Genomic DNA, 115,343 nt, shown 5'->3' with positions numbered 1-115,343 from the left:
CGGCATGGACGAGTTCCCCGGCGAATGGCTGGCCGCCGAGTACTACGAGGACGACGTCCAGTCGGTACCCGGCGTGATGCGTTCGGCTACTGGGCTTTCCACGCTGCACGATGCCGCCGGGGGTGATCCGTCGCGCAGCCCGCGCTGGCGCCGGAACCGCACGCTCGGCGGAGATCAGGAGTTGATCGCCCGCCTCCGCACCCGCTCGGGCGAGACCTGGGGAGCGCTGTCCCTCTACCGTGCCGAAGGCATGCCGATGTTCACCGAATCCGAGAAGTCTTTTCTCGCAGAGGTTTCGCCGACCCTCGCAGGCGGCGCCCGCCGCGCGCTGCTGTGCGGGCAGGCCGCGGAGCCGGAGTACTCCGATTCGCCGGGACTGATCGTGCTCGACGACCAGTGGGACGTCGAATCGGTCACCCCGGGTGTCGACCGGTGGATGGCGGACCTCCCCGGCGGAAACTGGGACCGAGGCGAGCTGCCGCCCGCGGTGATCACCCTCGCCGCCCGTGCGCTGCGCTCGGCAGAAGACCGCGATCACCTCGGCGAGGTCGCGCTCTCCCGGGTGCTCTCACGCTCAGGATCCTGGGTGGTGCTTCACGGTGCGTGCCTCTCCTCTACCGGGCGACGGCGGATCGCCGTGATCGTCGAGCCCGCGCATCCGAGTCGGCTCCATCCCCTGTTGATGTCGGCGTACGGGCTGACCGAGCGGGAGAAGGAAGTCACCACTCTGGTGCTGCAGGGGGCGTCGACGTCGCAGATCTCCGCCGAACTTTCCGTGTCGGCGCACACCGTCCAGCAACACCTCAAGAGCATCTTCGAGAAGACCGGCGTGCACAGCCGACGAGACCTGGTCGGCACGGTGTTCTTCCACCACTACGAACCACGGTTCCGTGACAACGAGACGCGAGCGCTCGCCGACCGGCCGCTCCGGGGTGGGCCCTGGCCGACGGATCGTCGCCGCTGAGAGGGCTTCCTCAGATCCGCCGCATCACGGAGACCACCTTGCCCAGGACGACCGCGTCGTCGCCGTCGATGACGGTGTAGGCAGGGTTACGGGGCTCGAGGAAGACGTGGCCGTCGCGGCGCCGGAGCACCTTCACCGTGGCCTCGCCGTCGATCATCGCGGCGACGATCTCACCGGAATGGGCCTCGTCCTGGCGGCGCACCACGACGACGTCGCCGTCACAGATCGCGGCGTCGATCATCGACTCGCCGCGCACCCGCAGCCCGAACACGGTGCCGGAGCCGACGAGTTCGCGCGGGAGCGTCAGCATCTCGTCGGCATGCTCCTCCGCGAGGATCGGCGCGCCGGCCGCGATGTCGCCGACCACCGGCACCGTCACGTTGTTGTCGGACGAGCGTCCCTGCTTCGCCTCGGACAGGAACGGGCGCACGTCCAATTGCCGGGCCATCGCCGAGCCTCGCTGGAGAAAGCCCTTTTCCTCGAGACTCTTCAGGTGCTTGGACACCGACGACGTCGACCGCAGGCCCACGGCGTCCCCGATCTGCCGGGTGCTCGGCGAGCATCCGTGTGCCGCCACCCAGTCCCGGATCGTGGCCAGAATCCGCTGCTGGCGCGGTGGCAGGGTGGAGGCGTCGAGGCCACCGAACATGTCGAGATCGTCGTAATCGGTCACCCGAGGAATCGTAGGGGGTGACGACAACCCCTTCGGCAGGGTGTGGGCGGGCGACCAGGAGCGCTGTCGCGCTCAGTCACCCGGGGCCGGCGTGCGATCAGCGTTACTCGCCGCGCTTCTGCTCGATGCTCCACGCCGCGATCTGCGCACGGGAGTTGAAGCCCAGTTTGGACAGGATGTGTTCCACATGCCCCTGCGCGGTGCGTTGCGAGATGACCAGCCTGGCCGCGATCGCCTTGTTCGTCAGGCCCTCGGCGACGAGTTCGGCGACCTGTTGTTCGCGTCGCGTGAGACTCGTCGCCCCCGGCTCGGCCGAGCTGTCGGAAGGTCCCGTCTCCTCGAGGGCAAACGCCGCGGCGTCGTCGAACCGCGTTCCGAGGCCCTGCCGGAACTCCGTCTCGAATCCGCGGTCACCGATCGCCTGCCGGGCCTCCTGCTCGAACCGGGCGTGCTCGACGTGTGCGTTCGGGAAAATCGTGCTCTGCCTCCCCACCGTGCGGGCAAGGGCCTCGGTGGCACCCATCAACCTGGCCGCGCGCCGCGGCGCCCCGTCGTCCACCGCAATCCACGACAGGAGCTCCAGACACCCCATCGCACTGATGCGGTCGTCCACCAACCGCGCGAGCTGCAACCCCCGCGTCACCAGATCCTTCGCACGGGAACCCTCGCCCCGCCGCCACGCCCCCATCGCCGCACCCCACAACGACCAGCCCCGGTACACCGATTCGCCCCGCGACTCGGTGACCGCCAGAATCTCCCGCTGACACTCCTCACTCCTTGCACGGTCTCCGGCCGCGTCACAAGCGAGCGCGAGCCCGAGCAGCGACCACATCAGATACAGCGGGTTGCCGTGCTCCCGGAACACGGGGAGCGAGGATTCGAAATACTCGCACGCTGCCGCGGACTCGCCGGTGAACAGCGCATGCCAACCGGCGGCATCGGCCATCAGCGCCCCGCCGAGACGATCACCGAGCTGCGCCGCCATCGCGGCTCCACGCTCGGCATACAGCGCCGACGCATCCGGGTCGCCGTTGAGCCCGGACAGCACACTGAGCACGTACAACGCCTTGATCCGCTCCACGTCGGCCGTGCCGCCCTGAACGGCCAGAAGCTGCGCGAGCCACCGCATGCCCTCCCGCAACCGGCCGCGCACCCGCCAGTACGGGTACAACGCCGCCGCCATGCGCAGCCCCGCCCCCGCCTCGGTCGGACCGGTCAGGCAGAACTGCAGCGCCGCACGAATATTGGGCAGTTCCGCGTCCAGACGCACCAGCCAGCCCACCTGCCGCGAGCTGATCCATTCCGACTCCGCCCGCAGCACCAGGTGTTCGTACCAGTCCCGGTGCCGTCGCAACAGCGATGCGAACTCCCCGGTCTCCTGCAACCGTTCCGTACCGTAATCACGCAGCGTCTCGAGCAGCCGGTACCGCACCGTTCCCCCGGCCTCTTCCCGGATCAGAATCGACTTGTCGATCAACGACCCGACCACATCCACCACCTGGTCCGCCGCCGAGGTGTGGGCGCAGATGCCTTCGACCGCGTCGAGCGCGAAGCTGCCGAAGAAGACCGCCAGCCGGCCCCACAACTCCCGCTCGGCGGGCGAGCACAACTCGTGGCTCCAGTCGATACACCAGGCCAGGGTCTGCTGCCGGACCGGCGCGCCACGGCTGCCCGTGGTCAGCAGGCCGAAGCGGTCCGTCAACCGTCGCAGGATCTGATCCTCCGACATCGCCCGCAGCCGGACCGCCGCCAGCTCGATCGCGAGCGGCAGGCCGTCCAGTCGACGGCAGATCCGCGCCACCACGTCCTGATTGTTCTCGGTGATGGCGAAGCCCGGGACCGCCATCGCCGCGCGCTCGGCGAACAGACTCATCGACTCGTAGTGGTCGAACTCCCCGGCGGCCTGGGTCTGGCGGTTGGGGTCCGGCATGGTCAGCGGCGGCACCCGGAACACCGCTTCTCCCCCGATGCCGAGAGGTTCCCGGCTGGTCGCGAGAACCCGAAGCTCCGGGCAGGCGCGCAGAAGAGGACGGGCCAGGTCGGCGGCCGGTTCGACGAGATGCTCACAGTTGTCCAGGACGAGCAGTAACTTCCGGGGCTCGAGATACTCGACGAGCAATGCCTCGGGTGCGACGCCCGCGCCCTCGCGCAGCCCCAACGCCGACAGCGCCGCGTCGACGACCGCACCCGGCTCGTACACCTCCCCCAACTCGACCAACCACACGCCGTCCTCGAACGCACGAGCAGAATCGGCGGCGACCCGCAACGCGAGCCTGGTCTTCCCGACACCCCCGATACCGGTCAACGTCACGAGCCTCGACACCGACAGCAGACTGCGAACCTCGACGACCTCACGGCGACGGCCGACGAAACTCGTCAGCTCATGGGGAAGATTTCCCGCATTCGTCCTGTCACCGGGAGCCATGGAGCCGTCACTTTCATCTCACGCGCGCCTCCGACCAAGGTACCTCCGCAGAATCCGGATTCGCAGCGACGCGATCGAGGCGGCAGTGGGTCGAACCCGAAATCGGATCACTGAAAGTAGGACGCATAGTCACTGAAAGGAACCTGGCCGGTGGGGCTCGACCGTACGGCGTCGGCAACCGCCGCAGGAATTGGAGCCCAGTAGGCGGGCATCGCGGCCGCCAGGGACGGCTGCAGCACGTAGAGCAGTGCGAAGTTCACAATCCACAGCGGCGGCGCCATCGACATGCCGACCTCCGCGCTCACACCGCCCTTGGTGTTCGTCACCAGTTGAGCTTCGCCCGACATCTGTTGCGCTGCAAAGCCAAAGGCCGCTTGCACCGTGTACGCCGACTCGTACAGCGCTATCAGGGTGTGGGTCGCACCGTTGTTCCTCAACCAGGTGCCCACGAAACCGCCGGGAGAGATCAACGAGTTCACCTGCCTCGTCGGCGCGTCGGCGTTGGCCGGACTTTCCAGCAGTCCGCTCGGGTTCACGTAGAGCCCGTAGCTGGCCAGAACCGACGGCGTGTTGCGGCCGTCGACGTCGGAATAGAGGGGACGGCCGTTCGTGTTGGTGAGGATCCGGGCGCACGCATCGATCACCTCGGCGGCGTCGCTGCTGCCGCCGACTCCGCCGCCGGTGATGAGGTCGCGATACTGCTGCTCGGACAGCGCGTCGGACCGGTCGAGCCCGATCTGCCTGGCGATCTCGTCCGCCACCTGCTGACCGAGCGGCGCGTTGAGCTGACCCGGGCTCGTCACCTGCGTCGGCGCCAGACCCTCGTAGCCGGGGTCCCCGGAGAAGGGGATCGCGAACCCGGTGCCGACAGCCGGTTCACCGCCGGCCGTCCCGGCAGTTGCCAGGGAGAGAAGGCACACGCCCACCAGTGCCAGTACCGAGAACATCCTGCGGTGGGGGGTTGCTCCGCGTCGATGTCCCGCCAAACCTGTGCCGCGCATACGTCAACCTCCCAGAGCACCATCCGGCGAGATAACCTATGACCAGTCAAACGTCGCGGCTGACGCTGTGTCAAGACTTGCGTCACCCACCGCGGTGGCGGTGACCTAGTCCGGGATCAGGACCGCGGGTCCCAGCCATTGGCACACGAGCAGTGCGAGTTCGACGTCCAGCCGATCTCCGGTGAAGTCCTTACCCCGCACTTCGGCTGCCCGTTTCACTCGGTACTTCACCGAGTTGTGGTGGAGATCAAGCTCTTTTCCGGCAGCGACGTTGCTCAGGTTGTGGGCGAGATAGACCCGCACGGTCTCGCGCAACCTGGCCGAATTCTCGTTGTCGGCAGCGAGTCCGCGCAGAACGCCGCGCACCCAGGCGCGGGTGGCCACCAAGTCCTCGATCAACAGGGCAACCGTCGATACTCCGGGTTCGTCGTATGCGGTCACGACCGGTGCGCTCCGCCCCGCCGCAATGGCCACGGCTCGCGCACGTTGCGCTTGACCGTGGGACTGCCGGAAACCGTCGATTCCCGCGGCCGCGGCACCGAGCGCCACGACCAGTCCGGGATGCCTCCGCTCGAGGAAGTCGCACATATCTTCCTGCGCCCGCTCGGGACGTGCCCGTGAGCCGAGCGGAACCCACACCCAGCCGGTCACCCGGTCTGCGGCCACGAACAGCGGGTCGGCTACCGCGCCCACATGGCTCGCGAAATCGTGTGCCGCAGATTCGATTCGGGACAGCATGTCGGACGCATCGGAGTCGGAGCTCCAGACGATCGCGGCCAAGTGACTCTGCTGCAGAACATAACCCAGGGCGGCCCCTGCATCAGGAAGTGCGTTGCCCGCCAGAATCTCCTGAACACGCACGGCGCGGACACTGCTCCGATGAGCGAGCCACCGTTCCCTTTCGCGCTCGTACACGGTCACCACCTGCTGTGACACCCTGTCGATGTAGACAGACATGACCGTGATGATGCGTTCGAGCACCGGCATGCTGAGTTCCGGCTGCACCGAAGCTGCACGCAACTCGTCGAAAACCAGCCCGAGCAGATTGGTTTGCCCCAACCGATATGCGCGAACCAGTGCGTTGACGGGAACGCCATGCTGGGCGAGCCTTCTCGCATACTCCAAGGCGGCGGCCGGTGCGTCCAGATCCTCGGGAGCGATGTTGTGCTGCAAGGTATGGAAGATCGTGTCGAGGTTGCCCTCCACGCTCGCCCCCAGCAGATCGAACAATTGGCGGTCCGCCCGCAGATCCGGGATCTCCGCGTAGAGCACGCTGGTGATGTCCGCCGTCAGCGACACCAGCCGCTCGTTGAGCGAACGCGCGATTCTGGCAACAAGCAATGCGGCTCGTTCCTCGTTCGATGCCATGCGAAGACAATATCGGTCTTCGGTGCCAATGGACGACGAATCCCCCAACCATCACCTCAGGCGTTCCCTACCTGGATATTTGCGAATCAGCGAACCCAATTTCCTCGACACCCGACTGTCGCGCTATTTGTCCTTACCGGACAAATAGGCGAGCATTCTTGATTTCTCCAGGACGTCGCCACGGTCTCGAATGCTCCCTATCGTGGAGTCGTTCGGTCAGCCGCCACTCCGCACGGGCCGCCACAGACGAAGGAATCAACCTTGAACGACCCCAGCAATTTCCGAGGAAGAACCACAGTCATGTCCGGAGGGAGCCGCGGCATCGGTCTTGCGATTGCGCGCGCAATCGCACGCCGGGGCGGGAACGTCGTCCTGCTGGCCAAGTCCGGCACTCCCGACCCCCGGCTACCGGGAACCATCCATACCGCGGTCAGCGAGTTGACCGAACTCGGCGGACACGCCCTTCCCGTGGTGGGAGACGTCCGCAATGACGACGACATCGCGGCGGCCGTCGATCTCGCCGTCGACCGCTTCGGCGGCATCGACATCGTGATCAACAATGCGAGCGTGCTCGACCTGTCACCGACCGAAGACCTCACACTCAAACGATTCGATCTGATGCAGCAAGTCAACGTTCGCGGCACTTTCGCCTTGACTCGAGCCTGCCTGCCCTACCTTCAGAAGTCCGCCAACCCGCACGTGATGACATTGTCGCCTCCCCTGAATCTGTCACAGCAGTGGCTGGGCGCGCACCCGGGCTACATGCTCGCCAAGTACGGAATGACGTTGGCAGCGTTGGGTATTGCAGCCGAGTACCGGAACACGAACCTATCCTGCAACTGTCTGTGGCCGCAGACCACGATCGCCACCGCGGCAGTCGGCAACCTGCTCGGCGGCCGGGACGGCCTGCACCACTCTCGGTCACCCGAGATCATGGCCGACGCGGCAATCGAACTCCTCAGCCGCCCCGCCGGCACCGACAACGGTAGAACCCTCCTCGACGTCGAGGTCCTCGCAGAGGCCGGGGTATCTGACTTCGCGAAATACGGCGGTGAGCAACCACTGACGGTCGACATCTTCGTCGACGGACCGGATCTCGCACACCACATGTGAGACCGACAAAGTACCGAGGCAAGTTACTTAGCAAAAAGAGCTAGCACTCACGCGGCATGAGTGCTAATTTCTTGGTGGGGTCTACGTCACAAACCGAGCCCGCCGACCCGATGCGCCATCCGTACGAAGGAGGATCATGACCGCCGCCGTCCCCCACAGCCCCCGTGCCGACAACTGCATGTCTTCCTCCGTCGACACCGACGAGACAGGGAAACAGCACGGTTCGCGGTTGCCTGCCGTCTCGATCGCCTTGGGGGCTGTGTCCGTTGCGTCGTTCTGGGTGGTCGGTCTCGGCTTCATCTTGGGAATAGCCGCGGTCGTCTGCGGCGCCGTCGCAACGTCGCGGTCCGCGGATGTCGACGACGAGGCAGCGTCGTTGCGGGCCCTGTTGGGCGTCGTCGCCGGGGCAGCGGGCATCACCGTCTCCGCGATTGCCCTCTTCCCCATGCTGGCGCAACTGTGAACCGCGCTCGTGGCTTCTGCATGCCCGGTTGATGTCGGGTAGGAGCAAGTGTTCGGAATCTTCACGGGCACCGCGTCGGCCGTATGTGGCGGGCCGGGATCGGTGGGCGCTACCGCAGTTGGTCGCGGCGTCGTGTCAGGTAGGCAGTCTCGGCGGTGTTGCCGGCCAGATCGATGGCTTTGTCGTAGGCGGCGCGCGACTGCTCACTACGACCCAATCGGCGTAGCAGGTCGGCGCGGGTGGCGTGGTAGGCGTGATAGCCGGCCAACTTGTCCTCGAGACGGTCGACGGTTGCCAGTGCCACCTCCGGGCCCTCGAATTCGGCGACGGCGACGGCCCGGTTGAGTGCGATGATCGGCGAGGGGTCGATGCGGGCCAGTTGGTCGTAGAGGGCGAGGATCTGCGACCAGTCGGTGTCGCGCATGTCGCGGGCGGAGGTGTGGACGGCGTTGATCGCGGCGAGGATCTGGTAGCGACCCGGAGCCACCCCGGCGGCGGCAGCGGCCAGGCGCTCGCGCACCAGCCGGTGCCCCTCGGCGATCAGTGCCGCGTCCCAGGCCCCGCGGTCCTGCTCGTCGAGAGCGACCAGTTCGCCGCTCGCCGACACCCGGGCGGTGCGGCGGGCCTCGGTGAGCAGCATCAGCGCCAGCAATCCGGCCACCTCCCCATCGTCGGGGAGCAGGTCCCGGATCAGGCGGGTGAGCCGGATCGCCTCGGCGGTCAGGTCGTCACGTACCGGATCGGCGTCGGCGCCGGTGGTCAGGTAGCCCTCGTTGAACACGAGGAACAGCACAGCGAGGACACCGGACACCCGTGCGGGGAGATCGTCGGCGGACGGCACTCGATAGGGGATACGCGCCGCCTTGATCTTGTCCTTCGCGCGGGTGATCCGCCGCCCCATCGCACTCTCGGTTACCAGGAACGCGCGGGAGATTTCGGGCACGGTCAGACCGCCGACCATGCGTAACGTCAGCGCCGCGCGGGTTTCCATCGCCAGCGCCGGGTGGCAGCAGGTGAAGATCAGCCGGAGCCGGTCGTCGTCGATGGCGCCGAGCGGCTCGGGCGGGTCATCGTCAAGCACCACCTGAGCCTCCTTGTGCTTGTCGTCGCGCTTGTTCTCGCGCCGGATCCGGTCGATCGCCTTGTGGTTGGCGGTGGTGGTGAGCCAGGCTCCGGGGTTGGGGGGCACGCCGTCAGCCGGCCATCGCTCGACGGCGGTCGCGAACGCCTCGGCGGCCGCGTCCTCGGCGATGTCGAGGTCACCGAAACGCCTGGTCAGTGCGGCGACTACCCGGGCCCACTCCTCGTGGTGGGCCCGGGTGACCGCCTCGCGGGCGTCGCTCAGTGGAATGGCCGCACCTCGATCTTGCGATCGCAGATCTTCGACGCCTCGGTGGCGAGCGCGAGCGCCACATCCAGATCGGGGGCCTCCCAAACCCAGACGCCGGCAAGGTACTCCTTCGACTCCACGAACGGCCCGTCGCTGAACACCGGTTGCTCGCCCCGGTTGTCGATGACCGTGGCCGTGGTGGTGTCTGCGAGTCCGCCGGCGAAGACCCAGTAGCCCTCGGCGATCAGTCGTTCGTTGAACGCGCTGATGCCAGGCTGCCGGTCGGTGCTGCCGGGATTGCTCTTGTCGTCGATCACGGAAACCAGATATTGCATCGGAAGATCCTCTCCTGTGGTGGTGTACCGGTTGGGGGACGTCACGCCGTCGCGTACCGGGGGCGCCCGGCCGGCCGGAAGACCTGGATCGTCACGCCCTTCGAGTCGACTCGCGACTCCACCAGTTCGAGTGCAAGGTCCGGTCCGGCCTGCGGGAACAACCGCGCGCCCTGGCCGAGGACCACGGGAACGACGATCAGGGTCATCTCGTCGACCAGATCGTTCTGCAGCAACCACCGGGTCAGTTCGCCGCTGCCGTGCACCTGCAGCTCACCGCCCGGCGTGGCCTTCAGGTCCGCGATGGCGGTGGCGAGGTCGTCGGACAGGACGGTGGTGTCCGGCCATTCGGGATCGGCGAGCGTGGTCGATGCCACGTACTTGGGCTGTGTGTTCAATGCCCGCATGACGGGCTCCCAGCCGGGGACGTCCTGCTCCGTCAAGGACCCCCAGGAGCCGGCGAACAGCTCGTAGGTCCGGCGGCCGAGCAGGAACGCGTCGGCGCGCTGGTAGGTCTGGTTGATGAACGCGTGGGTCTCGTTGTCGCCCTTGCCCCGGGCCCATCCGCCGCGCTCGAATCCGTTTCTGCGGTCCTCGTCCGACGCGCCGCCGTTGCCCTGCATCACTCCGTCGAGGGTGACCTGGGTCATGGTGGTGAGCTTCATGGTCGCGGTTCCTTTGCCTCGGCGCCGCCCCTCGTGGGCGGCCTCACCCCGTCCACGAACGCCACCGCCCCGATCGGACACCGCGTCCCGGATTTTTTCGAGGAACTTTTCCGACACCGGTGCTTCGGGCGCATGCTTCATCGGCGACCAGGCGATCTGCGCTCGACAAAAGCGCGCCGGTTCAGATGCGTATTTCGTGCGGCAGCGCGGCGGTATCGGCTGCCGCGTGCAGGCCTTGCAGCGCCGCTTTCCCAGGTGCGCGCGCGCCGCTACCGGCAGGATGGCTCAGCGGCGTGGTCTCCGGACAGTTTCGGCGTTGCGCGGGGGGAAGGGTTCGCAATTGTTGTACCTGCGTTCGAGAACGGCGAGGTAGTGGGTGAGGGCTTCGTCGACGAGGTCGGACCAACTCTGGGGGGCGCCGGCGATGTGGCCGATGGCGGCGACGGCGTCCTTGCCGTGCTCGACCCTGGCGGTCTCGATGGAGACGGAAACCTGCTTCTTGCCTGCGGGGGCCCGTTTCGCGGTCATCTTTTCCTCGCCGAGAGCTCCTACTTGCGCGACGTCCACGCACTGTTCGACGAGGTTCGGCAGCCGCCGCTTACGGCGTTCGAGGGGGTTGCTCACGAGTCCGGGCTCACGTGTCACGCCCACCAGGAGGTCCTTTCGACGCGTCCGCGAGTACGTCCCGTCCGGGTGGGCGCCTGCGCGGGCCTGTTCGCGGCGTTCGAGGGGGTTGCTCGCGAGTCCGGGCTTACGTGTCGCGGTCATCAGGGCATCCTTTCGACGAGTTCTCGGGCGGCGTCGCGGTAGGCGCGTGATGCGGAGGAGGACGGTGCCCACCTGACGACGGGTTCTTCGGCGCTGTAGCTTTCGCTGACACGGACGGACTTCGGGATGATGGTGCGCATCGTCTGGTCGGGGTAGGTCTCGCGGAGCGCGGCGAGGACCTGCTGGTCGATGACCTGGCCGAGTTCGACGCGGCCGCACAGAATGTGATTGAGCCGCGCGGTGGGGTTGAGCAACTCGACCTGCTGGGTGATGTAGTTCTCGATCCGCATGAGCGCTTCGAGTTCCATGGCGCCCGTCATGACAGCGGCGAGCACTTCGGTGCAGGCGACGAGTGCGCTGATCGTCAGGTGGTCGAAGTCTCCGGGGCAGTCGAGGAGGTTGAAGTCGACATCGGGGGCGCCGGCGAGGGCCTTGCGCAGGATGCCGTGGGCACCGGGCTTCTTGAGGAAGTAAGGCCCGACGGAATCGAGTTCCTTGGTGGCAGGAACGAGGTGGATCCCGGACGCGGTGATGGTGGTCGCTTCCTCGATGCTCGCCACCAGCATGAGTACCGACAGGACATCGTTGTCGACCGCTTCGGGCGTGGCGCCGAGCCAGGTAGTGGCGTTGCATTGCGGGTCGAGGTCGACGACGCGGACGGTGTAGCCGGCTTCGACGAGGGCCTGGGCGAGGTTGACCGTGCTCGTGGTTTTGGTCGAGCCGCCCTTATGGTTGACCACTGCGATGGTGCGGGTCATGGTGTCCCTTCGGTTCAACATACTGAGGTATCTCAAGATACTTAACTTCGGCGCGACACGCGGACGAGCCGCCGATCTGAGCCGCGTTGCCGGGGACCCGGTCTACGCACCGCATGGTTTCGGGTCGAGTGGCCGCGGCTGATCATCGCCGGCGCTGTCTTCGAGGGTGTCCTCGACATCGCGGCACTGGTTGATATCAAACACCGGCCGGCAGACCAGATCAGGGGATCGAAGTCGGGGGCAGTACTTGCGTCGGACCAGATTCGAACGTAACCGCACTTGCCGGCGCGCGGGCCGTGCTGTCCCTAACCCTCCGGCGCCTGCTCGAGGAGGGCGGGGTGGCCGTCATTCCCGGTGGGCACCGGGTAGTACGTGTGGCCGGTGGTGGGGTCGACGATCACGACGTGTGCGCCGTCGGCGAGGTGCCCGGATCCGACCTCGGTGAGGTGCTTGTCGTGTTGGTCGAACACGCTGACGGTGCCACTTTCGGCGGCGACGTAAAGGCGGTGCGCGCCTTGGTCGTAGGCGAGGACGTCGGGTTGCTGGCCAACGGTGTTGCTGCAGGCGGTCTGCCAAGTTGCGAGGTCGACGGTGAGCAGGGTGGCGTTGTCCTCGCAGGCCACGAACGCGAGCCGAGCCTCGGAGTCGAGGGCGAGTCCGTGGCCGCTGCGGCAGCCGGGCGTCGGAACCCTGCGGATGACGTCCAATGTTTCGGGGTCGATGGCGGCGAGATCACCCTTCCCTTGCACGGCGACGAGCATCTGGTCGGCGACCGGGTCGTAGGCGACGTTGCAGACCTCGCCGCCGAGGTCGACAGTGCCACGTACTTGCGCGGTGCCGGCGTCGACGACCGTTTCGGTGCCGCCGGATTCGTTGGTGGTCCACACCGCACCGCGTTTCGGGTCGTACGCGATCCCGTCCGGATAGTCACCGGTGGGAGCCTGTCCGATCACGGTTCCGGTGTCTTCGTCAAGGATTACCAGGCGGTTGTCGCCGGTGGCGGTGACGTAGACCCGGCGCAATTCGGGGACGACGAGGACTCCATGTGCCTGGGACAGGTTCGGAACCGTTCGGACCACCTGTCGGGTGTGGACGTCGACTTCGATGACCTCGCTGGCGCCGAGGTGGGCAATGAACAGCAGTCTACGCTCGGGGTCGAGGCTCTCGTAATCGAAGCGTGAATTGTCCCCGGTGAGGACGATTTCCGCGACCGGGCGCAATGGCAGCGGGCTACCGCCGGGCGACGATGCCTCGGAGGAACACGCGCCGACCAGGATCAACGCGATGATGAGTGCGGGCAGCAGCCGGGATCGATTGTGATGCATCGAGCACCTCTTCGTCGTCTCTACAGCCTCCCGAACGGCAGCCGCTTTCACGGTAACCACGGTTACAGTACGGTGTCCAGGCGCGCGCCCCGAGTTGCCAGACCGGCGCGCTGACCACGGATGGACATCGATATGAAACCGTGGTTACATCAATGGTGTGGATCTGGAATCGACCTCGGATGAGCGTCCCGACGAGTGGGTGATGCTGGTGTATCGCATCCCCCGCGAGCCGTCGACGCCGCGGATCGCGGTGTGGCGCAAGCTCCGCAAGTACGGGGTGTTCCAGCTCGCCGACGGCGTGGTGGTGCTGCCGGCGTCACCACGAACCCGGGAACAGCTCGATTGGGTCGCTGAGGAAGTCGTCGAGGCGGGCGGGCAGGCGGAGGTCTGGACCGCCGCCCCCACCACCCGAGACCAGCGGGACCGGATGCGGGCGAAGTTGTCGGCGGATCGGGGCGCCGAGTACGACGAGATCACCGACGCCGCCGAGGTCGCACGAGCGTTGCCCGATCCCGCTGGGCGGGCCAAGAAGCTCGCCCAGCTGCGTCGCCGGATGCGGGAGATCGACAAGCGCACCTTCTTCCCGACCGCGCCGCGCGACGGGGCGGAGGCGGCGCTCACGGAGTTAGCGGCCGGCCACACCGTGGAAGCGCAGGTGCCGCGATGAAGTGGGCGACCCGCGCCGGGATCCACATCGACCGCGCCGCGTGTGCGTGGTTGATCCGCCGCAACATCGACCCGGACGCGGAGTTCCTGTGGGTCACCGACCCGGCGGACGTGCCGGCCGAGGCGACCGCATTCGACATGCGCGGAGTCGAACTCTCGCACCATCACGGGGATTGCAGCTTCGAGACGATCCTGCGCCGCTACGAGCTCACCGACCCGGTGCTCTGGGTGCTCGCCGAGATCGTGCACGAGGCCGACATCGACGACGGAAAGTTCGACGCCCCCGAGGCCCCCGGCCTGGATTCGGTGCTGCGTGGGCTGTCCCTGACCGGTACCGACGACGACACTCTCGCCATCGCGACCCGGATCTTCGACGGGTTGTACGAGTTCCATCGCCAACGTGTCCTGTCCGGCCGCGAACCGTCCTGACCATCGAGCGGGGCCCGCTCTTCCTGCCGCACTTCAACTTTTCATGTTTCGGAGACCGACGTGAGCAGTAAAGAACCCTCCACCCGCGCCACGCCGACCAGCTCTGGCCGCCGCGACCTGATCTCGCTGCGGCAGGCGAGCTGGGCGTGGTTCCTGATCTCGCTGCAGACCTTCGGTGGCCCGGCGGGGCAGATCGCCGTCATGCAGCGCACCCTGGTCGACGAGAAGCGGTGGATCGGGCAGAAACGGTTCCTGCACGCGCTGAACTACTGCATGCTGCTGCCCGGCCCGGAGGCCCAGCAGCTCGCCATCTACACCGGCTGGCTGCTGGGCGGCACCCTCGGCGGTCTGATCGCCGGGGTGCTGTTCGTCCTGCCGGGGATGATCGCGATGCTGGGTTTGGCGGCGATCTACGTCGCCTTCGGCGCCACCACCATCGTGCTGGCCATCTTCGCCGGCATCGCCCCCGCCGTGCTGGCGGTGGTGGTGCAGGCCGTCACCCGGGTCGCCAAGCGCGCATCGACCCGGCCCGCCCACTGGGTGATCGCGGTCTGCGCCTTCGGTGCGCTGGCGCTGTTCGCGGTCCCGTTCCCGATCGTCATCGCCGTCGCCGGGTTCGCGGGCTGGCTCATCGGCCGCACCCATGGCGCCGACCGCAGCAGTAAACCCGCGAGCGACAGCGACGAGGCGCCGCCGCTGATCGCCGACGACGCTCTGCACGCCGACGCCCCCAGCCTGCGACGCACGATCCTCGTCCTCGGTGTCGGCGTGATCGCCTGGGCCATCCCGATGGTCGCGGTGGTCGTGTTCACCGGCCGCAGCAGTGTGTTCACCGAGCAGGGGCTGTTCTTCTCCGGCACCGCGCTGGTCACCTTCGGCGGCGCCTACGCCGTCCTCGCCTACGTGGCGCAGAAGGCGGTGGAAACCTACGGCTGGCTCGCCCCCGGTGAAATGGTCCGCGGCCTGGGTCTGGCCGAGACCACCCCCGGCCCGCTGATCATGGTGGTGCAGTTCGTCGCGTTCCTCGGCGCCTACCGCAACCCCGGTGAGCTGGATCCGTGGGTGGCGGCCACCATCGGCGCGCTGCTCACCACGTGGGTGACGTTCGTGCCGTGCTTCGTGTTCATCTTCCTCGGCGCCCCCTACGTCGAGCGGCTCCGCAACAACACACAGCTGACCTCAGCGTTGAACGGGATCACCGCCTCGGTGGTCGGGGTGATCGCGAACCTGGCCCTATATTTCGCCGTCCACACCCTGTTCGCGGACGCCACGATGCTGCACTGGGGACCGCTGCATCTGCTGGTGCCGGAACTCGGCTCGTTCCGCCCGCTCGCCCTGGTCATCGGTGTACTGGCCGGGGTGATGATCTACCGGTTGAACTGGTCGGTGCTGCGCACCCTCGGGGTCTGCGCTCTCCTCGGCCTCACGGCCGGGCTGGTCGGTCTCCCCGTCACCTAACCCTGAGCCGTCGTCGCCGCACACCACCGACACCACAACCCCGACGAGTTCTCCGACATCGCCGGGCGCTACAGATCGAACCGACACGAGACCCCGGCACGGCCGCAGCCGGAACCGCTCGGTCATCCCCTCGTTCGCATCGACCCTTGCTGACGGCCGAACACAAGGCCATCGCGGTGGTCGTCGCCGGCGGAGGGATAGCGTTCGCACTCCGTCCGCAAGGCAAGCGATGCGGGCTCAGGGATCAACGTTCCGGGTAGAATTGCAGGTCAGCGAGGGAGAAGGTGATGGGTTCACCATCGAGTCTCGAGGTCGAGGATCTGCGGTGGAGCTGGGCCTTCGCCGGATTGGTCCTCGGCTGCGGCGCGGTGCTGATCTTCACACCGATCTATCTGGTGCTGGCCGCTGCGGCCCTCGGACTGACCGGGCCGGCCGTGTTCCAAATAGCCGGTCACCGCGCCACCGGGGCCCGGTTCGCCTCGCTCGGACTGGGCGTGCTGATCCCCGCCGCCGTCGGCGCGGTCCTTGTGGGCATCAACTCCTTCTGACCATCAAACCTTCTGCCCACCGCAGGGGGCGACGGCAACGGCTTCCTCGTGCGTCACCGCGAGGTCAACCTGCCCTTGCCGCGCAGCCTTCGCCACCTTCTCCGCGCAAGGAACGGCCGACGCCGCTGAGCAATCGAGCTGACCGCGTGTCGTACGCACTCGTGACCGGATTCCATTGCTTCCCACCGAGGATTGGACTACCCAACATCGTCAACGATCTCGGGTGAGGGGTTCGGATGCGTCGAGCAGTGTGTCGAAGACGAGCATGTGACCGGCGAAATGGGTGATCGCGTAATCGAGGTGCGCCTCCGGTATGGCGAGTTGCGGTGTCACTCCGCAGGCCCAGAACACCGGTACGGCGTGCTCGCCGACGCCGGGGTAGACCCCGAAGTCGGGTCGAGCGAGGTCGGCGATTCCCAGTGCCGATGGATCGCCGACGTGCACGGGGACGCCGTGGCCGGTCGGATACCGTCCGGTGACCTCGATTGCGGTGTCGACCAGCGACGTGGGCACGGGGCGCATGCTGACGGCGAGGGGTCCGGCGAAGATCCCGGCCGGCACGGTCTCGCGATCGGTGACGTACACCGGGGGTGCGGCATGGCTGACGGGGATCCCGGCTCGGCGGAGCGGGGCGTCGAAGGTGTGGCTGCATCCGAGAGCGAAGGCGACCGCGTCGTCGCGCCAGTGTTCGGTGAGGTCGGTGGGTTCGGCCACCAGGGTGTTGCACTCCCAGACCCGGTAGCGCGGGAGCATGGTGCGCACGTCGACCGTGCAGTTGTCGTAGGTCAACTGTGGGTCGCCGGGATTCGTCCTGGCGAGCAGCGGACACACCTCGGGGTTGCGGCGGCAGTACTCCGCGAAGTCGTCGGCGGCGGCGGACGGCACGACGACGAGGTTGGCCTGCTGGTAGTCGTCGAGGATCCCGGCGGTCGGTGCGGTCCACTGCCCCGCAGCGACCAGTCGGCGCAGATCCTCCGGGTGCGTCGGTGACGGCAGCGTCATTGCAGTGTCTCCTTGGCTGATTCGCGCACGGTGCGCAGGGTGATCAGGGCGAGCACCACCGCGGCCATCAGCAGGAACCCGGGGGCCAGGAGGTTGTCGGTGCGGGAGATGAGATAGGTGGCCAGGTACGGGGTGAGCCCACCACCGATGATGGTGCCGATGTTGAAGGCGATCGACAGGCCGGTGTACCGCACGCGGGTGGGGAACTGTTCGGCATAGGTCGGGTAGGTCACCGATTGCACGATCGGCATCGGCAGCGCGAGCACCACCATGGCACCCACTGCGAGGGCGAAGCTGCCCTGATCCATCACGATCATGGCCGGCAAGACCAGGATCGCGTAGCCGAGGAAACCGATCGTGATGACCTTCTTGCGGCCGACCCGGTCGGACAGTCCCCCGAAGAACGGCATCAGGATCGCGACGAAGAAACTGATGGCGCCCATGATCCAGAAGGTGTTCGACTTCGGGTACCCGAGGTAGGTGGTCAGGTAGATGTTCATGAAGATCAGGCCGACCCAGTATCCGGCGTTGGATCCGATCGACAGGAAGATGACCTTGAAGACCGCCGCGGTGTGCTCGGTGAGCACCTCCATGAGCGGAGACTTCGCGGGCGCGTGCTGCTGGGTTTCGGCGACGAACGCGTGCGAGTCCTCGAGTTTGCTGCGAGCGATCAACGTGATCGCGATCAGCGGGAGGGCCAGCAGAAATGGTATGCGCCAACCGAAGTCGCGGAGTTGATCGTCAGTCAGTGCCGTGGTGGTGATACCGGCCACGACGGCGGCCGTACCACCACCGAGGGCGACACCGACCGGGGTGAAGGCGCCGAAGAATCCGCGGCGGCCGGCGGGTGCTGATTCGGACAGATACGTCGCCGATCCGGTGACCTCGCCGCCGGCGAAGAAGCCTTGTGCCAACCGCACGAGCAGCAGGGCGATCGGGGCGGCGATACCGATCGATCCGGCGGTGGGAAGCAGCCCGACGGCGGCGGTCGCCGTTCCCATGCCCACGATGGTCGCGATGAGCACTGGCTTGCGTCCGACCCGATCGCCGAGGCGGCCCAGGACGATTCCACCGAGTGGGCGCATGACGAAGGCGCTGCCGAAGACCGCCAACGTGGCCAGGAGCGAGGCGGTCGGGTTGTCGTTGGGGAAGAAGAGGGGCCCGATGATGACGGCGAGGTAGCCGTACACGCCGAACTCGTAATACTCGACGGCGGTACCGGCCGCGGCCGCAACGGCGGCGCGGCGGGGTTGCATGGGGGGCGGGGCGGGCAGGTGATCGCCCGTGTGGGGCACGGAGGCAGGTACGGTGGTCATGGCGAACTCCAACGAAGAAGTGGCGGAGGTGCTGCGAGGAGGTCCCGATCGCGGGGTCGGAAAACGTGGCACCGCGGCGCTGGGGTGCCCAAGCGGTCATCGGCAGGATGGCAGTCCTGCCGATGACCTGTGTCCGCGGACTCAGACGGCGAACAGTTGGTCCAGGTCGGCGAAAGCCTTGAATTCCATAGCATTTCCGGCGGGGTCGAGGAAGAACATCGTCCACTGTTCGCCCGGCTCGCCCTCGAATCGCACGTACGGTTCGATCACGAACTCCGTCCCGATGGACGTGAGTTTCTCTGCGAGAACTTTGAACTCGTCGACCGGCAGAACCAGCCCGAAGTGAGGAACCGGAACATTGTGTCCGTCGACCGGGTTCGTCCCGGCCACCCCGTCGCGGGGCGTCGCGCTGGGACCGTCACCGACCTGATGGGTGACAACCTGGTGTCCGCCGAAGTTCCAGTCGATCCACTTGGTGTCGGACCGACCTTCGCTGAATCCGAGTACACCGCCGTAGAAGTTGCGGGCGGCGTCGATGTCGTCGACGGGAATGGCGAGGTGGAAAGGAACAAGGTTCGTCAGTTGGGCGGTCATACTTTTCCTCTTCTGTGATTCGTGAACTCGGAGATGGACGGGACGTGCGGGGTTCGGGTCAGTCGTGTCCCCTCGGGAGCGCTGCGAGTCGGATCCGGGTGCCTGGTGCTGCCTGCGCCACGAGGTCGACGTCACGTTCGATCACCACCCCGATGACCGGGTAGCCCCCGGTCACGGGATGATCGGCGAGGAACACGATCGGTTCCCCGGACGGTGGAATCTGGATCGCCCCGAGAGCCATGCCTTCGCTCGGCAAGTCCACCGACCCGACGGTCAGCGGCGGTCCCGTCAGCCGGGCGCCGACGCGGTCGCAGTCCGCACTCACCGTCCACGTCGTGGCGGTCAGCGCGGCCCGATCCTGTGGCGCGAACAGGCCGTCCCGGGGGCCCCACCGGAATCGCACCTCTGCCGCCCCGACCGGAAGTCGGGGCACAGTCAGCTCGAGCGGGATGTCGTGGGGTACCGGATGACCCGCCCCGAGCGCGAGGGTCGTGCCGGACCGGACCTGTGTCGGACCGACCCCGGACAGGCAGTCGGTGGCGGCGGAACCGAAGACCCGATCGGTGTCGATTCCGCCTTCGACCGCGACGTAAGTGCGCAGTCCCGTGACGGGACGGCCCAGCGAGAGAATCTGCCCGGCCCGCAGCAGGATTCGCCGGCCCTCCGCCGGAGCGCGGCCGTCGACACGAATCTCGACGGTGGCACCGGTGATCGCCACGTACCGGTCCGCGGACACGGCGATCGCGAGCCCGCCGAAGGTGTTCTCGAGCGCGGCGGCGCCGTCCGCGTTGCCGACGAGGCGGTTCGCCAACGTCAGGCTGGTTCGGTCGGCGGCACCGGACGCGGTGACCCCGAGGTGCGCGAATCCGGGCCGGCCCAGATCCTGGAGCGTCGTGCTCCGTCCGGCGTCGATCACCGACACCTGCGCGCACACCGTAGTACCGGAAGGTAGTCGAACGGGCCTGGTCAGCACCGAGGTCATCTACTCCACCGCCTCGAAGACGACGCGGTCACCCACGGACAGCCGGTTGGGATTCACCGCGTCGATGTCCCACAGGACCTCCGACGTCGAGCCGATCAGGTGCCAGCCACCCGGTGTGCCGCCGGGATAGACAACGGTCTGGGTGCCGGCGATGGCGACGAGTCCCGCACCGACCCGTCGGCGCGGCGACGTGCGGCGAGGCAACTCGAGCGCGTCGGGCAGGCCGTCGATGTAGGCGAACCCGGGGGCGAAACCGAAGAATCCCACGCGATGCTCGGCGGAGGTGTGTGCAGCGACAACCGCCGCCGTGGTCATGCCCAGTCTCCGTGCCACCTCCTCGAGGTCCTCGCCGTCGTAGCGCACCGGGATGACTACCGGTTCGCGTTCGAGGAATGCCGCCGACGCGTCTGCGCCGGCAGTGTCCACAAGGTGACGGACATGGTCGGAGAGCAGCCGCATGTCGGATGAGGTGTTGGCGCGGAACATGATCGAACGCGCGGCAGGGACGACGTCTTCCAGCAGAGCCGACCAGGTCTGAGCACGCGCCGCGGCCACGACACCGGCGATCCGCTCGGGTGCGACATCGACGAGCCAGGCACGATCGCCCGCGCGGAGGAGGTTGCCGGATTCAGTCATGGCGTCCACCCCCGATCCCGACCAGAGCCACGTCGTTGCGCCCGAGCAGTTCCCGGGTCTGCCGGGCGATGTCGACCGCACCGGGGGTGTCGCTGTGCACGCACATCGCGATCGTCGCCGCCCCGTCCGGCAGTACCGTGGCCGTCCCGCCGTCCACCGCGTCGACCGAACCGGTCACGACCATGTCCACGGCCCGTTTCGCGGCTGCGGACGGGTCGACGACCAATGCGTCCGGGTGCGACCGTGGTACCAGCAGCCCCTCATCCGTGTACGACCGATCGATGAATACCTCCGCCTGAGGGGTCAGTCCGGCGTCGAGAGCGGTGTGCCACAGCACCGTGTCGTACTGGCAGAGCACGGGCAGGTCCGGGTCGACCAGTCCGATCGCTTCGGCGATGGCGTGCGCCTGGCCCGGATGCCGTGCGGCCGTGTTGTACAACGCCCCGTGCGCCTTGACGTAGGACACGACCGTCCCGGCGATCCGCGCAAAGGCCTGCAGGGCGCCGATCTGATACACGATGTCGTTGACGAGCGTCGGGGTGGGCACGTCGATGAATCGGCGACCGAAGCCGGCAAGGTCGCGGTACGACACCTGCGCGCCCACCGAAATCCCACGGGCGGCGGCCATCTCACAGGTGCGGCGCAGGATGTCGGGATCACCGGCGTGGAAGCCGCAGGCGATGTTCGCGGCGGTGACCTGATCCATCAGCGGCGCCTCGTCACCGACACCCCAGACGCCGAACCCCTCACCGATGTCGGTGTTGATCGAGACCGTCCGAGTGCCCATCAGCTGCGCTCGGCCCAGTAGGTGCGCATGTCCTCGGCCGAGTTCTCCCAGGCGCGGTGCAGACCGGTCTGCCCACCGTCGATGTGCAGGATGATCTGCCGAGCCAACTCCTCGGAATTGCCGTCGGCGAGCGCCTGAACCATCGCCTTGTGCTCGTCCTGGACCCGGTCGTACGCACACGTCCCGTGCACGTAGAACCGGGAATAGGGCTCGAGCCGGTGATACATCTGGGCGATGATTTCGTAGCGCATCGGCAGGCGCGAGAGCCGGTACATGTCGAGATGGAACGCCAGGTTGGTCCGCGACCACGCTCCGGCGCCGGTGTCGGCCACCTGATCCATCTGCTCGGCCATCGTCTCGAAGCGGCTGATGTCGCGCCGCGAGACTCGCTCGGTGACGTGCTCGGCGAAGCTCGGCTCGACCAGGCGGCGCAGGTCGTAGATCTCGTCGATCTCGTCGAGGTCGAGCGCGGTGACGAACGTGCCGCGGCCCGGGACCGTGCGCAGCAGGCCCTCCCCCGCGAGGGTCCGCATGGCTTCGCGCAGCGGAATCCGCGACACCCCGAACCGGTCGGCGAGTTCCTCCTGCACCAAGCGGTGGCCAGGGGGATAGATGCCCTCGACGATGGAGGTTCGGAGCCGGGACGTCAGGTCCCCTTCCGGAGACCCGAACTCGTGTGACGTAGGCGACATATTCACTGTATACAGTGGATCCGGTTGCCCTGTCCAGCCCAATTCGCCCTGGGAGTGGATGTTTTACAGAACCGAAGCATCACGAAACACACCGATAACCGGATTCGATCGGCGCCCTGACGAGGGCCTACCGGTACCCGGGGCGGACCCAGCCCGGGAAGATGTCCGGAAGATCAGAGGTGACTTTGCGGGTGAACCGGGGTGGGCGCTTTTCCAGGAAGGCCGTCACGCCCTCGTAGGCGTCGCTGCTGGCGCCCTGTGCGCGCATACCCCGGGACTCCGCGATGTGCGCGTCCATCGGATGTGCGGCGCCGAGCATCCGCCACACCAATTGCCGGGTCAGCGTCACCGACACGGGTGCCGTGTTGTCGATGATCTCCGCCGCGAGAGACCGAGCGGCAGCGAGCAACGTTTCCGGCGGATGGACGGCACTGATCAGGCCGCCTTCGTGCGCCTCCGCTGCGGTGAACAGCCGTCCCGTGTACAGCCATTCCACCGCCCGCTCGACCCCCACCAGACGCGGGAGAAACCAACTCGAGCAACTCTCGGGAATGATGCCGCGGCGGGTGAAGGGAAACGCGAACTTCGCCCCCTCCGAGGCCAATCGGATGTCCATGGGGAGGGTGATGGTCGCGCCGACTCCCACTGCCGGACCATTGATCGCCGCGATCACGGGCTTCGTCGAATCGTAGATCCGCAGGGTCATCTCACCGCCGCCGTCGCGGGGCACTCCACCGTCGGTCTCCTCCGGCGCGTCGAATCGCGAACCCCCTCCAGAGAGGTCGGCGCCGGCGCAGAACGCTCTACCGGAGCCGGTCATGATCACCACGCGGACCGCATCGCTGGCGTCGGTGTGATCGAAGGCTTCGATGATCTCCGATTTCATTTCCGTCGTGCATGCGTTGAGCTGATCGGGACGGTCCAGCGTGATCGTGGCGATGCCGTCGTCGACCTCGAGGCGAATGGTATTGAACTTCATCGGGAACCTGTCTCTTCGGACTTGTCGAGTACGTCGGCTTCACCGTCCTCGATTCGGCGGCTCGGGTCAAAGATCCGTTGCCTTCCAGAGCAATCGGCTTCACGCATGTCTCTCCCCGGGGGCCGAGCCGGTGGCGAGAGCGGCGAACGCTGCGGCCGCCGGTGACAACGGTCCCGACCGGAACACCACACCGTAGTCGTGTCCCAACTCGGGCTCAGTTCGCATCACCCGTACTCCGCGACGCTCGGCTCGACGGGCCTCGGAGTCGGTCAGGAAGGCCGCGCCCGCTCCGGCCTCGACGAGTAGATACACGTTGTGTTCATGTTCGACCTCCACCGCCACGTTCGGGCTGAAACCGTGTTGAGCGCAAGCACGTTCGACCTCGTCGCGAACAGCTGTACCCCTCGGTCCGGCGATCAACGGTAGCTCGGACAGTCGATCGATCGGGAAGGTCGCCGTCTGCGTGTGGAGTGCCTCTGCCGGTAGCCCCAGCAGCAGTCGGCGACGGCCGAGCACACGGGTCGACAGCTTGTCGTCGTCGGCCGGGAGGTAGTCGATGCCGACTTCGCATCGAGCGGTTCTCAGGAGAGTCTCCACGCCGGCGTTGGGCCCCGGATCCATCAGATTGACCCACACGCCCGGGTACTGTGCCCGAAATTGTGCCACCAACGAGGCGAGCGGTTCCACCGCGAGGTCCGGCGGGCTGGCCACATCGAGCCAGCCGTTCTCGAGCGTGGCGATCCCCCGCACGATCTCGTCCGCACGGCGGGACGACTGCAGCACCTGGCGCGCGGGCCCCAGCAATGCCGCACCCGCATCGGTCAACTCCATTCCTCGTGGCACCCGCCGAAAGAGTTCGACCCCCAGTTCACCTTCCAGCGCCCGCAGCGACTGCGACAGCGCTGGCTGGGCCACGTACAGAACCTCAGCTGCCCGGGTCACGCTGCCGTTCTCGACGACAGCGAGGAAGTAGCGCAGTTGACGTGAGTCCACTTCCCGACCCTACCCAACGTGACGTGGGCGATAAGGTGACACTGGCGAAGCAGTGGTCTTCGCGTTTCGCGCTCTGGACGGCGGTCACGTCCCTCACGCGCGGGCCACGGTGGCATGGAGGTGGACATGGAGTTCCGGCAGGCCGAGCATTTCCTTGCCGTGGTCGAACACGGCGGTGTGGTCCGCGCGGCCGCCGCGCTCCACCTCGCGCAGCCCTCTCTGTCGCAGTCGATCCGCGTCCTCGAACGTGATCTGGGCACCCCCCTTTTTCATCGCGTCGGCCGTGGGCTCGTTCCGACGACGGTGGGTGCGGCGCTGGTTGCTCCTGCCCGGCAACTACTCCGGGACATGGCCACCGCGCAGGCCTCCGTTGCCGAACTCTCCGGCCTCCATGGTGGACACGTCGATATCGGCACTACCGCGGGCCTCTACGAGTCCCCGCTCCCCGACCTGATCGGTGACCTGAGGCGGGCGTACGGCACGGTTACCGTCCGCATCAGGGAGTTTCGGTCCGAGAACGACGTCGCCGGGGCGGTGCGCGACGGCACCGTGGAGTTGGGATTCGGGTTTCTCGAACCGGCCGACTCCACAGAAGTCACCGACCGCCGCGACCTCGACACCCACAGCTTGGGCACCGACGAATTGTGTATCGCCCTTCCGCGGGTGATCGCGGACGGTCTCCCCGATCCCCTGCCGTTCGAGCAGATCCCCGATCTGCCGGTGATCGCGGTGACCGGCGGCGCGCAGGGGCGGGTCTCGGTGGAGTCCGCGTTACGCCGTGCATCGCGACGGACCACGCTCGGTGTGGTCACGGCGCATCGCCAGGCCACCGTGCCACTGGTTGCTGCCGGTGCCGGAATGGCCTGGGTCACGAGGGCAGTCGTCGACAATGCCGGTGAGCCGGGCGTGGTGGCACGGGCAATGGAGCCGCCGGTGATTCTCACGGTCGCGGTCATGCATCGGCCGGGTGTGCTCTCCCCCGCTGCGCGCGCGCTCCTCGACGCGGCCCTCCGCCGACGGGACCGGGACGATGGAACGACCCGGTAACGGGTCAGTTGAAGGTTCTTCCTTCCTTCGCCAATCTCGTCAACAACGGCGCGGGTTCGGTGCTTTCGTCGAACCTCCGCAGCGCTTCTTCCACTCGGTCGAGCCCGACACCGTCGGCGTGGAACATCGGTCCACCGCGATGGCGCGGAAAGCCGTAGCCCGCGAGATACACCACGTCGATGTCGGAGGCACGCAACGCTATCCCCTCGTCGAGAATCCGTGCGCCCTCGTCCACGAGCGCGAAGACCAGTCGCTGCACGATCTCCTCCGCCGAGAAATTCTGCCGCCGAATGCCGGTGTCCCGGTAGTGCGACTCGAGCAGCGCCGCCACGACCGGACTCGGGATCGCGTCACGCCGCCCGGGCTCGTAGTCGTACCAGCCCGCTCCCGTCTTCTGCCCGAATCGGCCCATCTCGCACAGCCGGTCGGCCAGTTCGTTACGTGGCGCGGCGGGATTCTCAGCATAGCGCCGCTTGCGAATCGCCCAGCCGATGTCGCCGCCGGCCAGGTCGCCGGCCCGATACGGGCCCATCGCATATCCGAAACCCTCCATGGCGGAGTCGATCTGCTCCGGCGACGCCCCCACCTCGAGGAGACGATCCGATGCCCGTCGATATCGGGCCAGCATGCGGTTGCCGATGAACCCGTCGCACACGCCGGCCACCACCGTCACCTTGCCGACGCGTCTCCCGAGAGCCGACGCCGTCGCCAGAACGTCGTCGGCGGTCTTGTCCGCTCGAACGATCTCCAGCAGTGTCATCACGTTCGCGGGGCTGAAGAAATGCATCCCCACCACATCGGCAGGCCGACCGGTGAACTCGGCGATGACGTCGACATCGAGCGTCGAGGTGTTCGACGCCAGGATTGCACCGCGCTTCATCACCTCGTCGAGTTTCGTGAATACCACGCGCTTGACGTCCATGTCCTCGAACACGGCCTCGATCACCAGGTCGCAGTCCGCGAGGTCTGCGTAGTCGACGGTCGGATCGAGCAGTCCCATCCGCCTCTCCAGGGCCTCGGGCGTCAGCTTTCCCCTGTTCACCTGCGACTGATAATTGCGGCGAATCGTGGCCAGACCGCGGTCGAGCGGTTCCTGCGACGTCTCGAGCATGGCGACCGGGATGTCGGCGTCGAGGAAGTTCATGGCGATGCCGCCGCCCATCGTGCCTGCGCCGACGACCGCGACTTTCTGTACCGGCCGTGCCACCGTGCCGGCCGCCATTCCCGGGATCCTCCGTGCAGTCCGTTCAGCGAAGAACGCGTGCCGCAGCGCCGCCGATTGATCACTGCCCACCAATTCGAGGAAGGCCGCCTGCTCGGCGTCGAGCCCCTCGGTGAAGGGGCCGCGTGCCCTCTCCACGAGGTCGAGGGCGATCAGGGGAGCTGCGAACCCTCGACTCCGTTTGGTCAGTTGCGTGTGCAGGGTCCCCAGGTCGTCGCCTTCGGCGGCAACGAGGTCACGTATCCGCGGACGCCGGCCGCTCGCGGCCATCCGGGTTGCGAAACGAGTTGCGGCAGTCACGGTATCGGCGTCCACGACGAGATCGAACAGCTTCTGCCCGGGGATGGCAGCGAGCGAACCGGCGGTGCGGGTCGATCCGCCGGTGATCATGTCGGCGGCTGTCCGCATGTCGAGCGCCCGCGGCAGTCGCTGGGTGCCACCGGCGCCGGGTACGAGCCCCAGCTTCACGTCCGGCAGAGCGACTTTCGCCGTCGTTGCCGCGACACGATAGTGCGCGCCCAGAGCGAGCTCGAGGCCGCCGCCGAAACAGGTGCCCTCGATTGCCGCGACAACTGGTTTGCTCGAGTCCTCGAAGGCCTCGATCAACTCACGCAGCGACGGCCCGGCAGCGGACCGGGGTGCGGCGACTTCGGAGATGTCCGCACCGGCCGAGAAGTCGGCGGCATTGCCGGTCAACACGATCGAGTCGATCCCGGGTGCGTCCAGAGCGCGGGTGAAGTCCCGCAGAATCCCCTGCCGGGTGGAGAGCGAGAGCCCATTCAAAGGCGGATTGTCGAGGTGAATGATCGCGACACTGCCGACGACGCTGTACTGCGTGGACACAGCGTCACGATCCTTCTCTGGTTCGCCCGGATTCCTCGCCGTGGGTGGCGGCGTACAGCTCCTCGTCTTCGGCCGAGCCGTCGGCGTTGGTCAGCGGATCGATCGCCGCGATCCGCGCCCGGTCCCGCTCCGGGTCGATGGTCAAGAACATCACCACCGCACCCACGATCGCCACCACACCGAGTATCTGGAACGCCGAGGTGTACCCGTCCGCTGGGGTCGGTGCCGCGTCCACCAGGTACCCGGTGAGCCACGGGGCCAGGATCCCGGAGGCCTGGAACAACGCGACGAACACTCCCAATGTCGACGCGACCTGACGATCCGGGCTGATGTAACTCACGGCGACGAACATCAGCGGGAGGGTGGCGACTCCGACGCCGTAGCCAGTGACCACCAGCGCCACGGCGATCCACGATTCGGTGACGAACGGGATCACTGCGAGGCACACACCGCACAAGACCAGAGCGACCACCGTCACGAGCCCGCGCGACACCCGCACCGTCGTTCCTCGTCCTGCCAGACGGTCGGTGACAAACGAACCGAGCAACATCGCGGTCATTCCGGTGACGCTGGGCAGCGCGAACAGCAATCCGGAGTTGATCCGGGTGTAGCCGAGGCCCTCCTCGAAGTATGACGGCAGCCAGGTCAGGACGACCGCGACCATGCCGTAGACCGCAAACATGCCGAGCACTCCGCCCCAGAACGTGGGGAGCGCCGCGATCCGGAGGATGCTTACCCGCGTCACCGTGTCCGTGTCGCCGGTCTTGGCGCGCTCGCGGGCGCTGTTCACGGAGTAGGGGCCGTCCTTGCCGACGACCAGCCAGACCGCGGCCCAGACGGCGCCGATGATCATCATGGTGATGAACGCCGCCCTCCACCCGTATGCGGCCACGATGAGGGTCAGCGCGGGAGCCATCAGAATCTTCGCCAGAGAGGAGCCGGACGAGACCACGGCGGACGGCAGCCCACGTTCTTTCTTGGGGAACCAGCCGAACACCGCGACGTTCACGAGCGATGCAGCCGGGCCCTCGGCGGCGCCGAGGAGAACCCTGCTGACGAGTAATGCCCCGAATGTTCCGACCAACAGGATCGGGATCTGCACCAGCGACCAGAGCAGTGCCATCACCAACAGCACCCAGACGATCTTCACGCGGTCGGCGATGAATCCACCCAGGAGCCCGGTCACGACGAACAAAACGTAGAAGACGCTGCCCAACAGACCGATGTCGGCGTTGGACAGGCCGAGATCCTCCGACAACGGTCGGGCGACAATCCCCAACACGGCTTTGTCGGCGAAGTTCACCGTTTGCAGAATCATCACGAGAAAGGTGATGCTCCAGGCGGTGCGTGCGGTCCGCGCGCCCACAGGCGTCATGGCCTCGGGCATCGTCCCCGCGGAATTGTCCGCACGATGTGGGCCGTTCGCGACAGTCATGGGTAGGCCTCCGCCTCAACAGTTGTGATTGTATTCAGTGAAGTCAATTCAAAATTGGAGCGACCGATCGGTCCCCTACTTCGGCAGGCCCAGGATCCGCTCACCGATGATCGTGCGCTGAATCTGATTCGAGCCACGTGCGATCCGGCGTCCCCGGCTCTCCAGGAACACCCGCTGCAGGGGGTCGAGTTGATAGCCGTCCCCCTCGGGGCGGTTCAGAGCCGAAGCACCGAGAAGTTCGAGGCTGGTCGAACCGAAGTTGCAGTGATATTCCGACCAGTTGATCTTGTCGATCGCGAGCAACTCGTCGACGGACTGCCCCTCGGCGATCCGGGCGCTGATCACGGACCCGACGGCGCGCATCAGTTCGACCTCGATCACGAGTTCCGCCAACTGCCGGCGCACGATCGCGTCGTCGAGTCGCGCGTTCTTGTCCAGCCGCTCCACCAGGACGTCCCATTCGTGGCGATAGCCGACGTACTGCGTGGCAGCCTTACCGGCCCGCTCGGCGCCGAGTGTGGTCATCGCGACCGCCCAACCGTTACCGAGCCCACCCACCACATTGCTCAGAGACGTTCGGGCATCGGTAATGTGTTCCTGCGCAAACCCGCTGGCGCCCGACGCCATCCGGATCGGATCGACGGAAACGCCGTTGTCCGTCATGGGAACGAGCACGAACGAGATGCCGCGGTGTTTCGGCGCGTCGCGGTCGGTGCGGCACAACAGGAACATCATGTCGGCCTGATCGCCGTGGCTGGTCCAGATCTTGTCGCCGGTGATCCGCAACTCGTCGCCGGCCACGGTTCCGGTGGTTCGCAGGGAGGCGAGGTCGGATCCGGTCTCGGGTTCGGAAAATCCTTGGCACCACGTGTCTTCGCCCGACAGGATGCGCGGCAGGAATCGCCGCTTCTGATCCTCGCTTCCATGCGCCAACAGGGCAGGCGCCAGGAGGATCTCGCCCATGCCGAGTTGCGGGCGACGCAGTCCCGCGCGGGCGAACTCCTCCTCCACCACAAGCGTTTCGACCGGACCCAGGCCCCGCCCACCGTGTTCCTCCGGCCACGACAGGCACAACCACCGCCCCTGACGCAGCAGGTCGATCCAGCGCTTCTCGGTGTCGGTGTCTTCGTGCCCGAACGGTTCCTGCGCGTACTCGAGTGGCATCCCCTCGGCGCCATGCTCGACCAGCCACCCGCGGACCTCGGAGCGCAGTTCCGCCAGCGGCGCGGGTTCGTCGGTCCGCACACGGCCCTCGACCGCAGCGGCGGAGAGGGCTCCGGCGAGTAAGCGCTCCCGGTGCCACGTCGACGATCCGAACATCAGTTGATCCGTTTTCGCCCTCTTGAGATGGATGTGAGCCCAGTGCTCCCAGGTGAAGCCGATCGCGCCGTGCAGTTGAATGGCTTCTCCGGCGATCTGCAGATACCTCTCCGGCCCCGCAACACACAACAGGCTCACCAGTGTCGGCAGCTCCGGGGAATCGGTATCCGCGGCGTGAGCGGCAACGTCGACCGCAGCGGCGACCGGTTCCAGCGCGCGGATCAGATCGGCGAGCCCGTGCTTGACGGCCTGGTTGGCACCGACCGGACGACCGAACTGGTTTCGGGTCTTCGCGTATTCGGTTGTCAGATACAGGCACCGGCGAGCTCCGCCGACCCTCTCCGCAGCCTGCACGACGAGGGACTTGTCGAGTGCCCTCGACAGCGCCTCGGAGATGTCGACGGCACCACTGATCCGTTGCGCCGCCGCCCCGGCGAAGGTGAAGGTCGTCAGTGGTCGAGTCAGGTCCAACGCCGGGCACCGGACCCGCCGAACATTCGGATCCGATGGATCCACGAGAAACAGTCCGGTCCCCTCTTCGGTGCGGGCGGCGACAACGACGGTGTCGGCGCAGTGACCGAAGAGCACGTGGTGGGCCCGTCCGTCGAGCCGCCAGCTGTCGCCGTCCGGGTGTGCACGCACCGCCTCCGCCCCGGCCTGCCACCACCCGTCGGCATCGGCGAACGCGAGGCACCCGAGCCGTGTGCCCGCAGCGAGACCCGGCAGCAACTCGGTGCTCCACGCTTCCTGGGCGCAGTCCGCGATCGCGAGCGTGGTCAGCACGGAACTCGAGAAGAACGGACTGCACACCGCGGAGCGCCCGAATTCCTCGGCGACGACGACGAGGTCACGGATCCCCGCGCCGGAACCGCCGCGCTTTTCGTCGACGAGCATTCCCTGCAGTTCGAGTTGTTCCGCCATCGTCGCCCACATCTCGGGGCGGTAGCCGAGTTCCGAGTCCTGAACGAGCAGGACTTCGGTCGGCCCACTGGTGTCGGCGAGAAAGTCCCGAACCGCCTCGCGAAGTGCGCGGTGTTCCGCGGTTGTCGCTATTCCCATTCGATTGTCTCCTTCGCGATTCCCTCGAGCGCGATGATCGCTTGTTTCATCGCGATTCCCCCGCCGTGGGGGTAGGCGGCCACTTTCTCGGCGAGTTCGGTTGCCCGTGCCAGAACCCGGTCGTCCGGCACCATGTCGTAGGCGAAATTTCGGCGCAGCAGCGCCGGCCCGTAGTGGCGTTCACATCCCAATGTGAGTTGCAGTGCCTGATTCAGGTCGTACTTCGCGAGCAACCAACGCAGGTTGTTCGGGGCCGCCACTCCCATCTCCGCCTCGCCGACCATCAGGAACGACGTCTGCCCCACCACGAGCAGGTCGCAGGCCAGCGCGATCGCCGCAGCGCCGTTGACAGCGGCCCGCTGCAGGGCACCTATCAACGGCTTGCCGAGGGCGGCGAGGCGTGTGTGCAGTTCGGTGATTGCGGAGGAAATCTCCGGGTCCCCCGGGCGCACCTCGGCGAGGTCCAATCCGGAGCTGAAGCATCCGCCTGCCCCGTGCAGCAACACTGCCGTCACGGTGTCGTCGCCTCGGGCGTCCGCGAGGGCGTCCGCTAGTTGGATCACCATCGGGACAGTCAAGGCGTTCTTCCGCTCGGGGCGGTTCATTTCGATGTCCAACCGCCCGCTCGGATGGTGCCGGAGGAGCACCGAATCGGTCTCCGGGTGACTCACAACACACTCCCGATGACCCGATTTGCGTTGCAGCCCAGTAGAGAAAATGTATTCACGGCCTTCCTTCCAGAATCGCGAGCGACAGGTTTGCCGTTCGGGCCGGCTCTCACCATCAGGAGTCGACGAGGACGGCCTCACTGCGATCACAGAGACCGGCGAGCCGACCCTGGATCAGGTCTGCCGCCTCGGCGACGATCCGCGTGACAAGCTCGTCAACCGTGGGGATGTCGTGAATCAGGCCCTGCGACAGGCCTGCCGACCAAATGCCTGCCTCGGGGTCGCCGAGTTCGTACACCGTTCTGCCGCGCGCACCGGACACGAGGTGCCGGATATCGTCGAACGCACCCCCGCCAGCGAGCGCACTGACCACTTCCCGGCTGACGGTGTTGCTCGCGACGCGGGCCGTGTTCCGCAGCGACCGGAAGATCAACTCGGTGTCGAGTTCGGTAGCGTCGACAATCTGCTGTTTGATCGTCCGATGGATCGGCGACTCCGCCGTGCACATGAACCGGGTTCCCATGTTGACACCCTCGGCGCCGAGCGCCAACGCGGCCGCCAGCCCCCGCCCGTCCGCGAAGCCGCCCGACGCGATGACAGGAACCCGCAATGCCCGCGCTGCGGCGGGAATCAGGATGAGACCCGGAACGTCGTCCTCACCGGGATGTCCGGCGCATTCGAACCCGTCGATGCTCAGCGCATGGACGCCCAGCGCCTCGGCCTTCACTGCATGTCGCACGCTGGTGCACTTGTGCAGCACCTTCACTCCAGCGGCCAGGAACGCCGGCATGTGCTCTGCCGGACTGTTCCCCGCGGTCTCGACGATCTTCACACCGGAGTCGATGATCACGTCGCGATACTCGGCGTACGGCGGCGGAGTGATCGAGGGAAGCATCGTCAGGTTCACACCGAAAGGCATGTCCGTCATCTCGCGACAGCGGGCGATCTCCGCGGCCAACGCGTCCGGAGTGGGTTGGGTCAACGCGGTGATGAACCCGAGCGCTCCCGAGTTCGCCACCGCCGCGACGAGTTCGGCACGCCCGACCCACTGCATGCCACCCTGCACCACCGGGTGGGTGATCCCGAACAGCTCCGTAAATCGTGTACTCAGCATGAATTCCCTACTCCTACAGACCCAGCGACTTGCTGACAATCGACTTACACACTTCGGTGGTACCGGCGAAGATTCGCGTCACCCGGGCATCCGCATACATCCGGGCGATCGGGTACTCCATCATGAACCCGTAGCCGCCGTGCAACTGCAGGCAGCGGTCGATCACCCGGGACTGCAGCTCGGTGCAATAGACCTTGGCCTTCGCCGCGTCCGCCGCGGTCAGCGTGCCCTCGTCGAGTTCGTCGAGCGCCCTGTCCACCATCGCGCGACCCGCCTCGATTTCGATCGCGCACGACGCCAGTTCGAACTTGGTGTTCTGGAAGCTGCCGATGGTTGTCCCGAAGGCCTTGCGCTCCTTGACGTACTCGACGGTCAGATCCAAAGCCGTTTCCGCGCTGGCCTGAGCATTGATCGCAGTGGACAGCCGCTCCTGCGGGAGGTTGAACCCGAGGTACCCGAAGGCCTTGCCCTCCTCACCGAGCAGATTCTCCACCGGAACCCGCACGTCGGTGAACGACAACTCCGCGGTGTCCTGCGCTTTCAGACCCAGCTTCGTCAGGTTCCGGCCCCGCTCGTACCCGGGCATGCCGTTTTCGACGATCAGCAGGGACAGCCCGTCCCGACGGTCGGCCCCCTTGTCGGTCCGGGCCACCACGACGACAAGGTCGCAGTTGATACCACCCGTGATGAAGGTCTTGGCGCCGTTGAGAACATAATTGTCGCCGACCCGCCGTGCGGTCGTGGCCATGCCCGCCAGGTCCGAGCCCGTGCCGGGCTCCGTCATCGCGATCGCGCCGACGATGTGGCCGCTGGCCATGCCGGGCAGCCAGCGCCGCCGCTGCTCCTCGGTTGCGTACTCGAGGAAGTAGGGGAGCAGCACATTGGTCTGCAGTGCGAGACCACCCAGAGTGACGCCGGATCGAGCCAGCTCCTCGGCGACGACGGCGTTGAATTTGAAGCTCTCGATACCCGCGCCGCCGTACTCTTCGGGTATCTGGAGGCCGGGAATGCCGATCTCGCCGGCTTTGTGAAAGACAGTCTTGTCGACCCTGCCCGCCTCGGTCCACGCCTCATAGTGCGGTTGGACGTCGCGAGCCAGGAAGTCCTGGACCACTTTGCGGAATGTCTCGTGGTCCTCGTTGAATACGGTTCTCTTCATATCAATCAGACACCTTCTGTCGGGTGGTCAGAGCAATTCGACGATCGTGGCGTTGGCCATGCCGCCACCCTCACACATCGTTTGCAAGCCATATCGAATGTTGTTGTCTCGCATGTGATGCACCAGCCTCGTCATCAGAACGGCACCGGAGCCGCCGAGAGGATGGCCGACGGCGATCGCGCCGCCCAGCGGGTTCACCAGGGCCGGGTCGGCTCCCGTCTCCGCGAGCCAGGCCAGAGGCACCGAGGCGAATGCTTCGTTGATCTCGAATGCGCCGATGTCGGCGATCGACAATCCGGAGCGCTCGAGGACCTTCGCGGTCGCCGGGATCGGTCCGGTCAGCATGATCACCGGATCGTCACCCACTGTCACGGCGGTGTGGATTCGGGCGATCGGTGTCAGACCGAGCTGACGTGCCTTCTCGGTCGTGGTCACGAGCAGGGCTCCGGCACCGTCCGAGATCTGCGAGGCGTTGCCGGCGTGGATCGCTCCGTCCGCCTTGAAGGACGTCTTCAGTCCGGCAAGTGTGTCGGCGGTGGTACCGCGCCGTATGCCCTCGTCCGAGTCCAACACGCCGGGCAGAGCGGCGACCTGGCCGGTGAACACGCCCGAATCGGTCGCAGCGGCGGCCTTCTCGTGTGATCCTGCGGCGAACTCGTCGAGTTGCCGGCGTGAGAGCGCCCATTTTTCGGCAATCATCTCGGCGCCGATGCCCTGGTTGAACGCCTCGACTCCGAATCGGTCCAGTACAGTCTGTCCAAACGGCTGTCCCGTGTGGCGACTGGTCCCCATGGGAACCCGCGACATCGACTCCACTCCACCGGCGACCGCAACGTCGTACTGACCGGCAATCACGCCCGCCGCGGCGAAGTGCAGCGCCTGTTGACTGGAACCGCACTGGCGGTCCACTGTGGTCGCCGGAACCGATGTCGGCCAACCTGCAGCGAGTACGCCGCTCCTGCCGATGTTGTTCGCCTGATCCCCGACCTGACCCACGCATCCCCACACGACGTCGTCGACGACACCCGGATCGATATTCGTTCGCTCGACGAGAGCGTTCAACACGTGTGCGGACAGATCCGCTGGATGAATCTCCGCCAGCGATCCGTTGCGTTTTCCGATCGGTGTCCGTACCGCATCGACGATGACTGCGTCCCGCATGTGTGGCTCCTTTGCGCCCTTGTTCAACTCACACTCAAATCAATCAGCGCCATGCACGTCACACAAAGACGCGAATGCGCATTCTGCAATCGGATCGGCTTATGGGTTTGGACAGATCACACGGGCCCGCAGGACACGCTCTACACCGCGATCGACGCGATGCCGGCCACCGCCACGAGAATCGCACATCCCCCGAGAACCACGCACTCCATCACACTCGGAGTTCCTGCGCCGAGCTGAAGTTGCCGGATCCGGCCGGAATGCGCCGCACGAGAACGGATCAGTGTGGCCGAGCAGAACATGATCACCGTCGCGGCGGCCGGCACCGTGACGACGGGGGGACCCAACCGCAACAGCAGCAGTGTGGGTACGGCCAGCGCCGCGGTTGTCCGGATCCACGAGAGCGCGGTCCGCTCAGGTTGCAGTCCCGGGTCGTCGTGGGTGATCACACACCCACGCCGTCCGTCGCGCGTCCGGTCGTCACCTGATCAGCACCACAATTGCGGTGGAGCCGGCACCGGCAACCAGAAGGGCCACCACGACAATCGATCCCGGTAGCGGCAAGCTCTGCCGGCGGCGAAGGGCAATCTCGATGCGGAGCCAACGCCACAATGCCAACCCGACAACCAGGACAGCACCGATCAGTATCGTGATTGCTGCGGGTAGACGAATCGTCGTCGGCACGACGGTTCCCCCGAAGGCTTCGAGCGCCAATGCGGCCGCAATGAGTGCCAGCGCAGTCCGGATCCAGGCGAGATAGGTTCGCTCGTTCGCCAACGTGAATCGCGGGTCGGGGTCGACGCCCTGGCGAAGACCGGCCAACGAGATCGGCCTGGGTCCCACTGTCATGCCGGTGTCCCGACCGCACTCGACTCCTTGCACGAGAGAACGCCCGCCTGCAACAGTGCGTCCAACTCTTCTGCGCTGTAACCGATTCCGGTGGCAATTTCAGCGGAGTGCTCGCCGAGGGAAGGCACGCGTCGCATCGTTCGTTCGCATTCACCACCCAGGCGAAACGGAACTCGGACGACGTCGAAGGCTGATCCGTCGAAGTGCTCTCCACGGGTGAACATCTCACCGGCGATGACATCGTCGGATTCGCGCACCTGATCGTAGCTACGGACAGCCCCGACGACGAGGCCATTGCTCGCCAGCAGTTGAACGCATTCCTCGCTGGTACGGCCACCGAGAGCGACCGCCAGCTCGCTCAGGAGTTTTTCGCGATTGGCCACGCGCGCTTCGTTGTCGGCGAAGCGTGGATCGGTGGCGAGATCTGCACGCCCGAGAACCTCACACAGTCGCGGCCAATGCTGCGCCGAGTAACCGGACAGCACGATGTACCCATCCGACGTTTCGATCAGATCGGCCGCCGGCGCGACTCCTGGCTGACCGTTGCCACGGCGACACGGCGTCGACCCGGTGATCGAGTAGCCGGTCCAGTCCGCCGACTGTAGGTGCAGAGCAACCTCGAGCAGGGAGACCTCGACAGCTGCAACCCGCCCGAAACGCTCACGCTCGAGCAGCGCCGCGAGGACGGCTTCGGTCAGTACGTGCGCCGTGGCCGCATCCACGATGGTCGTTCCCACCCGCAACGGCCGCCCGCCGAGCTCACCGGTGATGGCCATCAACCCGCTTTCGGCCTGCGCCGCGATATCGAGTCCGGGCCGGTGGCGCGAAGGTCCGTGGAGACCGAAGCCGCTGACCGTCGCGTAGATGGCACGCGGGTTCAACTCCCGGACCCGGTCCGGGCCGAGCCCCAGCGCCTCCACCGCACCTGGACGCATATTCTGGATGACGACGTCGGCGTCGGAAACCAGGCGCTCGGCCACCTCCAGGCCACGAGAGTCTTTGAGATCGAGTGCAATCGATCGTTTTCCTCGGTTGTACGCGCGCAGGATGGATTCACCGAACGATGTGCCCGAGCGAACCCAGTCACCCTCCGGCGGTTCGACCTTGATTACCTCGGCGCCGAGATCGACGAGAGATTGTGATGCGCCGGGCGCGGCGACGAATTGGCCGAAGTCGACAACGCGGATTCCTTCGAGTGGGCGGTGAATCATCAGCGGGTCCGATCGCGAGCAGGGTTCAGGTCAGATGCATGCACGGCGGTGTGAGAACACCGATCCCGCAGCACATTGGGGACCATCCGCGGTACGCGGCCATCCCTCCATGCACCTTCGACCCTACGATCGATCCACACAGAGGTATAGACGCAATCACCCGATACAAAACATAGGTACCACTTATGCCTTGCCCCGGCTGAGTCACGCCACCGTCGACTCCCGCACCAGCGCGACGAACGCACGCGCAGCCGGCGACAGTTCGTCGGAGCGGTAGTACAGCGCATGACCGGTCGGGAGACTCACATCCAGCGGCCGAACGACGGCGCCGAGCCGCGCCGCGAGATCCGCCTCGGTCCCGTGCAGAATCGTGCCGCCCACCCCAGCCAGGATGAGCGGTATCACCGCGTGCCGATGCGCGGTCTCCAGCACAGGGACCAAGTTGCCCAATCCGCGGGCAGCCAGCAGCCGGTTCATGTGCGCGCGTCCGATGGCACCGGGAAAGGGTGCGGAGATGACGTCCCGATCGGCCAGTTCCTCGATCCTCATCGGACGATCGGCGAGTGGCGTGCCCGGCGGGAACACGGCGACGAGCGGGCGCTCCCCGAATGGAACCTCCTGATAGCCGGTCGCCGCCGGTGGATACTCCGTCAGGAGCAGTTCGACGTGACCGCGGGCCAGATCGTCGAACCCACGCGCACCGACGTGCACCCGGCGAATGTGGATCGTCACTCCCGGATGGCGGGCCCGGTATCGCTTCACCAGATCGACGAGCGGGTCGACCGCGAGATTGACGACACTGCCGATGTCGAGTTCGCCGGACTTCAACTCCGAGACGTCCTCGATCGCCCAACGCGCCGTGTCCAGAGCACGTAACGCCGACCGCGCCGGTCCGATCAGCGCGCGCCCATTCGACGTCGCGCTCATCCCGCGGCCGCGGGTGAACAGCGTGCACTCCAGCTCCCGCTCGAGTTCGTGGATCGTCTGCGACACCGAGGGCTGACTCAAACCCAATTTGCGAGCGGCAGCCGAGATGGATCCCTCGTCCACGACGGCGAGGAAATGCACGAGGTGCCGCCTATCCATAAGCCTTGATTATATTCGGCCTCGGAAGATCCTGGAATGTCGATATTCGGCCGATGTTGCGGTGGGAGTCGAGACGCCCGATGGAAGCGGTGCTACTCGCCTGTTCGCAATTCACCGTCGGCCAGTCCGCATCGCACGTCTCTGGCGAAAGCAACGGCTCGCTCCTGCTCGGGTGTGGTGGCGCCGTTGAGGATCGCCGAGATGTCGATATTGGGGGGTCTCGTCGATCGGAAGGTCCCGTGAATCGACAGGCCCATCCCGCCGCCCATGCAGATGCCGTCGATGAGCGAAATGAACGGGACCGGGTAGTCGGCGATGCGGGCGTTTGAGGCGGTACTCGGTGGCGAAGAACCGCTCGCTCGCCTCCGGGTCGCCGGCCAGGCTGTTCTGCCGAACGGCGCGGATGTCACCGCCCGCGCAGAACGCCTTCGGGCTGGCGCTGTCGAGCACCACGGCCCGAAGGCCGGCGTTCTCCCACTCGGCCAGCACCATGTCGAGGGTGTCCACCATCTCGGTGTTCAGGGCGTTGAGGGCCGTGACCCGGTCGAGGGTGATGACGCCGATGTCGCCGCGCCGTTCGGCGCGGACGGTGTCGGCGAGAGCGGCGGTGGTCACGGTCGCTCCGTCACTCATGGGTGGGCATGGAAAAGTCGGCGCGGACCTGGGAGTCGTTGGGCCAGCGGGTGGTGGCGGTCTTGTTGCGGGTGTAGAACCGGACGCCCTCGGGGCCGTGGATGTGGTGGTCACCGAACAGCGACCGCTTCCAGCCGCCGAAGGAGTGGAACGCCATCGGCACCGGGATCGGGACGTTGATACCGACCATGCCGGCCTTGAACTGCGCGAGGTAGGTGCGGGCGGTGTTACCGTCGGCGGTGAAAATGGCGGCCGTTGCCGAATTCGTGGTCGTTGACCAACTGCATTGCCTCCTCGAAGGATTGGGCGCGCACGACGGACAACACCGGCCCGAAGATCTCCTCGAGGTAGATCCGCATGGTCGGGGTGACGTGGTCGAACAGGGTGCCGCCGAGGAAGAACCCCACCCCACCGGCCGCCGGAATACTCTTCCGCCCATCGACGACCAGCTCGGCGCCCTCCTCGACCCCGATGTCGATGTACGAGGCGACCTTGTCGCGGCGCACCCCCGTCACCAGCGGACCCATCTCCACCTCGGGGTCGGTGCCGGGCCCGACCTTCAGATCGGCCAGGGCGGCGATCAACCGCGCGCAGCGCGTTCGCGGTGCCCTCCCCGACCGGCACGGCGAAGGAGATCGCCATGCACCGTTCCCCGGCGGAACCGTAGGCGGCCCCCATCAGCGCGGGCACGGCCTGGTCGAGGTCGGCGTCGGGCATGATCACCATGTGGTTCTTCGCCCCGCCGAGGGCCTGAACGCGTTTGCCCTGCGCGGCGGCGGTGCTGTGGATGGACTCGTCGATCGGGGTGGAGCCAACGAAGCTGACCGCCTCCACCTGCTGGTGGGCGAGCACGTCGACGGCGATCTTGTCGCCGTGCGCGACGTTGAACACCCCGTCCGGCAGGCCGGCCTCGGTGAGCAGCCGGGCAAGTTCGACACTGAGGGTGGGGTCCTTCTCGGACGGCTTCATCACGAACGTGTTCCCGCAGGCGAGGGCGACGGGGAACATCCACATCGGGACCATGGCGGGGAAGTTGAACGGGGAGATCCCGGCGACGACGCCGAGCGGTTGGCAGAAGGTGACCCCGTCGACGGCTCGGCCGACATTCTCGGAGAACTCACCCTTCAGCTCACGTCCTCGACCTGCACGACCATCCGCTGATCGGGTACGTCGACTCCCTGCTCGACGTTCCGGCGCTGCGCATCCTCGACGAAGTCCTGCCCGGGCACCGCACACGCATCCAGACCAACAACATCACCGGCCAGTGGACCGCCACCGCCGCCGGCCTCGGCGTCTCCGCCCCCCTCTACGTCGGCGACCCGGACCCGACGCTGGTGCGGATACTGCCCGAGGAGGTCACCGTACTGCGCAAGTACTGGCTGATCGTGCCGCGAGAACTGCAACGGCGCGCCAGGGTCCGAACCACCATCGCGACACTGCGATAATCGACGCGAACCACGACAGCTTGATCACCCGCGTCGGATGACCGGAGCCGAAGGACAATCGCATACCCGAAACGTTCAAACGCCCGCTCCCCTCAAAGGGATTCCAGTAGCGCCGCCATAAAGTACCTGTTCATCCGGGCCCGCGATGAGCGACCGGCAGACTTCAGCGACCGTCGAGTGCCCGATTCATCATCAGTTCGAGGCGAGCCTCGATGAGCAATTCGGTCTCGTGTGCGCCGTGAGCTATGGCCGTTTCCTGGGCGCGGAATTCGTCGCCGTCGGTGATGGCTTCGAGAATGGCGGCGTGGGCGGTGGCGGCATCGGTGGTGTCGACCCCCACGTCCGAAGGCGCCCACAGTAGCGGTGCGAGCTCGCCTTGGATCTGCACCGTCGCGGTGGCCAGGCGCCGCGACTGGGCGGCGATCGCCAGTCCGATATGGAAACGGCTGTCGGCTCGGCGCAGATCCTGTACGCTCTCGGCTTCGCGGAACTGAGAGGCGAGCAGCTCGAGACGGTCGATCTCGGGGCCGTCGGCCCGGGCGGCAGCGAACCGGGCCGCCGCTCCGGCCAGCGATCCGGACAGATCCCCGAGGTCGCGCAGTTCCTCGGTGCTACGTTCACGCAGTCGGCGTTCTACTTCCTCACGGCTGACAGCGGAGGTATCGCAGACGATGCTGCCGCCGCCGCGTCCGCGTCGCGTTTCGATCAGACCGCGGTCGCGCAACGTGGCCAGGGCGTGGCGGATCTGCAGCATGGTCACGCCGAGCTGCGCAGCAAGTTCCCGCTCGGGGGGCAGTCGTTCGCCGACCCCGATGAGTCCGACGGCGATTGCGGTCTCGAGCTGATGCATGACCTGATCCGGTCTGCTCGCACCGTCGAATTCACTGGTCCGCAGAAGCGCTACCAGAGCAAAGGGGGCTCGAGTGTCGAGATGCTCGAGACCGGTCACTGATTCAGAATAGGACAAACCCGGAAGCATCTGAGTCACACCTGGTCAGTCATGAGTTGTCCAGCACCAGTAGTCGCCAGCGCAGCCGCTCGGGGTCCGGGGAGGGAACGGGGACGGTGCGCACCACTGTCGTGTTGGGCCGCAGGCGGGATCCGGTGACGTATCGCGCACTGTTGGAAACGATGACACGGTCGTTCGCCGCGACCAAGGCGATCGGCGGGCGCAGGGTTCCCAGGCTCTCGAGCAGGAGATGTTCCATCGCCGGTATGGACAGGTCTCCGCCCACCACGCTCACGTCACCCGTGGCGAGCGGCAGAGGCATCGTCAAGGTAACCGTGCAGACCTCGATGCCGCCGGCATCGACGTACGGTCCGATAGCCAGGGGGCGTTGCTGTTCGATCGGGTGGACGAACCATTCTCGTGACTGGTAGTCGTAGAATCCGACCGCGTCGGGGTTGAGAATGTGCCGGACGAAGTGACTGCTGTCCGCAGTGTCTCGTCGCCACCATTCGAGCCATCGCGGGGTGTCGACGAGGGCTTCTCGCCCGACGGCCACCCCAATCCCTTCGAGGAGCGGTTCGTCGCGCTGGAGGATGTTCTGCACCAGCGGGCGGATGGTGGCGAGTGCAGTGCGGTCGAGTGGCTTGCGGTGCTCGGCCGCGCGGGCGGCGACGTCGTCGACCCGGGCACGTACTTCGGCGACGAACTGGAAGAGGCCGTCGATCCTCTTGCCGATCGCGGCAGCGGTCGTTTCGAGCAGTGCGTTCAGCTCCTCGTCGTTCACGTCTGCGCTCCCGCCACCATCATCGCCGATCCTGTACACGGGGAATGTACCTGCACACCCATGTCGACTTGCTTCGATCGCGGAGGCGGCGGTGCCACCGACCGATGGCACCGCGACCCCCACGTTCCGCTCCCGCACGGCGCCGTGACTCAGACCCGCTGCACGGGTTCGACCGGGTCGACGTCGCTGGGCTCGGACAGGTCCGTTTCTAACGGTGCCTGCGAGGCCGGCCCGCTCGAGGCGGGCGTGACGACCGCGGCGTGCTCTGCCAGAATCCCGGTCCGGTGCCGGATCCGTACCCGGTAGAGCACCAGGCCACCCACGGTGAGCAGCGCCGGAATCAGAACTCCCGACCACTGCAGGTACCAGTGGAACGGCGCGGCGGGGTTGTAGACCTCGGCGCGAGGCCAGACCAGATTCACGATCATGGCGGCACCCCAGACCACAGCGATGGCGTTGACCACCAGGCCGAGGGGCCGTCCGAGCGAGAACTCGTCCTGTGCGGGTGCGCCCGGCAGCGGCCACCGGCCCCGCAACCGGTTCCGCAGCATCGGACCGGTGACCAGCAGGTACGCCGCGTAGATCAGGACGATGCCGATCGCCGAGAGCACGACGTAGATCTGCGGCTGGGTGATCATCAGCACCAAGATCGCAATTGCCAGCACACCGACGGTGATCGACGCATTCGCCGGCGTCTTACGCTCGGGGTGCACGTGAGCGAGCCAGCGACCGCACGGCAGATTGTTGTCCCGCGCCATGGCGAACACCATGCGCACCGCGGCAGCTTGAATAGCCAACGTGCACACTGTGATTGCCACCGCAATGCAGATCAGGAACAGCTTGCCCAGGGTCCCACCGAGCAGCGAGAGGATCACGTACTGCAGACCACCGGACGGCGATCCCAGCTGCGGATCGCTCAGATCGGGTGCGGCGAGGATGCCGAAGAACAAGATGGCGCCACCGAGCAGGAACGAGGCGGTGATGGCCCGGATGATCGCGCGGGGCGCGGTCTTCTTCGGGTCTTTGGTCTCTTCGCCGAGCGAGCTCGCCGTGTCGAATCCGTACATGACCCACGCCGAGGCGAGGGACGCGACCAGGAATACCCCGAAGTAGCCGAGCGAGTGGCCTTCTCCCAGTCCGTGTGTCTCGAGGAGTACACCGGGTCCCCGGACGACGTGCACACCGAGGATGATCACCAGCAGCACCGCCGCGATCAGCTCGACGAACACACCCACGCTGTTGATCAGCGCGGTCAACTTGACTCCGAACGCGTTCACCAGGGTGGTGAACACGATCAGCGCCCCGGCCAGCAGCACACCGTTGAGGGAGAAGTCGTGTTCGCCGGTGCCGTCGCCGACGATCTGGAAACCGGACCAGATCTGCGGGAGCGTGATCTGGTACGCCAGCGCGACCGCGCCGACGGTCACGATCGAGGAGGTCAGTAGCAGCCAGCCCGCCATCCACGATGTGGTCGGTGAGGCAAGCTTTTTCGCCCAGTTGTAGACCGACCCGGCGACCGGGTAGCGGCTGGCGAGCTCGGCGAAACAGAGCGCGACCATGAGCTGGCCGACGAAGACCATCGGCCACGACCAGGCGTAGGCCGGGCCGCCGGTGCCGAAGCCGACGTAGAAGAGCCCGAAGACACCGGTCAGGATCGAGATGTAGCTGACGCCGGCGGCAAAGCTGGCGAACTTGCCGATGCTTCGGTCGAGCTTCTGGTTGTAGCCGTACTCGTCGACGCCGCCCTCGTCGGAACCATGGTGTGACGGTTGCGTAGTGGTCATGACGTAGTCATCCGTCCGGTTAGCCTACGAGGGAACGCAGATTGTCGTTGAGGAAGACGCCGTCGGGGTCGAACTCTCGGCGCACGGCGACGAACTTGTCGTATTCGGGGTACATCTTCTCGATGCGGTCGCGGGTGAGGAAGTGGATCTTGCCCCAGTGCGGGCGGGCATCGAAGTCCTCGAGAAGCGCGTCGAGGTCGCGTAGGTAGGGCCAGTAGTCCGTGCCGGGGGCGCCGGAGACCGACAGCACGGTCGTGTCGCGCTTGTAGAACGGGGACAAGTAGGCGTCGTCGCCCTGGACCCAGCGGACCTCGATCGGGTAGCGCTCGGCGGTGTGCTTGGTCGTCAACAGGTTCTGCACGGCTTCGACTGCGGCCAAGCCCTTTTCGGCGGGTACGTAGTACTCGAGTTCGTGGAAGGGGATCATGTACCCGCCGGCGTAGATCTTGTATGCCCGGTCGGCGCGACGGTTCTCGGTGGTGACGATCTCGCCGGCCTCGTCGAGGTTCGCGGCGACGTACTTCTTGGTGTAGGTGCGGTTGACCATCGATTCACCGGCCGGGGTGGGCAGTTCGTACAGAGCGGCCGAGTCGTCGGCCTGGCACCAGATGAACGAGTAGTGCCGGTAGTCGGCGATGTTCTGGTCCCACCCGGCTTTGGTCTCGTCCCACGTCGGGAAGGTGATCTCTTCCTTGATGTGGTAGCGCGGCGACACCTCGAGTTCGACCTCGGTCATGATGCCGAGAGTGCCGATCGCGACCTGGGCGGCGCGCAGGGTGTTCAGATCGTTCTCGTCTACTTCGACAACCTCGCCGTGGCCGTTGATGATTCGGGCCCAGCGGAGACGGGAGGAGAAACTGCCCAGGTTGATGCCGGAGCCGTGGGTGGCGGTCGCGATGGCACCGGAGATCGACTGCTTGTCGATATCGCCCTGGTTCGACAGGGACAGCCCGGCGTCCCACAGGGGTGCGCCCATGTCGCTGATACGGGTGCCGCCGAGGACGCGGGCACGGTTCTTGGTGGTGTCGGTTCCGGTCACGCCGGTAAGCAGTTCGGTGTCGATGAGCACACCGCCGGTCTGCACGATCGGGGTAAAGGAGTGGCCGGCGCCGACGGCGCGGACGGGCAAACCCTCACGGATTGCGAAGCGGACGACGTCGAGGACCTCCTGCTCGTTCTTCGGGCGGACCGTGAATGCGGGCGTACAGGCCTGGTTGCCGCCCCAGTTCGTCCACGGCTTCTCGGTGACGTACGGGATCGGCGGGGTGGCGTAGAGCTTGGTAGGCATGTCTGTGTGAACCTTTACTCGAGAGGTGTGGGTGGACTATCGGGGATGGTCAGCGGTTGTGGTTGTGCATCACGTGCTTGGTGCGGGAGTAGTCGTCGAGTGCGTAGATCGACAGGTCGCGGCCGTAGCCGGACCCCTTGAAACCGCCCCACGGCACTTCGTTGGCCAGGACGAGGTGGGAGTTGACCCAGACCGTCCCGAAGTCGAGTCGGGCGGGCAGGTCGTGACTGCGGCGGGCGTTTTCGGTCCACACCGAGGCGGCGAGACCGTAGGGCACGTCGTTGGCGCGGTCGATGGCGTTGTTCTCGTCGGTGAAGGTTTCGACGGTGACGACGGGGCCGAAGATCTCTTCCCGGGAGCATTCGGCTCCGTCGGGAACGTCGACCAGGACGGTGGGCGGCACGAAGTAGCCGGGGCCGTCGATCGGGGCGCCGCCGAGTGCGGCACGGATACCCTGTTCGCTTGCCCGCGTGAGGAATCCGGAAACCCGATCGAAGTGCGCCTTCGAAACCAGGGGGCCGATCTCGATGTCGTCACCGGCGCCGGGCTCGCCGACGACCAGTGATCCGACCTCGCGGACCAGGTGCTCGGTGAATTCTTCGGCAACCGATTCGTGCACCAGCACCCGGCATCCCGCGCCACATTCCTGGCCGGAGTTCCAGTAGCCGGCCGCGCGCAGGGACGTCGCGGCCTCCTCGAGGTTGGCGTCGTCGAAGACTATGACCGGCGCCTTGCCGCCGAGTTCGAGGTGCACGCGTTTGAGGGATTCGGCTGCCTTCTGCGCCACCGCCTTTCCACTGCCGACGGATCCGGTCAGGGCGATCATGTCGATCTGGGGATGCCCGGACAGCCGGTTTCCGACGACGGGACCGTAGCCGGTGACGACGTTGAACACACCGGCGGGAAGCAGGTCCGCGACCAGTTCGGCGAACTTGAGGGTGGTCAGCGGCGTCTGCTCGGACGGCTTGATGACCATAGTGTTGCCGGCGGCGAGGATGGGGGCGATCTTCCACGCCGCCATCAGCAGCGGGTAGTTCCAGGGCGTGACGACACCGACGACACCCAGGGGTTCACGGAGGATGACCGACAGGTGCCCTTCGGCATAGTCCGCGGCAGCCTGGGAGGTGATGGCCCGGGACGCCCCCGCCATGAACCGGAACGTATCGATCGATCCGGAGACATCGTCCTGCGAAACCATCAGCGGCTTACCGGTGTTCGCCGATTCGAGCCGGGCGAGGAGGTCTGCGTTGCCGGCGAGGCGATCGGCGATCTTGTGCAGGATCTCGGCGCGTTCCTTCGGGACCAGCCGCGCCCAGCCGGCTTTCGCGGCAAGGGCTGCGTCGACCGCCTTGTCGACGTCGTCGGCGGTGCCTTCGAGAACCGTGGTGAGCACCGAGCCGTCAGCCGGGTTGACGACGTCGATGGATGCACCGCTAGCGCCGGTGACAAACTCGCCTGCGATGAAGTGCCTGCGAGGTGCAAAGTCTTCGGCCGACACGAGTGAGGTGCCGTCACCGCGACGGACCTGGGTGGGGGTCGACGCGACAGTCTGGGTCATGAAACTTGCCTTCCGCAGTGGGTGATTGTCGTGGATTCCGAAGCGCGATCCACGGGGAGTTCTACCGAGGGGAGCCATGAGGAACGGATGCGTTCCTCATCCGCCAATAAAAGATTCGAATTAAAGTTTCATATGAGCATCTTTCACTGTGATGGCGGCCACGTCAACGTTTTGCTGCAAGATCATCTTGAAAAGATCCCTTGAACTGGGAAAATTCGCTCCAGCCGAGGGCCCGACATGATGACAATCGCCGTGCGGTGCCACATTCCCCGGTTGCGCAGTAGCCCGAGCGCCTGTCGACAGAACTGTCCGGTTCCGCCCAAATCGGGCAGTTCCCCTATGCCGACGCCGGCATGGCAACACCCGTCGGCCGCGGTGCACGACCCGGTTATCAGTGGGTATCAGAGCGTCGCCCAGCCCACCCATCGGTCCACGGCGTCGAAACGGTTGGCGTGAGAAGCGCGCTCGGGTGAGGTTCCCGGCAGCCATAGCCCGGTCTCGTCGGCTGACCCGCCGCGATGCTCGTCCCGACCATGGATCTCGACCATCAGGCAGGACGAACCCCGCAGAACCGACTCGACGCAACTATCCCGATAGGAAGCGGTCTCGCGGCGCAGGATTACCGAACCCCTCCCGCAGATTGCAGATGGCGGGCTGGCCGCACCCTTCGCGCAGCTTCGCCCCTCGCGCCATGAACACCCGCCACGGAGAGAAACTGCGTCTGGTTCTGGGAGCCGGCAATGGTCAGGTGCCAGCAATCACGATAGCCCTTCTTACGGACCCGTTTGATCCGGCCGTGAACACCGAGCCGCAGCAGTAGCATCGCGACATCGTCGACCAGGCGACGGCTCGTCGACGCCGCGATGGTCGTCCATGACAAGCATCCTGAGTCGATTAATTGCTTGTTGCTACAACATGTTTCGCGATTCAGCGGCCACACGGTGGCGAGACGATTTACAACGCTGCGAAAAAGGAAACTCCGAGTACAGAACCGACGACGCACTCCGAATTCCCACGCGAGTTCGCCACGTGCTGAAGCGCTCGCAATCACAGCGGCGGCGCCACCCCAAGAGCAATGGCGCCGCCGCTCGAACTACGGCTTCGGCTACTGGTGCTTGACTTGCTGCTGCGGGTTTCGGGATCGACGGGCCTCGGTGCCGGAAATTTCAACGTCGAGAACCATACGAACGATGAGCCTTCAGCGGCGAGGCCCACCGAATACACGACGACGCCCGGGAGAGCAGCCACTGCTCGGCCCGGGCGTCGCAAACCTACGGCAACGCCGGTCAGCCCACGGACATCGCATCAGCGGCGTCGACCGCGGGGTAGATGGGGTACTCCACACCGGACAGGTACTGGACAGTGCGCACCACCTGGCACGAGTATCCGAACTCGTTGTCATACCAGACGTAGAGGATGGCGGTGTCGCCGTCGACGATCGTCGCATTCGCGTCGACGATGCACGCGGCGCGCGAACCGATGAAGTCACTGGACACGGCATCGGTTGCAGCGGTGTAGTCGAGGTTCCGGCTCAGCGCTCCGGTGAGCGACTCCTGGCTGAGATGCTCGAGCACCTCCTCCTTGGTGGTCTCCCGACCCAGCTGAAGGTGGAGGATGGCGACGGACACGTCCGGAGTGGGAACGCGGATCGAGTTGCCAGTGATCTTGGCCTTCAGCTCGGGGAGCGCCTTGGCGACCGCCGACGCGGCGCCGGTCTCGGTGAGCACGAGGTTGAACGGCGCGGAACGACCACGACGGTCGGCCTTGTGGTAGTTGTCCAGGAGGTTCTGGTCGTTGGTGAACGAGTGCACGGTCTCGACGTGGCCTCGCGACACACCGAATTCGTCGTCCATCGTCTTCAGCGGCGGGACGATGGCATTGGTGGTGCAGGATGCGCACGACACGATCTGCTCGTTCGGGTCGAGGTCGCGGTGATTGACGCCGTGCACGATGTTCGGGACGTCTCCCTTGCCGGGTGCGGTGAGCACCACCTTCGCGACGCCGGGGCGGAGGTGCTTCGACAGTCCGTCGCGGTCGCGCCAGATTCCGGTGTTGTCGATCAGGATGGCGTTGTCGATGCCGTGCTCGGTGTAGTCGAGGCTCTCCGGGTCGTTGCTGTAAATGAACTTGATGACGTTGCCGTTGGCGATCAGCGTGTTGTTGTCGGTGTCGACCTTGATCGTGCCGTTGAACTGCCCGTGGACCGAGTCACGGCGCAGCAGCGATGCGCGCTTGGTCAGATCGTCGCTGCCACCCTTGCGGACCACCACGGCACGCAGGTTCAGCCCATTGCCCGAGCCGGCCTTCTCGATGAGCAGTCGAGCGACGAGGCGACCGATACGCCCGAATCCGTACAGGACCACGTCCTGCGGCTGCGCGGGGCTCGTCTGGGCGCCGCCGACCAGGTCGGCGAGGCTCCGTGCAACGAACTCTGGGACCGATGCTCCGTCACCGTTGGCGCGATAGGCCATCACCAGCAGTCCGAGGTCGATCTTCGAGGGCCGAAGATCGAGGTGAGTGAGCGCTTCGAGGAAGGGGAACGTCTCCTCGACCGACAGTTCATCGCCGCTGATCTGCCGGGCGAAACGATGGGTTCGCAGGATACTGATGACCGATTTGTTCACCAGGGAGCGACTGTGAAGCAGAATGGTCACCGAGTGTCTACGGTGTAGACCGCCGATGATCGGGATCATTGCCTCCGCGAGAGCTTCCTCGGAGTTCCACTGGGCCAGTTCCACTGTGCTCACTGCGCTTGTCTGCCTTCCCGGCTCATGTGGCGTGTCCTTGCGTCGGAGGCCGGCAAGCGAACACCGCTCCACCAGCGGTGACCTGGATCACCGGACCCGGTTTCGCGGCTCGCGGACACCGGCGCGCCCGACGCACACATCATATGGAAGCGTTTCGTCGGGCCGACAAGCCGGTCGCCGAAACGTCCGGTGGGACGAGACGCCGGCAGGCAACAGGCCGAGTGTAGGAGGAGGGGAGTGTGGCGGCAGCAAGCAGGCAAGCTGCCGACTGCTTGCTGCTGTAGGTTCCCGATCTGGTGGTTCGTCAAGCAATCGGGGCCCGACAAAGTCGGTACTCGGTCCACGACCGGATCGGTGACTCACGACCGGATCAGGAGCAAACCGAGTTTTCGGTTCGGCACGAGCATTGCGCCCCGCATGTACGCCCCGATCGCTGCGTTCGGCCCTGCATGACTGCGGTGATCGGTGCCGTTCACCGCGAAGTACCGCAACGCCGTGAACCGAAGACTCGATCCAGTTCAACCACGACCCGTAGGTCGGTAAGAACACGAGTTCGACATCGTTGCCGGCCACCGACGCACGGCCGGATGTCGGTGCGGGGAGAAGTTATCGAGCGTCCAACGGGCGCGAAGAGACTTCGGAAACTCAAGGAACTCGCCCGATTGCTTACGCGGCCTGATCCGGTAATACATTCTGCCGCTGCCCAAATCGAGGGCAGCGAGCATGTGCATCACTCCGTCGTAACGGTGATACGTCGCCCGCAAGCGCCCGTCGGTCGGCGGGTCGTCGTAGAGAGCGAGGATCGTGTGCATCTTGGACCGTCGGCAACTACCCACACGGCGGAAAGGTCGGCGAACCGGGATTCGAATGGCTCAGGCACTTCGAAGCATTCGTGCCGTTCACACATCCACTTCCCCGACGGGGCGATCCTGAACATCATGAACGCCGCCTCAGCGATGTCGGCACGCGAAACCCGCGTGTTCGCCCCGATCGCCCGAGGACTTTCCCCTCGACCCGAGACTGGAGGTCACTATCCCCGCCGACCGCAGCTCCGGTGCCTACCGCCGCGCACTCCACAGCATGGGCCTGAGCGAATTCTTCACCGCCTGACCGGGTGGCACTGCGGGATTGTCGCCGAGGGTGGGGCCGGGCTCGGGGGACCGGGTGTGCACTGGACGTGTGGTAATCGACCGGTCGGTGGCGAACGGTTCCCGAGTCGGCAAAGGAAGCTTGATCGGGTCGGGACTGAATGTAGTGTTTACCTCATGGCGACACGCACGCTCGCTCGATTCCTGTGTACGGCGATGCTGGCGTTTGCGGCGCTGCTTGTCGTACCCGTCGAACCCCCGCTCGCGTCCGCCCAGCCATGTCCCGACGTCGAGGTGGCGTTCGCCCGTGGTACGGATCAACCGGACGGCGTGGGCATCACAGGACTTTCATTCGTCGAATCGCTGCGCTTGTTCGCGGGCGCGCGGTCGATCGGGGTGTACGCCGTCAACTACCCTGCCGGTAGCAATTTTGATGATCGGCAAGCGTTCGTCCGCACCTTCGTCGACGGGATGCGGGACATGCATTCTCGGATTCAGTTCATGGCGACAAATTGCCCCGGCACGAGGATGGTAGTGGGCGGTTACTCTCAAGGTGCGGCTGTGGCAGGGTTTGTCACCGCAGACGGAAATCCAGCCGGATTACCCACGGAGTTAGGCCTACCCGGGCCGTTATCGCCGGATGTGGCGAGCCACGTTGCCGCGGTCGTCTTCTTCGGAAAACCGTCGGAGCGGTTTATGCGTGATGCAGGCAGTCCGCCGATCGTTATCGGGCCGCTGTACGGTCCTAAGGCAATCGATTTGTGCGCTCCCGGCGACAACATCTGCGATGGTGCCCCTCTGGGGCGCCCCAATGCCGTGCACGCGTTGTATCCCGTGAACGGGATGACCATTGCGGCTGCACAGTTCGCCGCCGCTCGCCTCTAGTCGGTCCGCGGGCTTGGTGCATCGCCTCAGATCTCGAGGATGGGCTGGCGCGCGTCGGACGCGCCTCGATGGAGATCACCTGATCGCGGACAGGGAGATCAGCTGTCCGCAGGCGGGGGATCAACTGTCAGCCCGCCGGGACGCCCTCCTGTGCCTTGGCGTGAGACCCCGCGTTTCGCGCGCGAGAGTCCGCTGCCCGCGAGCCGCCAGGCGTTCGTGGGCCGGGTCGCGCCGGAACCGCGGGGTGAGTGTCCGCGTCAGGAGGAGCCGAACATCGGCGGCGGAGACATCCTGAAGGGTGCCGGCGGGTTATTTTGCTCGCGGTTCCGATCCCGTTGCATTTGGCCGCCATTGTTGCCGCACATGTTCATCTGCTGCTGAATTTGGTCCGGCGGCAGCAGCCAGTTGTTGTTGGGATCGCACGGGTCCTGCCCCGGCGGGGCGGTCGATGCGGCGGCGGACGCCACCGCGGGTGCGGCGACCGAGGCCACCGCGGGTGCGGCGGCGAGTCCCGCCGGTAACGTGACGATCGATCCGGCCACCGCTAGCCTGATCAGAAGGCTTTTCGTGCGTGCCTTCGTGGTTGTGTTCATTGTCGGTGCTCCATCGGCATGAATTGAAGCCGTCGGATACGGCACCCCGCGAGTGACGCCGTTCGCGCGTTGATCGTGAGCCAGCATCGTGCCGTGTCGCGCTGCTGTTGTACGTGACCGCCTCGGTTGCCCCGGATGCCCGCTCAGTGTGGCGCTCCAAGGCAGCCCGATTGCGAGTCCATTCCCATCATATCTTTTGAGCTGTCGCGCGGCCCGCGGGGATTCGCGCATTTCGATACGACTGGAACGGCCGCCCCGGTCGACTCCTGGGCCACTAGTAGCCGATCGACGGCAGCCACGCGCCTTGCGGCTCGTTGTAGAGCCCGGTCGTCATCAGCGTCGACTGCTGGACGAGCTGCAGCCCGGCATCGAAGCACCAGGCCATGAGGCGGGTATTGCGTGAGGGCACGAGGAACCCGAGTCCGGTGAACTCGTCAGCGCCGGCCAGCAGTGCGATGACGTCGTCGTCGGCCTGGCCAACCGCATGCCAGATGTAGCCGAAACCCGTCGCATAGCCGGTGATCCGGCCGCCACGCTCGACCACGCGGGCGGTTCCCGCACCGACCCACTGCTGCAGCTCGCCGTGGCGGTCGTGGCCGTGCACCTGCCGACAGATCTCGTCGCAGGCGGCGATGTCGTCCGGTGTCGCTGCACGTACGACTGCGCCAGGTATAGCGGACCCGTGTGCTGTTCCCTGGAAGACGGACAACAGCTCACGGACGGCGAAGCCGAGCTTGGCGTACAGGGAGAAGGACCGGTAGTTGTACGTCGTCTGTACCAGCCGCACGCCCGCGACCTCACGCTCTCGCGATCGCTCGAGCAGAGCATTCATCAGCGCACGGCCCGCCCCCGCATCCGATGCCGCCGGGTCGACAGTGACGGGTCCGATGCCGACGATCTTTCCGCGCTCGTCCTGTAGGGCACTGCCGACGATGTGGCCGTCACGCTCGGCAACCAGGCCGTAGATGCCGTCGGTGTCCAGCATCGCCTTGATCTGGAAGTCGGCGAGTTGGGGTGTGCCCGCTTCGATCGGAAAGTGATGGCGCGTGGCGAGCGCCTCGAAGGCGTCGAACATGATGCGCCCACACATCGGGGCATCGTCTGGCGTCGCCTCGCGGATCTGCAGCTCGGTCATTGACCTATTGTCGCGCGTGCGTTGCCGACGGTGACCGCTAATGGCGGCTTCAGGGGTGGGTTCATCTGTCGAGGCAACGGCCCGACGCTCCACGGGGCGCGCACGCCATACGTTGTGGGCTGTGCCCGTCAACGGTTGTCCGTTGTGCGGCAATGGTGCTGGGGTTGATCGGTCGTCTATCGCAGCGGTGGTCTCCCTGGCGTATCGGCGCGATTCGTGGCGGCATTGTTTGATCCCGGACGGGGATCGGATCAGTCCTTGGCTGTTATGTGGGTTGGCTAGCGTGGGGGTTTGTGACAGCAGGTAGTGCGCGGCGTGCGCACAAGATGGCGCCCAGCCCCGAGGTTGCGCTCGACTTCGCTCGGGAATGGGTCGAGTTCCTCGATCCCGACGACGCCGAGCATCTCATCGCCGCGGACATGACGTGGCTGCTCTCACGCTGGACCTGTGTGTTCGGCACCCCGGCCTGCCAGGGCATCATCGCGGGCCGACCCGACGACGGCTGCTGCTCGCACGGCGCGTTCTTGACCGACGAGGAGGATGTCGAGAGGTTGCACGAGTCGGTGAAGCTGCTCAGACCTGAGGATTGGCAGTTCAGGAAGGAGGGTCTCGGGGAGACGGGGTACATCGAGGAGGATGAGCTCGAGGACGAGCCGGCGCTGCGTACCCGCCGCTACAAGGGCGCGTGCATCTTCCTCAACCGTCCCGGCTTCGAGGGTGGGATCGGGTGCGCGTTGCATTCGATGGCGCTGCGGCGTGGGATCGAGCCGCTCGAGGTGAAGCCGGACGTGTGCTGGCAGCTGCCGATCCGGCGGACCCACGAATGGGTGGAGCGACCCGACGGTGAGCAGGTCCTGAAGACGACGATCACCGAGTACGACCGCCGCGGTTGGGGTGAGGGCGGCGCGGATCTGGACTGGTACTGCTCCGGCTCGCCGGATGCGCATGTCGGCGCCAAGGCGGTGTGGGAGTCGTATGCGCCGGAGCTCACCGAGTTGCTCGGTGAGGCCGCGTATCGGGAGTTGGCGCGGCTGTGCAAGCGACGCGAAGGTCTCGGCCTGATCGCCGTGCACCCGGCGACCGCGGTCGCCGAGAAGAATTCCCGGTAACGGAGCGGCGAACCCTGAGGATGGCGACCCCGGTCACCCCGGGTTGACGTACCGGCGGACACTCTCGGCGTCGCGTCACAGATGGGCTCCGGCGGCGGGGGGAACTCGGCGCCGGAGCCGGCGGGGTCACATCCAGGGCATGTCGGGGTCGAGGGAATGGGAGATCACGCCGTCGTCGGGTTCGAGGGGGTAGTTCGCGGCGTGGTACGGGGCGCTGGAGGACCCGAAGAGGTCGACGCCGCCCGGCTCGGTGAGTGTGGTGCCCGGTTCGTAGAGTTCGACCTGCTCGGGAACGTCCTCGTCGGGGGCATCGCAGGCGACCATGGGCCACGCGTTGGCGCATCCGATGCGGTCGCGCACCTGGACGGCGTACGGGACCTGCGGGGCGGCGCCATCCGCGGGTGCGGCGGCGGCGGTGGCGCCCTGGGCCAGCACGGCACCGAAGCCGAGGGCGACGCCGATCGCTGCTGAGGCTGCGGTGCGTGTTGTGATCGAGGACATTCTGTGGCTCCTGAAGTTCGGGGGTGGTTCTCGGACGACCACTAGTTTTCGCCGGAAGCCGCCGTTCGATAACACCCCCGAGGGGGTGATCGGCGACCCGGCAGGGGGTGGAAGATCACCCCTGGGTGGCGGTTCCGGGGGTACCGCACGACCTCGTTTTCGACTACCCGGAACAGATGTGGCCGACTTCTCACAGGGCCACAGGCAGTCGCTGCACCGAAGTCGGACAGATCGACCCCCCGCCCGTGAGCACGACTCCGCGCGCACCCCCGCCCGCCGTCGAGCCGAATCGCTCGTCATCGACCATGTCGAAAATGCAGAGGGCTGGACCACGGGGGCGATGTCGCGGATTACCGGTTCAGCGCAGTGGACCGCCCTCATCCTCTGTGCAGCGGAGGGCGGCGTCTGCAGCGGAGGGCGGCGCCTCAGATGGCTGCTGCCTAACCTCTCGCCATGTCCACGAACTTGGACAGGTGAAGCTGGTGCGCCACAGTGATCGTCGCGGTCGGGCCGTTTCGGTGCTTGCCGAGGATGAGGTCGGCCTCGCCGCCGCGGGGGTCGTCGCGTTCGGTCGCGTCGGGGCGGTAAAGGAGGATCACCATGTCGGCATCCTGCTCGAGCGATCCCGATTCACGCAGGTCAGCAACCTGCGGGCGCTTATCTTGCCGCTGCTCGGGACCACGGTTCAGCTGGCAGATCGCGACCACGGGAACTTCGAGTTCCTTCGCCAAGAGCTTGAGGCTTCGGGAGAATTCGGAGACTTCCTGCTGACGCGACTCAACCTTCTTACCCGAGCTCATCAGCTGCAGGTAGTCGATGACGATCAGTTTGATGTCGTGTTTCTGCTTGAGCCGCCGCGCTTTTGCACGGATCTCCATCATGGTCAGGTTGGGGGAGTCGTCGATGAACAGCGGCGCCTCACTGATCTCACTCATACGGCGAGCGAGTTTCGTCCAGTCGTCGTCGGTCATCTTGCCGGAGCGCATGTCGCCGAGTTTGATCTTCGCCTCCGCCGACAGCAGACGCATGACGATCTCGGTCTTGCTCATCTCGAGGGAGAACATGACGCTGGCCATGCCGTGCTTCACCGAGCAGGAACGCAGGAAGTCCATGCCGAGCGTGGAGTTGTGGGTGGGCACCATCGAACGACCCGCCAGATACAGATGGTCGGCATTGTCGACCTCGACGCACCGCACTGCGACACTGTCGATCGGACGTACCGCGACGATGCGGCGGAAACCACTCACCTCGCCGCGAAGTTCCTTGTGCTGGATGGCCTTCCGATGAAGCTGGAACACCTCGTCGTCGGCGTAGAACGTGACCCCGCCGTCGATCGGACGGCAGTCGTATCCCAGGCTGACGACGAGTTCGGCGAGATCCTGCGACAACGGGGGATTCCCGGTCTGGAACCGCACCGCGCCGTCGTCGGCGACCGACCCTGCGGCATCGAGCAGGCCGGCCAGCAACTCGCGACGCTCCGATTCCGACCCACGCAACAGTTCCGCCGGGATTCGCTTGCCCCCGACAGTGAGCGAGGCGCCCAGGGCGTAGGGGTCGACGTGCACGGTCGACGTCGGCAGCTGCAACGCGCGTGTGTGCGCGACCTTGTGCCCGAGGTCGATCGATCCGGCGATCTGAGCGGTGGTGCGCACGGCGCCCCGCCCGTCGACGCCCGTCAACCACTGATGCTGCTCGTCGGCGACGAGGACGGTGCCGTCGGAGAACTCCACCTCGTAGCAGGGCCGGCCGACCATGACGTCGGTGGCGGCAACGACGCGGGTGGGCTTGCCGTCGGCGTCGATGAGGTGGTCGCCGACCTGGACGTCACCCATGGTGGTCCAGCCGGTGGGCGTGGCCAGGGGAGTGTCGAGGGCGAGCGCCTTACCTACACCGGGCCGCGCCGCGACGATGATCATCTGCCCGGGGTGGAGGCCGTTGGTGATCTCGTCGAGTTCGACGAAGCCGGTGGGCACGCCGAGGGAGATGCCGCCGCGGCTGGCGATGGAGTCGATCTCGTCCATCGTGGGCTGCAGGAGCTCCTCGAGGGGGACGAAGTCCTCGGTGGTGCGGCGTTCGGTGACCTCGAAGATCTCGGCCTGCGCACGGTCGACGACCTCGGCGACGTCCTGTCCGTCGGCTCCGGTGTAGCCGTACTGGACGATGCGGGTGCCTGCGTCGACGAGGCGACGCAGGATGGCCTTCTCCGCCACGATCTCGGCGTAGTAGCCGGCGTTGGCGGCGGTGGGCACCGTCTGGGTGAGCGTCACCAGGTAGGGCGCGCCGCCGATGCGACGGAGCTCACCGCGGCGATCCAGTTCCGCGGACACCGTCACCGGGTCGGCGGGCTCACCGCGACTGTAGAGGTCCAGGATCACGTCGTACACCGACTGATGCGCGGGACGGTAGAAGTCGCCGGGACGGAGCACCTCGAGCACGTCTGCGATGGCGTCCTTGCTGAGGAGCATGCCGCCGAGCACCGACTGCTCCGCCGCCATGTCCTGCGGGGGCTGCCGACCGAACTCTTCACCGGGCTCCGCGTCGGGCGGACCCGGGTATTCGGAATGGCCCCGATCGTCTACTACAGCCACTCGACCGACCTTCCCCATCACTGTTGCGCCGCCCCGGGAAAAGCTTCCCGGTGTTGGTGCTACGAACTCTTTGTACTCGCCCCCACCGACAACCTTCGCAGGCTCTTCCTGGCAGCCGGCGTCGTGATCGCGAGACACGCCGGGACGACGTTAGGGATTAGCTACCCGGTGTTCAAACCAGCCTGTGTACACAGCTGGGGACAAATTGTGTAAACCGCTGGGTACGTTTGTTAACCCCATGGGGACAACCTGAGGATAAGTGCATATCACAATCCCAAGTACCCAGCTCAGAGCCGTTTTTTGGATTCTCACAACTGTGGATGAAAACCCGTTCGGCGTGTCTTTCGCGTTGACGACTCGGGCGTGTTGAGTTGGTCGCCCCCGGGTGGCAATATGATTCACCTCACAGATCTCCGGCGCGGGCGGCTAACTTCCAGACACACCTGGAAGCCGCTCCTCTGCATGCTTCACACCCGCGAAAACGGGCCGGAGAGGGCGGCTGAGAGCCGGAATCGACAAGCGCAGGCCCCCCGCACGCCAAGGCGTCCGGGGGGCCTGTGTGTGAACGGGTCGACTAGGCGCCGACGACGTTCAGGTGGAACTTCGCAACCACGTCGGGGTGCAGGTTCACGACGACGGCGTGCTTGCCGGTCGCCTTGATGTGAGCCTTCGGCAGCTCCAGGCTGCGCTTGTCGACGACGGGTCCACCGGCAGCCTTGATGGCAGCGGCGACGTCGGCGGCGGTAACCGAACCGAAGAGCTTGCCCGAGTCACCGGCGGTCTTGACCGTCAGCGAGATGTTCTCGATGCCCTCGATGGCGGCCTTGAGCTCCTTGGCGTGGTCGAGACCGCGCACGGCGCGGGCTTCCTGCGCACGACGGATGCCTTCGACCTGCTTCTCGGCGCCACGGGTGGCGACGATGGCCAGGCCGCGGGGCAGCAGGTAGTTGCGGCCGTAGCCGTCCTTGACCTCGACGGTGTCGCCAGGCGCACCGAGGTTGTCCACGTCAGCGGTGAGGATGAGCTTCATGTCTTTCCTCCCTTTCCTTAGCGAGCCACGGTGGCGTAAGGCAGCAACGCCACCTCACGTGAGTTCTTGACGGCAATGGCAACGTCGCGCTGGTGCTGGACGCAGTTGCCGGTGACACGGCGCGCACGGATCTTGCCGCGGTCGCTGACGTACTTACGCAGCAGCGTCGTGTCCTTGTAGTTGATCTGCGTGTTCTTCTCTTTGCAGAAGATGCAGATCTTCTTCTTCATTACCTTGTCGCGCAAGGGCGGCTTCGGCATTTGTTTGCTCTTTTCTGGATGTTCCGATCAGGTACGGATCAGAACGGGGGTTCGTCGCTCCCACCACCAGAGCCTCCGAAGGAGCCGGACGCCTGCGGCGCGCTGCCCCACGGATCATCTCCGCCGGTATTGGATTGCGGACGTCCGCCGCCCGATCCGCCGGAGGAACCGAAGCCTCCACCGCCGCCGCCACCACGGTTGGCCTTGTTGACCTTGGCCGTGGCGTACCTCAGCGAGGGGCCGATCTCGTCGACCTCGAGCTCGACGACAGTGCGCTTTTCACCTTCACGAGTTTCGTAGGAGCGCTGCTTGAGCCGGCCGCTCACGATCACTCGCGAGCCACGGGTCAAACTCTCCGCGACGTTCTCGGCTGCCTCGCGCCAGATGTTGCAACGCAGAAACAGTGCTTCGCCGTCTTTCCATTCATTGGTCTGACGGTCGAAGGTGCGGGGCGTGGACGCGACAGTGAAGTTCGCGACCGCGGCACCCGCGGGGGTGAATCGAAGCTCCGGATCAGCCGTCAAGTTTCCGATGACGGTGATGACGGTGTCGCCTGCCATATGGTTCCTCCTGCAGAATGTGGAGTTCGGTTGGGCACGAGCCTAGGGCTGGTGACCGACAGAAATCACTTGTTGTGGCGCAGAACCTTCGTACGCAGCACCGACTCGTTCAGACCGAGCTGACGATCGAGCTCCGCGACGGTGGCGGGCGTAGCGCTGATGTCGATCACCGCGTAGATGCCTTCGCTGTGCTTCAGGATCTCGTAGGCGAGACGACGCTTACCCCAGACATCGACCTTGTCGATCTTGCCGCCGTCCTGGCGAACAACATTGAGGAACGTATCCAGCGAAGGAGCAACAGTGCGCTCGTCCAGGCTGGGGTCAAGGATGACCATCAATTCGTAATGACGCATAAGACCTCATCACCTCCTATGGACTAGTGAAAACGGCCACGGACTGTCCGTGGCAGGAGGGTCGTTGCGTCAGCAACCTTTGCAGGGTACACGACGAGCCCCTGACCAGCGAAATTGGGCAATGCCCTGTGCGCCTTTTTGGTAGTTGTGGCTACCAGAAAGGCGCACAGGGCGCGGAGCGCCCTAGTGTGGATTCATGCATATCGGAGCTCGGCAGCGGTCGCCGATCACGGCGGTCGTCGTCGGGTTGGCGGGCCTCGCCATGCTCGCCGGCTACCTGCAGAAGGCACGGTGCGCGGGGGCGCCGTTCGACGGCGTCGGGCGCAGCCTGATCTTCGACCGCATCAAGGACACGCAGGTCTGCTATTCCGACATCCAGTTCCTGTGGCTCGGCCGCGACGTCAACCTGCACGTTTTCCCGTACATCACCGGGGGGATCAACGCCGACGGCGTCCTCACCGGCGGCACCGTCGAGTACCCGGTGCTGAGTGGCGTGCTGATGTGGCTCGGCGGCATCGGTTCGCACACCGACGCCGACTTCCTGCTGCACTCGGCGCTGATCCTCGCGCCGTTCGGCCTGCTCACGGCGTGGATGCTGGGACGGCTGGCCGGCTGGTGGGCGCTGCTGTGGTCGGCGACGCCGCCGCTGGTGCTGTACGCCTTCCACAACTGGGAACTGCCGGTGGTCGCGACGTCGGTGGCCGCGATCTTCGTCATGACACTCGAACGGATCCCGCTCCGCACCCGCGGTGTCCTCGCGGCGGTGCTCCTCGCCGTCGGGTTCTGCCTGAAGCTGTATCCGGGTGCGTTCGTGCTGCCGCTGATCGCGTACGTCCTCACCCGGAACGGCACCGCGGAGCGACGCTACGACGTGCGCGGCGCGGTGCTGGTCGCGGTCGCCGCGATCACCACGGTGGTGGCGGTGAACCTGCCGTTCGCCCTCATCTCCTACAGCGGATGGCGGGCGTCGTTCACGTTCCAGGAGAACCGTCAGGCCGATCTCACCACCAACTCCATCTGGTACTGGGGGCTGCGTCCGCTGTTCGGGCCGGTCGCCGACGACGTCCCGCTCCCCGCGTACGACCAGACGGTGAGCCTGCTGTCGCCGCTCCTCGTGTGCGCCGCGTTCGCGATCGCCCTGCGACTCGGCTGGTTGCGATTCCACCGCGACGGCGTGTACCCGTGGATCGCCGTCAGCGCCGCCATGCTGTGCGGATTCCTGCTGCTGCACAAGGTTCATTCGCCGCAGTACACGCTGTGGCTGATCCCGTTCTTCGTGCTGCTGCGCGTCCCGTGGGGGCTCGTCGCCGCGTATCTCGTGGCCGACCTGTCGATGGGGATCGGCGTCTTCAAGTACTTCGGCGCCCTCGCCGCCCAGACGGACGCGTCGACGTTCGAGGTGCTGGTGAAGTTCGGGGTGTGGGGTCGGGCGGGACTGCTGGTGGTGCTGTTCTTCGTGTTTCTGCGCGCGACTCTCCGGCATCCGCCCGTCCGCGGGCGCACCGGCCCGGGGTCCGGCCGGCGGCCGATGCTGAAATCTCCCGAGCCGGCGCGATGAGCGAATCCTGGTTCGCGCATCCCACTCTCACCGGACGGCACGTACGCCTCGAACCGCTGGGCGAGAACCACGTCGACGGCCTGCTGGACGCGGTCGACGACCCCCGCATCTTCCACTGGACGTCCGTCGCCATCGCCGACCGTGACGACGCCGCGGCGTTCGTCCGCGGCGCCGACGAGGATCCGACCCGGTTGGCGTACGCGCAGATCGACGTTCACGCCGGGCGGATCGTCGGTTCGACGTCGCTGTATCTGATCGACCCGAAGAACCGCAGTCTCGCGATCGGGCACACCTGGTTGTCGCGTTCCGCGCAGGGAACGCTGATCAACCCGGAATCGAAACTGCTGTTGCTGCGGCGGGCGTTCGAGGACCTCGGCTCCGTCCGCGTCGAATGGCACACCGACGAGCGCAACGCCCACTCCCGCGGCGCCATCGCCAAGCTGGGGGCCGAGTTCGAGGGCATCCTGCGCAAACACCGGCGCCGCCGCGACGGATCGTGGCGCAACACCGCTCTGTTCTCGATGGTCGACGACGAATGGCCGCGCGTCTGCCCCCGACTCGAGGCGCGAGTCGAGGGCTGACGCGGCCGGGTCACGTCATAGAACGGGTGCGGCGGCCGTCACCCGCTTCACGAACTCGACGACGGCCGAGCGCATTTCGCTGCTGCACGGAACCGCACCGGACATCCAGAACGCGCCGTGGAGGAGTCCGTCGAAGCGGATCGCCTCCGTGTCGACACCCGCCTGCCGCAGCGCCCCGGCGTACGCCTCGGCCTCGTCGCGGGCCACCTCGTTCTCGGTGGTGAGCACGAGCGCGGGCGGAAGTCCCTCGAGGCTCGCGGCGCGGCTCGGGACGGCGTACGGATGAGTCGCGTCCTCGGGCGAGCGCAGGTAGTTGCTCCAGAACCAGTCGAGGTCGCCGGCGCCGATCACGTATCCCTCGGCGAACTCCCGCCGGGAGGGGAACTCCGCGTTCGGGTCGATCACCGGATAGATCAGCACCTGCCCTCGCAGCCGCGGTCCGTTCTCGTCGCGTGCGCGCAGCGCGGTGACCGCCGCCAGGTTGCCGCCGGCGCTGTCACCCATGACGACGACGTTGCCGGGGTCACCGCCGTACGTCCCGACGTTGGCCGCCACCCACTGCAGGGCGGCCGCCGCGTCGTCGGCGGCGGCCGGGAACCGGTGTTCCGGGGCGCGCCGGTACGTCGCGGCGACGACGATCGCGCCTGCGCCGTTCGCGACCGCGCGTGCGGGTTCGTCGACGACGTCGAGGTCGCCCGCGACGAATCCGCCGCCGTGGAAGTACAGGACCACCGGGTGCGGCGCCTGCCCCTCGGGGATGTAGACCCGCAGCGCGATCTGCGCTCCGCCGCTCTCGTAGTGCGCGTCCACCACGCGGGCGACGGGTTCGGGCGGCGCCTGCAGTCCGGTGAACGTCGCCACCACCGCCCGCACCTCCTCCACGGTGCTGTGCTCGAAAGCCTTCAGCCCCTGCGCCTGTAGTCCGGCGATCAGGTCGGCTGCGTGTGAATCGAGTGCCATGTCGGTCTCCTCTGTCGGGGTTCGGGGTCAGGACACTGTGGAAGCCCGGCGGACACGCTGCCCGGCGGCGGAGGCGACGCGGGCCCCCGCCCGGGTGAGCGCGAAGCCGGAGTAGCCGCCGGCGACGACGTCCTCGCACGTGGCCCGGTAGGTGGGGGCGCCGCCGAGATAGACCATGCAGGCGCGGGGCTTGCCGGGGATGTTCGCGCCCATGTACCAGGAGTTCGTCTCCGGCAGCAGGGTCTGGTTCGCGATGTCGTTGGTCAGTGCGCCCCACTCGCTTTCGGCCTGCGGCGTGGGCTCGATGACGTCGAGGCCGCGCCGGTCCAGGTAGCCGATCGCATCGGTGGCGAAGTCGACGTGGTCCTCGATGGCGAGTGGCATGTTGTAGAGCACCGACGGCGACTGCGGCCCGGTGATGACGAACAGGTTCGGGAACTCGTTGACCATGATGCCGAGGTACGTCCTGGGTCCGTGCTCCCACTTCTCGGCCAACGGCAGACCACCCCGACCGCGGATGTCCATCGCCATCAGCGGGCCGGTCATGGCGTCGAATCCGGTTGCGAGCACGATGGTGTCGACCTCGTAGACGCGGTCACCGACCCGGACTCCGGTCGGCGTGATCTCGTCGATCGGCGTGGTCTTCACGTCGACGACGCTCACCGAGTCGCGGTTGAACGCCTCGTAATAGTTGGTCTCGAGCGGTGGCCGCTTGGTGCCGTACGCGTAGCCGGTCGGGGCCAGTGTCGCCGCCTTCGCCGGGTCCTGGACCCGCTCGTGGATCCGGTCGCGGATGTAGTCGGCGATCGTGTCGTTGGCTTCCTTGTCGAACAGGATGTCCTGGTAGGAGTCGATGAACAGTCGGAACCCTCCGGCGTTCCAGCGCTCGTCGAACGTGCGGCGGCGCTCCTCGGCGTCGACGGCGAGCGCGGACGGCTGCACCTGAGTGAACGGGACGCCGAGGAAGTGGTTGCGCGCCGCGGTCCGCACGTCCGCGTAGTTGCTCTTGATGTCCGCGACTTCGTCCGGGTCGATCGGACCGTTGCCGAGGGGCGTCGCGAAGTTGGGGGTGCGCTGGAAGACGACCAGTTCGGCGGCGTCCTCGGCGATGAACGGGATGGCCTGGATGCCGCTGGCCCCGGTCCCGATCACGGCGACCCGCTTGCCGGTGAAGTCGGCGCCTTCGCGCGGCCAGTTGCCGGTGAGCAGCACCTCCCCGCGGAAGTTGTCGATGCCGCCGAACTCCGGCGTCTTCGGCACGGACAGGTTGCCCGCCCCCGAGATGAAGTACCGGCTGCGGACGACGGCGCCGTCGTCGGTGCGGACCGTCCACACCGAGTTCTCGTCGTCCCAGTGCACGCCGACCACGCGGGTGTCGAACGTGATGTCCTTCCGCAGGTCGAAGCGGTCGGCGACGTGTTCGAGGTAGCGGAGGATCTCCGGTTGGCCGGCGAACCTCTCACTCCACTGCCAGTCCTGCTGCAGGTCCTCGTCGAACGAGTACGAGTAGTGGACGCTCTCGATGTCGCAGCGGGCTCCCGGGTACCGATTCCAGAACCAGGTGCCGCCCACGTCCGAACCGGCCTCGAACACCCGCGTCGACAGCTTCATCGTGTCGCGCAATTTGCGGAGCGCGTAGAGGCCGGCGAACCCGGCACCCACGACGACGACATCGACGTCGGCGGAAGAATTGGTCTTTGACATGTGTTGGGCTCCTCGGGGCGATGGGTTTCGGCTGGAGTCGAGCGGGCAACCGGGGTATGCCAACGACAATGACCCACGTCACAGCACCCCCACACGGGGTGAAACACCCCCTTGATTACCTGTGTTGTCCGTCACAGCAGGTGGGAGTAGGTTCGTGCCACACCTGGCCGACCGGACACGGGAGACATCCACTGACTCGCTCGAGAGAACTCACCAGGTCGATGACCAGCTTCATCGGCCGGCGCCGCGAGATCGAGGAAGCCCGCGCCCGACTCCAACAGTCCCGGCTGGTGTCGCTGCTCGGCGCGGGCGGCGTGGGCAAGACGCGGTTGGCCGAGGAACTCGCGGTCCGCTCGGCGCGCGCCTTCCGCGACTCGGTCCGGTGGATCGACCTCGCGCCCGTCCGCGACCCCGGCGCGCTGCCCTCCACCGCCGCGGCCGCCCTCGGCGTCACCGATCAGTCCAGCCGCGCGGTGATGGACAAGGTGATCGACCACCTGCAGTCCCGGCACCTGCTGATCGTCCTCGACAACTGTGAGCACCTATTGTCCGCCGCAAGCGAATTCGTCGGCACCGTCCTCGCCTCGGCACCGGAGGTCCGGATCCTCACCACGAGTCGCGAACCGCTCGGAATCGCCGGCGAATTCACGTACCTCCTTCCGCCGCTGAGCACTCCGGGTGATATCGAGGGCTGCCGCGCAGCGGACATCGCCCCGTTCGAATCGGTGTCGTTGCTCGTCGAGCGCGCGCAGGGCGTCGTCGCCGACTTCCGCCTCACCGACGCGAACGCCCCCGCCATCGCGCAGTTGTGCAACCAGCTCGATGGGATCCCGCTCGCCATCGAACTCGCCGCGGCCCGAATGCGGTCGCTGTCCGCGTCGCAACTCGTCGAACGCCTCGACCAGCGTTTCGCGCTCCTCACCGGCGGCGACCGGGCGGCACTGCCCCGTCAGCAGACGCTGCGCGCCCTCATCGACTGGAGTTACGAACTGTGCTCGGACACCGAGCGGTTGCTGTGGTCCCGGCTCGCCGTGTTCCCCGGAAGCTTCGATCTCGACGCCGCGGAGGCGATCAGCGGGTTCGGTGCGCTGTCGGACTCACCGGTCATCGACGTCCTCGATCGGCTCGTCGGGAAATGCCTTGTCACCGTCGACCGTTCGACCGAGCGACTCCGCTACTCGCAACTGATGACGGTTCGGGAGTACGGGCACGAGCTCCTCGAGCTGAGCGGGGAGCGCGACGAGATGTACCGGCGACACCTCGAGCACTATTCGGAGCGCGCCCGCCGGTCGTCGCTCGACTGGTGCGGGCCAGGACAATCCGCGACCCTCGCGGGACTGCGGATCGACCACCCCAACCTCGTCGCCGCCCTGGACTGGGCCCTGCACGACGACTCGCAGCGGGCCGCGGCCGCCGAACTGGCCGTCGCCCTGCGGTATCACTGGATCGCCGGCGGCAACCTGTCCGACGGGCGGATCCGGCTCGAGCGGATCCTGCAGCGGCTCACCGAACCGACCCGGGAGCGGGGCGACGTGCTGTGGGTGACCGCGTGGACCGCGCTGATCCAGGGCGACCGCGACGCCGCGCGGGAACACCTCGACGAGTGCACCGCGATCGCGACGGCACTCGGCGACGAGCGACTGCGCGCGCACGCCGATCACTGGGCGGGGATCCACGCGGTGTTCTCCGGCCGCCCCGCCGACGCGATCCTGCTGTTCCGTGACGCGATCGCCGTCCACCGCGCCGTCGGCGACACGGCCTCGGCTCTGACGGCGTCGTTCGAACTGGGCATGGCGCAGACCTACGACGGCCGCCTCGACGACGCACTGGAGACGTGCCGCGACGTGATCGCGGTGGCGGACAGGCACGGCGAGAAGTGGAACAAGGCCTACGCCCTCTGGGTTTCGAGCGTCGCGTACTTCCACCTGGGCCGGGCCGACGACGCCGTCGACGCCGCCCAGCAGGCGCTGCGGATCCAACGCGACTTCAAGGACAAGATCTGCACGGCCCTGTCGATCGAGGTGCTGTCGTGGGTGGCGACGTCGAGCGGCGACGCGAACGCGGCGGCGACCCTGTGCGGCGCCGCGAAGGGGGTGTGGCATCGGCTCGGCACGTCGGTCGCGGCGTTCGGCCCCCAGATCACCGACGACTCGCAGTCGTCCGAGCGGGACGCCGCCCGCATGGTGGGGCCCGGCGAATTCGCCCAACTCGCAACGCCCGCGATCCGGCTCACCATCGAGCAGGCGGTCGATCTCGCGCTCGGCACCCGGACCGAGGACGCGGCGGCGCCCGTTGCCGAGGCGTCGCCTCTGACGAAACGGGAACAGGAGATCGCCGAACTGCTCGCGCAGGGTCTCAGTAATCGGCAGATAGCCGAAAGGCTGGTGATCTCGCGGCGCACCGTCGACGGGCACGTCGAGCACATCTTCGACAAGCTGGCCGTCAGCTCCCGCACCCAGGTGGCGGCGTGGGTCGCGGCCCGGGCGCATCCGCCCGCCGTGGAGACCGGCCGGTAGCCGGGCCGTAGCCGCCGGCCACGCGAAAGGCACTGCACAGTCGGAGATCTCGACGGTCTATACTCCACGTCGTCGCCCACGGTCGTGGGCACCACCACGGGGAGGCAACGCATGACGTCGCAGCAGCAGGACACCGGGGCGGACTACCGCGGGCCGCTGGCACCGCCGCCGGCCAGCAGTCTGCCGCTCGCCGTACTTGCGATTGTCGCGTTCGTGCCGTTCGGTATCGTCGCGCTGCTGCGTGCGCGCACCGTCCACCGGTTGTGGGAGCGCGGCGAGTACGACCTGTCGGTGCGCGCCGCCGCCGACGCCCGCCAGTGGTCGATCCGCGCGATCGCCCTCGGTGTCTCGATCGCCGTGTTCGCGGTCGGGGCTGTGCTGGTGCTGTCGAAGCCCTAGCCTGGCGAAACACCGTGAGCGGGAGACGCTTCTACGGGTGGCCGCGGGCGTAGCCAGGCAGGCAGCCACCGCGGCTGCGCATCGGGCGCCTGGTCGAGCACCCCGCCTACCGGATCGTCGATGAAGCCGTACCGCACGAGGTCCTCGTCGGGCCGGTAGATCTGGCGGAGTATCAGCGCACAGATGACCACGACCGCGACGTCGCGGACCACCACCGCGGCGGTGAACCACTGCTCGGGGAGCCCCTTGTTGGAGACGCCGAGGTAGTAGAACATGCGCGGCACCCACACGAGTGCGTCGATCGTCATCCAGGCCAGCAGGATCCGCCGGTGCGGGAACGCGAGCACGGCCAGCGGCACGAGCCACAGCGAGTACTGCGGGCTCCACACCTTGTTGGTGAGGAGGAAACCCGCGACCAGCAGGAAGCACAGTTGGGTGAGCCGCGGCCGTCTCGGCGCCGTCAGCGCGACATACCCGATCCCGACGCACACGAGCGCGAACAGCAGGAACGACACCGCGTTGAGCACGGTGGGCGCCTGACCGGCCGCCAGGATGCCGTCGAATCCGGTCCAGCCCGTGAACGAGGAGATGACGTTGTAGACGGAGTCGGGGTCGGCGCCGCGTTCGGAATTGAGCCGGAAGAACTCGGCCCAGCCGCGCGGGAACAGCACGGCGATCGGCAGATTCACCGCGATCCACGCGCCGACCCCGGTCAGTGCGGTAACCGACCAGTCCCGCACCCGGCCCGTGCGCAGACACAGCACCAGCAGGGGTCCGAGGAGGAGCAGCGGATACAGCTTGGCGGCGCCGCCGAGCCCGAGCAGGATCCCGGCGAGCACCGGCCGTTTCCGCGACCACGCCAGCAGCCCGCCCGCGGCGAAAGCCGTTGCGAGGGGATCGAAATTCGTGAACGCGTGCACGATCACGAGCGGGGACGCGGCGATCAGCGCGGCGTCCCAGATCCGGCGTCCGGCCAGCAGCGCGCTCGCCCAGACGGTGACCAGCCAGGCCAGTGCCAGACCGAGTGCGACGACGTTGAAATAGATCGCGACCTGCAGGGCACCGGGCAACCAGTGCACCGCATCCCACGACTTCGCGATCGTCATCGCGCCGTACTGGTAGAGCCCGGAGATCACCGGGTATTCCATGTAGCGACGCTGGATCTGGCCGTTGCCTGCGCTTTCTTCCCACCACTTCTTGTAGGGGAACGCGCCCTCGTTCAACCGTTCCGCCCCGTACAGGGGCACCGTGTCCGAGTAACACATCGCGACGTACTGCCTGCTGCCGCTCCAGTCGAGCCCGAGCGCACCGTTCTCACCGACGGGAGCCTGCTGGATGCACGGCGCCTTCGCGAACCAGCCGAGCGCGAGAAACACGATCGCCAGCAACAGAATGGCGCGCATCGGCGTGAAGAACCGGCTGCGCCCGACGACCGCGTGCCGTCCGACCGGACCGCCGATCACGCCGGACAGATCGGCGGTCAGAGGGTCGGTGCGGCCCGGAAGGTCCCGCCAATCCGCGGAACGCCGGTCTTTCGCCAGCGGCGCGGGCGAGACGAAATCCGTCTCGCCCGCGTCTCGGACGGCGTGCGCGTCACGGTTGTCGGCCACTCCGCGAGGCTACCGGTCGCCGTTAACGGGTCGGAACCTGCTGCTGGCCGTTGCCGTTACCGGCGTTCGGCGGTGTCGTCGTCTCCGGTTCCGCCGGAACGGCCGGGGCCGGGGTGGTCTGCCGCGGTGCCAGTCCCGGGATCGGGATGGTGATGCCGGGCAGGATCTCCACCGGCGAAGGCGTCACGACCACCGGCGGCACGAGTTCCGTCGGCAACTGGAACGTGCTCGACGGCGGCGCCGACGTCTTGGTCGGTGCGGGCGCCGAATAGGCCGGGACACCCGACTGACCACCGATCGCACCCGGCTTCGGGAACTTCTCGACGTCGGTGCCCTCGAGGGCGCCGTCCATCGTGTCCTTCCAGATGTCGGAAGGCAGACCGGAACCGTAGATCATGGCGCCGCCGCTGTTCTCCAGCGCCTGACCGTCGGTGGTGCCGACCCACACCGCCGTGGACAGCGACGGGGTGTACCCGACCATCCAGGCGTCCTTGTTCTTCCCGGTGTCGCCGAGCTGCGCGGTACCGGTCTTCGCGGCCGACGGGCGTCCGCCTGCCAGGTTGTGGCCACGCGAGTACCCGGCGATCGGCTCCATCGCCGACGTCACGTTGTCGGCGACGTCCTTGTCGATGCGGTCCTCACCGGTGTCGCCGCCGCGGTCGAGCAGCACCGTCCCGTCCGCGCTCACGACCTTCTGCACGAAGTGCGGGGCACGGTACGTGCCCGACGCGGCCAGTGTGGCGTAGGACGACGCCATGTCGAGGACCCGCGACTGGTACTGGCCTAGCACGATGCCGTTGTTCGGACCACTGCCGTCCGGCTCGGTCAGCGAAGGCCCGACGCCGGGGATCTCCTGCGGGATGCCCGCCTTGTGGGCCATGTCGGCGATCGCCTGCGGTCCGCCGTCGAGTTCGAGTTCCTGACGGTAGAAGCTGGTGTTCAGCGACCGCTTCAACGCCTCGGCGATGGTGCAGGTGCCGCAACCCTCGCCCTCGACGTTGCTGATAGTGATGCCGTTGACCGTCAGCTCCGAGCTGTCGTACATCTGCGACAGCGGGATGCCCTGGTCGAGGGCCGCGGCGAGACCGAACACCTTGAACGACGAACCGGTCTGCAGGCCGGCGTTCGCGAAGTCGTAGCCGCCGCCGTCCTCGCCGCCGTAGTACGCCCGCACCGCGCCCGTCTTCGGGTCGACCGACACCACACCGGTGCGCAGGTTCTCCGGCTCACCCTCCATGTTCGAGCGGACCGAATCCACGGCCGCCGCCTGGGCGACCGGGTCGATGGTGGTGGTGATCTCGAGGCCCTCGGTGTTGAGCAGCTGCTCGCTGATCCCCGCCTCACCCAGCTCCCGCAGAACCTGGTTCTTGATCAGACCCTCCGGTCCGGAATCCTGGTTGCCGTTGTCGACCTGAGCGATCGGCACGTACGGCGGATACTGCATCACCGACCGGGCCGACTGCTGCAGCGTCCCCGCCGACACCATGCCGTCGAGCACGTAGTTCCAGCGCGCCTGCGCGCCCTCCGGGTTGGTCTCCGGATCGAGCAGCGACGGCAGCTGGATCGACGACGCCAGCACCGCGCTCTCCTCGACCGTCAACTGGTCGACGGGCTTGTTGAAGTACGCCTTCGACGCGGCCGCGATGCCGTACGCACCACGCCCGAAGTAGATGGTGTTCAGGTACGCGGCGAGGATGTCGTCCTTGGACCACTCACGGGCCATCTTCGACGAGATGACGAGTTCCTTCATCTTTCGCGTCAGCGAACGCTCGGAACCGACCATCGTCTTCTTCACGTACTGCTGCGTGATGGTCGAGCCACCACCGGCGCTGTCCTTGCCCAGGACGTTGTCGCGGGCGGCACGCGCGAAACCACCGATCGAGAAGCCGGGGTTCGAGTAGAAGTCCCGGTCCTCGGCAGCGAGCACCGCGTCACGGGTGTGCTTCGGGATCTGGTCGAGCGTCACCTCGGTGCGGTTGCCCTCCGGCGGCACCACCTTGCTCAGCACCGACGTGCCGTCGGACGCGTAGATCGTGGCGACCTGGTTGGTCTTGAGGTCGCCGGGACGCGGAACGTCCTGGACGACGTAGGCCGCCATGAACAGCAGGATCGGGATGATCAGACCCAGCGCGACACACGCGAACGCCGTCCGGCGCACGATCTTCCACCGCGACTTCTTCACAGCCGTCTTCTTTCCACCCTTCGGCGGTTCACCACCGCGGCCGCCACCGGTCTTGCGGCCGTTCGACGGCGGCGGTCCCGGCGGGCGCCCACCGGGGCCCGACTGGTTACGCGCCACCGGGGGCGCACCCGCGGGACGTCCGGGCGGGGGACCGGGACGGCGCGGCGGGGGACCGGGCGGCCGGCCACCACCCTGCGGCGGCGGACCGGGACGACGCGGCGGCGGGCCGGGGGGACGGCCACCACCCTGCGGGGGCGGAGGCGGCATCCGGCGCGGCGGGGGACCACCCGCAGGCTGTCCGCCGCGGGGTGGTGGACCTCCGGGGCGCCCCTGTGGCGGGGGGCCACTCGGTCGTCTCGGTCCGTTCGGTCGATCACCCGGGGCGTTGCTGCGGGGGGAACTCACGTACAAATCTCCAGTGGTTGTGGACCGGCTTCAGTCCTGCGTTACGTCTGTGGGCATTCTTCGGCCCGCGTCCGTGTTCGGGCGTGTCTACTCGCTCGCGGTGCGACGGCTCGGAGGCCGAGGCCGTGGCGACGACCGCCTGGGCCGTTTCGGTGCGGGCACGGTACCGAGAACATAGGACTGAACCAAATGGTTCCAGCTGCATGTCCGGCACACCTCGACCACGTGAACCGAGAACTCCTCCTGAGTGGACGCAAGACGCACCAACTCCTCGGCCGTACGAGCCGAACCCGACACCGGGCCCAACTTGTCGCCGAAGACCCAGGAAACCAGAGTCAACTGCTCCTTACGGCAGATCGGGCACACCACGTCACTGCCCTTGCCGTGGAACTTTGCGGCACGAAGCAGGTAGGGGCTGGCGTCGCAGACCTCCTTGACACCCGTCCTGCCCGAGTAGACCTCGGCCAGGAGAGACCGGCGCTGAAGCGCATAGTCCACCACCTGCCGCTGTATCCGCACGGAGACCAGAGTACGTGCGTCGCGTTCGGAGAGAAGGGGTCGGTCGAGTGACGCTGGTCAAACACGGTTACCGCACTACGATGCCGATGTGGCCTCAGGACCGTCCTCGCAGACTCGCGCACGTGACCTCGACCGGGTCAACGCATGCAGCCAACTCGACGCCGCGTACGCCGACGGCCAGCTCGGCGCCGGCGAGTACCACGACCGGTCCGCCCAGGCCATGTCCGCGAAGACCCTGGCCGAGCTGAACCTGCTGATCAGCGACCTGCAGCTGCCCTCGGCGGTCACGGAACAGGCACCCGTCCGGACCCCGGGATCACCCCGGCGGGCGCTGCGGATCGCGGTCGCGTGCGGGGCGGTGATCGCGGTCGGCACGATCGGTCTCGCGCTCACCGGGCAGGACGGCCCGGACCCCGTCGTCACACCGGTCCCGGCGCAGGTCGAGAAGCCCCTGGCCCAGCCGGAGGTCGCGGTGCCCGCCGTCGAGCCGATCATCGTGGGAGCGGCGCAGCCCCTCACCCAGGACGGGATCTACGCCCTCTTCGAGCAGTACCGGCAGACGTTCGGCGACCTCACCGTCCACGAACTGGGGTTGTACGACAAGTACGCGATCCTGTCTCGGACCGCCCCGGACGCCCCCGAGAAGGTCGACCGGTACGACTTCCGCGGCGGTTTCAAGAGCTCGGGCATCCGCACACAGCGCCTTCCCGGAACCGGTGAAGTCGACCTCGCACAGGTAAACGTAGGGGCACTCGTCGCGCTCATTGCCGACGCACCGCGGCTGGTCGGAGTCCCGGACGGCACCATCGGGCACGTTCTCCTCGCCGACGGCGGCAAGGGACCCACCATCAACGTGTACGTCTACGACAAGGCCCAGACCGGCGGCGGCTACCTGCGGGCGACCCTCGGCGGCGACGTCTGGCAGGTGAACCCCGCGAACTAGGGGTTTGCGCTCTAAGATCCTCGGGTGGCCAGCCGATACCCGCCGAACACGCGGGCACGTGACATCGATCGAGCCAACACGTCCGCACTGCTCGATGCCGCATTCGGCGACGGCCAGATCAACAAGGCCGAGCACCGCGCGATGTCCGAACTCGCCTCGGAGGCCCGCACCCTGGCCGACCTCGACGTTCTGGTCGGCGACCTGCAGCGGCCCGCCGACGCACCGCCGGACGCCCGGCCCCCGCGCGACACCGCCAGGCCCTGGTTCCCGCTCGCCGTCGCCGCGGTCGCGGTCGCGGCGGCGGTCGGCGCCTTCACCCTCGCCGACGGCGACGACGCAGAGGCCACCGTGACGCCCGTCGCGCAGCAGATCGATTTCGATGCCGTCGAACCGCTGGTGGTCGCGACCCCGAACCCTGTATCCCCCGAGGGCATGAAGGTGTTCCTCGACCGGTACCGCGCCAAGTTCGGCGACCTGATCGTCGACGACCTCACCCTCTACGAGGGCGGCCACGCCAGCCTCGAACGCGCGCTCCCACTCGAACCGAACCGGATGGTGAGCTACGCCTACCGCGGCGGGTTCACGCCGTCCGGCACCCCGACCACCCGGAAGGTCGACACGCCCGTGTTCGACCTGACGACGCTGAACCTGGACAGGATCGGCGGAACGGTCGCGGGCGCCCCGGTGAGCCTGAACGTCCCCGACGGAAAAGTCAGTCACATCTCGTTCCAGACCGACAGCGCCGGCCCCACCGTGTCGATCTACGTGAACAACGAGTTCAGCGAGAGCGGATACATGGAACTCACCCCGTCCGGTGAACCACTGAGCGTCCGCCCCTTCGGCCGATAGGACGCAGATGCCCAGGACCACACTCGCCGGTATCCGCGCCCGCGACTCCGACCGCGCCGACGCGTGCGGGCTGCTCGACGCCGCCCTCGCCGACGGTCAACTGTCCGCCTCGGAACACGCCTCCCGCACCTCCACGGCGATGCGGGCGAAGACGTTCGACGAACTCGGACGCCTGATCGGGGACCTGCAGATCCCCAGCCGGCTCGCGGCCAGCCCCGTCGTGTCGCCGCGCCGCCGCCGATCGCCCCGGCGATGGGTGTACGCGGCGATCCTCGTTTTCGCCGCGGCCGCCGTCGGCGGCATCGCCGGAGCCGTCGCGAACAGCGACCTCGGCCCGTCGAAATCGGTGCCGAACCTGACCACCGGCGCGGGCCTGCACTTCTTCCTCGAGGAGTACCGCGCCGAGTACGGCGACTCCGTCGCCGACGACGTCGGCCTCTACCCGGAACACGCCGTCGTCGACCGGCCGGCCGCCGGCAACGCGAGGCAGTCCGATTCCTACCTCTACGACGGCGAGTTCGACGACTGGGGCAGTTCCTCGAGCCGCGCCGCCGATGAGAGGTCCTTCGACCTCGGCACCGTCGACCAGGTCGCGATCGCCGGACTGCTCGCCGGGGCACCCGAAACCCTGCGCGTCCCCGACGGTGCTGTGGAGATCGTGTCCTTCGGCTACGAACCCGGCTCCGACGACGGACCGCCGACCATCTCCATCCACGTGAAGAACGCCGACGGCGACAGCGGGCACATGGTCGTCGGATTCGACGGCGAGCCGTTCGACATCTACCCGTACGAGGGCTGAGCGTCCGGGCGGCTGTCCCGCCCCCCTGAAACATCGTCGGCGCTTGCGTGCGCCCGGACCAGGGTTGACAACCTGTGACGGCTTGTCTCATGTATCGAGCGGGCGTATCGTCGTATATATCGGTGCGATATAGTTTTGAATCGCATCACACGGTTAGGTCGGGCGACTCAGGGGGTGGACATGCTCGAATTGGCAATTCTCGGGCTGCTCCACGAGTCACCCATGCACGGATACGAGCTACGCAAGCGGTTGACGGGACTCCTGGGTGCATTCCGCGCCTTTTCGTACGGTTCCCTCTACCCGACGCTCCGACGCATGCAGGCGGACGGATTGATCGCCGAGGACGCAGGTCCTCCGGGGACCGTCAAGCGTCGCGCCCGCCGCGTCTACCAGCTCACGCCGATCGGCAAGGAGCGGTTCAAGGAACTGGTCGCCGACACGGGTCCGCAGAACTACACCGACGATGGATTCGGCGTTCATCTCGCCTTCTTCAGCCGCACACCCGCAGAGGCGCGGATGCGGATTCTCGAAGGCAGACGACGCCAGGTCGAGGAGCGCCGGGAGGCACTCCGCGACGCGATCGGAAAAGCGAGCGGCACGCTGGATCGCTACACCAAGCAGCTCCACCAGCTCGGTCTCGAGTCCAGCGAGCGTGAAGTGCGCTGGCTCAACGAGCTGATCGCCGCCGAGCAATCGACAGCAACACCTAAGAAAAAAGGAGAACCCGACCATGGGTGAGAACAGCACCGCGGTGCGCGTAGCCATTGTGGGCGTGGGGAACTGTGCCTCGTCCTTGGTTCAGGGCGTGCAGTACTACAAGGACGCCGACGAGACGGCGACCGTTCCCGGCCTCATGCACGTCAAGTTCGGCAAGTACCACGTGCGCGACGTGCAGTTCGTCGCCGCGTTCGACGTCGACGCCAAGAAGGTCGGATTCGACCTGTCCGAGGCCATCTTCGCCAGCGAGAACAACACCATCAAGATCGCCGACGTCCCGCCGGCCGACGTTCCGGTGCTCCGCGGCCCCACCCTCGACGGCATCGGTAAGTACTACGCCGAGACCATCGAGATCTCCGAGGCCGAGCCCGTCGACGTCGTCAAGGCTCTGAAGGACGCCAAGGTCGACGTGCTGGTCTCGTACCTGCCCGTGGGTTCCGAGGACGCCGACAAGTTCTACGCCCAGTGCGCCATCGACGCGGGTGTCGCGTTCGTCAACGCCCTGCCCGTCTTCATCGCGTCCGACCCCGAGTGGGCCGCGAAGTTCAAGGACGCCGGCGTCCCGATCGTCGGCGACGACATCAAGTCGCAGGTCGGCGCCACCATCACCCACCGCGTGATGGCGAAGCTATTCGAAGACCGCGGCGTGCAGCTCGACCGCACGATGCAGCTGAACGTCGGCGGCAACATGGACTTCAAGAACATGCTCGAGCGCGACCGCCTGGAGTCGAAGAAGATCTCCAAGACGCAGGCCGTGACGTCGAACCTGACCCGCGACCTCGGTCCGGGCAACGTGCACATCGGCCCGTCCGATCACGTCGGCTGGCTCGACGACCGCAAGTGGGCGTACGTCCGCCTCGAGGGCCGCGCGTTCGGTGACGTTCCGCTGAACCTGGAGTACAAGCTCGAGGTCTGGGATTCCCCGAACTCGGCGGGCATCATCATCGACGCCGTCCGCGCAGCCAAGATCGCCAAGGACCGCGGCATCGGCGGACCCGTCTACCCGGCGTCCGCGTACCTGATGAAGTCCCCGCCGGTCCAGATGGCGGACGACAAGGCTCGCATCGAGCTCGAGGCGTTCATCATCGACGCGGAGTAATCCACACAGCTTTACGGGCGAATGCACCTTTCGTCGTCTTCACGGCGACGAAAGGTGCATTCGCCTTTGTGTTCGACTTCTTGTCAGACCCTCCCTCTACGGTGACACCCAGGATTCATCGAGGGAGGCGTGATGTCCGACAACACTTTCGATCGCGAGATCGACGACGCCTGGACCGAGCTCCAGGACCGTCTGACCGGCTATGTGCACGCGATGGAGGACGACGACGAACTGGTGCTGCAGTCGCAGTACGACAGCGTCGACGAGGGCCTCGTCGAGACCGCCGCGTGTGTGCGGTTCTTCGCGTGGGCCGGCGACAGGGTGCGGTGCGAGGTGCCGTCCAACCGCTTCCTGCACCCGGCGCGGGCGCTCACCGCGGAGGAGCACGAACGGCTGATCGAACTCGGCTGGAACCGCCCCGACCTGTGCGAGCACGTCGACGAGGGCAACGGCTCCGCGTCGTACTACCTCGACGCCGACCGGGACGACGCCCACCTGCTGGCGTCGATGACGGTCACCGTGTTCCGCGAGATCTGGGACCTTCTGCACCCCTCGTTCCTGAAGGCGATCACCGGCGGCCGGGACGAGACCGCCGAGTTCGGTACCGCCGACGTCCCCGCCCAGCTCCGCGACGGCACCGGGTTGCGCGACCGTGTCGACGCCGCGGTCGAGGCCATGCTCGAGCAGGAACCGGGCAAGGACGCGGACGGCGACATCCTCGTGTGGGTCGGCGACCTCCCCACGTATGTGCGGGTCATCGAGGAGGACGCCCGCGTCGAGGTGTTCGCCCGCGTGGTCCACACGATCAGCGACCGCACGCGCACGGCGGAGGCGCTGGCCGACCTCAACCGCCAGTGGCCCGACATCAAGTTCCTGCTCATCGTCGACAACGTGGTCGCCGTCATGCGTGTCGACGGGTCACCGTTCGTCGCCGATCATCTGGTGTCGGTGTTCCGGATGTTCGAGCATTTCGTGGACACCGTCGACGACGCGTTCGCCGAAAAGCTTGGCGGCAAGATCAATTCCACACCCGAGGCCACCGCCTCGTCCGCCGAGCACGAATGTGCGGACGAGTTCCCCGCCGCCCTCGTGACCCTGATCCACCTCGACTCCGAGAGCGGTCTCGACCCCGACGACGTCGCGGAAATCTGCGGACGCGACCGCGACACCATCCTGGAATTCCTCCGCCTCTGCTCCGAGCAGGAGATCGAGTGGCGGCACAACGGCGAACTCGCCCGCGAAGAGGACGCCGAAGAGGCCGACATGTGCGAGGACGAGGCGCGGGCCTGGGCCAAGACGAAGGAAAGCCTCCGCGCCGCGCTGCGAGTTGTGGTGCTGCCGCACCGAACTCCGCCGCGCGGCGGGTTCCAGAACCTCGGCTAACCCGGCAGCGGGATGATGACGCCCGGCAGGATTTCGATCTGGGTCGGCGCCGGGACGGGTGCGGGCACCGGTGGGACGGGCGGCATCGGGACGGTGGCCGGCGGTGGAACCTCGACCGGTGCGGGCGTGGGCGCGCCGGGTGGTGGGACGGCCCCACTGGTGCCGGGAGCCGTTCCGTCGCCGCCGGTCTGACCGCTCCACGTCGGCACGCCGGCCTGGCCGCCGATCGGGTCGGGCCACGGGAAGTCTTCCCAGTCGGTGTCGTCGAGCGCGCCGTCCATCGTGTCCTTCCAGATGTCCGACGGCAGACCCGAACCGTAGATCAGCCCGCCCCAGGTGTTGTTGATGGCGGTGGCGTCGGCCTTACCGATCCACACCGCCGTCGACAGCGACGGCGTGTAGCCGACCATCCAGGCGTCCTTGTTCTCACCGGTGTCGCCGAGTTGCGCCGTGCCGGTCTTCGCCGCGGACGGGCGTCCCCCCGCCAGCGCGTGGCCCCGCGAGTACGAGGCGATCGGCATCAGCGCCTGGCTGATGTTGTCGGCGACGGCCGCGTCGAGTCGCTGCTCGCCGGGGCTGGGCGCGCGGTCGAGGAGCACGATACCGTCGGCGGTCACGACACGCTGCACGAAGTACGGCTGGTGATACACCCCGGACGCCGCGAGCGTCGCGTACGCGGACGCCATGTCGATCGGCCGCGACAGGTACTGGCCGAGGACGATGCCGCCCTCCGGTTCGCCGCCGTCCTCACTGAGCGTCTTGCCCTGCACCCCGGGAATGAAGTCCGGGATGCCCGCCTTGTGCGCGGCGTCGGCGATGGCCTGCGGGCCGTTGTCCATCGACATCATCAACCGGTAGAAGCTCGTGTTCAGCGACCGCTTCGTCGCCTCCGCGATGGTGCACGTGCCGCAGGACTCGCCCTCGACGTTGCCGATCTGCACACTGCCGACAGTCAGGGGAGCACTGCTGAACCGGGCCGAGAGCGGGATGCCCTGATCCAGTGCGGCGGCCAGGCCGAAGACCTTGAACGACGACCCCGTCTGCAGCGGCGCCTGCGCGTAGTCGAAGCCGGCGCCGTCCTCGCCGCCGTAATATGCGCGCACACCGCCGGTGCGCGGGTCGATGGACACGACCGCGGTCCGCAGCGCCGGATCCTCACCTTCGAGGTTGTCGTGGACGGCGTCGATCGCGGACTGCTGCGCCCGCGGGTCGATCGTGGTGGTGATCTGCAGGCCCTCCGTGTTGAGGGTCTGCTCGGAGATGCCCGCATCCGACAACTCGCGCAGCACCTGGTTGCGGATCAGGCCGTCGGGGCCGGGCGCGGAGTTGGCGTCGGTGGGCCGGTTGGACGGCGCCGTGACCGGGAACTCCGCGGCACTGCGGTCCTGCTGGCTCAGCACACCCATCGAGACCATGCCGTCGAGCACGTAGTTCCACCGCGCCTGCAACTGGTCGAGGTTCGCTTCGGGGTCGAGGTAGGACGGGCTCTGGATCACCGAGGCGAGCACCGCGCCCTCGGCGACGGTGAGGTCGCCGACCGGCTTGTCGAAGTACGCGCGCGACGCCGCCTCGATGCCGTATGCGCCGCGACCGAAGTAGATGGTGTTCAGGTAGGCGGCGAGGATCTCGTCCTTCGACCACTCGCGGGCCATCTTGGTGGAGATCACGAGTTCCCGCATCTTCCGGTACACGTTGCGGTCCGCGCCGACCAGCACGTTCTTGACGTACTGCTGCGTGATCGTCGACCCGCCGCCCGCGCTTTCCTTGCCGAGGACGTTGTCGCGGGCGGCACGCATGAACCCGGTGACGGAGAACCCGGGGTTGGAGTAGAAGTTGCGGTCCTCCGCCGACAGGACGGCGTCGCGGACGTGCTGGGGGATGGCGTCGAGCGCGATCTCGGTGCGGTTACCCTCCGGCGGGATCACCTTGGTCAGCTCGGTGGTGCCGTCGGCGGCGAAAACGGTCGCCACCTGGTTGGTCTTCATGTCCGACGGCCGCGGGACCTCGGCGCGAATGTAACTGACGAGGAAGACGACGAGCGGGATGACCAGCAGCAACGCGATCACGACCAGGCTCACCCGGCGGACCGTGCGCCACCGGGTGCGCTTCTTCTTCCCGTCCGGTGGTGGGGTGGTCGTCTCGGCCGAACCGTCGTCTGCGGGCGGTGTGTCTCCCGGATCGGAGGCACGATTGTCCGTCGCGTCGTTGCCTGAACTCACTTACACACTCCCGGTCAGTTATCCGGTCACGGAGGATCGTCGCACCCACCCGTACGTATGTTATGTGAACGACCGGAGGCGTGGCGTGCGGCGCGCTATCGCTCAGCAACTATCCGTACCGACCGGACGGTTTCAGCGCATCCGATTCCGGGCGGTGATCGCCAGCCCCGACAGCACCAGGCACCCGAGCAACACCAGCGCGGGGGTGACGCCGGGGTCGCCGCGGAACACCTCGACGACCGCGGCGACGAACGCCATCACCGTGAAGAACCCGAGGATCCCGATCAGGACTTCGAGCCGCTGCCGCTTGGCCACCGGATGCACGACCGACCCCGCCTAATGGGAGTCGATCGGCGAGCCTTCGACAGGTGACTGCCCGTCCACGACAAGCTGATCACTGAGCCGCCGGCCGGTGAGCACTGCTCTCGCCTGGAGTGAGGTTGACTCCTAGAGTTAGATTGTGCCCCGGCCGGTCGGTGAGGTCGCCTATAGCGCTGATGGGATGTCGTGCCGTATGAGCACTGATCCATTAGGTCGATGCCGGGTGCCTCTGGGCTCGAACAGGTTTCATCAAGAATAGGAGACCAAAGGAGGCGATCGATGATCTTCGTCGGAGACGACTGGGCCGAACAACATCACGATGTCCATTTGATGGACGACACGGGCAGGCGACTGTCGTCGCGTCGGCTGCCGGAAGGACTCGCCGGCATCCGCACATTGCACGAACTGATAGCCGGCCACGCCGACGAGCCGGGTCAGGTCGTGATCGGCATCGAAACCGACCGCGGTCTGTGGGTACAGGCGCTGACCGCCGCCGGCTATCAGGTGTACCCGGTCAACCCCCTCGCGGTCGCCCGCTACCGCGACCGTCACCACGTCTCGGGCGCGAAGTCCGACGCCGGTGACGCCAAACTGCTCGCGGACCTGGTACGCACGGACCGGCACAATCATCGCCCGATCGCCGGCGACAGCCCGGACGTGGAGGCGATCAAGGTCCTCGCCCGCGGACACCAGAACCTGATCTGGGCCCGGACCCGGCAAACCAACGCGCTGCGCTCGGCGCTGCGCGAGTACTACCCGGCCGCGCTGGAGGTGTTCGACGACCTGCACGACCGCGACACCCTCGCCGTACTCGGTCGCGCCCCGACTCCCGCCGAGGCCGCGCACCTGACCCTGCCGGCGATCCGATCCGCGCTCAAAAGGGCTGGTCGGCAACGAAATCTCGATACCCGGGCCCGCGAAATCCGGGCCGGGTTGCGGGTCGAGCAGCTCGCCGCGCCGGCGCCGGTCGTCGCCGCGTTCGCCGCCACCACCCGCGCGGCGGTCGGTCTCATCGTCGAGTTGAACCGGCAGATCATCGAACTTGAGTCCACACTGGCCGACCATTTTGAGTCACACCCGGACGCCGACATCTACCGTTCCCTGCCAGGACTTGGTGTTGTGCTCGGCGCCCGGGTGCTCGGTGAGTTCGGGGACGACCCCGACCGCTACACCACCAGCAAGTCTCGCAGAAACTACGCCGGCACCTCCCCGCTGACGATCGCGTCCGGCAAGAAACGTGCGGTACTCGCCCGCCACGTCCGCAACCGGCGTCTCTACGACGCTATCGACCAGTGGGCGTTCTGCGCTTTATCGTCCAGTCCCGGTGCCCGGGAGTTCTACGACCAGCGACGCGACGCCGGCGACCTGCACCACCAAGCGCTCCGCGCCCTCGGCAACCGCCTCGTCGGCCTCCTCCACGGCTGCCTCCGCCACCACACCCACTACGACGAACACATCGCCTGGGATCACCGCACCATCCGGGCGGCTTGACGTCCTACGGCCCTGGGATGTCTAACTCTTCACGCCGCCGGCCGTCAGGCCCGACACGATGCGACGCTGGAACAGCAGCACCATGATCACCAGCGGAATGGTGACGATCGTGCCCGCCGCCATGATCGCCGCGTACGGCACGACGTGCGGGTCGTTGCCGGAGAACCGGGCGATCGCGACCGTGACCGGTTCGGTGGCGTCGCTGGAGAGCTGGCTGGCCAGCAGGTACTCGTTGACGGTCGCGATGAACGCGAGGATGGCGGTGGTGAACAGGGCGGGTGCCGCGAGCGGCAGCATCACCAGCCGGAACGCCTGACCGCGGCTGGCGCCGTCGATGCGGGCCGCCTCCTCGAGTTCCCAGGGAAGTTCCTTGAAGAACGACGTCAGCGTGTAGATGGTGAGCGGCAGGACGAACGAGATGTTCGGGATGATCATCGCCTGGTACGTGCCGATCCAGCCGATGTTCGTGAACAGCTGGAACAGCGGGGTGACCAGGGCGACGACGGGGAACATCGACGCGCCGAGGACGATGCCGACCACCACGTACTTGAACCGGAACTCGATGCGGGCCAGCGCGTAGGCGGTGAAGATGCCGACGGCGAGGGCGATGACGGTGGTGATTCCGCCGATGATCATGCTGTTGACGACGGCGCGGGTGAAGTTGTTGCCGCTGCTCGTCGACAGTGCGTTCTGGAAGTTCTCGAGCGTGACGTGCGTGGGCCACGGGGTGGTGTCGAACGTGTAGTCCGGGTCGCGGAACGCCGTCACCATCATCCAGTAGAACGGCGCGAGTCCCCAGACCAGGATGATCGCGACGCCGATGTAGATGCGGGAGTTCTTGAACGCGAGCCGCTTCGGACGGTTCCGGGTGGGGGGTTTGCTCGGGAGTTCGAGCTCCGGGGCGCGGTGGGTCACGGCTTCGGGCCCTTTCGCTGGGCTTCCTGAGTTTCGACGGCATTGGCGCCGAGGAATTTCACGAGCACGAATGCCACCGCGAAGATCAGGAGGAACGTGATGGTCGAGAGTGCGGACGCGCTGTTGAATCCTTGCCGCACCTGGTCGACGACGAGGATCGACACCGTCGTGGTGGCCGGGTTACCGCCGGTCAGGATGGCGGGCAGGTCGTACATGCGCAGGGCGTCCATGGTGCGGAACAGGATCGCGACCATCAGCGCCGGTTTCACCAGCGGGAGCGTGATCTGCCGGAACCGCTGCCACGCGGAGGCGCCGTCGACCCGCGCCGCCTCGTACACGTCCTGCGGGATCATCTGCAGCCCGGCGAGGATCAGCAGGGCCATGAACGGGGTGGTTTTCCAGACATCCGAGATGATCACCGCGAACCGGGCCGGCCAGGCGTCCGAAGTCCACAGGATCTCGGTGCCGAGGAGGCGGTTGGCGATGCCGTCGTAGGCGAAGATGAAGTACCAGAGCTTGGCGGTGACCGCGGTCGGGATGGCCCACGGGATCAGGACCGCCGCGCGCAGCAGGGCGCGGCCCTTGAACGTCTTGCCCATGATGATCGCCATCCACAGGCCGATCGCGACCTCGAGAGTCACCGTGACGACCGTGAAAAACGCGGTGTTCCCGACGGCCGACCAGAACTGGGAGCCGAGCGTGCCGGGCGGGCACGCGACCGCCACCCCGCTCGGGGACGTGCACTGCTGCAGGATCCAGTGCGTGTAGTTGGTGAATCCGGCCCAGCCGCCCTCGACGAACATGCCGGTCGTCGGATCGAGTCCCGCGTCCTTCTGGAACGACATCACCACTGCCCGGACCACCGGGTAGCCGATGACGACGGCCAGCACGACGAGCGTCGGTACGACCAACATCCACGCGCGACGACCGCTCAGCCCGGAGCTTCGCGTGTTCTCGCTCTTCTCACGCGAACCGCGGCCGGGGTCGGAACCCCCGGCCGCGGTACCGGCCGGCGCTCCACTGGTGGTCCCAGTCGGAACGGCCATGTTCACTCCTGTGCTCTACGAGCCTGCGGACTGGATACCGGACTGCATGTCCGTGATCGCCTGATCCACCGACTTCTCACCCTTGATGGCAGCGTAGGCGTTGTCCTGCACGGCCTTCGACACCGCCGGGTAGAACGGCGTAACCGGGCGGGGGACGGCGTTCTCGATCGACACCTTCAGCGTCGGCATGAACGGGAACGCGGCGATGATCTCCGGGTCGTCGTACAGTGCGGCGCGGACCGGCGGCAGCGAGCCCATGGCGATGATCCGCTGTGCCTGCTCACCCTGCAGGAAGGTGAGGAAGTCGCGGGCCGTCGCCTTGTTCTCGGAGTACGCGCTGATGGCCGCGTTGTAGCCGCCGAGCGTCGAGGCGCCGATGCCGTCCTTGCCGGGCAGCGGGGCGACCGCGTACTTGCCCTTCACCGCGGACGAATCCTTGTCGGCGGTGCCGTACACGTAGGGCCAGTTGCGCAGGAACAGCGACTTGCCGTCCTCGAACGCCTTCTGGCTCTCGGGCTCCTTGAACGTGGTGTCCTGAGCCGGGATGTCGCCGTTCTTGAAGTTGTCGACCAGAACCTGCAGGCCGGCGCGGGCCTCGGGGCTGTCGACCGTGGGGGTCTTGCCGTCTTCGCCGACGAACGAGCCACCGTAGGCGTTGATGACCTCGGCGGTGTTCACCGTCAGGCCCTCGTACGGTGCGAACTGACCGGCGTAGCAGTCGATGTTGTTGGTCTTCGCGACCTCACACGCGGCGGCCAGCTCGGTCCACGTCTTCGGTGCGGCGGGCAGCAGGTCGCTGCGGTAGTACAGCAGGCCGCCGTTGGTGTTCTTCGGCGCCGCGTACTGGGTGCCGTTGTAGGTGGCGCTGTCGACCGTGGCGGGGAGGATTCCGGTGTTGTCCACCGCGAACTCGCCGGTCAGCGGCTGCAGCCACCCCTTGGCCGCGAACTCCGCGGTCCAGGGGACGTCGAGTGCGACGACGTCGTAGTCGGACTGCTTGGCCTGCAGGTGCTGGACCAGGTCGTCGTGCGCCTGATCGGCGTCGTTCGACTGCTCCTTGAACGTCACCTGCTCGTCCGGGTGCTCGGCGTTCCATGCGTCGATGATCTGGCGGACGACACCGGTCTCGGTGGTGTCCTTGCCCTCGACGTACGTGATGGGTCCGCGACCGTCGAGGTTCTCCGACGTGGAATCGCTGCCGCTGTCGCTCGAGCAAGCGGTGAGCGTGACCAGCGAGGCAGCGGTGGCAAACACCGCGGCGCGCCGAACCGCTCTCGAAATCTGAACCATGGAGTCTCCCCGTGGGTAAAGGTGGATGACCCCGCCACGGTGCGACGAGATTTCGAGGCACCGCTGCGGCGTCGGAACATACTGTGGCATGGAACACCGCCACTGTCCGGCATTACCCCCGACCTGAATCGGTCAGGAGACGCCGCGATCAGCTGAGCCGGTACCCCTCGGACGCCGAGAACAGGTGCACCTGCGACGGGTCGACGTGCAGTTTCACCAGGTCACCCTTGCGGGGCGGGTTCCGCCAGTCGGCGCGGGCCACCAACTGCTGCGTCTCCCCGTTGACGGTGCTGCGGCCGTAGATGTAGGCGTCGGATCCGAGTTCCTCCACCACCGCCACCTCCATCGGAATGCCGGTGGTCGACAGTTCCAGGTGCTCTGGGCGGATCCCGACGACCACCTGACGCTCGTCGGAGTCGGCACGCAGCTGCCGGGGCAGCGGGATGGTCGCGTCGCCGAGCAGCACCCCGTCCGGGGTGATCGGCAGCGTGAAGAGGTTCATCGACGGCGACCCCATGAAACCGGCGACGAACACGTTCGCCGGCCGGTTGTAGAGGTCGCGCGGCGACGCACACTGCTGCAGCACCCCGTCCTTCAGTACGGCCACCCGGTCGCCCATGGTCATGGCCTCGACCTGGTCGTGCGTCACGTAGACCATCGTCGTCTCGAGGCGCCGCTGCAGCTGCGCGATCTGGGTGCGCGTCTGCACCCGGAGCTTGGCGTCGAGGTTGGACAGCGGCTCGTCCATCAGGAACACCTGCGGCTGCCGGACGATGGCGCGTCCCATCGCGACGCGCTGCCGCTGACCGCCGGACAGCGCCTTCGGCTTGCGGTCCAGGTACGGCTCGAGGTCGAGGAGTTTCGCCGTCTCCTCGACCCGCGTGCGGATGTCGTCCTTCGCGGCGCCGGCGAGCTTCAGCGCGAAACCCATGTTCTCGGCGACCGACATGTGCGGGTACAGCGCATAGTTCTGGAACACCATCGCGATGTCGCGTTCCTTGGGTTCCTGGGTGGTGACGTCGCGGTCACCGATGAGGATTCGACCGCTGTGGACGTCCTCGAGCCCGGCCAGCATCCGCAGCGACGTCGACTTGCCGCAGCCGGACGGGCCGACGAGGACCAGGAACTCGCCGTCCTCGATCTTCAGGTCGAGCGTGTCGACGGCCGGCTTGTCCGAGCCGGGGAACAGGCAGGTGGCACCGTCATAGGTCACTGTGGCCATGAACGTCGAAGTCCCTTCTACCCGGCGCCGCGCTCAGGTGCGTGAAAATGTACCTGTTGACACACTTTCTCACTCACCTGTGGGTTGGTCCGGTACGAATTCCCCTCGGTCCGAATCATGTTGGTCGGATTCATGTACAGGTTTCTCCACAGCTGGGGATGAACCCCGCAATGAAACGGGGGCGTGAATACCGTGTGAACACAGGGCGCTTCGCGCCCCGTGCGCCTTTTTGGTTGTCCTAGCTACCAGAAAGGCGCACGGGCGGAGCCGCCTCGAACCGGTCCGGGCTGTCCACGACACCGGCGCTGCAGGCGGTCAGGCGGGGTTCGGCGCGGGTCGTGCGGACCCGGACCCGGTCGGTGCCGCCGGGGTGCCTGACCAGGACGTCGGTGTCGCCGTCCTGGCGTGGGACCGCCGACAGCGGGATCACGTCGTCGAGTCCGAGCAGCGACCGCTCCGCCCGGACGGTGTGCTCGGCGAACTGCAGCACCGGGTCGTCGGTGCACCGGCCGCGGTAGTGTTCGAGCACCACCCGCCCGCGATCGTGCTCGGCGACAATATGTTCCGCGACCCCGGCCGTGACCCTCCCGTAATAGATGCCGGACGGCAGGCACACCATGGTCGCGGCGAACCGGTCGCCGCCGACGTGCGTCGACTCCCAGACCCGGCCGCCGCGATGGCCGAGGCCGGTGACCACGGGGCGTCCGAACGACGCGCAGCAGGCGTCCTTCTTGCCGTGGGTGCAGACCAGGAACAGTGATTCGGTGGCGTCGAGACGATCCCCGAGCCCGGGTGGCGCGTCGACGGTGAGGTCCAGGTCGAGCAGTTCCCGGTCCTCGCGCACCAGCAGTCGTTCCGCCCAGCCGTCGGCGCGGCCCGGCCGGGCGAGATAGACGTGCCGTCCGGCGGCGAGGTCGCGGCGCTGCCGGGTGCGGATCAGCGCCGGACGCACCCCTGCGTCGGCGCACCGGGCGGCGAGTGCGTCGCCGAGGACCGGGTCGAGGCGGCTCTGCCGCAGTCGGTCGCGGCCCCACGGTCCGGGCTGCTCGATCAGCAGCCATCCGCTCACCCGGGGTGCGGTGCCGCACAACGGCTCCTGCAGTGACTGGGAGAGCGCCGCGCAGGCCGGTGGCGTCCACCCCTCGGGCGGCGTCGTCGTCTGCACACTCACACACGGACTGTATAAGGTTAGGTTCGCCTATCTTCCACCCCCTTCGAGATCGAGGTCCAGGATGCGTTCAGCCACGTGCTCCCCGAATGTCACCGACGTCCAATGGCAGGAAATCGTCGACGCCCTGACGCGACGACAGTTCGGTGCCGGGCTGGGAGCAGCAGCGCTGGCCGCGTTCACCGCCGCGTGCGCGGGACCCGACGCGGCGTCGGACGGCGACGGCGGCGGCCGGCGGACGGTCACCCACGCGATGGGAACGACGACGGTGAGCAACCGGCCCAGTCGCATCGTCGCCCTCGACAGCCTGCCCATCGACACCGTGGTCACGCTCGGGAAGATCCCGGTCGGCGCGGCTCAGGCCGGTTCCGCCGACGCGCTGCCCGCCTACCTCGGCGGCGGACTGGACAGCACCACCGTCGTCGGGTCGATCGCCGAACCGAACCTCGAGGCGATCGCCGCGCTGCAGCCCGACCTCATCCTCAGCAGCAAGCAGCGGCACGGTGACCTGTACGACGCGCTGTCGACGATCGCACCCACCGTCTTCTCCGTGTCGCCCGCCGTCGACTGGCAGGGGACGCTGCGGCTGTTCGCGGAGGCCATGGGCGAAACGCAGGCCGCCGAACAGAAACTGTCGGAGTTCCACGCCCGCGCCGCCGCGCTGAGCGAAACCACCCGGGGCCGCACCGCACACGTCATCCGCGTGATGGACGACGGACTGCGCCTCCACGGTCCCGGCACGTTCTCGGGTTCGGTGCTGACCGCCGCCGGCTACACCATCACCGGGCAGCCGTGGGACGCGAAGAACGACATGTCCGAGATCTCGCTCGAGAACGTCGCCCGGATCGACTCCGACATCGCATTCGTCGCCAACACGGCCGCACCCGGTGACCTGGGCATCGACCCCGTCCTCGTCGGGCAGATGGGGCCGTCACGACGCGACGGCGTCCGCCAGACCGACTACCGGGTGTGGATCACCGGCATCGGTCTCACCGGCGCAAACCTGATCCTCGACGACCTCGAGCGGCTGTAGGCGGCTTCGCCGCCCGTGCGCGGTCAAGGAGTGTCAGGACTCGTCAACCACTCACGGGCGTAGCCTGCCCTGGTGAGTTCCGACAAGATGCTGACCCGCATCGGTGGGCTCCTCCGGCAGGCGGAATCCACCGACAACCCGCACGAGGGCGAGGCCTTCATGGCGGCGGCCCAGCGGCTCGCCACCGCCTCCTCGATCGACCTCGCGGTGGCGCGCGCCCACGCGGCAGGCCGGGAGAAGCGGGCGACGCCCACGCAACGGCTGATCACGATCGGTGAACCCGGCAAGAAGGGTCTGCGGACGTACGCGCAGCTGTTCCTGGCGATCGCCGCCGCCAACGACGTGCAGTGCGACATCGCCCAGACGTCGGCCGTCATCTACGCGTACGGGTTCGCCGGCGACATCGACATCTGCGAGGCCCTGTACGCGAGTCTGCTGATCCAGATGGTCCGGGCGTCCGACGCCTACATCAAGTCCGGCGAGTACCGCGACGAGACGACGGTCCGGACGCAGGTCGAGACGCGCGGACGCCGCCGGGTCGCAACCCGGGTGCGACGCCCCGTCGCCGGCGTCACCGCCCGGTTGAACTTCCAGCTCGCCTACGCCGCGCGGGTCGGGCAGCGCCTCGCCGACGCCAAGAAGGATGCCGAGGAGCAGGCGGTGTCGGTGCCGGAGTCGTCGGCGGAGACGGCGCTGGTCCTGCGCGACAAGCAGCTCGAGCTGAAGGACTACTACTCGGAGAACTCGCAGGCCCGCGGCACGTGGCGCGGCGGCCGGGCGTCCGCCGGACATTCGTCGAGTGCACAGCGGGCGGGGGATCGCGCCGCCCGGACCGCACGGTTGAGCAATTCTCCCGAACTGTCTGTCGCACGCAGACAGATCCCGTCGTGAAGCGACCCCGCGACACTCAGCGCACCGCCGTCTACGACGCCGAAGCGTTGGTGCGCATCATGTTCGACCGCGCCGACGAACGCGGCCTGCGGGTCGTCGACGTCCTGGGTTCGCAGGTGACGCTGCCGGTGGAACGCAAGTTCGCGTCCATCGATTCGGTGCAGGACTACGTCGACCGCGTGCTCGCACTGAACTGGGTGCGATCCACGTGGACGCGGGCGGCCACCCCGATCCACGTCCGGGCAAGGTCGGGTAACAAGGCCGCGCACTACGAAAGCGATTGCGCGACAATCGCCGTACCCGAGCACCGGAACGGCAACGCCTGGGCGTTCCGCGAACTGGTGGTGCTGCACGAGATCGCCCACCACCTCGACCCGTCCGATCCCGAATACCCGACGGTCGCGCCGCACGGACCGGAATACGTGGACCGCTACCTCACCCTGGTCGGGGAAATCATCGGCCCCGAGGCGGCGTTCGTCCTGCGGACCATGCTCCTCGCCGGCGGGGTGCGGCTGAACTGACGCCCGGACGGCCGGGCGAACGTACCTTTCGGCGCATCCGAGGCGACGGACGGCACATTCGCCCACTCAGGGGTGCCGCGGGGCCCGAGTTGCGCGGCCGAATTCGCAGCGCCGGCAAGGCTTTCGCGTGCCCATTCCGCCAGCTCACCGGGAACGTCCGGGGCGATGGCCAGCTGGGTGCGGTACACGAGCGCGCCGAGACTGCCCACGACGGCGAGCCCGATGGCGTACCCGAACTCGGCACTCGTCTCGGATATCGCGGCCGCCGAGCCGACTTTCGCGCTGGGCACCGAACCGACGACGATCCCGGTGCCGAGTATCGGAGCCCCACCGAAACTCACGATCGCCGCGAGCGCCGCCGGCAGCATCGCGAACCCCGCCTGCAGCGGTGTGAGACCGGCGACGAGTTGCAGGAACTGGGCGGTGAAGAACATCAGCGATTCAATGACGAACAACAGGGCCATCGCCGGCACGCCGAGGAGGAACACCGAGCCCCACCAGAAGTGCTCGAGCATGAATCCGCCGACGACGGGTCCGGCGGCGCCGCCCATGAACCCGATCATCCACAGTCCGATCGCCACCGACCGCTGTCTGGCGTCGCGGAACATCGTGCTGATCAGGCCGAGTGTCGACGGCGCCAGCGTCGCCCCGGCGATGCCGAGCAGGGCGCGTGCGGCGATGAGCATCTCCGGACTCATGGAGAAGGCGGCGACCACCGACGCGGCGGCGAACCCGGCACCGCCGAGGAGCATCAGGGTGCGGCGTCCGATCCGGTACCCGAGCCTGGGTCAGACGAGGGGACGCAGCCTGACGAAACGGATCTCGCGGCCCGCCGCCCGGAAGTCGGACGCGCTGCCGTCGACGTCGAAGCCCATGCCCCGGGCGATCCGCATCCCGAGTTTCGGATGCTCCGCCGCGTAGTGCGCCATGAAGTCCGCACCGGTCTCGGGATCGAGGAATTCGGCTGTCACGGACAGTCGCCGGCGGCCCACCTGGGCCGTCGCGTTCGGCTGCGCCCGCAGGTTCCGGTACCAATCGGACTTGGGACCGAACCCGGCGGCCAGCACGTACCCGTCGCCGACGGCGTCGTGGTTGACCACCTCGAGCACGACCTGCCTGCGGGCGCCGGTCTTGCGCCCGACGTGTTCGAGGAGCAGAAACCGGCCGCCGAGCAGGAACCCGAGGTGGCAGCGGTAGAGGTAGATCGGCGCGCGGAAGAACGCCCGCCGGAAGCCGGTGGGCGGGTCGGGCCGCTGGGTGACCTTCACACGCCCAGTCTTCCACGGCGACCGTCCGCTCGGCGGTTCGTTGTGCGCCCGGCCGTCGCGCGAGCAGTATGGATCGAGAAGGCCCACCGTCTACTCCGAGGAGCCAGAATGACTCGTCCAGTTCGCATCGGCGTCCAACTTCAGCCGCAACACGCGCCCGACTACGGGATGATCCGCGACGCGGTGCTGCGGGCCGAGGACGCCGGCGTCGACATCGTCTTCAACTGGGATCACTTCTACCCGCTGTACGGCGACCCCGCAGGCGCCCACTTCGAATGCTGGACGATGCTCGGGGCGTTCGCCGAACAGACGGAACGGGTGGAGATCGGCGCGCTCGTCACGTGCGCCGGCTACCGCAACCCGGACCTCCTCGCCGACATGGCCCGCACCGTCGACCACATCAGCGGCGGACGCCTGATCCTGGGCATCGGCTCCGGCTGGTTCGAGCGCGACTACGACGAGTACGGCTACGAATTCGGCACCGCCGGGTCGCGCCTCGACCTGCTGGCCGAGTACCTCCCGCGGATCACCGCCCGGTTCGCCAAGCTGGAACCCGCGCCCACCCGGCACATTCCGATCCTCATCGGCGGCGGCGGCGAGAAGAAGACGTTGCCGCTGGTCGGCAAATACGGCGACATCTGGCACAGCTTCAGCGACATGGACACGTACCAACGCAAGTCGGGGATCCTGGCCGGGTACGCACACGATGCGGGACGCAGCCCGGAAAGCATCCAGCACTCGACGTCGTGGCCGGGTGTCGACGACGCGGCGGCCCATGTCGACGCCGGTGTCACGCTCTTCACCGTGGGTGTGGGCGGTCCCGACTACGACCTCGGCACGCTGAAGGAGGCCATCGCCTGGCGCGACGAGAACACCCCGCCGCCGCTGTCGGGCCTGGCCTAGGCGCTTCGCGCCCGTGCGCCTTTCTGGTTGTTCTGGCTACCAAAAGGCGCACGGGCGGCGGAGCCGCCTACAGCCGCTCGAGGACCATGGCCATGCCCTGACCGCCTCCGACGCACATGGTTTCGAGGCCGAACTGCTTGTCGTGGGTGGTCAAGTTGTTGAGCAGGGTGGCGGTGATGCGGGCACCGGTCATGCCGAAGGGATGACCGAGGGCGATCGCGCCGCCGGAGACGTTGAGCTTGTCCTCGTCGATGTTCAGCTCCCGCGCCGACCCGATCACCTGCACCGCGAACGCCTCGTTGATCTCGACGAGGTCGATGTCGGAGATGCCCAGCCCCGCGATCGCGAGGGCACGCTTGGACGCCTCGATCGGGCCGAGTCCCATGATCTCCGGCGACAGCCCGGACACCCCGGTGGACACGATCCGGGCGAGCGGGGTCAGGCCGAGTTCCTTGGCCTTGGTGTCGGACATGATGACCAGGGCGGCGGCGCCGTCGTTGAGCGGGCACGCGTTGCCGGCGGTGACGGTGCCGTCCGGGCGGAACACCGGCTTGAGCTGGGAGACGGCCTCGTAGGTGGTGCCGGCGCGGGGACCGTCGTCGGTGGAGACGACGGTGCCGTCGGGGAGTGTGACCGGGGTGATCTCCCGTGCGAAGAAGCCGTTCTTGATGGCCTCCTCGGCGCGGTTCTGGGAGCGCACCGCCCAGCGGTCCTGCTCCTCGCGGGTGATGCCGGTGACCTGGGCGACGTTCTCCGCGGTCTGGCCCATCGCGATGTAGGTGTCCGGGACCAGGCCCTCCTGCCGGGGGTCGACCCACTGCTGGCCGCCCTGGGCGAGCTTCTCGGTGCGGGTCTGCGCGTCGGCGTACAGCGGGTTCTGGGTGTCGGGCAGCGAATCGGAGTTGCCCTTGACGAATCGGGAGACGGTCTCGACGCCGGCGGAGATGAACACGTCGCCTTCCCCGGCCTTGATGGCGTGCAGCGCCATGCGGGTGGTCTGCAGCGACGAGGAACAGTACCGGGTGATGGTGGTGCCGGGGATGAAGTCGTAGCCGAGCTGGACGGCGACGTTGCGGCCCATGTTGAAGCCCTGCTCACCGCCGGGCAGACCGCAGCCGAGGATGAGGTCGTTGACGTCGGTCGGGTCGAGTGCGGGCACCTTGTCGAGGGCCGCCTGCACCATCTGCGCGGCGAGGTCGTCGGGGCGCATGCCGACCAGCGACCCCTTCATGGCACGACCGATCGGGGAACGGGCAATGGAAACGATGACGGCCTCGGGCATGGGTAACTCCTACCGATTGACGTGGTGGACGGCAGTCGGCGCGGACCTGCAGCCCCTCAGTTCTAAGCATCTGCTTATTTTCTAAGCATTTGCATATATTGACCACGGCCGCGGCGCGGTGTCAACCCCCGGCCCCCTGCGGTTGTGCTCAACCGACAACGCGGCGTCCGAACTCGAGCCCCCGAGACCGTTTCCCACCCCCGAACCCGCCGATAGTGTCGTACATCACACCACCACCGAAGGGGATCGAAATCGTGTCGCACATCGGCTATTTCGCTTGGGACCGCGCCGCACAGCGCGCTGATGCGCCGTGCCTGCGCGACGACCGCCTCGACCTGACCTACCGGCAGTTCGCGGAGCGGGTCGACGCGTTCGCCGCGCAGTTGTCCGGGCACGGCGTCGGTCGCGGTGACGTCGTCGCGATCATGCTGCCCAACCGCGCCGAACTGCTCGTCGCCCTCATGGCGTCCTGGCGGATCGGGGCGGCCGCGACCCCGGTCAATCCCACCTTCACCGCGACGGAGGCGGAATATCAGATCGCGGACGCCGCCGCAGTTCTCGTCGTGAACGAGGGACCGGACGCACCCACCGGCGGACGGCCGACGATCGCCGTCGACGACATGGCGGCCAGCCCCGACCCCGACTGGGCGCCGGGCCCGACCGCCGGCGCCGGCGACCTCGCGCTGCTGATCTACACGTCCGGTTCGACGGGACGCCCCAAGGGTGTGATGCTCTCCCACGAGAATCTGCAGTTCATGAGCTCGTCGATGGTTCAGCACTTCTCGCTGACCGCCGACGACCATTGTCTGCTGATCCTGCCGCTGTTCCACGTCAACGCGATCTGCGTCAGCTTCCTTGCTCCGATGCTGGCCGGCGGTCAGCTGAGCGTCACCGGACGGTTCTCCCCGGCCCGGTTCTTCGACGACGTCGCCCGACTGCGCCCGACGTACTTCTCCGCCGTCCCGACCATCTACGCCCTGCTGGTTTCCCAGGACGCCGACACCGACCTCTCGTCGCTGCGGTTCGCGGTGTGCGGGGCCGCCCCGATCTCGAAGGAACTCCTCGACCGCGCCGAGCAGCGTTTCGGTCTCGTCATCGTCGAGGGCTACGGGCTGACCGAGGGGACGTGCGCGTCGGCGTGCAACCCGCCGGGCGGCGTCCGCAAGCTGGGCACGGTCGGGCCCGCGCTGCCGGGTCAGACCATCGCGATCGTCGACGAGTCCGGCGCACCGGCACCGATGGGGACCGTCGGTGAGGTGGTGATCCGGGGCGCGAACGTGATGCGCGGCTACCTCGGACGGCCCGACGAAACCGAACGCACCGTCGTCGACGGCTGGCTGCACACCGGCGACGTCGGACGCCTCGACGAGGACGGCTACCTCACCCTCGTCGACCGCATCAAGGACATGATCATCCGCGGCGGCGAGAACATCTACCCCAAGGAGATCGAGAACGCCCTCGCAACCCACGACGACGTCCTCGAGGCCGCCGTGATCGGCGCCCCGCACGACGTGTACGGCGAGGTCCCGGTCGCCTACGTCGTCGCCTACCCCGACAGCCCGGTCACCGACGATCAGCTCGACGATCATCTGCGCGACCGGCTGACGAAAGCCAAACTGCCCGTGGCCATTCACATCGTGGACGCCTTGCCCCGCAACCCCGTCGGCAAGATCGACAAGCCCGGTCTGCGCAGCCGCCACCGGCCCGCCGCCGTCAACTGATCCAGCACCACCCCAGACCTCGGGCGCCACCCGAGGCGATGACCCCTACCCGCAAGGAGCCTCCCCATGGGATTCAAGACCGGGAACTTCCCCGAAGTCGACCCCGCCACCTTCCTCGACCTCCCGTTCCGCGACCGTCTGCGCGCCATGTCGACGCATTGGGTCGACTACGGCTTCGGGACCCCGAAGATGGTGCACACCATCTACATTCTGAAATTGCTCGTCCTCTACCTCGGCGCCGGACTGTCGATCGCGACGTTCACCTCCGGGTACAACGTGCTCGACGTCGGCGCGTGGTGGAACGCACCGATCGTGTACCAGAAGCTGATCCTGTGGACCCTGCTGGTCGAGACGATCGGCCTGGGCGGTTCCTGGGGTCCGCTCGCCGGCCACTTCAAGCCGATGATGGGTGGCGCCCTGTTCTGGCTGCGGCCCGGCACCATCCGGCTCCCACCGTGGCCGGGGAAGGTACCGCTGACCTCCGGGGACACGCGCACCGTGTTCGACGTCCTGATCTACGCCGCGATTCTGATCAACATCATGCTCGCGCTCGGGTTCGCCGGCGTGCACACCCCGTCCATCGACGCGGTACTGCCCGGCAACCACGGCCTGGTGAACCCCACACTCCTGTTGCCGCTGATCGCATTGCTGATCGTGATCGGGCTGCGGGACAAGGTCATCTTCATCGCCGCCCGCGGCGAGCAGTACTTCCCGGCCGTCGTCTTCTTCGGCGTCCTGCCGTTCGTGGACATGATCATCGCCCTCAAGCTGCTCATCGTGTCGGTGTGGGTCGGCGCCGGGATCTCCAAACTCGGACACCACTTCTCGATGGTCGTCCCGCCGATGCTGTCCAACACCCCGTGGATGCCGTTCAAGAAGATCAAGCGCGCCCACTACCGCAGTTTCCCCGAGGACCTGCGACCGTCGATCGTCGCCGGTGGTGTCGCCCACGTGCTCGGCACGGTCGTAGAGGTGGTGACCCCGCTGGTGCTGCTGTTCTCCACCAACCGCACGCTGACGCTGCTCGCGGTCGCGTTGATGGTGGCATTCCACCTGTTCATCCTGTCCACGTTCCCACTCGCGGTGCCGCTCGAATGGAATCTGCTGTTCGCCTACGCGTCGATCTTCCTGTTCGTCGGATTCCCCGCCTGGGACGGGTACGGCATCGCCGACATGTCGTCGGTGTGGCTGACCGCGGCGATCGTCGCCGCGCTGGTGTTCTTCCCGATCCTCGGCAACCTGCGCCCCGACCTCGTCTCGTTCCTGCCGTCGATGCGCCAGTACGCCGGCAACTGGGCGTCGGCCACTTGGGCGTTCGCGCCGGGCGCCGAGGAGAAGCTCGACCGATTCGTGAAGCGGCCCAGCCAGAACACCCGCACCCAGTTGCTCGCCACCTACCCGCCGGAGGTCGCGGACGTGGTGATGCACCAACTGCTCGGCTGGCGGTCGATGCACAGCCAGGGCCGCGCGTTGTACTCGCTGCTGATGAACCACCTCGGCGACGACATCGACACGTACTCGCTGCGGGAGGCCGAGTTCAGCTGTAACTCACTCGTGGCGTTCAACTTCGGAGACGGCCACCTGCACAACGAGTTCCTGATCGCCGCACTCCAGCGGCGCTGCAACTTCGCGCCCGGCGAATTCGTGATCGCCTGGATCGAATCGCAGCCCATCCACAAGGGCATCCAGGAGTACAAGGTGATCGACGCGGCGCTCGGAGTCATCGAGCGGGGCACCTATAAGGTGTCCGACGCGATCAACGAGCAGCCGTGGCTGCCGAACGGGCCCATTCCGTTCGACGTGCAGTGGAGACTGGAGGGAGACATCGAGGAGCGGGAGAGCGAGTTGCCGAAGTCGAACGTGGCGGTGCGGCCGTGACGACCGCGGTCGTGGTCGGTAGCGGGCCCAACGGGCTCGCCGCCGCGGTCCACCTCGCCCGGCACGGCGTCGACGTCCAGGTCCTCGAGGCCGCCGACACCATCGGTGGCGGCACCCGCTCCGCCGAACTCACCGTGCCCGGACTGCTGCACGACGAATGCTCCGCGTTCCACCCGATGGGCGCCGGATCGCCGTACCTGCAGACCCTCGACCTCGAACGGTTCGGGCTGACCTGGAAGTGGCCGGAGATCGACTGCGCGCACCCCCTCGACACCGGCGACGCCGGGCTGCTGCACCGCTCCGTCGAGGACACCGCCGCCGGCCTGGGCGACGACGGAACACGCTGGCAGCGGATGTTCGGCGGACTCGCCGACGGCTTCGACGACCTCGCCGCCGACCTCATGCGCCCGATCGCGAACATCCCCCTGCACCCGATCAAGCTCGCAAGCTTCGGCCCCCGCGCCCTGTTGCCGGCCACCGTCACGGCCCGCTGGTGGCGCACCGAGAAGGCCCGCGCACTGTTCGGCGGCGTCGCCGCGCACGCGTACTACCGCCTCGACCGGCCCGCGACGTCCGCGGTCGGGTTGATGATCGTCGCCGCCGGGCACCGCTACGGCTGGCCGGTCGCAGAGGGCGGGTCGCAGTCGATCACCGCCGCGCTCGCCGCGATGCTCACCGACTGGGGCGGCAAGATCACCACCGGCACCCGGGTCCGCAGCCCGCGGGACATTCCGCCTGCGGACGTCGTCCTCCTCGACCTCGCGCCGTCCGCCGCCGCCGACATCCTCGGCGACCGGCTGCCGCCGCGGGTCGCCAAGGCCTACCGCCGGTACCGGCACGGACCCGCCGCGTTCAAGGTCGACTTCGCCGTCGACGGCGGGGTGCCGTGGACCGACCCCGCCTGCGGTCGCGCCGGAACCGTGCACCTCGGTGGAACTTTCGCGGAGATCGCCGACGCCGAACGCGACGTCGCGACGGGCCGGATGCCGCGGCGGCCGTTCGTCCTCGTCGGACAGCAATATGTCGCCGACCCCGGCCGATCGAACGGGAGCCTGCACCCGCTGTACGCGTACGCCCATGTCCCGCACGGATACACCGGAGACGCGACCGAGGCGGTGATCACGCAGATCGAACGGTTCGCCCCCGGTTTCCGGGACCGCGTCGTCGCCACCGTCAGCAGTGGACCCGTGCAGTTGGCCGAGTCGAACGCGAACTACGTCGGCGGCGACATCATCGGCGGCGCCAACACCGAAACCCAGGTGGTGCTGCGCCCCCGGATCGCCCTCGACCCGTACAGCACCGGGATCCCGGGCACCTACCTGTGCTCGGCATCCGCACCGCCCGGCGCCGGCGCGCACGGCATGTGCGGGTACAACGCCGCCCAGTCCGCGCTGCGCCATCTACGCCGCGCCGGAGGGGACGTGCTGTGAGCAGTCCCGCCCCCGGCGACCGCCGCGCCGGTGCCCGTCGCCGGATGGCGCGGGTGCCGGCGATGGCGGAGACCGAGGTCCTCGACATCGTGGCCGGCATCGCACGGAAACTCGATGCGCGGCAGGCGGAGATCACCCACGCGATGAGCGCGCTGCTCGCGCACGAGATCGACCAACTCGACGAGGACCCGCAGCTCGTCGAACTGCTCGAGGCCAGTGTGCACGGCAACGTCTCGACGATCGTCCACGTCCTGGCCAACGACATTCCCGTCGACCATCTCCAGCCCACCACCGCCGCCGTGGAGTACGCGCTGCGGTTGGCGCAACGGGACGTGACGTCGAACTCGCTGGTGCGCGCGTATCACATGGGTCAGGACGATCTGATGAAGATCTGCTACGACGAGGTCAGCGCCCTCGACCTGCCCGGACCGCTGACTCTCGCGGTGCTCAAACATATCTCGGAGGTCGTGTACAGCTACATCGACTGGATCACGCTGTACGTGTTCGACGCCTACGAGCAGGAACGGCGGCGGTGGCTGGGTGCCCGCGGCAACGTGCACTCGTCGACCATCCACACCCTCCTCACCGGGACCGGGAACGACGGGTCCGCGTTCGAGGCCGAGACGCAGTACCGGCTCGACCAGACGCACGTCGCGATGATCCTGTGGTCCACCGGAGCCGACACCGAGGCGAGCCTCAACGCGCTCGACCACTACGTGCGCGACCTCGCCCGTCACCTCGCCACCGACTCCGCGCCCATCGTCACCGCCATCGACCGCCGAACCCTCTGGGCCTGGCTCCCTTTCGGTCGCCGCAAGCCCGCTCTCGACACCACCGAACTCGCCGCCGCCCTGCCGTCGAAACCGGGCATCCGGACCGCGATCGGCCTGCCCGCGCCCGGGGTCGCCGGATTCCGGCGGTCGCACGAACAGGCGCGGGCCGCCTACTCCGTCGCCACCGTGCCCCACACCCAGGTCCGGCCGATCGTCGGTTTCGGCGACCGCGGCGTCGCCGTCGTGTCCCTCCTCGCCGAGAACCTGGACTCCACCCGGGCGTGGGTGTGGGAGGTCCTCGGCCCGCTCGCGGAGAACACCGACCAGGCCGCGACCTTGCGGGCCACGCTGAGCACCTACTTCGCGACCGGCGAGAGCCACCTCCACACCGCGCAGCAGATGAACCTGCACCGCAACACCGTCAAATACCGCATCACCAAGGCACTCGGCGACCCGGCCACCGGCACGCACAGCAAGCTGGATCTCGCACTGGCCCTGCAGGTGTGCGAGTTCCTGGGCCCGACGGTGCTGCGGTAGGCCCTCCGGGCTTGTGCGCCTTTCTGGTTGTCCCAGCTACCAAAAAGGCGCACGGGTGGCGGAGCCGCCTCAGGTGTTGCGGGCGAGTTTGTCGCCGATCACACGTGCGCCCTCGGGGAAGGCGCCGGGGTTGGTGCCGGAGTAGTTGAGCCGGATGAACGGCCCGGCGGGTTCGGCGGGGAACCACTCGGCGCCGGCGGCGATGAGCACTCCCGAGGCTTCGCAGTCTGCGACGAGTTTCGGGAGGTTCGTTGCGTCGGGCAGGCGCACCCAGAGGTTGAGTCCGCCTTTGGGGACGGTGGTGAGGTGGGCGCTCGGGACGTGCTCGCGGAGGCTGGTGACGAGCAGGTCGCGGCGTGCTCGGAGTTGGTGCCGGAGATTGCGCAGGTGGGTCTGCCATCCGGGCTGGGTGACGACGTCGAGTGCCGCGGCCTGGAGGAGTCCGCTGACAAACATCGACGCGGCGCCGCGGTCGGCGAGGATGCGGTCCCCGGCCGGTCCGCGGGCGATGACCGCGGCGATGCGGATGGACGGTGACACGCTCTTGGTCAGCGAGCGGAGGTAGATCACGTGGCCGGCGTCGTCGTGCGCGGCAACGGGACTGGAGTCGGTGTCGATCCCGAAATCGTGGGCCCAGTCGTCTTCGACGAGGAAGGCCCCGTGTGCCCGGACCACCTCCACGATGTTCTCGGACAACTGGTTCGACCATTGCGCACCGGTGGGGTTGGCATAGTTCGGTTGAGCGTAGAACACCCGCGCGCCGGTCTCCTCGAACGCTCGGGCCAGCTCGTCCGGGTCGGGACCGTCGGGTCCGCTGGGGACGGGAACGACGCGCACTCCCGCCTGGGCCGCGGCCAGGATCGCCCCCCAGTACGTGGGCGACTCCAGTAGCAACGGCTGCCCGACCGGAACCAGGGCCCGGAAAACCGAGCTGAGCCCGCTCTGACTTCCCGGCAACACGATGACGTCGCTCGCCGTGGGCGGCGTGACGCCGACCGGTGTCGAGCGGCCGAGCTCATTGGCGAACCACGACTGCAGCTCCGGTAGGCCCGCGGCGGGAGAGGGCGACAGCGCGGCGTCGCTGCGCGCGACCCGGGTCAGCGCGGATCGGATCAGGCGCTCCGGTAGGAGTTCGCGATCCGGATAGCCGGCGTGCAACGCGATCGCATCGTTGGGGGCCCGGCGCATCGGAGTCGACGACGACGGCAGGCGGCTCTGCGGGGATCGGAGAGCAGCAGTCTGCCATCCGTAGTCGAGCGGCCGTGCCGTCCGAACGGCGCGAACGAACGTGCCGACGCCGGGCCTGCTCTCGATCAGCCCCTGCGCGGTGAGGGTGCGCAGGGCCTTCTGCACGGTCACCGGACTTGCCGCGTATTCGGCGACCAGCGCACGGGTAGATGGGAGCCGCGCCCCGGGTGGCGCCTGGCCGATCCACTTGCCCAGTGCCGCGACGATGCGCGTACTGCTATCGTTGACCATGACGGTAGATAGTAGCGCTACTCAAATGCGCCCAACAGTGATATCGCCTTCTCGTGCCGGTCTGGGGTGGGGCCTGCTCGGGGTGGCTGCGTTCTCGTTCACGGTGCCGTTCACTCGGGTGGCGGTGGGCGGGCTGTCGCCGCTGTTCATCGGATCGGGCAGGGCAGTGCTCGCGGCGTTCCTCGCGGCGGCGGCTCTGACCCTGACCCGGCAGCGCTTGCCGCAGGGTGCGCAGTGGGCGCGTCTTGCCGTAGTGGGGGGTGGAGTCGTCGTCGGCTTTCCGTTTCTCACGTCCTTCGCCCTGACGACCGCGCCTGCCATTCACAGTGCCGTCGTCATCGCGCTGCTGCCTGCGGCGACGGCGGTCGCGGCCGTCGTCCGAGGCAAAGAGCTTCCGCCGCTGTCGTTTTGGATCATGGCCGGGGTGGGCGCCCTGGTGTGTGTCGTGTTCGCATCCCTGCAGGGCGGCGGGGCCGGTCGGTTGCACTGGGCGGATCTATTGCTGTTCGGCGCCGTCATCGCTGCCGCGATCGGATACGCCGAGGGCGGCCTCCTCGCCCGCGAACTCGGTGCATGGCAGACGATATCCTGGGCTCTGGTGGTCGCCGCGCCGCTGATGGTCGTCCTGACAGTCGTTTCGGCGATCCGGCAGCCGCCGACCGGCTCACCGACCGAGTGGGCGGCATTCGCGTACCTGGGCGTGGTGAGCATGTACCTCGGCTTCTTCGCCTGGTATCGCGGGCTCGCGATCGGGCCGATGGCGCAGGTCAGCCAAGTCCAGCTGGTCCAACCCGTATTGACCATCTCCTGGGCGGCCCTGCTGCTGGGTGAACAAATCACCTGGGCCACCGTCGTCGGCGGCGTGGCCGTGATCGTCTGCGCGGGGACCGCCGTCCGGGTGCGCTTCGCGCCCGTGCGCCCTTCTGGTTGTTCCAGCTACCAAAAAGGCGCACGGGTGGCGGAGCCGCCTACGCCCGGCTGAGGATCGCCTGCAGGTCGGCGGCCGGGGCGAGGGTGCCGTATTCGTGGCTGCGGTCGGGGCCGAGGCGGGCGTCGACGAACGCGTCCGCGACGGCGCCAGGTGAGAACCGGGTGAGCAGCGACGCCTGCAGGGCGAGGGCCATCGATTCGACGACGGTGCGGGCACGACGTTGGGCGTCGGCGGGGTCGAGTCCGGCGAGTTCGCCGAGCTGACGCCGGACCCGGTCGAGGTGCGCGTCCAGCACGGTGTTGGCGCCGCGGGCCAGGTTCACCTCGGCGTCGAACGCGGCGACGCTGTCGGGTTCGCGGGTCATCGCGCGCAGGACGTCGAGGGCGATGACGTTCCCCGACCCCTCCCAGACGGCCATGACGGGCTGTTCGCGGTAGCGGCGGGCGAGCGGGAAGTCTTCGGTGTACCCGTTGCCGCCCAGGCATTCCAGCGCCTCGTAGGCGTGGTGCGGGCCGCGCTTGCAGATCCAGTACTTCGCGACGGCGGTCGCGAGACGGCGGAAGCTGCGCTCCTGCTCACTCGCGTCCTCGTCGTGGGCGCGGGCGAGCCGCAGGGCGGTGACGGTGGCGGCCTCGGACTCGAGCGCGAGGTCGGCGAGCACCGACGTCATGGCGGGCTGGTCGGCCAGGACCTTCCCGAACGCCGAGCGGTGCCGGGCGTGCCACACGGCCTCGGCGACGGACTGCCGCATCCCCGACGCGCTGCCGAGCACGCAGTCGAGCCGGGTGCGCGCGACCATCTCGATGATGGTGCGGACGCCGCGCCCCGGTTCGCCGACCATGACGCCGACCGTGCCGTCGAGTTCGATCTCGGACGACGCATTGGACTTGTTGCCGAGCTTGTTCTTCAGCCGCTGGATGCGGAAGATATTGCGGGTGCCGTCCGGGAGGATGCGCGGCAGCAGGAAGCACGACAGTCCTTCGCCGCCTTCACCTTCCGACTGTGCGAGTACGAGGAACGCGTCGGACATCGGCGCGGAGCAGAACCACTTGTGACCGGTGAGAAGGTAGTCGGCGCCGGGACCGCCGCGACCCGCGGGTTTCGCGACGGTGGTGTTGGCGCGGACGTCGGAGCCGCCCTGCTTCTCCGTCATCGACATGCCGAAGATCGCGGACGCCTTGCCCGGTGCGTCGAGTTCCGGGGTATAGCTGCGGGACAGGGCGCGCGGCTTCCAGATCGCGGCGACGTTGGGTTGCAGTTCGAGGGAGGGGATGACGGCGTTGGTCATCGAGATCGGGCAGGAGTGGCCCGGCTCGATCTGCGCGAACAGCATGAATGCGGCTGCGCGAGCGACGTTCGCGCCGGGTTTCGGATCGGCCCACGCGGAGGTGTGCGCGCCGTGTGCGACGGCCGCGGAGATGATCCGGTGGTAGGACGGATGGTACTCGACCTCGTCGATCCGGTTGCCCCAGCGGTCGAACGTCTTCAGTTCGGGGATGATCGTGTTGGCGAGTTCGGCGTCGTGCTGGAACGTGGCGCTGCCGACGAGCTCACCGATGTCGGTGAGTTCCGCAGTGGCCCAGTCGGCGTCGTGGCGGCGCACGCCCTCGGACAGCACGGTGTCGAGCGTGAACTCGTTGACGTCGGTGCGGGGCACCGACTGGTTGAGCACGGTGTGCGTCCGGTGGGGCGCGGGATGGGTGACATTCGTTTCGGAAAAGGTAGTCATGGCAGTGTCTTTCGTGAGTCAGCTCGCGGTGCGGATCAGGTGCTTCTGAATCTTGCCGGTGGGAGTGCGGGGCAGCACGGTGGCGAACACGTAGTCGCGGGGAATCTTGTAGCGCGCCAGCTTGTCCGACAGATAGTCGCGGAGGTCGTCGGCTCCCACGACATCCGCTTCGCGCCACACGACGTGCGCGACGACGGTCTCGCCCCACTCCGGGTGCGGGCGCCCCACGACGGCGACGTCGACGACGTCGGGGTGGCCGGAGATGGCGTCCTCCACTTCCTTGGAATAGACGTTCTCGCCGCCGGTGATGATCATGTCTTTCGCGCGGTCGACGATGAAGAGATAGCCGTCGTCGTCTTTGCGGGCGAGATCGCCGGTGCGGTACCAGCCGCCGTCGGCGAACACGGCCGCGGTGGCGTCGGGGTCGTCGAGGTAGCCCTGCATCACGGTGTCGGTGCGCAGCCAGATCTCGCCGATCCCCCCGGCAGGCACGTCGGCGCCGTCGGGGCCGGCCAGGCGCATGTCGACGCCGGCGAGCGCCGCCCGGCCGATGGAGCCGGCCTTCGCGAGCTGCTCCTCCGGATACAGAACGGCCCCCACGGGACCGGTCTCGGTCATCCCGTACACCTGGTAGAAGCGGGTGGTCCGGTACGACTCGACGAGCCTGCGGGCCACGTCCGCGCCGATCGGCCCGCCGCCGTACAGCCAGGCCCGGACACTCGACAGGTCGTAGTCGGCGAAATCCGGGACCGCGTTCAGCGCCTTCGTGTAGATGACCGGCGGCCCGAAGCACAATGTGATGCGTTGCTGCTGAACCGCTTCCAGGAAATGGACGGGGTGGTACTCGCGCAGGAGCACCACGGTGCCGCCCATGTACAGCGTGGCCATCAGCCAGTTGTTGAGCGGGGACGCATGCCAGATCGGGACGGCCATCAGCAACCGCTCGTCGCGGGTGACGGACAGGCCGAGCGCCGCCGTGGTCGCGACGCGCACCACGTTGCGGTGGCTGTGGACGCAGCCCTTGGGTGCGCCGGTGGTGCCGGATGTGTAGAGGATTTCGGCCGGGTCGTTCTCGTCGACGTCGATGCCGTCGATCGGGTCGAGGTCCGCGATCGCGTCGTCGAAGAAGGTGCACCCGTCCACCGCGGTGTCGGTGGACAGCAGCACCACCGGCGTCTGCAACCGCTCGATCACGGGCGCGAGTTCGCCGTCGAAGACGCACACCGTCACGTGCGCGTGCCGCAGGATGTAGTCGACCTCGGGCGCCTGCATCTTGTGGTTGACGGGCACCACCACCGCCCCGATGCGCCAGGCGCCGAGCATGGCGTAGACGAAGCCGGGGGTGTTGAAGCACATGAGGGCGACGCGGTCACCGCGCCCGACCCCCAGTTTCCGCAGGAGTGCCGCGGCGTGACGGCTGCCGTCCTGCACGGAACCATACGTATGGTTCCGGCCCTGGAAGTGGAGAAACGCCTTGTCGGGCGTCTTCCGGACGTTGCTGTCGAATACGCGAACGATGTTCATCGCACTCCTTGAAGAGGGGGTCAGTCGATGGAGGTGTTGAGGACGGTCTCGGGAATCTGCAGGTTCGCGAAGATGACGGCGACGGCCTCCTCGAGCGAATAGCCGAAGCTCTCGCCGGTGGCGGTCTTCTGGATCACCAGTCCGAAGATCGCCGACCAGAATGCCTTCGCCTCCACGTCGATGCCGGCGCGCAGTTGCCACCCGGTGCGCATCAGGGTGCGGATGAGCGCGTCCTCGCCCGAGGAGTGCAGGGTGCGGAGGGTGTCGGTGATGAGGTCGCGGAGTTCGCCGCGGCGGCCCGTCATGAGCATCGCTTCGACGAACAGTTCGACGCTGGGCGCGCCCGGTCCGAGCAGGGAGCCGACGAGTTTCTCCGTGTAGTCGCCGACGGTCTCCGCGGTGGCGGCGTCGTCCTCGGCCCGCTTGCCGGCGCGCAGCACGGCAGCGCAGGCCACCTCGACGAAGAGCCGTTCCTTGGACCCGTAGTAATAGGTCACCTGGTTGGGGTGGGCCCCGGCGGCGGCACAGATCTGGGTGATCGCGACGCCGTCGCCGTGTTCGAGGAAGAGTTCGGTGGCGGCGGTGAACAGGGCGTCGCGGGTCTGCCGACCGGACTCCCGGGTTGCGCGCGCTGCTCGGCCCGTCTGCGACGCCATGGCTGCCTCCAAGTTGTTTGTACGACAAACAATAACTTCTCTTTGTTTGTATGACAAACAAGGAGAGTGACGGGCGTCGCCCGAGGCGTCCTCCGAGCCCGGAAAACCCGCCTGCCAGGGTTACGCTGCTCACCATGTTTTCTTCCGTCGGAGCGAAGATCCGTGTGGTGGTGGCGTTACTGCTCACCGCCCTGCTGGCGTTGACCCTGTCGTCCTGTTCCAGCGGCGGCGACACCTCGGGGTCGGCGCCGCAGGATCTGTGTTCCCCGCCGGGAGTCGGCGCGGCCACGGCCGCCCCGACCAACCTCGCCGCCGCGGGCGCCGCGGCCGAAGACCGCTACACGACGCCGTCGACCACCCCGCTCGACCAGATCGACACGTCGAAACTGAACCTCATCACCCCCGGGGTGCTCACCGTCGGCACGCTGTCCGACGCGCCACCGAGCATTTGCGTGAACTCGGACAACCAGTTCACCGGCTACGACAACGAACTGCTGCGGGCCGTCGCCGACAAGCTGGGCCTGCGCGTCGACTTCGTCGGCACCGAGTTCGCCGGGCTTCTCGCCCAGGTCGCCGGGCGCCGCTTCGACGTCGGGTCCTCGTCCATCACCACGACCGACGAGCGCCGCAACACCGTCGGCTTCACCAACGGCTACGACTTCGGCTACTTCTCGCTCGTCGTTCCCAACGGCGGACCGATCCAGAGCTTCGACGACCTGAACGCGTCGACCCGCATCGGCGTCGTCCAGGGCACCGTCCAGGACGACTACGTCGTGAACACGCTGAAGCTGAACCCGGTCAAGTTCCCCGACTACGCGACCGCATACGCCAACCTCAAGACCGGGCAGATCGACGCCTGGGTCGCGCCGTCGCAGCAGGCCGAGGGCGCCATCGCACCCGGCGATCCCACGTCGATCGTCGAGAACACCTTCAGCGTCAACAACTACGTGGGCTGGGCCGTCAACAAGGAGAACCAGCCGCTCGTCGACGCACTGAACTCCGGGCTCGACGCCGTCATCGCCGACGGCACCTGGGCCCAGCTGTATTCCGACTGGGTGCCCCGCGAACTGCCCGAGGGCTGGAAGCCGGGCAGCAAGGCGGCGCCGGCGCCCGACCTTCCGGACTTCGCCGCGATCGCCGCCCAGAACGCGAACGACACGACCGAAACCCCGGTCGCCGAACCCAAGTCGACACTCCAGCAACTGAAGGACACGTTCTTCGACTGGGACCTCTACACCCGGGCCTTCCCCGACCTACTGAAGACCGGTCTGCCGAACACGCTGATCCTGGCGTTGGCGTCCGGCATCGTCGGCACCGTCCTCGGCATGCTGCTCGCGATGGCCGGCATCTCCCGCACCCGCTGGCTGCGCTGGCCCGCCCGCGTCTACACGGACGTGTTCCGCGGTCTGCCCGCCGTCGTCATCATCCTCATCGTCGGACTCGGCGCCGGACCCGTCGTCAAGGGACTCACCGGCAACAACCCGTACTGGCTCGGCGCGGCCGCGCTGTCGCTGCTCGCGTCCGCGTACATCGGTGAGATCTTCCGGTCCGGGATCCAGAGCGTCGAACCCGGACAGCTCGAGGCGTCCCGGGCGCTCGGCTTCAGCTACCGGAAGTCGATGACACTCGTCGTCGTCCCGCAGGGTGTGCGGCGGGTGCTGCCCGCGCTGATGAACCAGTTCATCTCCCTGATCAAGGACTCGTCGCTGATCTACTTCCTCGGCCTGCTCGTCAGCCAGCGGGAACTGTTCGCCGTCGGCCGCGACCTCAACGCACAGACCGGCAACCTGTCACCGCTCGTCGCCGCCGGCCTGTTCTACCTGGCGCTCACCATCCCGCTGACGCACCTCGTCAACTACATCGACAACCGTCTGCGCACCGGCCGTGCCGACACGTCCGGCACGCTCGACCCGGTGGAACAGTCCATCGTCGTGGAAAGGGGATAGGGCGATGGCCGTCTCTCTCACTGGAACCAACCTGCACCTCGCGTTCGGCACCAACCAGGTGCTGCGCGGCGTCGACCTCCACGTCGACGCCGGCGACACCGTCACCGTCATCGGGCCGTCCGGCTCCGGCAAGTCCACGCTGTTGCGGGTCCTCAACCGGCTGCACGAACCCGACCAGGGCGACGTCCTCCTCGACGGCAAATCGGTGCTGCAGGACAACCCCGACAAGCTGCGGCAGCGCATCGGCATGGTGTTCCAGCACTTCAACCTGTTCCCGCACAAGACCGTCGTCGACAACATCGCCCTCGGCCCCCGCAAGCTCAAGGGCATGTCGAAGGACGAGGCGCGGTCGGTGGCGCTCGAGCAACTCGAACTCGTCGGCCTCGCCAACAAGGCCGACTCACGCCCCGGCAACCTGTCGGGCGGGCAGCAGCAGCGCGTCGCGATCGCCCGCGCCCTCGCGATGAAGCCCGAGGTGATGTTCTTCGACGAGGCCACGTCGGCACTCGACCCCGAGCTGGTGAAGGGCGTCCTCGCCCTGATGGCCGACCTCGCCAAGGGCGGCATGACGATGGTCGTCGTCACCCACGAAATGGGCTTCGCCCGCGAGGTGTCCGACACCGTGCTGTTCATGGACCACGGCGCCGTCGTCGAGACCGGCAAACCGGACCAGCTGTTCGACAAGCCCGAAACCGAACGGCTGCAGCAGTTCCTGTCGCAGGTGCTGTAGGCCGCTCCGCGGCCCGTGCGTGGTTAGCGAGTCCAGAGACTCCTTGAGCACGCACGGGCGCGAAGCGCCTACCGCGTCATCGCCCGGATCCGCCTGGCCGCGACGGAGATCAGCGCCAGCGTGGGTTCGGTGGCGACCTCCGACTCGATCTCGGTGAGCAGCGCGCGCGCGCGGGCGAGCCGGGCGGCGTTGTGCTGCTCCCACTGGTCGACCTTGTCGGCCGCGGCGTCGCCGGGTTCGCTGACGGACAGCGCGTCGAGGGTGATGGCGCGCAGCGAGCTGTAGAGGTCGTCGCGCAGGGCGAGGCGGGCGAGGGCGTGCCACCGGTCCAGCCGCGGGAGCGCCGTGACGGCGGTCAGCGCGGTGTTGATGTGCAGGTGCGCCGACAGCGCGAAATACAGTTCCGCGACGTCCTCCGCGCGGTGCTGGGAGATCTCCGCGATGTCCACGATGTCGAGGAGGCAGTACGTGTGCAGGAGGTCCGCGACGTCGGCGGCGATCCCGGCGTCCGCGCCCCGCGACGTCAGGGCCTCGGTTCGGCCCTCGACGGCGGTGATCTCGTCGCCCTGCAACCATTCCCGCACGCGGGGTCCGAGTTCGCGGACCACCGGCCGGTAGCGGGCGATGGTGGCCTCGAGCGGCAGCGGTTGCGGCCGGTGCGTGGTCAGCCACCGCGACGCCCGGTCGATCAGCCGCTGGGTCTGCACGGTCAGCGCGTTCGTCCCGGACGCCGGTGTCGTGTCGGCCGCCGCCCGGATCCGCGCGAAAGTCGCTCCGAGGTCGAAGATCTCGGTGACGGCGGTGAAGGCGTTCACCGCCTCCGCCGAGTCGGCGCCGGTCTCCTCCCGCAGCCGGAAGGCGAACGTCATCCCGGCACGGTCGACCATGTCGTTGACGACCGACGTGGTGACGATCTCCCGGCGCAGCGGATGCGCGGCGACCGTGTGCGCGAACTCGCGGCCGAGCCGCGGCGGGAAGTAGTCGTGGAGCCGGCCGGCGTAGACCTTGTTGTCGGGGAGCGTGGTGCCCGACAACTCGCTCTTGATGAACCGCTTGACCTGCGCGGTGAGCTGCGCCAGTTCCGGGCTGGTCAGGCCCTTCTGCTCGCGTTCGAGGGCACCGAACTGGGCGGACGTCGGGAGCACGTCGATCGCGCGGTCCACGTGGCCGCGCCGTTCCAGGTCGTCGACCATGCGGGAGTGGAAGCTGACGAGCGTCGCCGCCTGCGCCCGGTTGAGGCTCATCATCTCGTTCTGGCTGCGGTTGTCGGCGAGGACGAGCCTGCTGACGTCTTCGGTCATGTCGGACAGCAGTTCTCGACGATCCTGCGCGGTGAGCGTGTCGTCGGCGGTGGCGCCCGCGAGGGCGATCTTGATGTTGACCTCGTGGTCGGAGCAGTCGACACCGGCCGAGTTGTCGAGTGCGTCGGTGTTGACACGACCGCCGTGGCGCGCGTATTCGATTCGGCCGAGTTGGGTGAGGCCGAGGTTGCCGCCCTCGCCGACCACCCGGACGCGCAGCGCGGGCGCGTCCAACCGGACGGCGTCGTTCGACTTGTCGCTGACGTCCGCGTGACTCTCCGACGTGGCCTTGACGTACGTGCCGACGCCGCCGTTCCACAGCAGGTCCGCGGGCGCACCGAGGACGGCGCGGACGAGTTCGACGGTGGTGAGCGCCCGATCCGTGTCGATCCCCAGCGCGCGCCGCGCCTGCGGTGTGAGCCGAACCGACTTCGCCGACCGGTCGACGATCATCGCGCCCTCGCTGAGGACCGCCCTGTCGTAGTCCTTCCAACTGGACCTGCCGAGGCCGAAGAGCCGCGCCCGCTCGTCCCAGGACGTCTGCGGGTCGGGATCGGGGTCGATGAAGACGTGGCGGTGGTCGAACGCGGCGACGAGGCGGATGTGGGGGCTGAGCAGCATCCCGTTGCCGAACACGTCGCCGCTCATGTCGCCGATCCCGACGACGGTGAAGTCGTCGGTGCGGGTGTCGACGCCCATCTCACGGAAGTGCTGCACGACGCTCTCCCACGCGCCGCGGGCGGTGATGCCCATCGCCTTGTGGTCGTAGCCGACGGACCCGCCGGACGCGAAACCGTCGCCCAGCCAGTACCCGCGCGCGAGCGCGACGGCATTGGCGACGTCCGAGAACGCCGCGGTGCCCTTGTCCGCGGCGACCACGAGGTAGGTGTCGTCGCCGTCGCGGCGGACGATGCCGTCCGGCGCGATCACGTGCCGGGTCGCGATGTCGAGGTTGTCCGTCATGTCGAGGAGGCTCGAGATGAATTCGCGGTAGCAGGAGATTCCGGCCGCCAGCATCGCCTCCCGGTCGGCGGCGGCGTCGCCGGTCGCCGCGGGCGGGTTCTTGACGACGAAGCCGCCCTTCGCCCCGGCGGGGACGATGACGGCGTTCTTGACCGCCTGCGCCTTCACGAGTCCGAGGATCTCGGTGCGGAAGTCGTCGCGCCGATCGGACCACCGGAGGCCGCCGCGGGCGACGTCGTCGAACCGCAGGTGCACGCCTTCCATCCGCGGCGAGTACACGTAGGCCTCGTATTTCGGCCGGGGCAGCGGCAATTCGTCGATCGACGAGGAGTCGAACTTGAACGCGAGGGCGCGCCCGGGCCGGGGGTCGCCGGCGTAGTAGGTCGTGCGGGTGGTGGCGCGGATCAGGGACAGCAGGGCCCGCAGGATCCGGTCGGCGTCGATTCCGGCGACGGCGTCGATCGCGGCCGAGATGCGGTCTTCGAGCGCGCTCTCCGCGGCGGCGTCCCGTTCCAGGCTGGGGTCGAGCCGGAGTGCGTGCAACTCGACGAGGAGTTGGGTGATGCCGGTGTTGCCCAGCAGGACTCGTTCGACGTTGCTGCGGCTGTACGGGAGCCCGGCCTGCCGCAGGTATGCGGCGTACGCCCGCAGGACGGTCACCTGACGCCAGCCGAGCCCGGCGTGCAGGACAAGGGCGTTGAACCCGTCCACCTCGGTCTCACCCGTCCACGCCGCGCGGAACGCGTCCGCGATCCGGCCGTCCCGAGTGGACCCGTGGCCGTCCGTGACGGCCGGCAGGTCGACGGTCAGGTCGTAGATCCAGGCGCGACTGCCGTCCGGCCGGGTCAGCGCGGCCGGACGTTCGTCGAGGGCGTTGACGCCCAGGCTGGACAGGATCGGCAGCACCTCGTTGAGCGGTGCGGGTTTCCCGACGGCGTAGATCTTGAGGTTCTCGTACGGCGCGGACGCCTCGGTGGTGGTGAACGTCAGCGCCACACTGTCGACGTCGAGACGTTCCACCGCGGCGACGTCGCGGATCGCCTGTGCAGGATCGGTTTCGGTGGCGTAGCTGATCGGCAGCGCGGACGCGTAGTGGCGCGCGACCGCGGTGCCCTGACGGTGCGGTTCCGCGAGCAGCGTGTTGCGCCACGACTCGTGGGACCAGGGTGTGTCGAGTTCCGTGCCGATGCTGTTCATGGCGATGGGGTGATCTCCTGTAGTGGGATCGGCGCGCAGCCGATCACGCAGTGGTGAAGCGAATCAGTTGGCCTGGGCGGGCCTGAGCGATCCGGTCGATGTCCTCGTCCGCGACGACGCCGATGACGGGGTAACCGCCGGAGATGGGATGGTCCGCGAGGAACACGACGGGCTGCCCGCTCGGCGGAACCTGGATGGACCCGAGTGCGACGCCCTCGGTGGGGAGTTCGGCCTCGGACGTGCGCTGCAGGGCAGGTGCGCCGGCGTGCCGGTTCAGCCGGGCGCCGATGCGGTCGGTGTCCGGGGAGACCGCCCACGCACCGGTGGTCAGCGCGTCCGGGTTGGTGAACCAGTCGTCGCGGGGACCGCCGATGACCCGCACCGACAGCGGTCCGGGGTCCATCGCAGGGAGGGGTGCGACGTCGACGTTCGGGAAGTTCCTCGTCCACGTGCCGACGGGCAGGATGTCGTTGGGCTTCAACGCTTCCGGGCCGATGCCGGAGAGCGTGTCGGTGCTGCGGGAGCCGAGCACGTCCGGCACCGCGAGGCCACCGCGAACCCCCACGTAGCTGCGCAGCCCGACGTGCGCGTACTGCAACCGCAGCGTCTGCCCCGGCTCCATCACGATGACGCTCGCGTGACCCATCGGGATGCCGTCGAGCAGCGCCGCGGCGGGGGCACCGGTGACGGCGACGGTCGTCACCGCCCGCGCGCGCAGGGCGAGCCCGCCCATCAGCACCTCGATGCACGCGCCGTTCTCGTCGTTCCCGACCAGACGATTGGCGAGCCTCGCGGACCCGCGGTCGGCGGCGCCGGACACGCCGACACCCGAACTCAGGTAGCCGGGGCGGCCGAGATCCTGGATCAGGCTGAGCGGACCCGTTTCGAGTACTTCGAGTTCACTCACAGCGTTTCCTCGTCGACGAATCGGACGCGACGTCCCGGCTGCAGCAGCGCCGGGGGTTCCGCGTCGAGGTTCCACATCGGGGAGTCCGTGGTTCCGATGATCTGCCATCCGCCGGGTGAGGACCGCGGATACACCGCGCCGTAGCCGCCGGCGAGGGCCACGGACCCGGCGGGCACCACGGTGCGTGACTGCGCGCGCCGGGGCACGGTGAGCCGGTCGTCGCCGCAACTCAGGTAGCCGAAACCCGGTGCGAATCCGATGAATACACAACGCCAGGTGGCGGCGGTGTGGGCGGCGATCACGTCCTCGCGGCTCATCCGCAGAAGGTCGGCGACATCGGCGAGATCGGCGCCGTCGTAGCGGACCGGGATGGTGATCGGTTCCGATTCGGGGACGCCGGTGTGGTCGTGCACCTCGAGGTCGACGGTCAACGTCCGCAGCGCGCGGCGCACCTCGTCGAGGTCGGTCCGCGGTGTGGTGGTGACGAGCACCGTGCGCGCCGCGGGCAGCACGTCCTCCATACCGGGAACCGGTGTCCGGCGCAGGCGTTCGGTCAGCGACACGACCAGGGGTTCCGAGTCGAGTTCGACGAGCAGGGCCCGATCGCCCGCCGGGAGGATCCGGGTGGGGGTGGTCATGTGAAGGATCCGAGCGTGACGTCGGCACTCTCCAGCGCGTGACGGACCCGGCGCGCGGTGTGCACGGACCCGGGCGTGTCGCCGTGCACGCAGATGCTGCGCACCGCGACCGCGACGTCGTCGCCGTCTATCGACTCCACCGTTCCGGTCGACACCATCCGCACGGCCTGGGCGGCGGCGACGTCGGGATCGTCGATGACGGCGCCGGGCACCGAGCGCGGGGTCAGCGTGCCCGCGGCGGTGTAGCGGCGGTCGGCGAACCCTTCGGCGACGAACTCGATGCCGTGCGCCTCCGCGGCCCGCTGCAACTGCGATCCGGGTGGTCCCATCAGCGTGAGCGGCTCGGCGAACTCGTCGATGGCGGATGCGACCGCATCGGCCCGCTCGAAGTCGAGTGCCGCGGAATTGTAGAGCGCACCATGCGGTTTGACGTACGTCACCGAGGATCCGGCGGCGCGGGCGAACCCGGCGAGCGCGCCGATCTGGTACAGCGTCTCATCGCGAAGATCCGCAGGCGACACCGCGAGTTCGCGCCGGCCGAATCCGGCCAGATCCCGGAAGCCCACGTGCGCCCCGATCGCGACGCCTCGCTCGGCCGCGCTCTCGCAGGCCTTGCGGATGATCATCGGATCGCCCGCGTGAAACCCGCACGCGATGTTCGCACTGGTGACGACGTCGAGGAGGGCCTCGTCGTCGGCCAGCGTCCACTGCCCGAAGCCCTCGCCGAGGTCGCAGTTCAGGTCAACGCGCATCGGGGACCTCCAGGACGTACTCGCTGTCCGGGGTGTCGGTGATCAGCATGTACCCGGGTGCGTGGGTGATCGCGAACGGCAACCGGGACGCCATCACCGCCGCCTGCGGGGTGACCCCACAGGCCCAGAACATCGGGACGTCGCCGGGCTCGAAGTTCACCGGATCGCCGAAGTCGGGGGCCGCGAGATCGGCGATGCCGAGTTCCGCGGGATCACCGACGTGCACGGGGCCACCGTGGACGGCGGGCATCCGCGCCGAGATCGCCGCCGCGAGCGCCACCTGGTGTTCGGGGACGGGTCGCATCGACACCACCATCGGCCCGCTGACCCGGCCCGCGGGCCTGCACTCGCGGTCGGTGACGTACATCGGGACGTTGCTGCCCTGCTCGACGTGCCGGAGCGGCACTCCGGCAGCGGCCACCGGGTGTTCGAACGTGAAGCTGCACCCGATGTGGAACGCGACGAGGTCGTCCCGCCACAGCGAGGACACGTCCGTGGTCTCGTCCGCGAGTTCGCCGTCCTTCCACACCCGGTACAGCGGCAGATCCGTTGCGATGTCGGCGCCGGGGGCGAGCATCGTCGTCCGGGAGCCGGCGTCGCCGACGTCGAGGACGGGGCACGGCTTGGGGTTGCGCTGGGTGAACAGCAGCACGTCGTATGCCCAGTCCTGCGGAACCGCGATGAGATTCGTCTGCGCAAATCCGGGTGCCAGACCGGCGGTCGGGG

102 protein-coding genes and 3 pseudogenes (2 of these 105 running past the window's edge) are annotated in these 115,343 nt (G+C 67.4%); 33 read left to right on the top strand and 72 right to left on the bottom strand.

What is annotated here, in order from left to right:
* On the top strand, positions 1–964 hold the 3' portion of the coding sequence (locus tag BLV94_RS29570) for a helix-turn-helix transcriptional regulator (protein WP_072947244.1). It extends 170 nt beyond the left edge of the window; 964 of the gene's 1,134 nt are visible here — the last part of the coding sequence; its start codon lies off the left edge, out of view; the stop codon is at positions 962–964.
* A gap of 10 nt (positions 965–974) precedes the next feature.
* On the opposite strand, the gene lexA is transcribed toward BLV94_RS29570, so the two are convergent.
* The 4 genes from lexA to BLV94_RS29550 form a co-directional block, all read right to left on the bottom strand.
* On the bottom strand, positions 975–1,637 hold the full coding sequence (lexA, locus tag BLV94_RS29565; RefSeq protein ID WP_072947245.1) for a transcriptional repressor LexA: 663 nt from the start codon (positions 1,635–1,637) through the stop codon (positions 975–977).
* Positions 1,638–1,740: 103 nt separating this feature from the next.
* Positions 1,741–4,062, bottom strand: coding sequence for an ATP-binding protein (locus BLV94_RS29560; RefSeq protein WP_072947246.1), 2,322 nt, complete (start codon positions 4,060–4,062; stop codon positions 1,741–1,743).
* A 107-nt stretch (positions 4,063–4,169) separates the two neighbouring features.
* Positions 4,170–5,063 carry a hypothetical protein gene (locus tag BLV94_RS29555; protein WP_072947247.1) on the bottom strand — a complete coding sequence of 298 codons (894 nt, stop codon included), beginning with the start codon at positions 5,061–5,063 and terminating at the stop codon, positions 4,170–4,172.
* Positions 5,064–5,168: 105 nt separating this feature from the next.
* The gene (locus BLV94_RS29550) at positions 5,169–6,431 is read right to left on the bottom strand and encodes a PucR family transcriptional regulator (RefSeq protein ID WP_072947248.1); all 1,263 of its coding nucleotides are present in this window, start codon (positions 6,429–6,431) and stop codon (positions 5,169–5,171) included.
* Positions 6,432–6,692: 261 nt separating this feature from the next.
* On the opposite strand from BLV94_RS29550, the gene BLV94_RS29545 reads away from it, so the two are divergent.
* Both BLV94_RS29545 and BLV94_RS29540 read left to right on the top strand, forming a co-directional pair.
* Positions 6,693–7,544 carry an SDR family oxidoreductase gene (locus tag BLV94_RS29545; protein WP_072947249.1) on the top strand — a complete coding sequence of 284 codons (852 nt, stop codon included), beginning with the start codon at positions 6,693–6,695 and terminating at the stop codon, positions 7,542–7,544.
* 136 nt (positions 7,545–7,680) lie between these two features.
* Positions 7,681–8,007 carry a hypothetical protein gene (locus tag BLV94_RS29540; protein ID WP_241031391.1) on the top strand — a complete coding sequence of 109 codons (327 nt, stop codon included), beginning with the start codon at positions 7,681–7,683 and terminating at the stop codon, positions 8,005–8,007.
* Between the two features lie 109 nt (positions 8,008–8,116).
* Here BLV94_RS29540 and BLV94_RS29535 read toward each other — a convergent pair whose 3' ends face one another.
* From BLV94_RS29535 to BLV94_RS29510, 6 genes are all read right to left on the bottom strand, one after another.
* Complete coding sequence (locus tag BLV94_RS29535; protein WP_072947307.1) at positions 8,117–9,352, bottom strand: RNA polymerase sigma factor; 1,236 nt, start codon at positions 9,350–9,352, stop codon at positions 8,117–8,119.
* Positions 9,349–9,672 carry a YciI family protein gene (locus BLV94_RS29530; protein ID WP_072947306.1) on the bottom strand — a complete coding sequence of 108 codons (324 nt, stop codon included), beginning with the start codon at positions 9,670–9,672 and terminating at the stop codon, positions 9,349–9,351. The genes BLV94_RS29535 and BLV94_RS29530 overlap by 4 nt, the downstream gene beginning before the upstream one ends.
* 41 nt (positions 9,673–9,713) lie before the next feature.
* The gene (locus BLV94_RS29525; protein ID WP_072947308.1) at positions 9,714–10,334 is read right to left on the bottom strand and encodes a dihydrofolate reductase family protein; all 621 of its coding nucleotides are present in this window, start codon (positions 10,332–10,334) and stop codon (positions 9,714–9,716) included.
* Between the two features lie 285 nt (positions 10,335–10,619).
* Positions 10,620–11,102, bottom strand: coding sequence for a hypothetical protein (locus BLV94_RS29520; RefSeq protein ID WP_072947250.1), 483 nt, complete (start codon positions 11,100–11,102; stop codon positions 10,620–10,622).
* Complete coding sequence (locus BLV94_RS29515; protein WP_072947251.1) at positions 11,102–11,860, bottom strand: ParA family protein; 759 nt, start codon at positions 11,858–11,860, stop codon at positions 11,102–11,104. Before BLV94_RS29515 ends, BLV94_RS29520 begins: the two co-directional genes overlap by 1 nt.
* A 305-nt stretch (positions 11,861–12,165) precedes the next feature.
* Positions 12,166–13,185, bottom strand: coding sequence for a YncE family protein (locus tag BLV94_RS29510; RefSeq protein WP_072947252.1), 1,020 nt, complete (start codon positions 13,183–13,185; stop codon positions 12,166–12,168).
* 157 nt (positions 13,186–13,342) lie between these two features.
* On the opposite strand from BLV94_RS29510, the gene BLV94_RS29505 reads away from it, so the two are divergent.
* The 4 genes from BLV94_RS29505 (at position 13,343) to BLV94_RS29490 (ending at position 16,286) form a co-directional block, all read left to right on the top strand.
* Positions 13,343–13,852: a Chromate resistance protein ChrB gene (locus tag BLV94_RS29505; protein WP_241031394.1), complete on the top strand. Its 510-nt coding sequence runs from the start codon at positions 13,343–13,345 to the stop codon at positions 13,850–13,852.
* Positions 13,849–14,280, top strand: a complete 432-nt coding sequence (locus tag BLV94_RS29500) for a chromate resistance protein ChrB domain-containing protein (protein ID WP_072947253.1) — start codon at positions 13,849–13,851, stop codon at positions 14,278–14,280. Before BLV94_RS29505 ends, BLV94_RS29500 begins: the two co-directional genes overlap by 4 nt.
* Before the next feature lie 60 nt (positions 14,281–14,340).
* On the top strand, positions 14,341–15,738 hold the full coding sequence (chrA, locus tag BLV94_RS29495) for a chromate efflux transporter (RefSeq protein ID WP_072947254.1): 1,398 nt from the start codon (positions 14,341–14,343) through the stop codon (positions 15,736–15,738).
* Positions 15,739–16,025: 287 nt separating this feature from the next.
* Complete coding sequence (locus BLV94_RS29490) at positions 16,026–16,286, top strand: hypothetical protein (protein WP_072947255.1); 261 nt, start codon at positions 16,026–16,028, stop codon at positions 16,284–16,286.
* 210 nt (positions 16,287–16,496) lie between these two features.
* On the opposite strand, the gene BLV94_RS29485 is transcribed toward BLV94_RS29490, so the two are convergent.
* From BLV94_RS29485 to BLV94_RS29445, 9 genes are all read right to left on the bottom strand, one after another.
* Complete coding sequence (locus tag BLV94_RS29485) at positions 16,497–17,288, bottom strand: D-glutamate cyclase family protein (protein WP_072947256.1); 792 nt, start codon at positions 17,286–17,288, stop codon at positions 16,497–16,499.
* Positions 17,285–18,604 carry an MFS transporter gene (locus BLV94_RS29480; RefSeq protein ID WP_083395704.1) on the bottom strand — a complete coding sequence of 440 codons (1,320 nt, stop codon included), beginning with the start codon at positions 18,602–18,604 and terminating at the stop codon, positions 17,285–17,287. Before BLV94_RS29480 ends, BLV94_RS29485 begins: the two co-directional genes overlap by 4 nt.
* Positions 18,605–18,745: 141 nt before the next feature.
* Entirely contained in the window at positions 18,746–19,198 is a 453-nt protein-coding gene (locus BLV94_RS29475) for a VOC family protein (RefSeq protein WP_072947257.1), read from the bottom strand.
* Between the two features lie 58 nt (positions 19,199–19,256).
* Positions 19,257–20,180, bottom strand: coding sequence for a 5-oxoprolinase subunit C family protein (locus BLV94_RS29470; protein ID WP_072947258.1), 924 nt, complete (start codon positions 20,178–20,180; stop codon positions 19,257–19,259).
* Complete coding sequence (locus BLV94_RS29465) at positions 20,181–20,816, bottom strand: 5-oxoprolinase subunit B family protein (RefSeq protein WP_072947311.1); 636 nt, start codon at positions 20,814–20,816, stop codon at positions 20,181–20,183. It abuts the gene before it with no gap.
* Positions 20,809–21,603 (bottom strand): LamB/YcsF family protein, encoded by a 795-nt coding sequence (locus BLV94_RS29460; RefSeq protein WP_072947259.1) that lies wholly within the window; start codon positions 21,601–21,603, stop codon positions 20,809–20,811. Before BLV94_RS29460 ends, BLV94_RS29465 begins: the two co-directional genes overlap by 8 nt.
* On the bottom strand, positions 21,603–22,295 hold the full coding sequence (locus BLV94_RS29455) for a GntR family transcriptional regulator (protein ID WP_072947260.1): 693 nt from the start codon (positions 22,293–22,295) through the stop codon (positions 21,603–21,605). Before BLV94_RS29455 ends, BLV94_RS29460 begins: the two co-directional genes overlap by 1 nt.
* A gap of 127 nt (positions 22,296–22,422) precedes the next feature.
* Positions 22,423–23,274 carry a crotonase/enoyl-CoA hydratase family protein gene (locus BLV94_RS29450; RefSeq protein ID WP_072947261.1) on the bottom strand — a complete coding sequence of 284 codons (852 nt, stop codon included), beginning with the start codon at positions 23,272–23,274 and terminating at the stop codon, positions 22,423–22,425.
* Between the two features lie 99 nt (positions 23,275–23,373).
* Positions 23,374–24,267: a LysR family transcriptional regulator gene (locus tag BLV94_RS29445; RefSeq protein WP_072947262.1), complete on the bottom strand. Its 894-nt coding sequence runs from the start codon at positions 24,265–24,267 to the stop codon at positions 23,374–23,376.
* Positions 24,268–24,393: 126 nt separating this feature from the next.
* On the opposite strand from BLV94_RS29445, the gene BLV94_RS29440 reads away from it, so the two are divergent.
* Positions 24,394–25,314 (top strand): LysR family transcriptional regulator, encoded by a 921-nt coding sequence (locus BLV94_RS29440; protein WP_072947263.1) that lies wholly within the window; start codon positions 24,394–24,396, stop codon positions 25,312–25,314.
* Positions 25,315–25,318: 4 nt separating this feature from the next.
* Here the strand turns inward: BLV94_RS29440 and BLV94_RS29435 are convergent, their stop codons facing one another.
* The 14 genes and pseudogenes from BLV94_RS29435 to mmsA all read right to left on the bottom strand — a co-directional run.
* Entirely contained in the window at positions 25,319–27,379 is a 2,061-nt protein-coding gene (locus BLV94_RS29435; RefSeq protein WP_072947264.1) for a 3-hydroxyacyl-CoA dehydrogenase NAD-binding domain-containing protein, read from the bottom strand.
* Between the two features lie 4 nt (positions 27,380–27,383).
* A complete protein-coding gene (locus tag BLV94_RS29430) occupies positions 27,384–28,814 on the bottom strand; it encodes an MFS transporter (protein WP_072947265.1) in 1,431 nt (476 codons plus the stop codon).
* A 75-nt stretch (positions 28,815–28,889) separates the two neighbouring features.
* Positions 28,890–31,193 carry an acyl-CoA dehydrogenase family protein gene (locus BLV94_RS29425; protein WP_072947266.1) on the bottom strand — a complete coding sequence of 768 codons (2,304 nt, stop codon included), beginning with the start codon at positions 31,191–31,193 and terminating at the stop codon, positions 28,890–28,892.
* Positions 31,184–31,864, bottom strand: a complete 681-nt coding sequence (locus BLV94_RS29420) for an enoyl-CoA hydratase/isomerase family protein (protein ID WP_072947267.1) — start codon at positions 31,862–31,864, stop codon at positions 31,184–31,186. The genes BLV94_RS29425 and BLV94_RS29420 overlap by 10 nt, the downstream gene beginning before the upstream one ends.
* Positions 31,865–31,976: 112 nt before the next feature.
* On the bottom strand, positions 31,977–32,975 hold the full coding sequence (locus BLV94_RS29415; protein WP_072947268.1) for an NAD(P)H-dependent flavin oxidoreductase: 999 nt from the start codon (positions 32,973–32,975) through the stop codon (positions 31,977–31,979).
* A gap of 13 nt (positions 32,976–32,988) precedes the next feature.
* Entirely contained in the window at positions 32,989–34,134 is a 1,146-nt protein-coding gene (locus BLV94_RS29410) for an acyl-CoA dehydrogenase family protein (protein WP_072947269.1), read from the bottom strand.
* Positions 34,135–34,161: 27 nt separating this feature from the next.
* Positions 34,162–35,295, bottom strand: a complete 1,134-nt coding sequence (locus BLV94_RS29405) for a thiolase family protein (protein WP_072947270.1) — start codon at positions 35,293–35,295, stop codon at positions 34,162–34,164.
* A 140-nt stretch (positions 35,296–35,435) separates the two neighbouring features.
* Positions 35,436–35,744 carry a DUF202 domain-containing protein gene (locus BLV94_RS29400; protein WP_072947271.1) on the bottom strand — a complete coding sequence of 103 codons (309 nt, stop codon included), beginning with the start codon at positions 35,742–35,744 and terminating at the stop codon, positions 35,436–35,438.
* Positions 35,745–35,775: 31 nt separating this feature from the next.
* Positions 35,776–36,144 carry a YidH family protein gene (locus BLV94_RS29395; protein WP_072947272.1) on the bottom strand — a complete coding sequence of 123 codons (369 nt, stop codon included), beginning with the start codon at positions 36,142–36,144 and terminating at the stop codon, positions 35,776–35,778.
* The gene (locus BLV94_RS29390; RefSeq protein ID WP_072947273.1) at positions 36,141–37,355 is read right to left on the bottom strand and encodes a CaiB/BaiF CoA transferase family protein; all 1,215 of its coding nucleotides are present in this window, start codon (positions 37,353–37,355) and stop codon (positions 36,141–36,143) included. The genes BLV94_RS29395 and BLV94_RS29390 overlap by 4 nt, the downstream gene beginning before the upstream one ends.
* Before the next feature lie 204 nt (positions 37,356–37,559).
* Positions 37,560–38,441 carry a LysR family transcriptional regulator gene (locus BLV94_RS29385; protein ID WP_072947274.1) on the bottom strand — a complete coding sequence of 294 codons (882 nt, stop codon included), beginning with the start codon at positions 38,439–38,441 and terminating at the stop codon, positions 37,560–37,562.
* 92 nt (positions 38,442–38,533) lie between these two features.
* Complete coding sequence (locus BLV94_RS52200) at positions 38,534–38,851, bottom strand: enoyl-CoA hydratase/isomerase family protein (protein WP_425272516.1); 318 nt, start codon at positions 38,849–38,851, stop codon at positions 38,534–38,536.
* Positions 38,829–39,074, bottom strand: a pseudogene (locus BLV94_RS52195) (enoyl-CoA hydratase/isomerase family protein); the annotation flags it as partial. The gene BLV94_RS52200 and the pseudogene BLV94_RS52195, both read right to left, overlap by 23 nt.
* A pseudogene (mmsA, locus tag BLV94_RS29375) lies at positions 39,067–40,202 on the bottom strand (CoA-acylating methylmalonate-semialdehyde dehydrogenase); the annotation flags it as partial. The pseudogenes mmsA and BLV94_RS52195, both read right to left, overlap by 8 nt.
* Before the next feature lie 14 nt (positions 40,203–40,216).
* Between mmsA and BLV94_RS52190 the strand changes: the two are divergent.
* Complete coding sequence (locus tag BLV94_RS52190; RefSeq protein ID WP_083395703.1) at positions 40,217–40,519, top strand: hypothetical protein; 303 nt, start codon at positions 40,217–40,219, stop codon at positions 40,517–40,519.
* A gap of 163 nt (positions 40,520–40,682) precedes the next feature.
* Here BLV94_RS52190 and BLV94_RS29365 read toward each other — a convergent pair whose 3' ends face one another.
* The 7 genes from BLV94_RS29365 to BLV94_RS29335 all read right to left on the bottom strand — a co-directional run bounded on the left by BLV94_RS29365 (position 40,683) and on the right by BLV94_RS29335 (position 49,629).
* Positions 40,683–41,369, bottom strand: coding sequence for a FadR/GntR family transcriptional regulator (locus tag BLV94_RS29365; RefSeq protein ID WP_167372189.1), 687 nt, complete (start codon positions 41,367–41,369; stop codon positions 40,683–40,685).
* A 148-nt stretch (positions 41,370–41,517) separates the two neighbouring features.
* Positions 41,518–42,252, bottom strand: a complete 735-nt coding sequence (locus BLV94_RS29360) for a cache domain-containing protein (protein WP_143051431.1) — start codon at positions 42,250–42,252, stop codon at positions 41,518–41,520.
* A gap of 149 nt (positions 42,253–42,401) precedes the next feature.
* Positions 42,402–44,036: an APC family permease gene (locus BLV94_RS29355; protein WP_072947277.1), complete on the bottom strand. Its 1,635-nt coding sequence runs from the start codon at positions 44,034–44,036 to the stop codon at positions 42,402–42,404.
* Positions 44,037–44,055: 19 nt separating this feature from the next.
* Positions 44,056–45,324, bottom strand: a complete 1,269-nt coding sequence (locus tag BLV94_RS29350; protein WP_072947278.1) for a D-arabinono-1,4-lactone oxidase — start codon at positions 45,322–45,324, stop codon at positions 44,056–44,058.
* 49 nt (positions 45,325–45,373) lie between these two features.
* Positions 45,374–46,882, bottom strand: coding sequence for an aminobutyraldehyde dehydrogenase (locus BLV94_RS29345; protein WP_083395701.1), 1,509 nt, complete (start codon positions 46,880–46,882; stop codon positions 45,374–45,376).
* 619 nt (positions 46,883–47,501) lie between these two features.
* On the bottom strand, positions 47,502–47,822 hold the full coding sequence (locus BLV94_RS52185) for an LAGLIDADG family homing endonuclease (protein ID WP_373560136.1): 321 nt from the start codon (positions 47,820–47,822) through the stop codon (positions 47,502–47,504).
* Between the two features lie 346 nt (positions 47,823–48,168).
* Entirely contained in the window at positions 48,169–49,629 is a 1,461-nt protein-coding gene (locus BLV94_RS29335) for a glyceraldehyde-3-phosphate dehydrogenase (protein WP_072947279.1), read from the bottom strand.
* Between the two features lie 1,265 nt (positions 49,630–50,894).
* On the opposite strand from BLV94_RS29335, the gene BLV94_RS29330 reads away from it, so the two are divergent.
* Complete coding sequence (locus BLV94_RS29330; RefSeq protein ID WP_072947280.1) at positions 50,895–51,602, top strand: cutinase family protein; 708 nt, start codon at positions 50,895–50,897, stop codon at positions 51,600–51,602.
* A gap of 257 nt (positions 51,603–51,859) precedes the next feature.
* Here BLV94_RS29330 and BLV94_RS29325 read toward each other — a convergent pair whose 3' ends face one another.
* A complete protein-coding gene (locus BLV94_RS29325; protein WP_072947281.1) occupies positions 51,860–52,195 on the bottom strand; it encodes a hypothetical protein in 336 nt (111 codons plus the stop codon).
* Between the two features lie 274 nt (positions 52,196–52,469).
* On the bottom strand, positions 52,470–53,330 hold the full coding sequence (locus tag BLV94_RS29320) for a GNAT family N-acetyltransferase (protein ID WP_083395700.1): 861 nt from the start codon (positions 53,328–53,330) through the stop codon (positions 52,470–52,472).
* 326 nt (positions 53,331–53,656) lie between these two features.
* Here BLV94_RS29320 and BLV94_RS29315 point away from each other — a divergent pair, with 326 nt between their 5' ends.
* On the top strand, positions 53,657–54,439 hold the full coding sequence (locus BLV94_RS29315; protein WP_072947283.1) for a DUF3109 family protein: 783 nt from the start codon (positions 53,657–53,659) through the stop codon (positions 54,437–54,439).
* Positions 54,440–54,565: 126 nt separating this feature from the next.
* Here BLV94_RS29315 and BLV94_RS29310 read toward each other — a convergent pair whose 3' ends face one another.
* The 6 genes from BLV94_RS29310 to rpsF form a co-directional block, all read right to left on the bottom strand.
* Positions 54,566–54,940, bottom strand: coding sequence for a hypothetical protein (locus BLV94_RS29310; protein WP_072947284.1), 375 nt, complete (start codon positions 54,938–54,940; stop codon positions 54,566–54,568).
* A 440-nt stretch (positions 54,941–55,380) separates the two neighbouring features.
* Positions 55,381–57,528: a replicative DNA helicase gene (gene dnaB / locus BLV94_RS29305; protein ID WP_072947314.1), complete on the bottom strand. Its 2,148-nt coding sequence runs from the start codon at positions 57,526–57,528 to the stop codon at positions 55,381–55,383.
* 574 nt (positions 57,529–58,102) lie between these two features.
* The gene (gene rplI / locus BLV94_RS29300; RefSeq protein ID WP_072947285.1) at positions 58,103–58,558 is read right to left on the bottom strand and encodes a 50S ribosomal protein L9; all 456 of its coding nucleotides are present in this window, start codon (positions 58,556–58,558) and stop codon (positions 58,103–58,105) included.
* 17 nt (positions 58,559–58,575) lie between these two features.
* Positions 58,576–58,818 carry a 30S ribosomal protein S18 gene (gene rpsR, locus BLV94_RS29295; protein ID WP_005249686.1) on the bottom strand — a complete coding sequence of 81 codons (243 nt, stop codon included), beginning with the start codon at positions 58,816–58,818 and terminating at the stop codon, positions 58,576–58,578.
* Between the two features lie 38 nt (positions 58,819–58,856).
* Positions 58,857–59,378 carry a single-stranded DNA-binding protein gene (locus BLV94_RS29290; protein WP_012690423.1) on the bottom strand — a complete coding sequence of 174 codons (522 nt, stop codon included), beginning with the start codon at positions 59,376–59,378 and terminating at the stop codon, positions 58,857–58,859.
* Between the two features lie 65 nt (positions 59,379–59,443).
* Entirely contained in the window at positions 59,444–59,731 is a 288-nt protein-coding gene (gene rpsF / locus BLV94_RS29285) for a 30S ribosomal protein S6 (RefSeq protein WP_005249677.1), read from the bottom strand.
* Positions 59,732–59,927: 196 nt separating this feature from the next.
* Between rpsF and BLV94_RS29280 the strand changes: the two genes are divergently transcribed.
* Together BLV94_RS29280 and BLV94_RS29275 are read left to right on the top strand one after the other, a co-directional pair.
* A complete protein-coding gene (locus BLV94_RS29280; RefSeq protein WP_072947286.1) occupies positions 59,928–61,289 on the top strand; it encodes a glycosyltransferase family 87 protein in 1,362 nt (453 codons plus the stop codon).
* Positions 61,286–61,870, top strand: a complete 585-nt coding sequence (locus tag BLV94_RS29275; protein ID WP_072947287.1) for a GNAT family N-acetyltransferase — start codon at positions 61,286–61,288, stop codon at positions 61,868–61,870. Before BLV94_RS29280 ends, BLV94_RS29275 begins: the two co-directional genes overlap by 4 nt.
* Before the next feature lie 15 nt (positions 61,871–61,885).
* Here BLV94_RS29275 and BLV94_RS29270 read toward each other — a convergent pair whose 3' ends face one another.
* Both BLV94_RS29270 and BLV94_RS29265 read right to left on the bottom strand, forming a co-directional pair.
* Entirely contained in the window at positions 61,886–62,830 is a 945-nt protein-coding gene (locus BLV94_RS29270; protein WP_072947288.1) for an alpha/beta hydrolase, read from the bottom strand.
* Positions 62,831–62,857: 27 nt separating this feature from the next.
* Complete coding sequence (locus BLV94_RS29265) at positions 62,858–64,534, bottom strand: flavin-containing monooxygenase (protein ID WP_072947289.1); 1,677 nt, start codon at positions 64,532–64,534, stop codon at positions 62,858–62,860.
* A gap of 221 nt (positions 64,535–64,755) precedes the next feature.
* Here BLV94_RS29265 and BLV94_RS29260 point away from each other — a divergent pair, with 221 nt between their 5' ends.
* A complete protein-coding gene (locus BLV94_RS29260) occupies positions 64,756–67,050 on the top strand; it encodes an ATP-binding protein (RefSeq protein WP_072947290.1) in 2,295 nt (764 codons plus the stop codon).
* Between the two features lie 111 nt (positions 67,051–67,161).
* Positions 67,162–67,449, top strand: coding sequence for a CD225/dispanin family protein (locus tag BLV94_RS29255; RefSeq protein WP_072947291.1), 288 nt, complete (start codon positions 67,162–67,164; stop codon positions 67,447–67,449).
* Here the strand turns inward: BLV94_RS29255 and BLV94_RS29250 are convergent.
* The 3 genes from BLV94_RS29250 to BLV94_RS29240 form a co-directional block, all read right to left on the bottom strand.
* Complete coding sequence (locus tag BLV94_RS29250) at positions 67,446–69,059, bottom strand: glycosyltransferase family 87 protein (RefSeq protein WP_072947292.1); 1,614 nt, start codon at positions 69,057–69,059, stop codon at positions 67,446–67,448. The genes BLV94_RS29255 and BLV94_RS29250 overlap by 4 nt on opposite strands.
* A gap of 22 nt (positions 69,060–69,081) precedes the next feature.
* The gene (locus tag BLV94_RS29245; RefSeq protein WP_241031397.1) at positions 69,082–71,358 is read right to left on the bottom strand and encodes a transglycosylase domain-containing protein; all 2,277 of its coding nucleotides are present in this window, start codon (positions 71,356–71,358) and stop codon (positions 69,082–69,084) included.
* A gap of 375 nt (positions 71,359–71,733) precedes the next feature.
* Complete coding sequence (locus BLV94_RS29240) at positions 71,734–72,165, bottom strand: DUF5318 domain-containing protein (RefSeq protein ID WP_072947293.1); 432 nt, start codon at positions 72,163–72,165, stop codon at positions 71,734–71,736.
* A gap of 88 nt (positions 72,166–72,253) precedes the next feature.
* Between BLV94_RS29240 and BLV94_RS29235 the strand changes: the two genes are divergently transcribed.
* The 6 genes from BLV94_RS29235 to BLV94_RS29210 all read left to right on the top strand — a co-directional run bounded on the left by BLV94_RS29235 (position 72,254) and on the right by BLV94_RS29210 (position 77,955).
* Positions 72,254–73,108, top strand: a complete 855-nt coding sequence (locus tag BLV94_RS29235; RefSeq protein WP_072947294.1) for a DUF1707 SHOCT-like domain-containing protein — start codon at positions 72,254–72,256, stop codon at positions 73,106–73,108.
* Between the two features lie 24 nt (positions 73,109–73,132).
* Positions 73,133–73,957: a DUF1707 SHOCT-like domain-containing protein gene (locus BLV94_RS29230; protein ID WP_072947295.1), complete on the top strand. Its 825-nt coding sequence runs from the start codon at positions 73,133–73,135 to the stop codon at positions 73,955–73,957.
* 7 nt (positions 73,958–73,964) lie between these two features.
* Positions 73,965–74,756 carry a DUF1707 SHOCT-like domain-containing protein gene (locus BLV94_RS29225; protein WP_072947296.1) on the top strand — a complete coding sequence of 264 codons (792 nt, stop codon included), beginning with the start codon at positions 73,965–73,967 and terminating at the stop codon, positions 74,754–74,756.
* A 180-nt stretch (positions 74,757–74,936) separates the two neighbouring features.
* Positions 74,937–75,494, top strand: a complete 558-nt coding sequence (locus BLV94_RS29220; RefSeq protein ID WP_005264441.1) for a PadR family transcriptional regulator — start codon at positions 74,937–74,939, stop codon at positions 75,492–75,494.
* A complete protein-coding gene (locus tag BLV94_RS29215; protein WP_072947297.1) occupies positions 75,487–76,572 on the top strand; it encodes an inositol-3-phosphate synthase in 1,086 nt (361 codons plus the stop codon). The genes BLV94_RS29220 and BLV94_RS29215 overlap by 8 nt, the downstream gene beginning before the upstream one ends.
* 132 nt (positions 76,573–76,704) lie before the next feature.
* Positions 76,705–77,955 carry a T3SS (YopN, CesT) and YbjN peptide-binding chaperone 1 gene (locus tag BLV94_RS29210; RefSeq protein WP_072947298.1) on the top strand — a complete coding sequence of 417 codons (1,251 nt, stop codon included), beginning with the start codon at positions 76,705–76,707 and terminating at the stop codon, positions 77,953–77,955.
* On the opposite strand, the gene BLV94_RS29205 is transcribed toward BLV94_RS29210, so the two are convergent.
* The gene (locus BLV94_RS29205) at positions 77,952–80,174 is read right to left on the bottom strand and encodes a transglycosylase domain-containing protein (RefSeq protein ID WP_072947299.1); all 2,223 of its coding nucleotides are present in this window, start codon (positions 80,172–80,174) and stop codon (positions 77,952–77,954) included. The genes BLV94_RS29210 and BLV94_RS29205 overlap by 4 nt on opposite strands.
* Before the next feature lie 132 nt (positions 80,175–80,306).
* Entirely contained in the window at positions 80,307–80,498 is a 192-nt protein-coding gene (locus tag BLV94_RS29200; RefSeq protein WP_072947300.1) for a hypothetical protein, read from the bottom strand.
* A gap of 276 nt (positions 80,499–80,774) precedes the next feature.
* On the opposite strand from BLV94_RS29200, the gene BLV94_RS29195 reads away from it, so the two are divergent.
* Positions 80,775–81,986, top strand: coding sequence for an IS110 family RNA-guided transposase (locus BLV94_RS29195; protein ID WP_072951815.1), 1,212 nt, complete (start codon positions 80,775–80,777; stop codon positions 81,984–81,986).
* 21 nt (positions 81,987–82,007) lie between these two features.
* On the opposite strand, the gene BLV94_RS29190 is transcribed toward BLV94_RS29195, so the two are convergent.
* From BLV94_RS29190 to BLV94_RS29170, 5 genes are all read right to left on the bottom strand, one after another.
* The gene (locus tag BLV94_RS29190) at positions 82,008–82,901 is read right to left on the bottom strand and encodes a carbohydrate ABC transporter permease (RefSeq protein ID WP_074933823.1); all 894 of its coding nucleotides are present in this window, start codon (positions 82,899–82,901) and stop codon (positions 82,008–82,010) included.
* A complete protein-coding gene (locus BLV94_RS29185; protein WP_072945195.1) occupies positions 82,898–83,947 on the bottom strand; it encodes a carbohydrate ABC transporter permease in 1,050 nt (349 codons plus the stop codon). The genes BLV94_RS29190 and BLV94_RS29185 overlap by 4 nt, the downstream gene beginning before the upstream one ends.
* Positions 83,948–83,962: 15 nt before the next feature.
* A complete protein-coding gene (locus tag BLV94_RS29180) occupies positions 83,963–85,237 on the bottom strand; it encodes an ABC transporter substrate-binding protein (RefSeq protein ID WP_072945193.1) in 1,275 nt (424 codons plus the stop codon).
* A 148-nt stretch (positions 85,238–85,385) separates the two neighbouring features.
* Entirely contained in the window at positions 85,386–86,459 is a 1,074-nt protein-coding gene (locus BLV94_RS29175) for an ABC transporter ATP-binding protein (protein ID WP_072945191.1), read from the bottom strand.
* Between the two features lie 238 nt (positions 86,460–86,697).
* Positions 86,698–87,630, bottom strand: coding sequence for a sucrase ferredoxin (locus BLV94_RS29170; RefSeq protein ID WP_072945189.1), 933 nt, complete (start codon positions 87,628–87,630; stop codon positions 86,698–86,700).
* A gap of 61 nt (positions 87,631–87,691) precedes the next feature.
* Here BLV94_RS29170 and BLV94_RS29165 point away from each other — a divergent pair, with 61 nt between their 5' ends.
* From BLV94_RS29165 to BLV94_RS29155, 3 genes are all read left to right on the top strand, one after another.
* Positions 87,692–88,660 (top strand): ABC transporter substrate-binding protein, encoded by a 969-nt coding sequence (locus BLV94_RS29165; protein ID WP_072945187.1) that lies wholly within the window; start codon positions 87,692–87,694, stop codon positions 88,658–88,660.
* Between the two features lie 72 nt (positions 88,661–88,732).
* Positions 88,733–89,551: a DUF2786 domain-containing protein gene (locus tag BLV94_RS29160; RefSeq protein ID WP_072945185.1), complete on the top strand. Its 819-nt coding sequence runs from the start codon at positions 88,733–88,735 to the stop codon at positions 89,549–89,551.
* Positions 89,548–90,072, top strand: a complete 525-nt coding sequence (locus BLV94_RS29155; RefSeq protein ID WP_072945182.1) for a TIGR04338 family metallohydrolase — start codon at positions 89,548–89,550, stop codon at positions 90,070–90,072. The genes BLV94_RS29160 and BLV94_RS29155 overlap by 4 nt, the downstream gene beginning before the upstream one ends.
* Positions 90,073–90,518: 446 nt before the next feature.
* Here the strand turns inward: BLV94_RS29155 and BLV94_RS52180 are convergent.
* Both BLV94_RS52180 and BLV94_RS29145 read right to left on the bottom strand, forming a co-directional pair.
* Positions 90,519–90,854, bottom strand: a pseudogene (locus BLV94_RS52180) (MFS transporter); the annotation flags it as partial.
* A 6-nt stretch (positions 90,855–90,860) separates the two neighbouring features.
* Positions 90,861–91,340, bottom strand: coding sequence for a nitroreductase family deazaflavin-dependent oxidoreductase (locus BLV94_RS29145; RefSeq protein ID WP_072945177.1), 480 nt, complete (start codon positions 91,338–91,340; stop codon positions 90,861–90,863).
* Between the two features lie 108 nt (positions 91,341–91,448).
* On the opposite strand from BLV94_RS29145, the gene BLV94_RS29140 reads away from it, so the two are divergent.
* Positions 91,449–92,243 carry an LLM class F420-dependent oxidoreductase gene (locus BLV94_RS29140; protein WP_072945175.1) on the top strand — a complete coding sequence of 265 codons (795 nt, stop codon included), beginning with the start codon at positions 91,449–91,451 and terminating at the stop codon, positions 92,241–92,243.
* Positions 92,244–92,310: 67 nt separating this feature from the next.
* On the opposite strand, the gene BLV94_RS29135 is transcribed toward BLV94_RS29140, so the two are convergent.
* The gene (locus BLV94_RS29135) at positions 92,311–93,525 is read right to left on the bottom strand and encodes an acetyl-CoA C-acetyltransferase (RefSeq protein WP_072945174.1); all 1,215 of its coding nucleotides are present in this window, start codon (positions 93,523–93,525) and stop codon (positions 92,311–92,313) included.
* A gap of 254 nt (positions 93,526–93,779) precedes the next feature.
* Here BLV94_RS29135 and BLV94_RS29130 point away from each other — a divergent pair, with 254 nt between their 5' ends.
* From BLV94_RS29130 to BLV94_RS29115, 4 genes are all read left to right on the top strand, one after another.
* Positions 93,780–95,246 (top strand): class I adenylate-forming enzyme family protein, encoded by a 1,467-nt coding sequence (locus BLV94_RS29130; protein ID WP_072945208.1) that lies wholly within the window; start codon positions 93,780–93,782, stop codon positions 95,244–95,246.
* Between the two features lie 66 nt (positions 95,247–95,312).
* On the top strand, positions 95,313–97,124 hold the full coding sequence (locus BLV94_RS29125) for a DUF3556 domain-containing protein (RefSeq protein ID WP_072945172.1): 1,812 nt from the start codon (positions 95,313–95,315) through the stop codon (positions 97,122–97,124).
* Complete coding sequence (locus BLV94_RS29120; protein WP_072945170.1) at positions 97,121–98,554, top strand: phytoene desaturase family protein; 1,434 nt, start codon at positions 97,121–97,123, stop codon at positions 98,552–98,554. Before BLV94_RS29125 ends, BLV94_RS29120 begins: the two co-directional genes overlap by 4 nt.
* A complete protein-coding gene (locus tag BLV94_RS29115; RefSeq protein WP_371851564.1) occupies positions 98,551–99,864 on the top strand; it encodes a PucR family transcriptional regulator in 1,314 nt (437 codons plus the stop codon). Before BLV94_RS29120 ends, BLV94_RS29115 begins: the two co-directional genes overlap by 4 nt.
* Before the next feature lie 69 nt (positions 99,865–99,933).
* Here BLV94_RS29115 and BLV94_RS29110 read toward each other — a convergent pair whose 3' ends face one another.
* Entirely contained in the window at positions 99,934–101,343 is a 1,410-nt protein-coding gene (locus BLV94_RS29110; RefSeq protein WP_072945168.1) for an aminotransferase-like domain-containing protein, read from the bottom strand.
* A gap of 25 nt (positions 101,344–101,368) precedes the next feature.
* Between BLV94_RS29110 and BLV94_RS29105 the strand changes: the two genes are divergently transcribed.
* On the top strand, positions 101,369–102,325 hold the full coding sequence (locus BLV94_RS29105; protein WP_244163682.1) for a DMT family transporter: 957 nt from the start codon (positions 101,369–101,371) through the stop codon (positions 102,323–102,325).
* On the opposite strand, the gene BLV94_RS29100 is transcribed toward BLV94_RS29105, so the two are convergent.
* The 3 genes from BLV94_RS29100 to BLV94_RS29090 are packed head-to-tail and all read right to left on the bottom strand — an operon-like array spanning position 102,312 to position 106,183.
* Positions 102,312–104,003, bottom strand: a complete 1,692-nt coding sequence (locus BLV94_RS29100) for an acyl-CoA dehydrogenase family protein (RefSeq protein ID WP_072945165.1) — start codon at positions 104,001–104,003, stop codon at positions 102,312–102,314. The genes BLV94_RS29105 and BLV94_RS29100 overlap by 14 nt on opposite strands.
* An 18-nt stretch (positions 104,004–104,021) precedes the next feature.
* Positions 104,022–105,527 carry a class I adenylate-forming enzyme family protein gene (locus BLV94_RS29095; RefSeq protein ID WP_072945162.1) on the bottom strand — a complete coding sequence of 502 codons (1,506 nt, stop codon included), beginning with the start codon at positions 105,525–105,527 and terminating at the stop codon, positions 104,022–104,024.
* 20 nt (positions 105,528–105,547) lie between these two features.
* Entirely contained in the window at positions 105,548–106,183 is a 636-nt protein-coding gene (locus BLV94_RS29090; protein ID WP_072945159.1) for a TetR/AcrR family transcriptional regulator C-terminal domain-containing protein, read from the bottom strand.
* Between the two features lie 134 nt (positions 106,184–106,317).
* Here BLV94_RS29090 and BLV94_RS29085 point away from each other — a divergent pair, with 134 nt between their 5' ends.
* A complete protein-coding gene (locus BLV94_RS29085; RefSeq protein WP_072945157.1) occupies positions 106,318–108,129 on the top strand; it encodes an ABC transporter substrate-binding protein/permease in 1,812 nt (603 codons plus the stop codon).
* A gap of 4 nt (positions 108,130–108,133) precedes the next feature.
* Positions 108,134–108,859: an amino acid ABC transporter ATP-binding protein gene (locus BLV94_RS29080; protein ID WP_072945155.1), complete on the top strand. Its 726-nt coding sequence runs from the start codon at positions 108,134–108,136 to the stop codon at positions 108,857–108,859.
* A gap of 68 nt (positions 108,860–108,927) precedes the next feature.
* On the opposite strand, the gene BLV94_RS29075 is transcribed toward BLV94_RS29080, so the two are convergent.
* The 5 genes in view from BLV94_RS29075 to BLV94_RS29055 are tightly spaced (at most 43 nt apart) and all read right to left on the bottom strand, a layout consistent with a single transcriptional unit that may run on beyond the window.
* Positions 108,928–112,320: an NAD-glutamate dehydrogenase domain-containing protein gene (locus BLV94_RS29075; RefSeq protein WP_072945152.1), complete on the bottom strand. Its 3,393-nt coding sequence runs from the start codon at positions 112,318–112,320 to the stop codon at positions 108,928–108,930.
* Positions 112,321–112,363: 43 nt separating this feature from the next.
* Positions 112,364–113,227 carry a 5-oxoprolinase subunit C family protein gene (locus BLV94_RS29070; RefSeq protein WP_072945150.1) on the bottom strand — a complete coding sequence of 288 codons (864 nt, stop codon included), beginning with the start codon at positions 113,225–113,227 and terminating at the stop codon, positions 112,364–112,366.
* Positions 113,224–113,865, bottom strand: a complete 642-nt coding sequence (locus BLV94_RS29065) for a 5-oxoprolinase subunit B family protein (protein ID WP_072945148.1) — start codon at positions 113,863–113,865, stop codon at positions 113,224–113,226. The genes BLV94_RS29070 and BLV94_RS29065 overlap by 4 nt, the downstream gene beginning before the upstream one ends.
* A complete protein-coding gene (locus BLV94_RS29060) occupies positions 113,862–114,617 on the bottom strand; it encodes a LamB/YcsF family protein (RefSeq protein ID WP_072945146.1) in 756 nt (251 codons plus the stop codon). The genes BLV94_RS29065 and BLV94_RS29060 overlap by 4 nt, the downstream gene beginning before the upstream one ends.
* Positions 114,607–115,343, bottom strand: the 3' portion of a protein-coding gene (locus BLV94_RS29055; RefSeq protein ID WP_072945144.1) for a putative hydro-lyase. It continues 52 nt past the right edge of the window; the window shows 737 of its 789 coding nt (coding positions 53–789); the start codon falls outside the window, past its right edge — the gene reads right to left on this strand; it ends in the stop codon at positions 114,607–114,609. The genes BLV94_RS29060 and BLV94_RS29055 overlap by 11 nt, the downstream gene beginning before the upstream one ends.

The sequence above is a fragment of the Rhodococcus koreensis genome, from assembly GCF_900105905.1.
GTDB classification, from domain to species: Bacteria; Actinomycetota; Actinomycetes; order Mycobacteriales; family Mycobacteriaceae; genus Rhodococcus_F; species Rhodococcus_F koreensis.
This window is presented reverse-complemented; position numbering and strand designations above follow the sequence as displayed.

Bases quoted from the DNA above. Each gene is read 5' to 3' on its own strand.
- BLV94_RS29390 (WP_072947273.1), bottom strand. From the start codon at position 37,355: ATGATTCACCGCCCACTCGAAGGAATCCGCGTTGTCGACTTCGGCCAA.
- BLV94_RS29510 (WP_072947252.1), bottom strand. From the start codon at position 13,185: ATGCATCACAATCGATCCCGGCTGCTGCCCGCACTCATCATCGCGTTG.
- BLV94_RS29310 (WP_072947284.1), bottom strand. From the start codon at position 54,940: ATGTCCTCGATCACAACACGCACCGCAGCCTCAGCAGCGATCGGCGTC.
- BLV94_RS29180 (WP_072945193.1), bottom strand. From the start codon at position 85,237: ATGGTTCAGATTTCGAGAGCGGTTCGGCGCGCCGCGGTGTTTGCCACC.
- BLV94_RS29280 (WP_072947286.1), top strand. From the start codon at position 59,928: ATGCATATCGGAGCTCGGCAGCGGTCGCCGATCACGGCGGTCGTCGTC.
- BLV94_RS29465 (WP_072947311.1), bottom strand. From the start codon at position 20,816: ATGACTGAATCCGGCAACCTCCTCCGCGCGGGCGATCGTGCCTGGCTC.
- BLV94_RS29215 (WP_072947297.1), top strand. From the start codon at position 75,487: ATGGGTGAGAACAGCACCGCGGTGCGCGTAGCCATTGTGGGCGTGGGG.
- BLV94_RS29325 (WP_072947281.1), bottom strand. From the start codon at position 52,195: ATGAACACAACCACGAAGGCACGCACGAAAAGCCTTCTGATCAGGCTA.
- BLV94_RS29455 (WP_072947260.1), bottom strand. From the start codon at position 22,295: ATGTCGCCTACGTCACACGAGTTCGGGTCTCCGGAAGGGGACCTGACG.
- BLV94_RS29100 (WP_072945165.1), bottom strand. From the start codon at position 104,003: ATGACTACCTTTTCCGAAACGAATGTCACCCATCCCGCGCCCCACCGG.
- BLV94_RS29460 (WP_072947259.1), bottom strand. From the start codon at position 21,603: ATGGGCACTCGGACGGTCTCGATCAACACCGACATCGGTGAGGGGTTC.
- BLV94_RS29425 (WP_072947266.1), bottom strand. From the start codon at position 31,193: ATGGGAATAGCGACAACCGCGGAACACCGCGCACTTCGCGAGGCGGTT.
- rpsF (WP_005249677.1), bottom strand. From the start codon at position 59,731: ATGCGTCATTACGAATTGATGGTCATCCTTGACCCCAGCCTGGACGAG.
- BLV94_RS29210 (WP_072947298.1), top strand. From the start codon at position 76,705: ATGTCCGACAACACTTTCGATCGCGAGATCGACGACGCCTGGACCGAG.
- rplI (WP_072947285.1), bottom strand. From the start codon at position 58,558: ATGAAGCTCATCCTCACCGCTGACGTGGACAACCTCGGTGCGCCTGGC.
- BLV94_RS29450 (WP_072947261.1), bottom strand. From the start codon at position 23,274: ATGAAGTTCAATACCATTCGCCTCGAGGTCGACGACGGCATCGCCACG.
- BLV94_RS29105 (WP_244163682.1), top strand. From the start codon at position 101,369: ATGCGCCCAACAGTGATATCGCCTTCTCGTGCCGGTCTGGGGTGGGGC.
- BLV94_RS29260 (WP_072947290.1), top strand. From the start codon at position 64,756: ATGACCAGCTTCATCGGCCGGCGCCGCGAGATCGAGGAAGCCCGCGCC.
- BLV94_RS29140 (WP_072945175.1), top strand. From the start codon at position 91,449: ATGACTCGTCCAGTTCGCATCGGCGTCCAACTTCAGCCGCAACACGCG.
- BLV94_RS29060 (WP_072945146.1), bottom strand. From the start codon at position 114,617: ATGCGCGTTGACCTGAACTGCGACCTCGGCGAGGGCTTCGGGCAGTGG.
- BLV94_RS29405 (WP_072947270.1), bottom strand. From the start codon at position 35,295: ATGCGGGACGCAGTCATCGTCGATGCGGTACGGACACCGATCGGAAAA.
- BLV94_RS29125 (WP_072945172.1), top strand. From the start codon at position 95,313: ATGGGATTCAAGACCGGGAACTTCCCCGAAGTCGACCCCGCCACCTTC.
- BLV94_RS29135 (WP_072945174.1), bottom strand. From the start codon at position 93,525: ATGCCCGAGGCCGTCATCGTTTCCATTGCCCGTTCCCCGATCGGTCGT.
- BLV94_RS29560 (WP_072947246.1), bottom strand. From the start codon at position 4,062: ATGGCTCCCGGTGACAGGACGAATGCGGGAAATCTTCCCCATGAGCTG.
- BLV94_RS29270 (WP_072947288.1), bottom strand. From the start codon at position 62,830: ATGGCACTCGATTCACACGCAGCCGACCTGATCGCCGGACTACAGGCG.
- BLV94_RS29515 (WP_072947251.1), bottom strand. From the start codon at position 11,860: ATGACCCGCACCATCGCAGTGGTCAACCATAAGGGCGGCTCGACCAAA.
- BLV94_RS29075 (WP_072945152.1), bottom strand. From the start codon at position 112,320: ATGAACAGCATCGGCACGGAACTCGACACACCCTGGTCCCACGAGTCG.
- BLV94_RS29265 (WP_072947289.1), bottom strand. From the start codon at position 64,534: ATGTCAAAGACCAATTCTTCCGCCGACGTCGATGTCGTCGTCGTGGGT.
- BLV94_RS29065 (WP_072945148.1), bottom strand. From the start codon at position 113,865: ATGACCACCCCCACCCGGATCCTCCCGGCGGGCGATCGGGCCCTGCTC.
- BLV94_RS29165 (WP_072945187.1), top strand. From the start codon at position 87,692: ATGCGTTCAGCCACGTGCTCCCCGAATGTCACCGACGTCCAATGGCAG.
- BLV94_RS29350 (WP_072947278.1), bottom strand. From the start codon at position 45,324: ATGCCTACCAAGCTCTACGCCACCCCGCCGATCCCGTACGTCACCGAG.
- BLV94_RS29470 (WP_072947258.1), bottom strand. From the start codon at position 20,180: ATGACCTCGGTGCTGACCAGGCCCGTTCGACTACCTTCCGGTACTACG.
- BLV94_RS29355 (WP_072947277.1), bottom strand. From the start codon at position 44,036: ATGACCACTACGCAACCGTCACACCATGGTTCCGACGAGGGCGGCGTC.
- BLV94_RS29315 (WP_072947283.1), top strand. From the start codon at position 53,657: ATGGCGCCCAGCCCCGAGGTTGCGCTCGACTTCGCTCGGGAATGGGTC.
- BLV94_RS29110 (WP_072945168.1), bottom strand. From the start codon at position 101,343: ATGGTCAACGATAGCAGTACGCGCATCGTCGCGGCACTGGGCAAGTGG.
- BLV94_RS29330 (WP_072947280.1), top strand. From the start codon at position 50,895: ATGGCGACACGCACGCTCGCTCGATTCCTGTGTACGGCGATGCTGGCG.
- BLV94_RS29255 (WP_072947291.1), top strand. From the start codon at position 67,162: ATGACGTCGCAGCAGCAGGACACCGGGGCGGACTACCGCGGGCCGCTG.
- BLV94_RS29290 (WP_012690423.1), bottom strand. From the start codon at position 59,378: ATGGCAGGCGACACCGTCATCACCGTCATCGGAAACTTGACGGCTGAT.
- BLV94_RS29525 (WP_072947308.1), bottom strand. From the start codon at position 10,334: ATGAAGCTCACCACCATGACCCAGGTCACCCTCGACGGAGTGATGCAG.
- BLV94_RS29345 (WP_083395701.1), bottom strand. From the start codon at position 46,882: ATGACCCAGACTGTCGCGTCGACCCCCACCCAGGTCCGTCGCGGTGAC.
- BLV94_RS29480 (WP_083395704.1), bottom strand. From the start codon at position 18,604: ATGACCACCGTACCTGCCTCCGTGCCCCACACGGGCGATCACCTGCCC.
- BLV94_RS29530 (WP_072947306.1), bottom strand. From the start codon at position 9,672: ATGCAATATCTGGTTTCCGTGATCGACGACAAGAGCAATCCCGGCAGC.
- BLV94_RS29385 (WP_072947274.1), bottom strand. From the start codon at position 38,441: ATGGATAGGCGGCACCTCGTGCATTTCCTCGCCGTCGTGGACGAGGGA.
- BLV94_RS29475 (WP_072947257.1), bottom strand. From the start codon at position 19,198: ATGACCGCCCAACTGACGAACCTTGTTCCTTTCCACCTCGCCATTCCC.
- BLV94_RS29550 (WP_072947248.1), bottom strand. From the start codon at position 6,431: ATGGCATCGAACGAGGAACGAGCCGCATTGCTTGTTGCCAGAATCGCG.
- BLV94_RS29095 (WP_072945162.1), bottom strand. From the start codon at position 105,527: ATGAACATCGTTCGCGTATTCGACAGCAACGTCCGGAAGACGCCCGAC.
- BLV94_RS29090 (WP_072945159.1), bottom strand. From the start codon at position 106,183: ATGGCGTCGCAGACGGGCCGAGCAGCGCGCGCAACCCGGGAGTCCGGT.
- BLV94_RS29440 (WP_072947263.1), top strand. From the start codon at position 24,394: ATGGAGTTCCGGCAGGCCGAGCATTTCCTTGCCGTGGTCGAACACGGC.
- rpsR (WP_005249686.1), bottom strand. From the start codon at position 58,818: ATGCCGAAGCCGCCCTTGCGCGACAAGGTAATGAAGAAGAAGATCTGC.
- BLV94_RS29430 (WP_072947265.1), bottom strand. From the start codon at position 28,814: ATGACTGTCGCGAACGGCCCACATCGTGCGGACAATTCCGCGGGGACG.
- BLV94_RS29540 (WP_241031391.1), top strand. From the start codon at position 7,681: ATGACCGCCGCCGTCCCCCACAGCCCCCGTGCCGACAACTGCATGTCT.
- BLV94_RS29555 (WP_072947247.1), bottom strand. From the start codon at position 5,063: ATGCGCGGCACAGGTTTGGCGGGACATCGACGCGGAGCAACCCCCCAC.
- BLV94_RS29085 (WP_072945157.1), top strand. From the start codon at position 106,318: ATGTTTTCTTCCGTCGGAGCGAAGATCCGTGTGGTGGTGGCGTTACTG.
- BLV94_RS29225 (WP_072947296.1), top strand. From the start codon at position 73,965: ATGCCCAGGACCACACTCGCCGGTATCCGCGCCCGCGACTCCGACCGC.
- BLV94_RS29175 (WP_072945191.1), bottom strand. From the start codon at position 86,459: ATGGCCACAGTGACCTATGACGGTGCCACCTGCCTGTTCCCCGGCTCG.
- BLV94_RS29195 (WP_072951815.1), top strand. From the start codon at position 80,775: ATGATCTTCGTCGGAGACGACTGGGCCGAACAACATCACGATGTCCAT.
- BLV94_RS29220 (WP_005264441.1), top strand. From the start codon at position 74,937: ATGCTCGAATTGGCAATTCTCGGGCTGCTCCACGAGTCACCCATGCAC.
- BLV94_RS29365 (WP_167372189.1), bottom strand. From the start codon at position 41,369: ATGCATCAGCTCGAGACCGCAATCGCCGTCGGACTCATCGGGGTCGGC.
- BLV94_RS29395 (WP_072947272.1), bottom strand. From the start codon at position 36,144: ATGACAGTGGGACCCAGGCCGATCTCGTTGGCCGGTCTTCGCCAGGGC.
- BLV94_RS29415 (WP_072947268.1), bottom strand. From the start codon at position 32,975: ATGCTGAGTACACGATTTACGGAGCTGTTCGGGATCACCCACCCGGTG.
- BLV94_RS29490 (WP_072947255.1), top strand. From the start codon at position 16,026: ATGGGTTCACCATCGAGTCTCGAGGTCGAGGATCTGCGGTGGAGCTGG.
- BLV94_RS29275 (WP_072947287.1), top strand. From the start codon at position 61,286: ATGAGCGAATCCTGGTTCGCGCATCCCACTCTCACCGGACGGCACGTA.
- BLV94_RS29485 (WP_072947256.1), bottom strand. From the start codon at position 17,288: ATGACGCTGCCGTCACCGACGCACCCGGAGGATCTGCGCCGACTGGTC.
- BLV94_RS29080 (WP_072945155.1), top strand. From the start codon at position 108,134: ATGGCCGTCTCTCTCACTGGAACCAACCTGCACCTCGCGTTCGGCACC.
- BLV94_RS29185 (WP_072945195.1), bottom strand. From the start codon at position 83,947: ATGGCCGTTCCGACTGGGACCACCAGTGGAGCGCCGGCCGGTACCGCG.
- BLV94_RS29410 (WP_072947269.1), bottom strand. From the start codon at position 34,134: ATGAAGAGAACCGTATTCAACGAGGACCACGAGACATTCCGCAAAGTG.
- BLV94_RS29500 (WP_072947253.1), top strand. From the start codon at position 13,849: ATGAAGTGGGCGACCCGCGCCGGGATCCACATCGACCGCGCCGCGTGT.
- BLV94_RS29320 (WP_083395700.1), bottom strand. From the start codon at position 53,330: ATGACCGAGCTGCAGATCCGCGAGGCGACGCCAGACGATGCCCCGATG.
- BLV94_RS29520 (WP_072947250.1), bottom strand. From the start codon at position 11,102: ATGACCGCGACACGTAAGCCCGGACTCGCGAGCAACCCCCTCGAACGC.